Source organism: Streptomyces alboflavus, from assembly GCF_000716675.1.
Taxonomy (GTDB): Bacteria; Actinomycetota; Actinomycetes; order Streptomycetales; family Streptomycetaceae; genus Streptomyces; species Streptomyces alboflavus.
In genome coordinates this window covers 1-89,403 of the sequence record NZ_JNXT01000033.1, presented here as the reverse complement: position 1 = coordinate 89,403, position 89,403 = coordinate 1, and the positions used below count along the sequence as shown (strand labels likewise).

Annotated in this window: 79 protein-coding genes and 3 pseudogenes; 45 read left to right on the top strand and 37 right to left on the bottom strand. The window is 72.6% G+C overall.

The window, feature by feature from the left end; genetic code table 11:
• Window positions 1-431: pseudogene (locus tag OO63_RS42385) on the bottom strand (hypothetical protein); the annotation flags it as partial.
• Window positions 428-1,021 (bottom strand): sigma-70 family RNA polymerase sigma factor, encoded by a 594-nt coding sequence (locus OO63_RS24090; protein ID WP_030361541.1) that lies wholly within the window; start codon window positions 1,019-1,021, stop codon window positions 428-430. The pseudogene OO63_RS42385 and the gene OO63_RS24090, both read right to left, overlap by 4 nt.
• Window positions 1,022-1,340: 319 nt before the next feature.
• Here OO63_RS24090 and OO63_RS24085 point away from each other — a divergent pair, with 319 nt between their 5' ends.
• Together OO63_RS24085 and OO63_RS24080 are read left to right on the top strand one after the other, a co-directional pair.
• Window positions 1,341-1,715 (top strand): STAS domain-containing protein, encoded by a 375-nt coding sequence (locus OO63_RS24085; RefSeq protein ID WP_030361542.1) that lies wholly within the window; start codon window positions 1,341-1,343, stop codon window positions 1,713-1,715.
• Window positions 1,716-2,019: 304 nt separating this feature from the next.
• Complete coding sequence (locus OO63_RS24080) at window positions 2,020-2,517, top strand: EF-hand domain-containing protein (protein WP_030361543.1); 498 nt, start codon at window positions 2,020-2,022, stop codon at window positions 2,515-2,517.
• A 76-nt stretch (window positions 2,518-2,593) separates the two neighbouring features.
• Here OO63_RS24080 and OO63_RS24075 read toward each other — a convergent pair whose 3' ends face one another.
• Window positions 2,594-4,147: a class I adenylate-forming enzyme family protein gene (locus OO63_RS24075; RefSeq protein ID WP_030361544.1), complete on the bottom strand. Its 1,554-nt coding sequence runs from the start codon at window positions 4,145-4,147 to the stop codon at window positions 2,594-2,596.
• Between the two features lie 158 nt (window positions 4,148-4,305).
• Here OO63_RS24075 and OO63_RS24070 point away from each other — a divergent pair, with 158 nt between their 5' ends.
• The 3 genes from OO63_RS24070 to OO63_RS24060 all read left to right on the top strand — a co-directional run bounded on the left by OO63_RS24070 (window position 4,306) and on the right by OO63_RS24060 (window position 7,286).
• Window positions 4,306-5,448, top strand: coding sequence for an acyl-CoA dehydrogenase family protein (locus tag OO63_RS24070; protein WP_030361545.1), 1,143 nt, complete (start codon window positions 4,306-4,308; stop codon window positions 5,446-5,448).
• A gap of 7 nt (window positions 5,449-5,455) precedes the next feature.
• Window positions 5,456-6,349 carry an acyl-CoA dehydrogenase family protein gene (locus OO63_RS24065; protein WP_030361546.1) on the top strand — a complete coding sequence of 298 codons (894 nt, stop codon included), beginning with the start codon at window positions 5,456-5,458 and terminating at the stop codon, window positions 6,347-6,349.
• A gap of 466 nt (window positions 6,350-6,815) precedes the next feature.
• The gene (locus OO63_RS24060; RefSeq protein ID WP_078619323.1) at window positions 6,816-7,286 is read left to right on the top strand and encodes an ATP-binding protein; all 471 of its coding nucleotides are present in this window, start codon (window positions 6,816-6,818) and stop codon (window positions 7,284-7,286) included.
• A gap of 579 nt (window positions 7,287-7,865) precedes the next feature.
• Here OO63_RS24060 and OO63_RS24055 read toward each other — a convergent pair.
• On the bottom strand, window positions 7,866-8,840 hold the full coding sequence (locus tag OO63_RS24055) for a cyclase family protein (RefSeq protein WP_051811134.1): 975 nt from the start codon (window positions 8,838-8,840) through the stop codon (window positions 7,866-7,868).
• An 83-nt stretch (window positions 8,841-8,923) separates the two neighbouring features.
• On the opposite strand from OO63_RS24055, the pseudogene OO63_RS24050 reads away from it, so the two are divergent.
• The 4 genes and pseudogenes from OO63_RS24050 to OO63_RS24035 form a co-directional block, all read left to right on the top strand.
• Window positions 8,924-9,832 (top strand): annotated as a pseudogene (locus tag OO63_RS24050) (SDR family NAD(P)-dependent oxidoreductase); the annotation flags it as partial.
• A 254-nt stretch (window positions 9,833-10,086) separates the two neighbouring features.
• On the top strand, window positions 10,087-11,397 hold the full coding sequence (locus tag OO63_RS24045) for an acyl-CoA dehydrogenase family protein (protein WP_030361550.1): 1,311 nt from the start codon (window positions 10,087-10,089) through the stop codon (window positions 11,395-11,397).
• Window positions 11,394-12,443 (top strand): Zn-dependent alcohol dehydrogenase, encoded by a 1,050-nt coding sequence (locus tag OO63_RS24040; RefSeq protein ID WP_030361551.1) that lies wholly within the window; start codon window positions 11,394-11,396, stop codon window positions 12,441-12,443. The genes OO63_RS24045 and OO63_RS24040 overlap by 4 nt, the downstream gene beginning before the upstream one ends.
• Before the next feature lie 114 nt (window positions 12,444-12,557).
• Window positions 12,558-13,859 carry an MFS transporter gene (locus OO63_RS24035; RefSeq protein ID WP_051811133.1) on the top strand — a complete coding sequence of 434 codons (1,302 nt, stop codon included), beginning with the start codon at window positions 12,558-12,560 and terminating at the stop codon, window positions 13,857-13,859.
• An 809-nt stretch (window positions 13,860-14,668) separates the two neighbouring features.
• On the opposite strand, the gene OO63_RS24030 is transcribed toward OO63_RS24035, so the two are convergent.
• Both OO63_RS24030 and OO63_RS24025 read right to left on the bottom strand, forming a co-directional pair.
• On the bottom strand, window positions 14,669-15,241 hold the full coding sequence (locus OO63_RS24030; RefSeq protein ID WP_030361553.1) for a GNAT family N-acetyltransferase: 573 nt from the start codon (window positions 15,239-15,241) through the stop codon (window positions 14,669-14,671).
• A gap of 71 nt (window positions 15,242-15,312) precedes the next feature.
• Window positions 15,313-16,344: a GlxA family transcriptional regulator gene (locus tag OO63_RS24025; protein ID WP_051811132.1), complete on the bottom strand. Its 1,032-nt coding sequence runs from the start codon at window positions 16,342-16,344 to the stop codon at window positions 15,313-15,315.
• Between the two features lie 60 nt (window positions 16,345-16,404).
• On the opposite strand from OO63_RS24025, the gene OO63_RS24020 reads away from it, so the two are divergent.
• Window positions 16,405-17,859 (top strand): MFS transporter, encoded by a 1,455-nt coding sequence (locus tag OO63_RS24020; RefSeq protein WP_199819536.1) that lies wholly within the window; start codon window positions 16,405-16,407, stop codon window positions 17,857-17,859.
• Between the two features lie 6 nt (window positions 17,860-17,865).
• On the opposite strand, the gene OO63_RS24015 is transcribed toward OO63_RS24020, so the two are convergent.
• From OO63_RS24015 to OO63_RS24000, 4 genes are all read right to left on the bottom strand, one after another.
• On the bottom strand, window positions 17,866-18,609 hold the full coding sequence (locus OO63_RS24015) for a flavin reductase family protein (RefSeq protein ID WP_078619322.1): 744 nt from the start codon (window positions 18,607-18,609) through the stop codon (window positions 17,866-17,868).
• A gap of 70 nt (window positions 18,610-18,679) precedes the next feature.
• The gene (locus tag OO63_RS24010; protein WP_030361557.1) at window positions 18,680-19,264 is read right to left on the bottom strand and encodes a MepB family protein; all 585 of its coding nucleotides are present in this window, start codon (window positions 19,262-19,264) and stop codon (window positions 18,680-18,682) included.
• Window positions 19,265-20,183: 919 nt separating this feature from the next.
• Window positions 20,184-20,363 carry a hypothetical protein gene (locus tag OO63_RS24005; protein ID WP_030361558.1) on the bottom strand — a complete coding sequence of 60 codons (180 nt, stop codon included), beginning with the start codon at window positions 20,361-20,363 and terminating at the stop codon, window positions 20,184-20,186.
• Window positions 20,360-20,866 carry a hypothetical protein gene (locus OO63_RS24000; RefSeq protein ID WP_051811130.1) on the bottom strand — a complete coding sequence of 169 codons (507 nt, stop codon included), beginning with the start codon at window positions 20,864-20,866 and terminating at the stop codon, window positions 20,360-20,362. The genes OO63_RS24005 and OO63_RS24000 overlap by 4 nt, the downstream gene beginning before the upstream one ends.
• Before the next feature lie 222 nt (window positions 20,867-21,088).
• On the opposite strand from OO63_RS24000, the gene OO63_RS23995 reads away from it, so the two are divergent.
• The 3 genes from OO63_RS23995 to OO63_RS23985 all read left to right on the top strand — a co-directional run bounded on the left by OO63_RS23995 (window position 21,089) and on the right by OO63_RS23985 (window position 22,786).
• On the top strand, window positions 21,089-21,349 hold the full coding sequence (locus OO63_RS23995; RefSeq protein WP_030361560.1) for a hypothetical protein: 261 nt from the start codon (window positions 21,089-21,091) through the stop codon (window positions 21,347-21,349).
• The gene (locus tag OO63_RS23990) at window positions 21,321-21,851 is read left to right on the top strand and encodes a DUF6879 family protein (RefSeq protein ID WP_030361561.1); all 531 of its coding nucleotides are present in this window, start codon (window positions 21,321-21,323) and stop codon (window positions 21,849-21,851) included. Before OO63_RS23995 ends, OO63_RS23990 begins: the two co-directional genes overlap by 29 nt.
• 80 nt (window positions 21,852-21,931) lie before the next feature.
• Window positions 21,932-22,786 carry a helix-turn-helix domain-containing protein gene (locus tag OO63_RS23985; protein ID WP_030361562.1) on the top strand — a complete coding sequence of 285 codons (855 nt, stop codon included), beginning with the start codon at window positions 21,932-21,934 and terminating at the stop codon, window positions 22,784-22,786.
• Window positions 22,787-22,823: 37 nt separating this feature from the next.
• Here OO63_RS23985 and OO63_RS23980 read toward each other — a convergent pair whose 3' ends face one another.
• From OO63_RS23980 to OO63_RS23970, 3 genes are all read right to left on the bottom strand, one after another.
• On the bottom strand, window positions 22,824-23,651 hold the full coding sequence (locus OO63_RS23980; protein WP_030361563.1) for an enoyl-CoA hydratase/isomerase family protein: 828 nt from the start codon (window positions 23,649-23,651) through the stop codon (window positions 22,824-22,826).
• A complete protein-coding gene (locus OO63_RS23975; RefSeq protein WP_030361564.1) occupies window positions 23,651-25,876 on the bottom strand; it encodes an acetate--CoA ligase family protein in 2,226 nt (741 codons plus the stop codon). Before OO63_RS23975 ends, OO63_RS23980 begins: the two co-directional genes overlap by 1 nt.
• A 342-nt stretch (window positions 25,877-26,218) precedes the next feature.
• Entirely contained in the window at window positions 26,219-27,415 is a 1,197-nt protein-coding gene (locus OO63_RS23970) for a flavin-containing monooxygenase (protein WP_030361565.1), read from the bottom strand.
• A gap of 484 nt (window positions 27,416-27,899) precedes the next feature.
• Here OO63_RS23970 and OO63_RS23965 point away from each other — a divergent pair, with 484 nt between their 5' ends.
• The 3 genes from OO63_RS23965 to OO63_RS23955 are packed head-to-tail and all read left to right on the top strand — an operon-like array spanning window position 27,900 to window position 29,054.
• Window positions 27,900-28,346: a Zn-ribbon domain-containing OB-fold protein gene (locus OO63_RS23965; protein ID WP_030361566.1), complete on the top strand. Its 447-nt coding sequence runs from the start codon at window positions 27,900-27,902 to the stop codon at window positions 28,344-28,346.
• Window positions 28,347-28,378: 32 nt separating this feature from the next.
• Window positions 28,379-28,657 carry a type II toxin-antitoxin system Phd/YefM family antitoxin gene (locus OO63_RS23960; RefSeq protein ID WP_030361567.1) on the top strand — a complete coding sequence of 93 codons (279 nt, stop codon included), beginning with the start codon at window positions 28,379-28,381 and terminating at the stop codon, window positions 28,655-28,657.
• On the top strand, window positions 28,650-29,054 hold the full coding sequence (locus tag OO63_RS23955) for a PIN domain-containing protein (RefSeq protein ID WP_030361568.1): 405 nt from the start codon (window positions 28,650-28,652) through the stop codon (window positions 29,052-29,054). The genes OO63_RS23960 and OO63_RS23955 overlap by 8 nt, the downstream gene beginning before the upstream one ends.
• A gap of 67 nt (window positions 29,055-29,121) precedes the next feature.
• Here the strand turns inward: OO63_RS23955 and OO63_RS23950 are convergent, their stop codons facing one another.
• The gene (locus tag OO63_RS23950; protein ID WP_030361569.1) at window positions 29,122-29,625 is read right to left on the bottom strand and encodes a GNAT family N-acetyltransferase; all 504 of its coding nucleotides are present in this window, start codon (window positions 29,623-29,625) and stop codon (window positions 29,122-29,124) included.
• On the bottom strand, window positions 29,622-30,341 hold the full coding sequence (locus tag OO63_RS23945; protein WP_030361570.1) for a pyridoxine/pyridoxamine 5'-phosphate oxidase: 720 nt from the start codon (window positions 30,339-30,341) through the stop codon (window positions 29,622-29,624). The genes OO63_RS23950 and OO63_RS23945 overlap by 4 nt, the downstream gene beginning before the upstream one ends.
• Window positions 30,342-30,525: 184 nt before the next feature.
• Between OO63_RS23945 and OO63_RS23940 the strand changes: the two genes are divergently transcribed.
• Window positions 30,526-31,371 (top strand): calcium-binding protein, encoded by an 846-nt coding sequence (locus OO63_RS23940; RefSeq protein ID WP_030361571.1) that lies wholly within the window; start codon window positions 30,526-30,528, stop codon window positions 31,369-31,371.
• Window positions 31,372-31,407: 36 nt separating this feature from the next.
• On the opposite strand, the gene OO63_RS23935 is transcribed toward OO63_RS23940, so the two are convergent.
• On the bottom strand, window positions 31,408-32,589 hold the full coding sequence (locus tag OO63_RS23935; protein WP_397622268.1) for a serine hydrolase domain-containing protein: 1,182 nt from the start codon (window positions 32,587-32,589) through the stop codon (window positions 31,408-31,410).
• A 344-nt stretch (window positions 32,590-32,933) separates the two neighbouring features.
• On the bottom strand, window positions 32,934-34,067 hold the full coding sequence (locus OO63_RS23930; RefSeq protein ID WP_030361573.1) for a thiolase C-terminal domain-containing protein: 1,134 nt from the start codon (window positions 34,065-34,067) through the stop codon (window positions 32,934-32,936).
• Between the two features lie 277 nt (window positions 34,068-34,344).
• Here OO63_RS23930 and OO63_RS23925 point away from each other — a divergent pair, with 277 nt between their 5' ends.
• Together OO63_RS23925 and OO63_RS23920 are read left to right on the top strand one after the other, a co-directional pair.
• Window positions 34,345-35,715 (top strand): acyl-CoA dehydrogenase family protein, encoded by a 1,371-nt coding sequence (locus OO63_RS23925; RefSeq protein WP_030361574.1) that lies wholly within the window; start codon window positions 34,345-34,347, stop codon window positions 35,713-35,715.
• Window positions 35,715-36,191 carry a nitroreductase/quinone reductase family protein gene (locus tag OO63_RS23920; protein ID WP_030361575.1) on the top strand — a complete coding sequence of 159 codons (477 nt, stop codon included), beginning with the start codon at window positions 35,715-35,717 and terminating at the stop codon, window positions 36,189-36,191. Before OO63_RS23925 ends, OO63_RS23920 begins: the two co-directional genes overlap by 1 nt.
• A 172-nt stretch (window positions 36,192-36,363) precedes the next feature.
• On the opposite strand, the gene OO63_RS23915 is transcribed toward OO63_RS23920, so the two are convergent.
• On the bottom strand, window positions 36,364-37,011 hold the full coding sequence (locus OO63_RS23915; protein ID WP_016639324.1) for a TetR family transcriptional regulator: 648 nt from the start codon (window positions 37,009-37,011) through the stop codon (window positions 36,364-36,366).
• Window positions 37,012-37,339: 328 nt separating this feature from the next.
• Here OO63_RS23915 and kbpA point away from each other — a divergent pair, with 328 nt between their 5' ends.
• Together kbpA and afsK are read left to right on the top strand one after the other, a co-directional pair.
• Window positions 37,340-38,122: an AfsK-binding protein KbpA gene (gene kbpA / locus OO63_RS23910; RefSeq protein WP_030361576.1), complete on the top strand. Its 783-nt coding sequence runs from the start codon at window positions 37,340-37,342 to the stop codon at window positions 38,120-38,122.
• Window positions 38,123-38,395: 273 nt separating this feature from the next.
• Window positions 38,396-40,915 (top strand): protein serine/threonine kinase AfsK, encoded by a 2,520-nt coding sequence (gene afsK, locus OO63_RS23905; protein WP_030361577.1) that lies wholly within the window; start codon window positions 38,396-38,398, stop codon window positions 40,913-40,915.
• A gap of 19 nt (window positions 40,916-40,934) precedes the next feature.
• Here the strand turns inward: afsK and OO63_RS23900 are convergent, their stop codons facing one another.
• The 3 genes from OO63_RS23900 to OO63_RS23890 form a co-directional block, all read right to left on the bottom strand.
• A complete protein-coding gene (locus OO63_RS23900) occupies window positions 40,935-41,735 on the bottom strand; it encodes an enoyl-CoA hydratase/isomerase family protein (RefSeq protein ID WP_030361578.1) in 801 nt (266 codons plus the stop codon).
• Complete coding sequence (locus OO63_RS23895; protein WP_030361579.1) at window positions 41,732-42,163, bottom strand: Zn-ribbon domain-containing OB-fold protein; 432 nt, start codon at window positions 42,161-42,163, stop codon at window positions 41,732-41,734. The genes OO63_RS23900 and OO63_RS23895 overlap by 4 nt, the downstream gene beginning before the upstream one ends.
• A gap of 130 nt (window positions 42,164-42,293) precedes the next feature.
• Complete coding sequence (locus OO63_RS23890; protein ID WP_030361580.1) at window positions 42,294-43,445, bottom strand: lipid-transfer protein; 1,152 nt, start codon at window positions 43,443-43,445, stop codon at window positions 42,294-42,296.
• A gap of 112 nt (window positions 43,446-43,557) precedes the next feature.
• On the opposite strand from OO63_RS23890, the gene OO63_RS23885 reads away from it, so the two are divergent.
• A complete protein-coding gene (locus OO63_RS23885; RefSeq protein ID WP_030361581.1) occupies window positions 43,558-45,186 on the top strand; it encodes a FadD3 family acyl-CoA ligase in 1,629 nt (542 codons plus the stop codon).
• 361 nt (window positions 45,187-45,547) lie between these two features.
• Complete coding sequence (locus OO63_RS47405; protein WP_267885486.1) at window positions 45,548-45,682, top strand: hypothetical protein; 135 nt, start codon at window positions 45,548-45,550, stop codon at window positions 45,680-45,682.
• 125 nt (window positions 45,683-45,807) lie between these two features.
• Here the strand turns inward: OO63_RS47405 and OO63_RS23880 are convergent, their stop codons facing one another.
• From OO63_RS23880 to afsR, 5 genes are all read right to left on the bottom strand, one after another.
• Window positions 45,808-46,428: a Uma2 family endonuclease gene (locus tag OO63_RS23880; protein ID WP_051811129.1), complete on the bottom strand. Its 621-nt coding sequence runs from the start codon at window positions 46,426-46,428 to the stop codon at window positions 45,808-45,810.
• A 111-nt stretch (window positions 46,429-46,539) separates the two neighbouring features.
• A complete protein-coding gene (locus tag OO63_RS23875) occupies window positions 46,540-46,923 on the bottom strand; it encodes a VOC family protein (protein WP_030361583.1) in 384 nt (127 codons plus the stop codon).
• Between the two features lie 111 nt (window positions 46,924-47,034).
• On the bottom strand, window positions 47,035-47,286 hold the full coding sequence (locus OO63_RS23870) for a hypothetical protein (protein ID WP_033264393.1): 252 nt from the start codon (window positions 47,284-47,286) through the stop codon (window positions 47,035-47,037).
• Window positions 47,287-47,471: 185 nt separating this feature from the next.
• On the bottom strand, window positions 47,472-47,648 hold the full coding sequence (locus OO63_RS44805) for a sigma-like protein (RefSeq protein WP_106983463.1): 177 nt from the start codon (window positions 47,646-47,648) through the stop codon (window positions 47,472-47,474).
• Window positions 47,649-47,849: 201 nt separating this feature from the next.
• Window positions 47,850-50,933: an SARP-family global regulator AfsR gene (afsR, locus tag OO63_RS23865; protein WP_397622269.1), complete on the bottom strand. Its 3,084-nt coding sequence runs from the start codon at window positions 50,931-50,933 to the stop codon at window positions 47,850-47,852.
• Window positions 50,934-51,179: 246 nt separating this feature from the next.
• Between afsR and OO63_RS23860 the strand changes: the two genes are divergently transcribed.
• The 10 genes from OO63_RS23860 (at window position 51,180) to OO63_RS23815 (ending at window position 64,468) form a co-directional block, all read left to right on the top strand.
• The gene (locus OO63_RS23860) at window positions 51,180-52,457 is read left to right on the top strand and encodes an amidohydrolase family protein (RefSeq protein WP_051811127.1); all 1,278 of its coding nucleotides are present in this window, start codon (window positions 51,180-51,182) and stop codon (window positions 52,455-52,457) included.
• A 5-nt stretch (window positions 52,458-52,462) separates the two neighbouring features.
• Window positions 52,463-53,416 carry an LLM class F420-dependent oxidoreductase gene (locus OO63_RS23855; protein ID WP_030361586.1) on the top strand — a complete coding sequence of 318 codons (954 nt, stop codon included), beginning with the start codon at window positions 52,463-52,465 and terminating at the stop codon, window positions 53,414-53,416.
• Between the two features lie 9 nt (window positions 53,417-53,425).
• On the top strand, window positions 53,426-54,214 hold the full coding sequence (locus tag OO63_RS23850) for an SDR family NAD(P)-dependent oxidoreductase (RefSeq protein WP_030361587.1): 789 nt from the start codon (window positions 53,426-53,428) through the stop codon (window positions 54,212-54,214).
• A gap of 112 nt (window positions 54,215-54,326) precedes the next feature.
• Window positions 54,327-55,448 (top strand): LLM class flavin-dependent oxidoreductase, encoded by a 1,122-nt coding sequence (locus OO63_RS23845; RefSeq protein ID WP_078619319.1) that lies wholly within the window; start codon window positions 54,327-54,329, stop codon window positions 55,446-55,448.
• A gap of 155 nt (window positions 55,449-55,603) precedes the next feature.
• Window positions 55,604-57,337, top strand: coding sequence for an N-acyl-D-amino-acid deacylase family protein (locus OO63_RS23840; protein ID WP_030361589.1), 1,734 nt, complete (start codon window positions 55,604-55,606; stop codon window positions 57,335-57,337).
• A gap of 29 nt (window positions 57,338-57,366) precedes the next feature.
• Entirely contained in the window at window positions 57,367-58,917 is a 1,551-nt protein-coding gene (locus OO63_RS23835) for an aldehyde dehydrogenase family protein (RefSeq protein WP_051811126.1), read from the top strand.
• Window positions 58,918-59,116: 199 nt separating this feature from the next.
• Window positions 59,117-59,986 (top strand): DUF4132 domain-containing protein, encoded by an 870-nt coding sequence (locus OO63_RS23830; protein WP_030361591.1) that lies wholly within the window; start codon window positions 59,117-59,119, stop codon window positions 59,984-59,986.
• The gene (locus tag OO63_RS23825; RefSeq protein WP_051811125.1) at window positions 59,983-62,787 is read left to right on the top strand and encodes a hypothetical protein; all 2,805 of its coding nucleotides are present in this window, start codon (window positions 59,983-59,985) and stop codon (window positions 62,785-62,787) included. The genes OO63_RS23830 and OO63_RS23825 overlap by 4 nt, the downstream gene beginning before the upstream one ends.
• A gap of 96 nt (window positions 62,788-62,883) precedes the next feature.
• Window positions 62,884-63,531 (top strand): NADPH-dependent F420 reductase, encoded by a 648-nt coding sequence (locus OO63_RS23820; protein ID WP_030361593.1) that lies wholly within the window; start codon window positions 62,884-62,886, stop codon window positions 63,529-63,531.
• Between the two features lie 52 nt (window positions 63,532-63,583).
• Window positions 63,584-64,468 carry a hypothetical protein gene (locus OO63_RS23815; RefSeq protein WP_030361594.1) on the top strand — a complete coding sequence of 295 codons (885 nt, stop codon included), beginning with the start codon at window positions 63,584-63,586 and terminating at the stop codon, window positions 64,466-64,468.
• A 24-nt stretch (window positions 64,469-64,492) separates the two neighbouring features.
• Here the strand turns inward: OO63_RS23815 and OO63_RS23810 are convergent, their stop codons facing one another.
• The 4 genes from OO63_RS23810 to OO63_RS23795 form a co-directional block, all read right to left on the bottom strand.
• A complete protein-coding gene (locus tag OO63_RS23810) occupies window positions 64,493-65,044 on the bottom strand; it encodes a dihydrofolate reductase family protein (protein ID WP_030361595.1) in 552 nt (183 codons plus the stop codon).
• Window positions 65,045-65,065: 21 nt separating this feature from the next.
• Window positions 65,066-66,289: an MFS transporter gene (locus OO63_RS23805; protein ID WP_051811124.1), complete on the bottom strand. Its 1,224-nt coding sequence runs from the start codon at window positions 66,287-66,289 to the stop codon at window positions 65,066-65,068.
• Between the two features lie 91 nt (window positions 66,290-66,380).
• Window positions 66,381-66,686 (bottom strand): hypothetical protein, encoded by a 306-nt coding sequence (locus OO63_RS46905; RefSeq protein WP_051811123.1) that lies wholly within the window; start codon window positions 66,684-66,686, stop codon window positions 66,381-66,383.
• A complete protein-coding gene (locus OO63_RS23795; RefSeq protein ID WP_030361598.1) occupies window positions 66,683-68,200 on the bottom strand; it encodes a CehA/McbA family metallohydrolase in 1,518 nt (505 codons plus the stop codon). The genes OO63_RS46905 and OO63_RS23795 overlap by 4 nt, the downstream gene beginning before the upstream one ends.
• Before the next feature lie 251 nt (window positions 68,201-68,451).
• On the opposite strand from OO63_RS23795, the gene OO63_RS23790 reads away from it, so the two are divergent.
• From OO63_RS23790 to OO63_RS23780, 3 genes are all read left to right on the top strand, one after another.
• Window positions 68,452-71,058 (top strand): bifunctional FO biosynthesis protein CofGH, encoded by a 2,607-nt coding sequence (locus OO63_RS23790; RefSeq protein ID WP_031192692.1) that lies wholly within the window; start codon window positions 68,452-68,454, stop codon window positions 71,056-71,058.
• A 264-nt stretch (window positions 71,059-71,322) separates the two neighbouring features.
• Window positions 71,323-71,856 (top strand): cupin domain-containing protein, encoded by a 534-nt coding sequence (locus OO63_RS23785; protein WP_030361600.1) that lies wholly within the window; start codon window positions 71,323-71,325, stop codon window positions 71,854-71,856.
• Window positions 71,853-72,251, top strand: a complete 399-nt coding sequence (locus OO63_RS23780; RefSeq protein ID WP_030361601.1) for a VOC family protein — start codon at window positions 71,853-71,855, stop codon at window positions 72,249-72,251. The genes OO63_RS23785 and OO63_RS23780 overlap by 4 nt, the downstream gene beginning before the upstream one ends.
• A gap of 22 nt (window positions 72,252-72,273) precedes the next feature.
• Here OO63_RS23780 and OO63_RS23775 read toward each other — a convergent pair whose 3' ends face one another.
• Entirely contained in the window at window positions 72,274-73,050 is a 777-nt protein-coding gene (locus OO63_RS23775; RefSeq protein ID WP_030361602.1) for a polysaccharide deacetylase family protein, read from the bottom strand.
• Window positions 73,051-73,854: 804 nt separating this feature from the next.
• Between OO63_RS23775 and OO63_RS23765 the strand changes: the two genes are divergently transcribed.
• Window positions 73,855-74,607 (top strand): DUF6879 family protein, encoded by a 753-nt coding sequence (locus OO63_RS23765; RefSeq protein ID WP_030361604.1) that lies wholly within the window; start codon window positions 73,855-73,857, stop codon window positions 74,605-74,607.
• A gap of 16 nt (window positions 74,608-74,623) precedes the next feature.
• Window positions 74,624-75,478: a helix-turn-helix domain-containing protein gene (locus OO63_RS23760; protein WP_030361605.1), complete on the top strand. Its 855-nt coding sequence runs from the start codon at window positions 74,624-74,626 to the stop codon at window positions 75,476-75,478.
• A gap of 141 nt (window positions 75,479-75,619) precedes the next feature.
• Here the strand turns inward: OO63_RS23760 and OO63_RS23755 are convergent, their stop codons facing one another.
• The 3 genes and pseudogenes from OO63_RS23755 to OO63_RS23745 all read right to left on the bottom strand — a co-directional run.
• Entirely contained in the window at window positions 75,620-75,808 is a 189-nt protein-coding gene (locus OO63_RS23755; RefSeq protein WP_030361606.1) for a hypothetical protein, read from the bottom strand.
• A gap of 306 nt (window positions 75,809-76,114) precedes the next feature.
• A complete protein-coding gene (locus OO63_RS45545; protein ID WP_157854038.1) occupies window positions 76,115-76,837 on the bottom strand; it encodes a hypothetical protein in 723 nt (240 codons plus the stop codon).
• Window positions 76,838-77,715: 878 nt separating this feature from the next.
• Window positions 77,716-78,069, bottom strand: a pseudogene (locus OO63_RS23745) (helix-turn-helix domain-containing protein); the annotation flags it as partial.
• A 308-nt stretch (window positions 78,070-78,377) separates the two neighbouring features.
• On the opposite strand from OO63_RS23745, the gene OO63_RS23740 reads away from it, so the two are divergent.
• The 5 genes from OO63_RS23740 to OO63_RS23720 all read left to right on the top strand — a co-directional run bounded on the left by OO63_RS23740 (window position 78,378) and on the right by OO63_RS23720 (window position 84,671).
• Complete coding sequence (locus OO63_RS23740; protein WP_031192691.1) at window positions 78,378-79,211, top strand: DNA-binding protein; 834 nt, start codon at window positions 78,378-78,380, stop codon at window positions 79,209-79,211.
• Between the two features lie 74 nt (window positions 79,212-79,285).
• The gene (locus tag OO63_RS23735) at window positions 79,286-79,897 is read left to right on the top strand and encodes a TetR/AcrR family transcriptional regulator (protein ID WP_030359347.1); all 612 of its coding nucleotides are present in this window, start codon (window positions 79,286-79,288) and stop codon (window positions 79,895-79,897) included.
• A gap of 23 nt (window positions 79,898-79,920) precedes the next feature.
• Window positions 79,921-80,301 carry a DUF6069 family protein gene (locus tag OO63_RS23730; RefSeq protein ID WP_397622271.1) on the top strand — a complete coding sequence of 127 codons (381 nt, stop codon included), beginning with the start codon at window positions 79,921-79,923 and terminating at the stop codon, window positions 80,299-80,301.
• A 362-nt stretch (window positions 80,302-80,663) separates the two neighbouring features.
• Window positions 80,664-81,155 carry an allene oxide cyclase barrel-like domain-containing protein gene (locus tag OO63_RS23725; RefSeq protein ID WP_030359349.1) on the top strand — a complete coding sequence of 164 codons (492 nt, stop codon included), beginning with the start codon at window positions 80,664-80,666 and terminating at the stop codon, window positions 81,153-81,155.
• A gap of 93 nt (window positions 81,156-81,248) precedes the next feature.
• Complete coding sequence (locus OO63_RS23720) at window positions 81,249-84,671, top strand: ATP-binding protein (RefSeq protein ID WP_199819503.1); 3,423 nt, start codon at window positions 81,249-81,251, stop codon at window positions 84,669-84,671.
• Here OO63_RS23720 and OO63_RS23715 read toward each other — a convergent pair.
• Window positions 84,613-85,434 (bottom strand): helix-turn-helix domain-containing protein, encoded by an 822-nt coding sequence (locus OO63_RS23715; RefSeq protein WP_033264391.1) that lies wholly within the window; start codon window positions 85,432-85,434, stop codon window positions 84,613-84,615. The genes OO63_RS23720 and OO63_RS23715 overlap by 59 nt on opposite strands.
• 70 nt (window positions 85,435-85,504) lie before the next feature.
• Here OO63_RS23715 and OO63_RS23710 point away from each other — a divergent pair, with 70 nt between their 5' ends.
• Together OO63_RS23710 and OO63_RS23705 are read left to right on the top strand one after the other, a co-directional pair.
• A complete protein-coding gene (locus OO63_RS23710; protein WP_051811120.1) occupies window positions 85,505-85,969 on the top strand; it encodes a VOC family protein in 465 nt (154 codons plus the stop codon).
• A 104-nt stretch (window positions 85,970-86,073) separates the two neighbouring features.
• Window positions 86,074-87,195, top strand: coding sequence for an ADP-ribosylglycohydrolase family protein (locus tag OO63_RS23705; RefSeq protein WP_234311224.1), 1,122 nt, complete (start codon window positions 86,074-86,076; stop codon window positions 87,193-87,195).
• Window positions 87,196-87,257: 62 nt separating this feature from the next.
• Here OO63_RS23705 and OO63_RS23700 read toward each other — a convergent pair whose 3' ends face one another.
• The gene (locus OO63_RS23700; protein WP_030359354.1) at window positions 87,258-88,091 is read right to left on the bottom strand and encodes a DJ-1/PfpI family protein; all 834 of its coding nucleotides are present in this window, start codon (window positions 88,089-88,091) and stop codon (window positions 87,258-87,260) included.
• Window positions 88,088-89,074 carry a GlxA family transcriptional regulator gene (locus tag OO63_RS23695; protein WP_033264395.1) on the bottom strand — a complete coding sequence of 329 codons (987 nt, stop codon included), beginning with the start codon at window positions 89,072-89,074 and terminating at the stop codon, window positions 88,088-88,090. The genes OO63_RS23700 and OO63_RS23695 overlap by 4 nt, the downstream gene beginning before the upstream one ends.
• Between the last annotated feature and the right edge of the window lie 329 nt (window positions 89,075-89,403).

Genomic DNA, 89,403 nt, shown 5'->3' with positions numbered 1-89,403 from the left:
GGGTCTGCACCGGCCTCCGGGTCTGCACCGGCCTCCGGGTCTGCACCGGCCTCCGGGTCTGCACCGGCCTCCGGGTCTGCACCGGCCTCCGGGTCCGCACCGGCCCCCGAGCTCGCGTCGGCCCCCGAGCTCGCGTCGGCCCCCGAGACCGAGCTGGCTCCCGAGCCCGTGTCGGCCTTCGAGCCCGCGTCGGCCCCCGAGCCCGACCCAGCCCCCGAGCCCGCGTCGGCCTCCAGGTCCGCCCCGGCCCCCCGCCCAGGGAACCCCCACCCCTCCGGCAGCGGCCCCCCGCCGTCCTCCACCGACACCCGCGGCGCGGGTATGCGTGGTGCGCCACCGCCGGTGCGTCCCGCTGCCCCCGGGGGCTCCTCGCCGTCCGGGCGGCCCGTGTTGTCGTCCTCGTACGGGTCCGGCTGGTCGGGCCTGGTCACAGTGCTCTCCCGTAGCCGTGGGCTCCGGTGTCGGTGGGCTCGTCGGTGGGCGCGATGTCGTGTGCGGTGGAGAGGAGCTGGAGGCCGAGGCGGAGCCTGCGGCGGGCCTCGTCCTCGGTGACGCCGAGGTCCGCGGCGGTCTGGCGATAGTCCCGGCGCTGGAAATAGGCCAACTCCAGGGCGGCACGCAGCGGGGCGGGCATGGCCGTGACGATGTAGTCGGCGCGGGCGGCGGCGGAGGCGCGGCGGACCGTGCGCTCCAGGTCCTCGGTGGTGCCCTCGCCGCCCCGGGCGAGCGCCGCGGACTCGGTCTGGCGCAGCCGGCGCACGGCCTGCTGGTGGGCGAGCATGGCGATCCAGGAGCGCAGCGGGCCCTGCTTGGGGTCGTACGCCTCGGGGTTCTCCCAGACGTGGGTGAAGACCTCGCGCGTGATGCGGTCGGCCGCCGCCACGTCGCCGAGGACGCGGTGCGCGAGGCCGTGCACCAGCGACGCGAAGTGGTCGTACAGCTCCCCGAGCGCGGCTGCCTCTCCGTGCGCCAGGCGCTGCTGCATGCGGCGGTCCCAGCGACGCGGCGCGTCCTTCGGCATGCGGCCCCCTCGTGCGCTCGCCGTCTTCAGTCCCTCACCCTCACCGTTACATCGAATGTAGTCGGCGGCACTGACAGCGCACCGCCCTTTCCCCGCGCTTTCCCGTTCTTTGCGGCAATGCGGGCCCCGGCGGGGCCGTGGATGATATTGAACTCGGCCGCCGTCACCGGCCCGCTTCCGGGGCGTGTGGGGCTCTGGTGTTTCATGGAAGAGCCGTGGGGCAGCCGCGAAAGAGGAACCGAAGGAGCTGCTTCCGGATCAGTCGGCATCGGTCGGCAGCAGTCGACGAGAGTCGGATCCACGGACGAGAGGCTGACGCGTGGCGCTGAAGGTGGCCGTGGGCGAGCAGGGCGACTGGGTCGTGCTGCGGGTGTCGGGGGAGATGGACCTCCTGGCGTCACCCGTGCTGCGCCAGCGCGTGCACGACGCCGTGGCCGAGGGCCGCCGCAGTCTGGTCCTCGACCTGTCCGACGTGTTCTTCTGCGACTCCAGCGGCGTCGGCGTGCTGATCACCACGCGCCGTCTGATGCGCTCCTGCCGCGGCCGGCTGCGCCTGATCCTGCCCGCCCAGGGCGCCGTCGACGGCTCGCACGTGAACCGCGTCCTCGCCGCCCTCGGCGTACGCCGCCTCTTCGAGGTGTATCCGGACGCCGAGTCGGCCGTCGACGACAGCGCCGCGCCGCTGACCGCGTAGGTCCGCGCGGCCGGGCCGGAGGACAAGCGGAGGGCAACGGAGCCCCACGTCCCGGTCAAGATCGCGATGCTGATACAACCGTCCCGAGCGGATGCCCCGACCGGCGCGCGCCGCGGCGGGATCGCGCCCGTGACACACCTGTGTCCCGGAATTCCAGCGGTCTTGGCACAGGCGTCGCTTTTCCGCCTCCCGGCGGGCGGCGGCGTCGTACGCTCCTGGACAGATACCTGTAGTACGGCCGCCCGGCCCAGGTCGCGGCGGCCGACCCCCCCAACCGCATGAGAAGTGAGGCGGCCCGAAGACCATGGACAGTGCCGAGTACGAACGCAGGATCGCGGCCCGTTTCGCCACCTTCGACCAGGACGGCAACGGCTACATCTCCCGTGAGGACTTCAGCACGGCGGCCAAGGCGCTGCTCGCGGAGTTCGGGGTGACGGCGCGGTCCGAGAAGGGCCAGGCCCTCTACAGCGGGGCCGAGGCGTTCTGGCAGGGCATGGCGGGCATCGCCGACCGGGACGGCGACCAGCGGATCACGCGGGAGGAGTTCGTCGGCGGCGCCGTGAAGCGGCTGCGGGACAACTCCGCGCGGTTCGCGGAGATCGCCCGGCCGTTCCTGCACGCGCTGATCGCCCTGGCGGACGGCGACGCCGACGGCTCGGTCACCGGCGCGGAGGTCGAGCGGGTCCTCCGGGTCCTCGGCGTGCAGCCGGGCGTCGCCGCGCAGGCCGCCGCCGACCTGGGCACGGTCACCGAGGACCAGGCGGTCAGCGCCTTCGCCTCGTACTTCACGGTTCCCGAGTAGCCCGGGCAGGACGTACGACCACGGTTCCCGAGGGGCACGCGCGCACCCGCGCGCGTGCCCCTCACCTCATCCCGAGTCACTCCGCATAGCGCTCCCGCAACTTGTACTTGAGGACCTTCCTCAACGCCTCGTTGCGGGGCAGCGCCGTCACCAGCTCCAGGCGCTCCGGCAGCTTGTGCACGGACAGGCCCTGGCCGCGCAGGTACGCGGTGGCCTCCGGGAGCGTCAACGCGGGGGCGTCCGGGGCCCGTTCCACGACCGCGCACACCCGCTCGCCGCGCTCGGCGTCCGGCAGGCCGATCACGGCCACGTCGGCCACCGCCGGGTGGGTGTGCAGCAGGTCCTCGATCTCCTTGGCGGAGATGTTCTCGCCCTTGCGGATGATGATGTCCTTGGCGCGGCCCGTGAGTACCAGGTGCCCCGACTCCCGTACGTGCCCGAGGTCCCCGGTGATCAGGAACCCGTCCGCGTCGAAGGCGGCCCGGGTGGCGGCCGCGTCCAGATAGCCCGCGCAGACGGCCTCGCCGCGCAGCCGCACCTCGCCGTCGGTGCCGGCCGGCAGCTCCTTGCCGTCGGCGTCGGTGATGCGGATCTCCATCCCGGCGGGCGGGCGCCCCTCCGTGGTGGCCAGGTGCTCGGCGCTGTCGTCGGGGTCGCCCATCGTGATCATCGGGACTTCGGTCATGCCGTAGCCGTGCGTCAGTTGGCAGCCGAGTTCGGTCACGACGGCGTGGTAGATGTCGGGCGGCTTGGGGGCGCCGCCGCCCGCGAGCAGGCGGAGCGTGGGGATCAGCGGTTCGGCGGGCCGCGCGCGCTGCTGGGTGAGGAACATCGAGTAGAACGCGGTGGAGCCGCCCGCGACCGTCACCCCGTGCCGCCGGTAGCCGGCCAGCGCGTCCGGCAGCGCGAAGTGCTCGAACATGACGGCCGGGAAGCCGTACAGGAGCAGCATCACCGTGTAGTCGGGGCCCGCGATGTGCGCGAAGGGGAAGGCCATCGAGCCGACGTCGGCGGGGGTGAGGCGCAGCGCGTGCGCGAGGCAGGAGCCGCCCGCGATCAGGGAGCGGTCGGTGTGCAGGACGCCCTTGGGGTCGGACGTCGTCCCCGAGGTCCAGTAGATCCAGCGCACCGCGCGGCCGTCGGTGGGCGGCGGGGGCAGGATGCCGGGGTCGCCTTCGGGGAGTTCGTCGTACGCGGTGAACACGCCGCGCGCGCCGAGCCGCCGGGCGAGAGCGGTGTGGTCGAAGCCGCGCCACACCCCCGGCACGGCGAAGTACGCGGCCTTCGACTCCCGCAGCGCGAAGCCGACCTCGCGGTCCCGGTAGAAGGGGATCACGGGCGACTGGACGGCGCCGACGCGGGCGAGCGCGAAGGACAGGACGGCGGTCTCGATCCGCGTCGGCAACTGCCAGGCGACGACCGTCCCGGGCCGCACCCCCATCCCGTACAGGCCCGCCGCCACCCGCTCGCAGGTGTCCCGCAGTCCGCCGAAGGTGAGGACGCGGTCGGCGACGGGGTCGGCGGCGGCCTGGATGAGGGCGGGGGTGTCCGGGGTGAGGGCGGCGCGGCGTTCGATCAGCTCCCAGAGCGTTCCGCAGTCGCTCAGGGCGTGGGCGGTGTCGTCGTGCACGGCGGCCCCCTCGTGGTCGCGTTGGTGCCCGGGACAGTAGTTCTGACGGGTTGTCAGATAGTGCCGTGAGCGTAGAGCCCCGCTCCTTGTCGGTCCAGAGGTGCGGGGCTAGCCTGCTCCTGACGATCCGTCAGAAATGGTCGGGTGAGGGGACCTCGATGGACCTGACGTACACGGAGGAAGAGGAAGACTTCCGGGCCGGGCTGCGGGCCTGGCTCGCCGAGGTGCTGCCGAAGCTCCCCGGGAAGCCGTCGCCCGACGACTGGCCGGGACGGCGGGCGTACGACACCGCGTGGCAGCGGACGCTGTACGACGCTGGCTACGGAGAGGTGCACTGGGACGCGTCCCCGACCCGACGGCTGATCTTCCTGGAGGAGACGGAGAAGGCGGGCGCCCCCTATGTCGGCGCCAACTTCGTCGGCCTGCTGCACGCAGGACCCACCATCGCCTCCGAAGGCACCGCCGAGCAGCGCGAGCGGTGGCTGCCGCCGATGCTGCGCGGCGACGAGGTGTGGTGCCAGGGCTTCAGCGAACCGGACGCCGGATCCGACCTCGCGTCGCTGCGCACGCGCGCGTGGAGGGACGGCGACGACTACGTAGTGAGCGGTTCGAAGATCTGGACCTCGCACGCGGAGGTCGCCGACTGGTGCGAACTCCTGGTGCGGACCACCCCCGTGAGCGCGGACGTGCCCAAGCACCGGGGCATCACCTGGCTCGCGCTGCCCATGGACGCGGCCGGGATCACCGTGCGCCCGCTGCGGACCCTCGCGGGCTCCGCCGAGTTCGCCGAGGTGTTCCTCGACGAGGTGCGGGTGCCCGTCGCGAACCGCGTGGGCGCCGAGAACGACGGGTGGCGCGTGACCATGGTGACCCTGTCGTTCGAGCGGGGCACGGCCTTCGTGGGGGAGGTCGTGGCCTGCCGCAGGCTGCTCGGCGACCTCGCCCGCGCGGCGCGCGCCAACGGACGCTGGGACGACCCGGTCCTTCGGCGCGGGCTCGGGCGCCTCAGCGCCGAGTTCGCCGCCCTGTGGCGGCTCACCCAGTGGAACGTCAGCGAGGCCCAGCGCACCGGCGGGGTGCCCGGCGTCGGCGGCTCGGTCTTCAAGCTGCGCTACTCGCACGCCCGCCAGGAGCTGTACGACACGGCGGCCCAGGTGCTCGGCCCCGGCGCCCTCGACCTCGACGAGCCCTGGACGCGCGAGCGCCTCTCCTCGCTGTCGTACACCATCGCCGCCGGGACCTCGCAGATCCAGCGGAACATCGTCGCCGAGCGGATCCTCGGCCTGCCGAAGGGCCGGTGAGCGGCGCATGGACTTCCAACTCGACGAGGACCAGCGGGCGTTGCGGCGCGGGCTGCGGGACGTGCTCGAAGGGCGGTTCGGGCGGGACGCGCTGCGGGCCGCCGTCGACGCGCCCCGCCTCGACCGGGAGCTGTGGCGGGCGCTCGGCGACGCCGGGTTCTTCGCGCTCTGCCTGCCCGAGGACGCGGGCGGCGTCGGACTTGGCCTTCCCGAGGCCGTGTTGGCCTTCGAGGAGGCGGGCCGGGTGCTGCTGCCCGGGCCCGCCGTGGCGACGTTCCTCGCGGCCGGTGAGGTCGCGGGCGCCGCCGAGGGGAAGACGGTCGTCACCGCCGTCGCCGGGCCGTTCGTGCCGTGTCTTGAGGAGGCCGACGTGGTGCTCGGGGACGCGGCGGGGGCGGTGGCCCTGCGGTCCGTCGACCCGCTGACGCCGCTGCACCGGGTACCGGAACGCGCGCCGGGCGGGGACGCGCGGGACCTGCCCGGCGGGGAGGCCCAGGGCCCCCGTGCCGTCCTCCTGCGCGCCGCCGAACAGCTCGGCTCCGCCGCCCGCACCGGCGAACTCGCCGTCCAACACGCCCGGCAACGAGAACAGTTCGGCGGCCCCGTCGGCCGCTTCCAGGCCGTGCAGCACCTGTGCGCCGACATGCTGGTCCGCGCGGAGCTGGCCCGCGTCGCCGTGTACGCCGCCGCCGTCACCGGCGACCCCCTCGAAGCCGTCGGGGCCCGGCTGCTCGCCGACGACGCCGCCGTACGCAACGCCCGTGACTGTCTGCAAGCGCACGGTGGCATGGGGTTCACCTGGGAGTCCGACGTCCATCTGCATCTGAAGCGGGCGTGGGTGCGGGCGGGGCTCGGCGGGGGCGCGGCGGAGGCCGAGGAGGCGCTGGCGGCGGCGCTGTGAGGGGTCCGGTGCGGGCGGACGGGGGTGCGCCACGGGGCTGGTTTCATGATCGACTTGTGCGGCCGGGAAAAGGCGGTAAGGCTACTTAGCGTCGCACCGAGCGTCGATATCGGGTTGTGTCCTAGGCGTGACTCGTCACGACGCGGAGTCGGCGCCCGGCTCCGGTACCTTGTGTCAGATGCGAGAGGTCCTGAGGCCGGGCTGTGCCGGTGTTGCCCCTGAGGCAACTCCGTGCCTGGTAACGCGCTCCTCTCGCCGCGCAGGACGAGGCCGAGCGCCCGCCTGTTCGACACCCTGCGGCGCGCGTCGCACAGTATGCCGCACGCGTACTCCTTCACGCTGGAATATGCCCGAAGCGCTTGTTGGGGTGACTGAACGTCAACCATGCTGTCTCTCAAGGGTTTCACGTTCTGTGACCTTGTGGAGTCACGAGGCGATGTGTCCGCCGGTTCGGATGGTGTGAGCGGTGCAGGTGCTTCAAGTTCAGCTGGAAGTCGGTCCCGATCCCGCGGAAGTGGGCCGGGCCCGCAGATGGGCCCGGTCACGGCTCGCCGGGTCGGGTATAGCTGCCGACGAGCCGGTGGCCGAGACGCTGATCCTGCTGATCTCGGAGCTGGTCACCAACGCCGTTGTGCACACCGGCTGTCCGGCGGTCCTGCGCATGCTGCTGCCCGGAGTCCCCGCCGACGAGCCCGGCACCGTCCGCGTCGAGGTCGCCGACCGCAGCACCCGCCCGCCCCGCCCCCGGCACGCCGAGGGCGACGACACCAACGGCCGCGGCCTGGAGCTGGTCGACGGGCTCGCCGACCGCTGGGGCTGGCGGCACGAGGGCACCGGCAAGAGCATCTGGTGCGAGGTCGACCGGTGCGAGGCGGGCACCCCCGCCGTCACCTTCGACGGAACCACCCACGAGGACGTCGCGTACGAAGCGGTGTAGCGCGCCCGCACCGGCCGCGCGGGAACCCGCGTGACCCTGCTGCGAACCCGAGGGGCCTCGCGTACGAAACCGTACGAGCTCACCCGCGAACCCGCGTGACCCCGCGTACGAACCCGTGTGACCCCAGGGGCGGAACCGTGTCACCCCCGGCCGCCCCCGCTCCCCGTCTGCCCCGCTCCGCCTCCGCCCGCCGCCCCGCGCGCCCGCGCCGCCCGGTGTGCCGTCGCATGCGCCGTTCCGTGCCCCGATGCGCGGCCGTGCGCGGGCAGGGGTAAAAGCCGCAAACCCCATAAATCCCCGACTCGGTGTTGACGTACCGTGACCAATTGATCACGCTTGTGTGCAGCGATTCGCCGCGAGGGGACGCCGAGGGGCGCTGGCGCCTGTGGCCCGGTCCTTGGCGAGGTGCGGGTCGTGATTCGGCGTGGCGCTCCTTCAGGGCAGAAGGGGGGCGGGGGCTCGTACGCCGGAGCCGGATGGCGGCGCGCGGTACAGCGCTCGGGGCGGGCGCCGACGCGCCGCCACCCGAACTCCGACCCGGAGGTCCATGCTCGGACCCGGGTGCCCGAGGGTCACGGCTCAGAAGATCGCGACCGGCGCCACCGGTCCGCCTGTCGCGCCCGTGAAGGGCTCCGGCGTCGCCGACAGCAGGAAGTTGTGGCGGCGCTCTTCTCCACAGGCTGTGGACAACTCTTCGAGATTCCAGTTCTGCCCCTGCGGCATGCCCATCTCGACCAGGTCCAGGGCGTGCACCGGCAGCCACAGGTTCTCGATCTCCGGCGGGAAGATCTCGAAGGTGAGCGTGTCGTTGGCGACGGCCGCCACGTCCCGCGCGTGGAACCACTCCGGCGTCCGCACCGAGAGACCCGGCGACGGATAACCGTAACCGCGCCGGTCACCCGCCAGATACGCCCGGACGTGCCCCGTCCGTACGAGGACGACGTCCCCGGCGCCGACGGTGACGCCCCCGAACTCCGCCGCCTCGTCCAGGTCTTCGGGAGTCACCGCGTGCGCCGCGGGCAGCCGGTCGACGCCCTTGGCGCGGGCCACGTCGAGCAGGACGCCCCGCGACACGACGGACGCGGCCGTCCCGATGCCGCTGAAGCGGGCGCCCCCGTGTGCGGTGATCGTGTCCGCCGGGCGGCCGTTGTAGATCACGCCCGAGTGCGAGACGTGCGGCAGGGCGTCCCAGTGCGTAGCCGCCTGCAGGCCCATCGTGACGGTGTCGTCGCTGGTCGCGACCGAACCGGGCCCGAAGAGCGGCTGGTTGATCTGCACCATCGTGTGCAGCGGATTGACGCGGCCCGGGATCGATCCGGTCTGCACGCCGTCCCGGCGCAGCGGCAGCGCGAGCGGCACCCGGCGGCCCGAGCGGACCGTGGCGGCCGCCACGCGCACCACCGCGTCGGTGATCAGGTTCAGGGTGCCGATCTCGTCGTCGGCGCCCCAGCGGCCCCAGTTGTTGACGCGCTCGGCGATGTCGGCGAACTCGGGCGGCATGGACGGGGCGGAGGGCGCGGCCGGGGCGGCCGCGGGGTCGGACGGCGCTGACATGAGTGCTCCCCGGGGCTTGTCTTCCGGTGTCTGACGGGTCATAAAATCTAACGGTCCGTCAGAAACCGCGGGAAGGGGCCGGTGTGGGGAACTTCTTGGCAGGCAAGGTGGTCGCCGTCACCGGCGCCGGACGGGGCATCGGCAGGGCGGTCGCGCTCGCCGCGGCGGCCGAGGGCGCGAAGGTCGTCGTCAACGACTACGGGGTGTCCGTCGAGGGCGCCGAGCCCACCAGCGAGGTCGCCGCGGCCGTCGTCAAGGAGATCGAGGCGGCGGGCGGCGACGCCGTGGCCGTCGCGGACGACATCTCCACGATGGCGGGCGGCCAGCGGATCGTGGACGTGGCGCTCGCCCGCTACGGGCGCGTCGACGGCGTCGTGTGCGTGGCCGGGATCCTGCGCGAACGCATGCTGTTCAACATGGCGGAGGAGGAGTGGGACCCCGTCCTCGCCACCCATCTGAAGGGCACCTTCACCGCCTTCAGGGCCGCGTCCGCCGTCATGCGCAAACAGGGCCACGGCACCCTCGTCGGCTTCACCAGCGGCAACCACCAGGGCTCCGTCGCCCAGGCCAACTACAGCGCCGCCAAGGGCGGCATCATCTCCCTGGTCCGCAGCGCCGCCCTCGGCCTGCACAAGTACGGCATCACCGCCAACGCCGTCGCCCCCGTCGCCCGCACCCGGATGTCCGCGAACGTCCCCATGGTGCTGACGGAGATCGGCGACCCCGAGGACGTGGCCGCGCTCGTCGTCTACCTGCTCAGCGACCGCGCGCGCCAGGAGCGGATCACCGGCCAGGTGTACACGATCGCGGGCCCGAAGATCGCCGTCTGGGCGCAGCCGCGCGAGCTGCGCGCCGGGTACGCCGAGGGCGGCTGGACGCCGGAGCGGATCGCGGAGTTCCTGCCCGGGACGGTCGGCACGGACCCGATGCCGCTCCTGACGAAGCTGGAGGAGATGGCGCGGGCGGCGGCGGCCAAGGAGCGGCCCAACGCGGGGGCTCCGCCGGGGGGCAGGCCGGGTGCCGCGGGCTCCGGGGCGGGGACGGCCTCCGGCCCGGGGGCTGGTACGGCTTCCGGCTCGGGCGGCGGTACGGCTTCTGGCTCGGGGGCTGGTACGGCTTCCGGCTCGGGCGGCGGTACGGCTTCCGGCTCGGCCTCCGTCCCAGGTGCGGGCGCTGGTCCCGGTACGGGCTCCGGACCCGGTGCCGCCCCCGCGTCCTCCTCCCGGCCCGACGCCTAGGCCGCGCCGTGGACTTCGAGTTCGGGACCGCGGACGAGGCGTTCAGGCGTCAGGCGCGGGCGTGGCTCCAGGAGCGGCTGACCGGGGAGTTCGCGGGGGCCGCGGGGCGCGGTGGGCCCGGCAGCGAGCACGAGCGCGGGGACGTGCGGCGGGCGTGGGAGCGGGAGCTGGGGCGTGGCGGGTGGATCGGCATCGGCTGGGACACGGGCCGGAGTGCCGACCGGGGCACGGGCCGGGACACGGGCCGGAGTGCCGACCAGGGCGCGGGCCGGGACACGGGCCGGGGCGTCGACCGGGCCGCGTACGGCGTCCGGCGGGCCACGCTGACCCAACAGGTCGTCTGGGCCGAGGAGTACGCGCGCGTGCGCGCGCCGGGCCGCTGCGGCCACATCGGCGAGAACCTGCTCGCGCCCACCCTCCTCGCGCACGGCAGCAAGGAGCAGCAGGACGAGTTCCTGCCGGGCATCGCCCGCGGCGAGACCCTGTGGTGCCAGGGATACAGCGAGCCCGGCGCCGGATCCGACCTGGCGGGCCTGCGCACCACGGCCGTGCGGGACGCCGACGGGACGTACCGCGTCACCGGACAGAAGATCTGGACGTCCCTCGCGCACGAGGCGGACTGGTGCTTCGTCCTGGCGCGCACCGAGCCGGGATCGCGCCGCCACCACGGCCTGTCCTTCCTGCTCCTGCCCATGGACCAGCCCGGCCGGATCGAGGTGCGTCCGATCCGGCAGCTGACCGGCACGAGCGAGTTCAACGAGGTGTTCTTCGACGGGGCACACGCGCGCGCCGCCCACGTCGTCGGTGGCGAGGGCAACGGCTGGCGGGTCGCCATGGGGCTGCTCGGCTTCGAGCGCGGGGTGTCCACGCTGGCCCAGCAGATCGGCTTCACCGAGGAGTTGGGACGGGTCGTACAGGAAGCGCTCGGGGCCGGGACGGCGGCGGCGGACCCGGTGCTGCGGGACCGGCTCGTGCGGCAGTGGGCGGAGCTGCGGGTGATGCGGTGGAACGCGCTGCGGACGCTGGGGAACGGCGGCGGGGTCGCGGGTGCGCCCAGCGTCGCGAAGCTGCTGTGGGGCGGCTGGCACCAGCGGCTCGGCGAGCTCGCGATGGCCGTGCGGGGGAGCGCCGCCGCCGTCGGGCCGACGGACTGGAGCACCGATTCCCCGTACGAACTGGACGCGCTCCAGCGCCTGTTCCTGTTCTCGCGCGCCGACACGATCTACGGGGGTTCGGACGAGATCCAGCGGAACATCATCGCCGAGCGGGTGCTCGGACTGCCGAGAGAGGCCAAGGGGCCGGTGAGGGGTACGCCATGAGAGGCGTGGTGTTCGACGGGGCGCGGGTCGAGGTCGTCGACGACCTGGAGATACGCGACCCGGGACCCGGGGAGGTCCTGGTCGCCGTCGCGGCCGCCGGGCTGTGCCACAGCGACCTGTCGGTGATCGACGGCACCATCCCGTTCCCGCCGCCCGTGGTGCTCGGGCACGAGGGCGCGGGCGTCGTCGAGGCGGTCGGCGCGGGCGTCGAGCACGTCGCGCCCGGCGACCACGTGGCCCTGTCCACCATCGCCAACTGCGGGGCCTGCGCGCACTGCCACCGGGGCCGCCCCACCATGTGCCGCAAGGCCATCGGCATGCCCCAGCAGCCGTTCTCGCGCGCGGGCAAGCCGCTCTACCAGTTCGCCGCGAACTCGGCGTTCGCCGAACGCACCCTCGTCAAGGCCGTGCAGGCCGTCCGCATCCCCAAGGAGATCCCGCTGACCTCGGCCGCCCTCATCGGCTGCGGCGTCGTCACCGGCGTCGGCGCCGCGCTCAACCGCGCGCGGGTCGCGTACGGGGACTCCGTCGTCGTCATCGGCACGGGCGGCATCGGCCTCAACGTCCTCCAGGGCGCGCGCATCGCCGGAGCCACGACCGTCGTCGCCGTCGACGCCAACCCCGAGAAGGAGGCGGTGGCGCGGCAGTTCGGCGCCACGCACTTCTTGTCGTCGGCAAAGGGCGTGCCGGACATCCTGCCGAACGGCGCCGACCACGCCTTCGAGTGCGTCGGCCGCGTCGAGCTGATCCGCCAGGCCGTCGACCTCCTCGACCGGCACGGCCAGGCCGTCCTGCTCGGCGTGCCGCCCGCCACGGCCGAGGCGTCGTTCCTCGTCTCGTCCCTGTTCCTGGACAAGTCGATCCTCGGCTGCCGCTACGGCTCGGCGCGCCCGCAGCGCGACTTCGCGCTGTACGCCGACCTGTACCTGTCCGGGCGGCTGCTCCTGGACGAGCTGGTGACGCGGACGTATCCGGTGGCGGAGTTCGCGGCGGCGCGGGCGGACGCGGAGGCGGGGAAGGTGGCGCGGGGGGTCCTTGTCTTCTGAACGACCGGCCCCGCCACCGAGTTCCGACCCTCATCAGCTCCCTCATCAGCTCCCTCTTTCGCTCGCGGGAAAAGCCGTGGGGCGATGTCAGTGGGGTGCCCTACCTTCGTACGCATGAGCTATCGCGAGATCGCGTCACGGGGGACCCTCACCTGGGCCGTCGTGGCCGTGGGCGCCCGGATGCCCGTGGCCATGGCGCCCCTCGCCGTGGTGTTCCTGGTGCGCGAGCGAGAGGGCGGGTACGCGCTGGGCGCGATCCTGGCCGCGGTGTACGTGATCGGCGAGATCGTGGGGGCGGCGCTCCTGGGGATGCGGATGCGGCCCGAGCGGGCGCGGCCGCAGCTGGCCGTCGGCCTCGGGGTGGGCACGGCGGGCTTCGCGGCGCTGGGCGCGCTGCCGGACGCGCCCGCCGTGGTGCTCGCGGCCTGCGCGTTCGTGGCGGGCGGTGCGCCCGGTGCGGCGCCCGGCGGGCTGCGCGCGATCCTCAACAGCCTGGTGCCCGAGCGGGCCGTGGCGCAGGCCATGTCCGCCGAGTCCGTCCTGGTCTTCGGCATATGGGCGATCGCGCCCGCGGCCGTCACGGGCCTCGCGCTCGGTGTGGCGCCCGGCCTGCCGCTGCTCCTGGCCGCCGCCCTGATGGGGCTCTCCGTGGCCGGGCTCTGGCTGCTGCCCGCCGGCTGGAAGGCGGACGAGTCCGACCGGGACGGTGAGCCGATGCTGCGCATCCTGGCCCGCGCCTGGCCGGTGTACGTGACGGGGGCGGCCGGCCTGTCGCTGCTCGCCCTCGCGGAGCTGGTGCTGCCCGCGCTCCTGGAGCAGCGCGAGATATCCGTCGGCATGTCGGGGCCGCTGCTCGCCGGGCTCGCGGTGAGCTCGGCGGCCGGTTCGTTCGTGTACGGGCTGCGGAGGTGGCCCGGCCGTCTTCGGACGCAGAGCCTGGTGTGCATGCTCGGCGTCAGCGGCTGCCTCGCCGCCGTCGCCGTCCTGCCCACAGCCGCCTGGCTGGCCGTCGGCCTGGCCTGCGCCGGTTTTCTCCAGGCGGGCTCGATGCTCACCCGCAACCTGACCCTGCGCGAGGTCCTGCCCCCGAGCGCGCTCGCGGCGGGCTATTCCCTGATGTACGCGGCGGTGGGGGCGGGGTACGCCGTCAGCGGGTCCATGGCCGGGGCCCTCCTCAGCGTCACGACTCCGTCGACGGCGATCCTGGCGGGGGTCGCGTTGACGGTGGTCCTGACGCTGGTGGGGACGTTGGCGGAAGTGCGGCCGGGGCCGGTGGGCGGTGGGGGGCTCGCGGCGGCTTCGGGGGGTGGCGCCGTGGGTTCGGTGGCGGCGAAGGTGGCGGTCGAGGGCGGGGGCGAGGGCGAGGTGGACGGCGTGGTGGAGGCGGAGAGGCCGGGGTCGGAGCGGCGGTGCTGAGGCCCCGTCCCGGGGAGGTCGCCGGGCTCGGCTCGGTGTGTGTGGCGGCAGTTCGCCTGTGTGCTCGGTCGGCGGTGCGGCCCGGCCCGGCCCGTTGCCCCGCGGGTGCGGGGACCGCTCGTCGCGCTTGAGCGTGGAGGTGCAGAGCCGGGGATCACCCCCGCTGTGCGGGGACTAGATGTTGACCTCCGTGCAGGCGTTGCACGGGTCGGGGCCACCCCTGCGGTTCGCAGGGGCCACACGCAGGCCGTGCGGTTGGTGCCCTTACCGGCAGGATCACCCCCGCGCGCGGGGACCACCTCGTGCGGAGGTCTGCTCGGCGAACCGCTCGGGGAGCACGCCTGCGTGCGCAGGGACCACTACTCCCACGCGGTGCCCTTCGGCTTGTTGGGTGGAACACCCCCGCACGTGCGGGGACCACGCCGAGTGTTATGTCGGGCACTACGGCAACGGGGGACCACCCCCGCACACGCGGGGACCACCCGATCCGGCCCAGCATCTCGAAGGGCGTCATCGGACCACCCCCGCAGGCAGCGGGGACCGCCCCGGGATCAGCCCCTTGACGAAGTCCTTAACGGGACCACCCCCGCACGTGCGGGGACCACGCCACCTGCCCGCCGGACAAGAAGTGGCACCTGGGGCCACTCCCGCACGCGCGGGGACCACTCGTCCGGGTTGGCACGGACCTGGATACGGCCGGGACCACCCCCGCAGGCAGCGGGGACCACAACATCCTGGCCGACGAGCCGCGGCTCAAGACGGGATCACCCCCGCACCGCGCGGGGACCAGGGGAACCCAGCCCCGGGGCTCAACCCGCCGACGCCGCCTCCGACTTCGCCGCCCGCCACTCCGGGGCGAGGACCGACCAGATCTCCTCGTCGTGCCGCTGCCCCCGGTACAGATGGCTCTCCCGGAGGACGCCGTCGCGGGTCATGCCGAGGCGGCGGGCGACGGCGATGCTGGGGGCGTTGGCCGAGGAGACCCACCAGTCCACGCGGTGGATGCCGCGGTGCTCGACGGCCCAGTCGATGAGGGTGCGGGCGGCCCGGGTCACCAGGCCCTTGCCGGCCGCCGCGGGCTCCAGCCAGCAGCCCGCCTCGGCGGTGCCGTTGGCCACGTCCATGGTGCGCAGGATGACCGCGCCGACCAGCTCGCCGTCCAGGTGGATGCCGCAGATCCGGCCGGTGTCGGCGGCGGCCTTGTCGGCGTACGCCTGGAGGTAGGCCCGGCTGGAGGCCAGGTCGTGGACGACGTCCGGGAGGCCGTTGTGCCGCCCGATGAACTCCCGCCCCCGGTCGATGTGGGCCAGGAACTCCTCGGCCTGCCAGGGCTCCAACGGACGCAGCTCCGCGCCGTCGGCACCCAGGGATATCGCGAACATGCTCGGTACCCTCCCCGTGATCCTTGCTTCCCTGTTTCCCTCGTGTCCCCATTATCGGCGCGCGTCCTCCGCTAGGGGCGCGCGTCCTCCGCCCGGAACGTCCGCCGGTACGCCGTCGGCGTCACCCCGAGCGCCGCCTGCAAGTGCTGCCGCATCGACTGCGCCGTACCGAACCCCGCGTCCCGCGCGACCTGGTCGACCGACAGGTCGCTGTCCTCAAGCAGATGCCGCGCCCGCTCCACCCGCTGCCGGGTCAGCCACTGCCCGGGGCTGACCCCGACCTCCTCGCGGAAGCGCCGCGTGAAGGTGCGCACGGACATCGCCTCCTGCTCGGCCATGTCCCGCAGCTGGATCGGCTCGTCCAGGCGCCCGAGCGCCCACGCCCGCGCCCGGCTGGTCGTCGCCAACTGGGGCTCGGGGATGGGCCGTTGGATGTACTGGGCCTGTCCGCCGTCGCGGTGCGGCGGTACGACGGTGCGCCGGGCCACCTCGTTGGCGACGGCGGTGCCGTGGTCACGGCGTACCAGATGCAGACACAGGTCGATCCCCGCAGCGACCCCCGCCGAGGTCAGCACGTCGCCGTCGTCGATGAACAGCACGTCCGCGTCGACCTTGATCCGCGGGAAGAGACGCTGGAAGTGGTCCGCCGACGACCAGTGCGTGGTCGCGGGCCGCCCGTCCAGCCAGCCCGCGGCGGCGAGGACGTAGCCGCCGGTGCAGATGGAGACGAGGCGGGCGCCGGGCCGCAGCCGGGCGAGGGCGGCGGCCAGCTCGTCGGTGAGGCGGCCGTGCTCGTACACGGGCCCCAGCTCGTACGAGGCGGAGACAACGAGGGTGTCCGCATCGGCCAGCGCCTCCGGGCCGTGCTGGACGAGGATCGCGTAGTCCGCGTCCGTGCGGACGGGGCCCGGCGGCCGGACGGAGCAGGTCACGACGTCGTACAGCTGCTCGCCCGCGGCGTTCCGCGCCCGCCCGAAGATCCGCTGCGGAATGCCGAGCTCGAAGGGGATGACGCCGTCGAGGGCGAGGACGACGACGCGGTGGCGCCGCGCCCGTGCGGGCCGCGCGGGCGCGCCCTGCTCCTGGACCTTGGCCATGGTCATGGCCCGATCCTAGCGAATGCTGTCCTTCGGGCCACTCGATGGCGGTGGCCGCGACTGCGGATGCTGTGTGACGTGAACGAGACAACCGATCCGCGGGTGCGGAGTGCCGGGGCGGCTCGGCCTGAGCTGTCGAAGTCGCCGCAGAAGCAGGCGCAGGCGCGGTCGCCGCACGCGCCGCAGCCCGGGGGGCCGGGGGAGCCAGGGGGCCCGGGGGGTCCGGGGGAGCCGCGGGAGCCGCGGGAGCGGGACGGTGGCGGCCGGAGGCGGATGTTCCGGATCCACCGGGCCTGGTTCGTCGCCGCCGTCGCCTTCGTGACGATCATCGGCGGCGCCGCCTTCAACTCCCTGCCGGGCCTGCTCATCGACCCGCTGCACGAGGAGTTCGCCTGGTCGCGCGGCGAGATCGGCTTCGCGGTCTCGATCGACATGGCGCTGTACGGCCTGACCGCGCCGTTCGCCGCCGCGCTGATGGACCGCTTCGGCATCCGCAAGGTCGTGGTGACGGCGCTGAGCCTGGTCGCGGCGGGCGCGCTGCTCAGCGTATGGATGACGGCGAGCTGGCAGCTGATGCTCTACTGGGGCCTGCTCGTGGGCCTCGGCACCGGATCGATGGCCCTCGCCTTCTCGGCGACCGTCACCAACCGCTGGTTCGTGGCGCGGCGGGGCCTGGTGACGGGCATCCTGACGGCGGCGGGCGCCTCCGGCCAACTGGTGTTCCTGCCGCTGTGCGCTTGGATCGTGGACGAGCACGGGTGGCGCCCGGCGTCGGTGACGGTCGCGCTGGCGGCGCTGGTCGTGGTGCCGTTCGTGTGGCTGCTGCTGCGGGACCATCCGGCGGACGTCGGACTCGCGCCGTACGGAGGGGAGTTCACGCCGAAGCCGCCGCCCACGCGCGGCGCGGCGCGGCGGACGCTGCGGGTGCTCGCGGACGCGGCCCGGACAGGCCCCTTCTGGCTCCTGGCGGGCTCGTTCGCGATCTGCGGCGCCTCGACGAACGGCCTGATCCGCACGCACTTCGTACCGTCGGCGCACGACCACGGCATGCAGATCACGGCGGCGGCCTCGCTGCTGGCCGTCATCGGGATCTTCGACGTGATCGGCACGATCGCGTCCGGCTGGCTGACGGACCGCTTCGAGTCCCGCCGCCTCCTCGCGGTGTACTACGGCCTGCGCGGCATCTCCCTGCTCTTCCTGCCGATGCTGCTCGCGCCGACCGTGCACCCGCCGATGGTCTTCTTCATCATCTTCTACGGCCTCGACTGGGTCGCCACGGTCCCGCCGACGCTGGCGCTGTGCCGCGAGCACTACGGCGAGGACAGCGCGATTGTCTTCGGCTGGGTCCTGGCGTCGCACCAGGTCGGCGCGGCGGTGGTGGCGTTCCTGGGCGGGGTGGCGCGGGACGTCTTCGGGAGCTACGACGTGGTCTGGTACGCGTCCGGGGCGCTGTGTGCGGCGGCGCTGATGGTGCTGGTGATCCGGCGGCGGGGGGTGGGGGAGGCGGAGCTGGTGGCGTGAGGCGGCCTACTTCCCTCCGTGGGGCGTGAAGTCGCCGAACGCGCCGCGGTGGAAGAGGAGGGGTGCGCCCTCGCCCTCGCCGCTTCCCTCGGCCGTGCCGAGCGCCTCGACACGGCCGACGACGATGAGGTGGTCGCCGCCGGTGTGCACGGCGTGCACCACGCAGTCGATCCAAGCCGGGGCGCCCGCGAGCCGGGGCGACCCGGTGGCCGGGGCGGCGTCGTACTCGACCCCCGCGAACTTGTCCGCCCCGCTGACCGCGAAGGCCCGGCACAGGTCGCCCTGCCCGGCCCCCAGGACGTTCACGCAGAAGACGCCCGCGCGGGCGATGCGGGGCCAGGTGGTGGAGGTGCGGGCGACCATGAAGGAGACGAGGGGCGGGTTGAGGGAGAGGGAGGCGAAGGACTGACAGGCGAAGCCTGCGGGGCCCGCCGGGGGCGCGGGGAGCGGTGGGGTCGGCGGGGCCGAGGGGGCTGCGGTTGCCGCGGTGGTCCCTGCGGTGCCCGCCGGAGCCGAAGCGGTCGACGGGGCCGACGGGGTCGCCGGGGCCGTCACCACCGTCACGCCGGTCGCGAAGTGCCCGAGTACCCGGCGGAATTCGGCCGCGTCGACCGGTGCGCGCTCGTCCTCGCGGACGGCCCGCAGATGGGGCCGAGGCAGGGCCTCGACCGGCTGGGCGGCGGTGGTCGGGGCCCCGACCGACCGGAGGTACCGGACGACGGTGGCGGCCATCCCTGCGTGTCCCATCATGGAACCATTGAACCTGACGCCCCGTCAGATCGGAACCCCCGCAGGTACGGTACGTGGAACTGCCCCGCGCCTAGGGGTGGTACAGCTTCCGGGCGCGCCCGGCGTCGAGGCCCCCGCCCTCGGGCACCGCCAGGAACCACTCCCGCTGCCAGGCCTGAGTGCGCTCAGCCTGACGGCTGGTGGTGACGACCCACGGCGGGTAGACGCGGAAGGCCCGCTTCCCGCCCACCCCGCCCTTGGACACGATGCCGCGTGCGCGGAGCACGTCACGAGTGAACACGAACTGCCCGAAGTGCTCCCCGTCGACCTGTTCGCCGTCGCGGGTGCTGACGACGAACAGGTCGACGGGGTCCGCCTCGTCGAAGGGCCGGATGGGCCCTTCCTCGGACCGCTGCCACACGGTGACGAACTGGCCCACCTTGGTGGGCGTCGTCTTGGCGACACGGAACCGCACGTCCAGCCCGTCCAAGGTGAACGTGTGCGCCCCGTACTCGGCACTCTCGGCCTCGGGCACCGGCTGGGAACAGGTGAAGCCGAGGGGGTCGTAGAGGAGCGCCCTGGCGGCGAGGAGATCGTCGTGGAGAGGGCCGAGGGCGGCCCAGGGGGCGGACGGGTGGGGGCCGGGAGCTGGGGGTTCCCCGGGTTTCGCTGACATCCGTCCATCTTGTCAGCTTGCTGGGGCTGGTTCGTTTGGAGGCGGGGTGGGGCTGGTATCCCCGCATGCGCGGGGACCACGACTCGGAGGAGACTCCGTGCCACTGCCCGGCGGGACCACCCCCGCACGCGCGGGGACCACATGACGGATTTCGCCCACCCGGTGATCGTGCTTGGGCCACCCCCGCACCCGGGACCACGGTGGGCTGAAGGGCAGGGTGGGGAAGACGACGGGACCACCCCGCACGCGCGGGGACCACCTGGTCGACTGCATCACGATGAAGGCCGCCGCGGGACCACCCCCGCACGCGCGGGGACCACAGGCCGCGACCTGCGGCTTTATGTGGCTGCTAGCCCGTTTCTCTTCGCTTCTTGTGATACCGGTATTTCGCTCCTGAAGTCGCAAATCCGTACACCCTGTGCGCATAAGGCACACGCCACTCAGCCGCCCGGAATTGTCGTAAGCATTTCAGCTGAGGCAGGCCTATTTCTATCGTTCGCGCCGCTCCGCCGGTCGTCATTCGTCCACCAAGCCCGGGTCCCTGGGGCAGCGCGCCCGGGCCGGTGTGCGCGAGGCAAGTACTGCACGAGGGAAGTGCTGTGCGAGACGTCCCGAGCCAACCGCTCGCTCAACGCGCCTGCAGGGCCTCGTGCTTCATCGTCGGAGTCGTCTCGCATGGGCCCGTCTGGCAGAGCGCGCACTCCGCCGCGGTCGGAGCCGCGCCTGGGGCCTTGTGGCACGGTGGGCAAGTGCGTGTGTGTCTGGGGAGAGAGAGCCGTAGATGCCGTCGAGGCTCACGCCCTGGCCCGGCCAGATCGTATCTGGGGGGGGGCCGACGCGGACGTTGCCTCATCGGCGCCCGTCAGTAGGACGTCCGTCGCGGGTGCGAGGAAGGCTCGTGCGGCCACGGCCACGTCGGTCACGTCGGCCGCGGCCACCCCTTGTCGGCGGCAAGCCGAGCCGCACGTACGGCTCGGCGCAGGCGCACGCTCTCGCCGCACTCGGCGCTGACACAGCACACCAGGCAGGCGTCGAGGTGGCGGAGGTGGATCCGGTACAGCTCGTCCGCGCGCGACGCGAGGTGGTCGGTGGTGGTCACTGTCCCTCCGTTCCCGGGGCAGGCGCGACGGCCAGGAGCGCGGAGAGGGGCGCGGGGGCGCACAGGCTGCCCCGGCGGGGCGGGGGCACGGACCAGTACGTGACGGGGGACACCGGTGGGCCGATGCGGGGCACCGCCAGGTAGGTGCCGGTCCCGAGTCGGTCCTCCGCTCCCGGCCAGGGGGCGTCCGGCGCCACGAGGGCGTAGTAGAAGCCGCTGCCGGTGCGCGTGGCACGGATGACGGGCCCACGCAGCCGCGCGGCCAGGACCTCCGCCACCGTCTTGGGCTCGGAGCTGCCCACCGCGTCGTGGATGCGCTGAGCGGGGACGCGTACGGCGTCGAAACGTACGCCGAGAGGCAGGAGCGCGACACCGTGAAGCGCCCACTCGGACTCCACCTGCCGTGGCAGCGGGTGCGCCTTCGCGAACCAGACCGCGGCTGCGCGATCGTCCCGCGCACCGGGCGCCGCCCCGGAGCCCACCGCTGCGCTCATGTCGACCATGTCGGCTCCTTCGCGAGCGGTCGCGCCCCGGAGCCGGTCGTACGGACTCGGGGGTCGTCGTATCCGCCGACCGTACGAGTGCGCAGGGCCGCGCCACCAGCGATGTGCATTTATGTCCACAGAGCTCAATTAGCCCAGTGTGATGGCTACTTCGCGCCCCTGCTGCACCACCCGCGTCCTGCGAAATTAGTGCACACAAGCGCACATGCAGAGGAGGCAGTCATGTCGCTGCTGTTCATCGGAATCGACCCCGAGACCGGGGACAAACAGAGCCCCACCGTGTGGGTCGACCAGGCGAAGCAGGAAATCGTCTTCCAGGGCTGGAAGCCGACGCCTGAACTCGCGTCGGAATGCGCCGCGTTCGAGGTTCCCGGCCATGCCTGGGGCATCCCGGAGGGCGAGAGCGTGGTTCGTATCCCGGCCAGGATGACGCATATGATCAGGGAGGCGTGCGATGCCGTCGAGCGTTCCGACCTTCGATGAACTGATGGCGGACTGCACCCGCTCCGCCGTGCATCTGGAGATGCGCGACGTGTACGCCGTCGACTACGAGAAAGGCCCGTTCGCCGACTGGAAGAAGGGCTTTCGCCACGATCCGACCGCCGAGCGGGCCTCTTGGTGGCGGCCGTGGCTCGACCTGATCCAGGACACCGTGGGTCGGGGCGTCACCGTCCGCCGAGCCCGGATCGTGTCGGAGCCCGTCAGCGAGTACACCCGCTTCCTGTACGACGGGACCTTCACCAACGTCGCCGCCGGTGAACAGGTGCGGTGGCTGCCTCGCCGTCGTACCGGCGCCATCGCCCTGCCGGGCAACGACTTCTGGCTGTTCGACGGCCGTTGGGTCCACTGGAACCACTTCGCCGGTGACGGCTCCTCGACCGGCGAGGAAGTAACCGACGCACCGGACTCTGCGAAACTGTGCGCCGAAGCGTTCGAGGCGGTGTGGGCACGCGCCACCCCGCACGATCAGTACGAGATCCACTGACGTCACCGATACCGGCGCCGAAGGAGACACGACGCCGACACCACCACGACACCGACAGTACGTACCGGACAGGCCAGTTCATGCCCATCTCCCCGTCTTCGTCTGCCCAGGCCGCACGCCAGGTTGTCGCTCTCCGGCTGCGTGACCTTCGAAAGGCCGCCGGGTTGACGGTCGTTGAGCTGGCTGACCGGTGCGGCTGGCACCACTCGAAGACATCGCGCGTCGAGAACGCCGTCACCGCTCCCTCCGCCACGGACATACGGGCCTGGACGGCCGCGTGCGGGGCGGCTGATCAGGCCGAAGACATCGTCACCCAGTCACTGAACGCCGAGTCGATGTACACCGAGTGGCGCCATCAGGTGCGGCGCGGCATGAAGCAACTGCAGGACAGCATGGTGCAGTTCTTCCATGACACCCGGCTGTTCCGGATCTACTCCTCGACGATGGTGCCGGGACTGTTGCAGACCGAGGGATACGCGGCCGCGCTGCTGAGCCGCATCGCCGACTTCCGCGGCATCCCCTTCAACGACGGCGCGGAGGCCGCGGCCGCCCGCGTCGAGCGGTCCCGGGTCATCCACGAACCGGGCCATCGATTCGTGATGCTCATCGAGGAGGCCGTCCTGTACGCCCAGCTGGGCGACGAGGACGCGATGGCCGCCCAGCTCGGCCACCTCCTCACCGCCGGCGCGCTCCCGCAGGTGTCGCTCGGCATCGTGCCCATGGCGACACGGCAGCGAAGGCAGTGGCCCGTGGAGACGTTCCACGTGTACGACGACACTCTCGTGTCCGTGGAGTTCCTCTCGGCGGAGGTGAAGATCACCCAGCCTTCGGAGATCACCCTGTACTTGAAGGCTTTTGAGGAGCTGAGGGGCATGGCGGTCTATGGGGCCGAGGCGCGTGCCCTGATCCTCAGGGCGATCGAAGCCCTCCAATGAGGCGGCACCCCCTCACTTCCCCCGACAAGGCACCCCCTCACCTCCCCCGAAACACAGCCCCCCTCCGCTCCACAAACGCCGCCACCCCCTCCTTCGCGTCCGCCGACGTCATGTTGATCTCCTGCGCCGCGGCCTCCGCCGCCAGCGCAGCCGCGCGGTCCGTGTCCAGGGACGCGTTGACCAGCTGCTTGGTGAGGGCCAGGGCCCGCGTTGGGGACGTGGCCAGGCGGTCCGCCCAGGACTGGGCCGTCTTCTCCAGGTCCGCGTCGGGGACCACCCGGTTCACCAGGCCCAGGCGTTCCGCCTCCGCCGCGGGGAGTGCGTCGCCGAAGAACATGAGTTCCTTGGTGCGTTGGGGGCCGATCAGGCGGGGGAGGAGGTAGGCGCCGGCGGCGTCGGGGACCAGGCCGCGGCGTACGAAGATCTCTATGAAGCGGGCGGACTCGGCGGCGAGGACCAGGTCGCAGGCGAGGGCGAGGTGGGCGCCGAGGCCCGCCGCGGTGCCGTTCACCGCCGCGAGGACGGGCTTCTCGCAGTCGAGGATCGCTGTGATGAGGCGTTGGGCGCCTTGGCGGAGGGTGCGGGAGATGTCGCCCGCCGTGCGGTCGGCGGCGTCCTGCGGGGGCGTGCCGGTGCCGCGCAGGTCGGCGCCCGTGCAGAAGCCCTTGCCTGTGGCAGTGAGGACCACCGCCCGGGTGGTGGGGGTTGTTGTGGCCTCGTCCAGGAGGTTGATCACGTGGTCGCGCTGCTCCGCCGTGATCGCGTTCAGGACCTCGGGGCGGTTGAGGGTGATCCAGGAGACGCCGTTGGGGGTGAGGGTGTGGAGGACGGGCGGGGGAGGCGGCGGCTGCGGAGGTGTGGGCATCAGTGGCACACCGCCAGCGCGTCCAGCGCCACCGCTCCCTGGCCCCGGGGCAGGACCAGGAGGGGGTTGATGTCCAGTTCGGCCAGGGTGTCGCCCAGTTCGAGGGACATGCGCTGGACGCGTAGGACCACCTCGACCAGGGCGTCCAGGTCGGCCGGTGGGGCGCCCCGGACCCCGTCGAGGAGGGCGCGGCCGCGCAGGGAGGACAGCATGCGGCGGGCCTCCTCCTCGCCGAACGGGGGCACGCCCACCGCCACGTCCCGCAGGACCTCCACCAGGACACCGCCGAGGCCGACGGTGACGGTGGGGCCGAAGAGGGGGTCGGGGGAGACGCCGACGACCATCTCGACGCCGCGTTCGACCATCTGGCAGACCAGGACGCCGTCGAGGTCGACGCCTTCGTAGCGGGCGATGTCGGTGAGGTCGCGGTAGGCGTCGCGGACCTGGCTGGCGGAGGTGAGGCCGACCTTGACCAGGCCGAGTTCGGTCTTGTGGGCGATGCGGGTGCCGGACGCCTTCATGACGACGGGGTAGCCGACGAGGCCCGCCGCCCGGACCGACGCCGCCGCGCTGGTCACCAACTGCTCGCGCGGCACCCGGATCCCGTACGCCCGGAGCAGCTGCTTCGCCGCGTGTTCGCTGAGCCGCTGGCCGGGGCGCAGCAGGGCCTGCGCCTTGCGGTAGGAGGGGGAGACCGCGCGTGGCGCCTCGTCGAAGGGGGAGCGGTAGGAGGCGGTGAAACGGTGGTGGTCGAGGTAGGCGCGCACGGCGCCGATGCAGTTCGCGAAGGTGCGGAACGTGGCCACGCGGGACGAGCCGAGCAGCGTCTCGCGGTACGCCGCCTCCGTACCCAGCGGTGAACCCCACACCACGCACACCAGCTTGTCCGTCTGCTCGGCCGCCGCCACCAGGTCCTTCGCCAGCTTGTCGCTCATCGGCGGGAAGGGGCCCGTGATGGGGCAGATGAGGACGCCGACCTCCGGGTCCGCGAGGATCGCGTCGATGATCTTCCGGCCGCGCCAGTCGCCCACGGGGTGGCCGCCGTTGTCGACGGGGTTGGCGACGTTCAGGTAGTGCGGGATCCAGTCGTGGAGTTCGGCCTGTTTGGCGGTGGAGAGCGTCGGCAGGTTCAGGCCCGCCTCGGTGGCGAGGTCGGCGAAGTGCGCGCCGGTGCCGCCGGAGATGGAGTACACGACCACCCCGTCGGCCCGCGGCGGCCGCGCCCGCGCCAACAGCGTCGCTGTGTCCTGGAGTTCGTCGAGGCCGTCGACGCGGATCACCCCGTACTGCCGCATCGCCGCGTCCACCACCGCGTCCGCCCCGGTCAGCTTCCCGGTGTGCGAGGCCGCCGTGCGCGCCCCCGTCTCCGTCCGCCCGACCTTGACGGCGACCACCGGCACACCGCGCCGCGCCGCCCGGTCGGCCGCGAGCAGGAACGAGCGGCCGTCCTTGAGCCCCTCCACGTAGCAGGCGATGGCGCCCACCTCGGGCCGCTCCGCGAAGTACGAGAGGAAGTCCGCCGTCTCCAGATCCGCCTCGTTGCCCGTCGGCGCCCAGTGCGAGAGGCGTACGCCCAGCTCCTGGAGCGTGAAGACGGGGCGGCCCTGGTGGCCGGACTGGGTGATGAGGGCGATGGCCGGGCCTTCGAGGTCGTCGCGGAACCGCTCGAAGGCGTTGAGGTTGGTGTTCGGGCCGAGCAGACGCATGCCCGAGCGGCTGACGGCCGCCGCGAGGCGCTCCTGCGCGAGCGCGCCCGCCTCGCCGGTCTCCGCGAAGCCGGACGCGAACGCCACCGCGAACTTCACTTTCGCCTCGGCCAGTTCCTTGATGACGGGGAGCGGGTCGCCGACCAGGAGCACGGCGAGGTCGATCGGCTCGGGCAGGTCGGCGACGGACGGGAAGCAGGGCCTGTCGAACACCGTCGCGCGGGTGGGGTGCACCGGGTGCAGCCGGGCTCCGACGCGCTCCGCCCACGCCACGAGCTGGCGCGTGATGCCGGTGTTCGGGCGCCCCTCCGCGTCCGACGCGCCGATCACGGCGACCGACTCGGGGCGGAAGAAGCGGTCGAGGTCGGGCACGTCGGCGGCCAGCGGCCGGCCGCCGACGTCCAGGTCGCCGGTCGCCGCCGCGCGGCCGTGCACGGTGGCGGCGGGGAGGTTGCCGCAGGCCACCGCGCGGGCGCGGCGGGGGTCGGAGGTGAAGGTGCCGTATGTCGATCCAAGCATCGGTCCGCCCGCTCCTGTGTGACAGCAACATAACTGACGCATAGTCAGATTACTGAACTGACGCTGTGTCAGGAATGGGGCTGCGGGTTTTGTACGACGGCGCGGGGGAGGCCGGCTTGCCGTGGCACGGGAGCTGCTGCCTTGGTGCGGTGAATCGCGGGGTGTGGTGAGTCGCGGGTGCGGTGAGTCGCGGGTGTGTGGTGTCGTCGGGGTGGGTGGTGCCGTCAGGGTGGGTGGTGCTGTCGGGGCGGGTGCGATCGGGGCGTACGCCCGGTAACACCGGTACCACCACGGAACCGCAGAAGCCCGCCCGTGCCAAGGGTGCGGAGGCGAACTGGCCGGTTACTTACGGCGCTTCGCCACCGCGCCCGCGATCTTCCCCGCGTCCCTGGCCAGCTCGCGCAGCATCCCGCTGATGGGGTTGGTGAAGCCGGTGAAGTACAGGTCGGGGGCCTCGGGGGCGGTGCGCGGGCCGTGCACGCGGGGTCGGCCCCGGCCGTCGAGCACGCCGAGGTGGCCGAGCAGGGGCTCCAGGGCGCGGACGTAGCCGGTGGCGGCGACGACGGTGTCCGGGCCGACGCGGGTGCCGTCCGCGAGGACCACCTTGTCGTCGTCGAAGGACTCGACGGCCGCGACGGGCTCGACGAGCCCCTTGCGGACGGCGTCGATCAGGCCGACGTCCTGCACCGGGATGGCGCCCTGGCGGACCCGCGTGTAGAGGCCCGTGTCCGGTCGCGGCAGCCCGTGCGCGGACAGGTCGGGCACGCTCACCTTGGCGATGGCGCGGCCCAGGCGGTCGACCACGGGCACCGGGAGCCTGCGGCACAGGATGCCGGAGCGCTGCGCGGGCCAGCCGGCGGTGGAGCGGCGCACGATGTGCGGCGCCGTGCGCACCGCGAGCCGCACCCGCGCCGCGCCGCCCTCGGCCAGGTCGACGGCTATCTCGGCGCCGGTGTTGCCGACGCCGACGACGAGCACGTCCTTGCCCGCGTACGGGGAGGGCTCGCGGTAGTCGCTCGCGTGCAGCAGCTCGCCGGTGTACGCGGTGCGGCCCGGCCAGTCCGGCAGGTGCGGGGTGTGGTTGTAGCCGGTGGCGACGACGACCGCGCTGCCGGTCAGTTCGCGGCCGCCGGTGGCGTGCAGCAGCCAGCCCGCGCCGTCGGCGGTGCGCTCGAGGCGGGAGACCTCGACGCCGGTGACGACCTCAAGCTCGTGGTACTCCGCGTACTTCTCCAGGTAGCGCAGCACGTTGTCGCGCGCGACCCACCTGCCGAAGGAGCGCGGCATCGCGAGGCCGGGCAGGGCGGACAGGCGGCGCGTGGTGTGCAGGCGCAGCCGGTCGTAGTGGCCGCGCCAGGAGGCGCCCACGCGGTCGGACTTCTCCAGGACGACGGCGCGTACGCCGCGTGCGCGCAGGGCGGCCGCCACGGAGAGTCCGCCGGGGCCGCCGCCGATGACGTACACCGGATGGTCGTCGGCCGGGCGGCCGGGCGCGGGGCGCTGGCTGCGGCGCGCTTGGGGGGTGGTGGAGTCGGCCATGTTCTGGAGAGTAACCACGCCGTCACTTGATGGGTGACGGACAAGTCCGAAACCGGTTGCGATCCGATCACGCGCCCCCGGCCCCCTCCGCGCCCCCGTCTTGCGCCCCGCCGCCGGGCGCGCTGAACTGACGTACCGTCAGAAAGGCTTGGTTCCCGTCCGTTGCGTCCCTCTGTGGGGTGTATGCGGTGCGAAGGGGCGGGGATCGGCGGGTGTTGTCGTGCGGAACTGTGGAGCACTGGGGAGGTCGTGGCATGGACAGGATCCGGCTCGGCGGTGGCGGTGGACGGTCGGCTGTGCCCGGTATCGGGCAGGGGGTGCGGTGGTCGGCGGGCGGGTGGCGTGTGGGGGAGAAGGGCTGGTTCGACGGGGGTGCGGGGGGTGCTGGGGGCGTGGGGTGCGGCGAGGGCGCCGGGTGTGCCGGGGGTGCGGGGTGCGCCGAGGGTGCGGGTGTCGCGGCCGGGCGCGGGTGCGGGGTGTTCCGGTGAGCGGGGTGGAGGTCCCGGGCGCGCGCTTCGACCTCCCCGAACCCGACCCCTTCACCCGCCCGTACTGGGACGCCGCCGCCGAGGGGCACCTCCTCGTCCGCCGCTGCCACGCCCCCGCCTGCGGCCGCGCCCACCACTACCCCCGTGAGTTCTGCCCGCACTGCTGGAGCGAGCACGTCACCTGGGAGCGCGCGAGCGGCCGCGCCACCCTCTACACCTGGTCCGTGGTCCACCGGAACGACCTGCCGCCCTTCGGCACCCGCGTCCCCTACACGGCCGCCGTCGTCGACCTCGCCGAAGGCCCCCGCATGATGACGGAACTCGTCGCCCCCGACGACGGCCCCCGCGTCGCCCCGCGCCCCGGCCTCCCTCTCCAGGTCACGTTCCGGGAGCTCACCGAGGGCGTGACGGTACCGGTGTTCCGGCCGTGCGTGAATGCGTAGCACGCTGTGTCTCGCAGTGCTACGCTCGCTCCATGAAGACCATCACGCAGCGTGAGTTCCGCAACAACTCCGCCGCCGTCATGGACGCGGTCGAGGCGGGCGAGACGTATCACATCACTCGTAGCGGCATAGAGGTCGCGGAACTACGCCCCCTCTCCCGTCGGCGAGAGCTGAGCGCGGAAGAACTCGTCGCCCGTGCCCGCAAGCTGCCACGTGTCGACCACAGGCAGATGCGAAGTGAGGCCGACGAATTCTTCGGCGGCGAGGACCGTGTCGGCGACGAGGACCCCTGGGAGTCCACCCGTGGCTGATCGGCACCCCATCGGCGTCCTCGACACGTGTGTGTATGTCGATCTCGCGGACCTCGACCCCGGGTGCCTGCCCGCCAGGCCGAGGCTCACAGCGGTGACCATGGCGGAGCTTCAGCAGGGTGTCGCCATGGCCAAGGACCCCGGCGAGCGGGCGCGACGCACGGAGAGGCTCGCGGACGCCGTCTCGGCTTTCGACCCACTGCCGTTCGACGGCGCCGCGGCCACACGGTACGGAACGCTCGTGGCCCTGGTCCTCGCGGCCCGCCGGAATCCCCGCCCGCGCAGGCTCGACCTGATGATCGCCGCGATCGCCTCGGTTCAGGAAGTTCCACTCTTCACGCGCAACATGGAGGACTTCAAGGGCCTGGAGGAAGCCGTGACCGTCGTGGCCGTGTGATCGTCGTGCCCGTTGTGACCGTTCCGGCTGTGGTGCCCGTCCGGCCGTGTCCTGCCTGGTCGACCGGTCAGGAGTCGGCGACCCGCTTCACATACCGATGGCACGGCACATGGATCGGGCCGCTGTCGCTCGCCGCCAGGTACTCGAACAGGCCCTCGTCGGTCCAGCCGTTGCGCTCGTAGAACCTGCGGGCACGCGCGTTGCCGTTGACCACCGCGAGCCACGCGCGGGTGTGGCCCTTCGCCGCCACCCGGCGCTCCGCCTCGGCGAGGAGCGCGCGGGCCACTTCCGTGCCCCGGTGGTGCGCGTCGACGTACACCTGCTCCACCTCGTCGTCGACCACCATCACGAAACCGGCCACCTCGCCGCCGACCGTCGCCACGGCCGTGTCCGTGACCCGCTGCGGCGCCCGCATGCCGAACGACTGCGCCGTGCGCACCGCCACCAGCGCCGCCGGTACGTTGCCGAGGTGGCCGTCGGCCCAGCCCTCGTGCCAGATCCGAGCGATGGCCGCCACATCGGCCGGTGTCGCGGGGCGCAGTTCCACCACGGGTTCCTCGTGGGTCGTCACGGCCACATCAACTCCCTTGCCCAGCCCCCGTTTCCAGCCGCACGGTAGCGCAGCCGCACATGCCGCCTCCGCGCGTCACCCTGGAAGAATTCCACCTCTTGGGGCGTCAGCACGTACAGCGTCCAGCTCGGCGCGTCGGCGTCCGGTTCCCGCGCGGCCCGCTCCCACGCCGCGTCCGAGGCCCGCTCCAACTCCGCGTACGCCGTGAGGGCTTCGCTCTGCCGCCCCACGAGCGCCGCCGCGAGCGCCCCCGCCGACCTCGCGTGCAGGTCGGCCAGGGCCTCGGCGTGCGGGGCCGTCCGCACCGGGCCACGCACCCTGACCTGGCGCCCTCGGGCCGGCCAGTAGAAGTGCAGTGCCCCGTACGGGTGCGCCGCGAGCTGTCGGCCCTTGACGCTCGTCGCATGTGTCCCGAAGTGCCAGCCCTCGTCGTCGACGTCGTGCAGCATCACCGTCCGCACGTCCGGGTCGCCCGCCGCGTCCACCGTCGCCAGGCCCATCGTGTGCGGCTCCGGCTGACCCGCCCGCGCGGCCTCCGCGAACCAGCTGTGGAACAGGCCCACCGGGGCGGGCGGCGCCTTCTCGGGGTCGAACCCCGGCAGCAGCTCCTCGAACTCCGGCAGCCGGACGTCCCACACCTTCTGGGCGCGCAGCAGCCGCCTGAACTCCGACGCGGGCGCGGCAGGGGACTCGGACTCGGGCGTGGGTGTCGTCATAGGGGCATTGTCGTCCCGCCCGCCCCCGTGCCCGCCGCACGCCCCGCCACCGCGTCCACATCCCGGCAACGGCGTGGACCGCCTATGTTCATGATCAACTACACAACTCCCTTCATATGCCTCTGGTCTAACGGGATGTACCGAAAGCACCACAGCGCACCGACATCCCGAAGGGCACTTCCGTATGCGCACCTACAGGACCCTCACCGCCACCGCTTCCCTCGTGCTCGCCCTCGGCGGAGCCGCCCTCGCGGCGCCCGCCGCCCAGGCCGCCCCGGCCACCTCGGCCGCGGTCGTCCACGACGGCGACGAACTCGTCTACAAGGCCACCCCCGGCCAGAAGAACCAGCTGAAGGTCGACGAGAAGATCGTCAGCCGCGGCGAGTTCGAGCAGTACCACGAAGTCACCTTCCGCGACCGCGCCGCCATCACCATCAGCGCCGCCGCGGCGGAGTGGGACGAGTGCGCCTACCCCTCGCCGGGCGACCGCACCGTCGTCCGCTGTGCCTTCGAAGTCCCCCTGGGCTCCGACGACTCGGACACCTACCAGGTCGACCTCGGCGACCGTGACGACACCGCGACCCTGCCCGCGGACGGCGAGGCGTGGGGCCGGGTCCACGGCGGCACGGGTGACGACCGCCTCAAGGGCTCCGCCAACGCCATGCTGCACGGCGACGCCGGCAAGGACCACCTCGACGGCGGCGGCGGTCCCAAGGGCTTCGGCTCCTACGGCGGCTCCGGGAACGACACCCTCGTCAACTGCGGCCAGGACTGCTTCGGCGGCACCGGCGACGACTCGCTCTCCGGCAACCGCGAGGAGAACAACCTGCACGGCGACGACGGCAACGACGTCCTGCGCGGCAAGTCGGGCGCCGACACCCTCTACGGCGGCAAGGGCAACGACAAGCTGTACGGCGAGGCCGGCAACGACACGCTCTGGGGCAACAGCGGCGACGACGTCCTGTGGGGCGGCACCGGCACCGACACGCTCAAGGGCGGCTCCGGCCGCAACGAACTCCACCAGGACTGACCCGTCCCGGACGTGTGTGGGGGAGCGGGGGCTCCCTCACGCACGGCGCCGCGTCACCACCTCCGCGACCCGCTGCGTCATCGTCGGCTGCCCGGCCGCGCTCGCCTCGACGGGGTTGTACGCCAGGACGAACCTGCGCCGGCCGTCCACCGTCGAGAACGCCGCCGACGCGTAGCCGTACTGCTCGCCCGTCTTGCCCCACAGCTCCACGCCGTTGACGGTGGCCGTCTGCAGGCCCGCGCCGTACCTCGCCGGGGAGCCGTCCAGCATCCGCACCTCTTTCGGCGGCAGCGTGTGCATGAGCCGGAGCAGGTGCGGCGGGAGCAGGCGGCCCGCGAACAGCGCGGCCAGGAAGCGGTCCAGGTCGTCGCCGGTGGATATCAGCTCGCCCTCGCCCCACGAGTAGGACTGGTCGTACTCGGTGAAGTCCTTGAGGCGGCCGTCGGCCATCTTCAAGTAGCCACGGACGTGCGGGCCGTGGACGCGGGGGTCGTGGCCCGGCGACGTGACCTCCGTCAGGCCCAGGGGACGGGCGACGCGGCGGTGGATCTCCGCTCCGTGCGAGCGGCCCGTGAGTTCGCGGATCAGCAGGGCCAGGAGGACGTAGTTCATGCCGCGGTACTCCTGCGCGCTGCCCGGGCGGAACTTCGTCCGGGGCTCGCGCGTGACCGTCGCGAGCAGGCGCTCCGGGGTCCAGCGGTCGTGGCGGTGCGCGTCTGTCGCCTCCGGCGTGGACAGGTCAGGAACGTCCGGGCCGCTCTCGCTCGGCAGGCCGCTGGTGTGCGTCAGGAGGTGCGTGATCCGCACCGGCGCGTATGTGTCGGGGAGCAGGCCCGGCAGGTAGCGCTGGACCGGCGCGTGCAGGTGGACTCTGCCCTCGTGCGCCAGTTGCAGCACGACCGTCGCCACGAACACCTTCGTGATGCTGCCGATCCGGAAGCGGTCGTGGCGGCCCACCTTCCGGCCCGTCGTGAGGTCGGCGACGCCCGAAGTCCCGTACCAGGAAGTGCCCGAGCCCCTTGCTCCGCCCGCCGCTCCCGTGTCGGCCACACGCAAGTGCGCCGCCGTGGCCCTCGGGTGGGACAGGTCCGCTATGGCCGCCCGCAGCGCCGCCGGGTCCAGCGGCGCCAGGTCCCCACCCCCACGCGGGGCCCGCCCCGTCCGCCCGGCCGCGAAGGCCGATCCCGTCACCGCCGTCCCGGCCGTCGCCGCGAGCACGCCCCCGGCGACCGCGCCCCGGACGAGGGCTCTGCGGGAGGGCCGGAGCCCCGCTGCGGACGGGGAAGCGGTCGGGGGAGGAGCGGACGTCGGGGGAGGAGCGGACGAGGAACACGGACCAACAGGAGAAGCAGCCATGCCTCAAGGCTCCGCCGATCCGCCCCCGCAGTGATCAGGGACAGCCCTGACCCGACCCTGAAACACCCCTTAGGGCAAGGGAATTGCACGGGCCCCGGCCGACCTGCGGGCCCCGGCCGACCTGCGGGCCCCGGCCGACCTGTGGGCCCCGGCCGACCTACGGACCACGCCAGACGCACGCCCCCCACCGGCGTACCCCACCCCACCTACCTCCCCAACACCACCGTCCCCGAAGAGCAGAACCACCCACCCGTCCCCGACACCACCGCCACCTCCGGCAGCCGCCCCCCGCCCCGCCGCACCTGCCGTGCCTCGCCCGCGTCGCCGCGCAGCTGCCGTACCGCCTCCACGATCAGGAACAGGCCCCGCATCCCGGGGTGCTGGGCGGAGAGGCCGCCGCCGTCGGTGTTGGTCGGCAGCTCGCCGTCCCGCAGGAGGCGGCCCTTCTCCACGAACGCGCCCCCCTCGCCCTTGGCGCAGAAGCCCAGGTCCTCCAGGGTCACCAGGGTCATGTACGTGAAGGCGTCGTAGATCTCGGCGATGTCCACGTCCGCCGGGCCGACGCCGGCCCGTTCGAAGGCGAGCCGCCCGCTGACCGCCGCCGGGGACACCGTGAAGTCCTCCCACTCGGACATCGTGGTGTGCGAGACGTGCTCGCCGGAGCCGAGGACCCACACCGGCGTGGACGCGCAGTCCGCCACGTACTCCTCGGCGGCGAGCAGCACCGCGCAGCCGCCGTCGGAGCGCAGGCAGCAGTGCAGCTTGGTGAAGGGGTCCGCGATCATCGGGCCGGTCAGGACGTCGTCCACGGTGATCGGCTCGCGGTACATCGCCTCGGGGTTCGTCGCCGCGTTCGCCCGCGCCTGCACGGCGACCTGCGCCAACTGCTCAAGGGTCGTCCCGTACTCGTGCATGTGGCGGCGCGCCGCCATCGCGTACTTGGCGACCAGGGTGTGCCCGTAGGGGACCTCGAACTGGAGCGGGCCGCGCGCGCCGAACGACAGGTTCGCCGTGCGCCGCCGCGCCTTGAGGTCGGCGCGGGCCGTGGAGCCGTACACGAGCAGGACGGCGTCGGCGTGCCCCGCGGCGATCGCGTCGGCCGCGTGCGCCGCCATGACCTCCCAGGTCGCGCCGCCCACGGACGTGGAGTCCACCCAGCGGGGCCGCAGGCCCAGATACTCGGCCACCTCCACGGGCGCGAGCGTCCCGAGGCCCGCCGACGCGATCCCGTCGACGACCTCACGGCCGAGCCCGGAGTCCGCGAGCGCGCGCCGGGCCGCCTGCGCGTGCAGCGCGTACGCCGTCGCGTCGTCGACCCGCCCGCAGTCCGAGAGCGCCACCCCTACGACGGCGACCTTCCGGCGTCCGGGGCCTCGCCCGCCCGCGAAGCCGCGCGCACCTCCCGAACCACCCCTGCGAACGGCCCTGCGCGAGCCTCCGGAACCACGTGCACCAGCGTCAGCGGCCATGGAGCTGACGGTACATCAGATCTCGCGTCGCGCGGGAGGGCGCACGGCCCTGGGCAACCACGCCCCGGAGTCCTAGCATGTCGGCCCGTCAATGTATGTGACGGTTCGTCAGATCCGGGTCCGCTGGGCCCTGGAGAGGAGCCCGCCGATGGACGCCGCCCTCACCGCGGAACAGGACGAGATCCGCCGCACCCTGCGCGAGATCGTCACCAAACGCTGCGGCCCCGACGACGTCAAGGCCGCCGTCCGCACCCCCGCCGGGTACGACGCCGGGCTGTGGGCCGCCCTCGCCGGACAGCTCGGCCTGCCCGGCCTCGCCCTGCCCGAGCGGCACGGCGGCACCGGCTGCGGCACCCTCGAACTCGCCCTGGCCTGCGAGGAGCTGGGCCAGGGCCTCGCCCCCTCACCGCTCATCGCCACCGCCGGTCTCGCCACGCCGCTGCTGCTCGCCCTCGGCACCCCCCGCCGCCACGCCGAGCTGCTGCCCCGCGTCGCCACCGGCGAGCTGACCGCCGCCCTCGCCGTCCCCGGCGCCGCACTCGCCACCGCCCTCGGCCTCGTCGGCGACCACGAAGACGACCGCGACCACCGGGCCCACCGCGACCACTGGGCGGGCGGCGGCCGCGCGGGCGGCGTGCAGGCGCGGACGGCCGACGGCGTCTGGCGCCTCTACGGACAGGTCGACCAGGTCCTCGACGGCCACAGTGCGGAGCTGCTCCTCGTCGCCGCGCACACCGGCGGGTTCGCCCGGTCGCGTGCGCTGCTCTTCCTCGTACGCGGTGACGCCCCCGGTCTCGTACGCGTCCGGCAGACCGCGCTCGACGAGACCCGGCCGCGCGCCCTGCTCGAACTGCGGGACGTGGAGGGCGAGTTGCTGGGCGACGCGGAAGCGGGCACGGGTCCGGACGTGGGGGCCGCGCTGGCCGGGACCGGCGAGCGCGTCGCCGTCCTGCTCGCCGCCGAGGCCGTCGGCGCCGCCGACCGCGCGCTCGCCCGCACCGTCTCCTATGTCAAGGAGCGCGAGCAGTTCGGGCGCGCGATCGGCTCCTTCCAGGCCGTGAAGCACCGGCTCGCCGACGTGTACGTACGGGTGCAGGCGGCCAGGTCGGCGGCGTACTACGCGGCGTGGGCGGCGGATGCCCGCAGCGGGGACGGCAGGGTCGACGGGGACGGCGAGGGCGGCGAGGGCGGCGAGCGGGCCGGTGGGCTCGCCCTCGCGCAGGGTCTCGAAGCCCTGCGCACCGCCGCTGCCGAGGCCGTCCAGCTGCACGGCGGCATCGGCTTCACCTGGGAGCACGACGCCCACCTCTACCTCAAGCGGGCGTCCGGGGACGAGCTGCTGTTCGGGCCGGTGCACCGGCTGCGGGCGCACGCGGCCGAGCGCGCCGGGTTGTTCGCGGGGGAGGGGGCGGACCGGGCAGAGGGGGCGGCGGCCGCGCGTGCGCCGGAGCGGGGCGCGCCCGCCGTTCGGGTGGTCGGGGCGGGCCCGGGGCGGTCGGCCGGCGGGGCGGGCCGCTGATGGCCGCCGGGGTCGGGCTGCGTCTGATGCGCAAGGTGTCCGCGACCCGGGCCTTCGCCCGTGTGGCCCCTCGGGTCGTGCCCGCCATGGATCGGGGTGTGCACCGGCTCACGCGCGGAAAGGTGCTGCTCAGCGCCCGGATGCTGCCCGGTGTGATCTTGACGGTGCGGGGTGCGCGGAGCGGGCTCGACCGGCGTACTCCGCTGGCGTGCGTGCCGGAGGAGGGCGGGAGCTGGCTGCTGGTCGGGTCGAACTTCGGGCGGCCCGCGCATCCGGCGTGGACCGCGAACCTGCTGGCGGGTCCGGACGCCTCGATCAACTGGCGCGGGGTCGACATCCCGGTGCGGGCACGGCTGTTGGCGGGGGCGGAGCGGGCTGCGGCCTGGGAGACGGCGCTGGCGTTCTGGCCGCCGTACGCGACGTACCAGGCGCGGGTGGAGCGGGAGATCCGGCTGTTCCGGCTGGAACGGAGGTAGCGCACCCGAACGGGGGCACGCGGGGAGGGCCGGGCCGGGTCGCACCGGGTCATGCGGGAGCACGGCGGCGGGTCATGCGGAGAGTCGTCGCGGCGGGGTCATGCGGAGAGCACGGCGGCGGATCACAGACAGTGATCCGCCGCCGTGGTGACAGGACTCCGGTGCCGGGCGCCTACTTCGTCGGCTTCTTGCCCGTCACGCCCAGGTGCACCAACAGCGCGAGGTTCGGCTTCAGTTCCGCCTGCTTGACGCCCCAGGTCTGGAAGCCGCGCTGGTGCGAGGCGACCGCGGCGAGCATCGCGACCAGGGAGCCGGCCATCGCCGCCGGGCTCACGTCCTTGTCGACCTTGCCCTTGGACTGGAGCTCCTTGACGGTGTCCGTAAGGGAGTTGTTCACCGAATTGAGGATCTTCATCCGGATTTTGTAGAACCGCTTGTCGCCCTCGGCCGCGCCGAGGTCGACCACCCGGAGGATCGCGTCGTTCTTCCGCCAGAAGTCGAGGAACCCGTCGACCAGGTCCTGCGAGGTCTGCAGGGCGGCCTTGCCGACCCAGGAGCGGCCCTCCAGGAGCTGCGTCAACTGCGCGCCCTCGGCGGCCATTTGCTCGGCGATCTCCAGGACGGCGCCCTCGACGTCCGGGAAGTACTGGTAGAACGTCGCCGGTGAAGTGCCCGCCTTCCGGGCGACGTCGATGACTTTGACGTCCCGGTAGGGCGAGGAGCTGAGCATCTCGCTCAGGCAGTCGAGCAGTTTCTGACGTGTCGCCTGACCACGCCGACCGGCCACACGGCCGTCGACGGTACGTACCTGTCCTGTCATGCCGTCAGCTTACCGAGGGGTGATCGGAGCGCGATTCGGCCGAGTGCAAATGGGGTTGAAGGGGTGCCAGAGGGGTGTCGGAGGGGTGCACTGGGGTGACGGGAGGGGGGTGGGGAGCGGGGTGGGGGCGCCCGGGGCGGGTGCCGCGCTCCGGCCGGAAATGATCGTCCAGGAGTGCGTGGCCGCCCGGCTCCGGCCGCTCGGCCGCCGTGCCGGAATTGGCCAAGTGTTCGAATCGAAGTGCTGCGGGCCCGTCGGCGTGCGGCTAGCTTGACTGTGACGGAGGCCACAGGGCGGCCCTCCGCGGGCGAATCGAGGGAACGGGCTCATGGAATTCGCGGAAGGCGTCCCCTGCTGGGTGGACGCGATGCTCCCCGACGTCGAGGGCGGCAAGCGCTTCTACGGCGAGCTCTTCGGCTGGACCTTCGACGACGGCGCCGGAGCGGAGTACGGGAACTACACCCAGGCGTTCCTCGCCGGTGAGCCCGTCGCCGCGCTCGCCCCCAAGCCGGACGGGCGCATGCCCACGTCCTGGACGGTCTACCTGGCGACGCCGGACGCGGCCGCCCTCGCCGCGCGGATCAAGGGTGCGGGAGGGCAGATGATCATGGACCCGATGCCGGTCGGGCCGTTCGGCACGACGGGGCTCGCGGCCGACCCCGAGGGCGCCGTCTTCGGCCTCTGGCAGGCGGGCACGCACGTGGGCTTCGGGGTTCAGCGTGAGCCCGGCGCCTTCTGCTGGACCGAGGTGTACGCCCGGGCCAAGGAGACGGTCGACCCCTTCTACGAGGGCGTCTTCGGCTACGGGGGCCAGGATCTGGACGACGCGGGCGAGGACTTCCGGATCTGGTCGCCCGCCGGGGCGCGGCCGGGGCCCGAGACCGCGATCGGCGGCCGGGCGCTGATGGGCGGGTCCTTCCCCGCCGAGATGCCCCCGCACTTCCTCAACTACTTCGTCGTCGCCGACTGCGACGCGGCCGCCGCCACCGCCCGCCACCTCGGGGGCCGCGTGCGCGACGAGCCGCAGGACACGCCGTACGGCCGCATCTGCACCCTGGTGGACAACCAGGGCGCCGCTTTCGCCGTCCTCCAGGAGCCGGGCCAGATGTGAACCGGGCCGGGTGGGAACGGGTGTGAACCGGAAGAACCGGATGTGAACCAGGAGCGGTGCGGGAGCGTACGCGAGGGGTATCGGAGGGCATCACCCCATTTGATGTACCAGTACGTCACCTTTGTCCCGAAACGGCCCGATCTTGCCCCGGGTTCGCAACCGTGGCCCGAGCCAGGAAGAATCAGGGTGCGTGCCGCCGTAGCGGCTCGGTGGTGAGACGCTGCACGGGGCTGCTCTAGGCGGCGGCCGCGCGTACGGGGAGGTGGCAGGCAAGTGGTGGACCAGCTGACGCAGCACGATCCGCGGCGGATCGGCCCGTTCGAGGTCCTTGGACGGCTCGGCGCCGGTGGCATGGGACTCGTCTATCTCGCGCGCTCGGCCTCCGGGCGACGCGTGGCGATCAAGACGGTCAGAACCGAGCTCGCCGAGGACCAGCTGTTCCGCGTCCGCTTCACGCGCGAGGTCGAGGCGGCCCGCGCCGTGTCCGGCTTCTACACGGCCGCCGTGGTCGACGCCGACCCGCGCGCCGCCGTGCCCTGGCTCGCCACCGCGTACGTGCCCGCGCCCTCGCTCGAGGAAATAGTGAACGAGCACGGGCCGCTGCCCACCCAGGCCGTGCGCTGGCTGGCCGCGGGCGTCGCCGAGGCCCTGGAGTCCATCCACGGCGCCGGGCTCGTCCACCGCGACCTGAAGCCGTCCAACGTGCTCGTCGTCGAGGACGGTCCCCGCGTCATCGACTTCGGCATCGCGTCGGGCGTCTCCAACACCCGCCTGACCATGACCAACGTCGCCGTCGGCACCCCCGCCTACATGTCGCCCGAGCAGGCCAAGGACTCCCGCAGCGTCACCGGCGCCAGCGACGTCTTCTCCCTCGGCTCCACCCTCGTCTTCGCCGCCACCGGGCACGCCCCCTTCCACGGCGCCAACCCCGTCGAGACCGTCTTCATGCTCCTGCGCGAGGGCCCCGACCTGGAGGGCCTGCCCGACGAGCTGCGGCCCCTCATCGAGTCCTGCATGCAGATGGAGGCCGCGCGCAGGCCCACGCCCGGCGACCTCCAGGCCCAGCTCGCCCCGCACCTCTTCGCCTCCGAGGGCAACGGCGACGACAGCGGCACCGCCTCCGCCTGGCTGCCCGAGCGGGCCGTCGCGCTCATCGAGGCGCGCCGGGGCGGACGCCCGCCCGCGCGCGCCGCCGCCACCGGAGGCTCCGCGGGCCGGGGAGCACGCGGCAGCGCCGCCGCCGGGGCCTCGGCCGCGCCCGTCTCCGCCGTCCCGCCGCCGCCCCGGCAGGCCCCCGCTGTGCCCTCGCACGCCCCCGGCCTGCCCTCCCAGGTGCCGTCCGTGCCGTCCTCCGGGGCCTCCCAGCCCTTCCACGCGCCGCCCGGCGCCTCCCAGCCCTTCCACGCGCCCGGCCACGCCGCGCCCGACGCCGGACCCGTGCAGCTCGCCGGGGCGCAGGTGCCGATCGGGCCCGGGCCGCGCGTCGCCGAGGCCCGCGGTGCCGCGGCGCCCGTCGACTCCGGGCTCGCCGGGTCGTGGTCGCGGTCGGCGCGGGCGCCCGGGGCCGGGCGGTCCGGGCCGCACGCGGCCAACGGGGCCAACGGCGTCGACGCGGGCGTCACCGGCGGCGCGGCGGCGGGTGCCCCGGCACCGGGCTCCGGCGCCCCCGCGTCCTGGCGGCCCTGGCGGTTCCGCATGTCCAACGACGTCTGGGGGACACCCGCCGTCGCCGGGAACCTCGTGTACGTCACGTCCTTCGAGGTGCACGCCCTCGACGTGAGCACCGGACGGCGCAGCTTCAAGACCCGCGACGTCGCCTGGTCCATGGCCGTCGCAGACGGCCGCATCCACGCCTCCGACGGCCCCACCCTCTACGCCCTCGACGGCACCGACGGCTCCGACCTGTGGCGGATCCAGACCGACGCCTGGGTGTACGCCCTGCAGGCCGACCGGGGCACCGTCGTCACCGCGACCCGCGGCGGCGGCGTGCAGGGCTGGGAGGCCGCGAACGGCGAGAAGCTCTGGGAGATCACGAACGCCCAGACCGAGTTCGAGACGCCCGAGGCCGCGCCCGTCATCGTCGACGGCACCGTGTACGTCTGGAAGGACGCCCGTCTTCGCGCCGTCGAGGCCCGCACCGGCATCGAGCGCTGGTCCTACCCCGTCGGCGACGCCGCGTCCTGCGGCGGCGTGCCGGTCCGGGTCACCCAGGCACCCGACGGGTACGCGTACATCGCCGCGGGCAGCCGCGTCCTCGCCGTCGACGTGGCCGCCGGGCACGTCCGCTGGCACTTCGAGGCGCCCGCCGCGTTCCTCTGTCCGCCCGCCTTCGCCCCCGGACCCGCCGTCACCGGCGGCGGTGTGTACCTCGCCGACTACCTCGGCACCGTGTACGCCCTCGACGCCACCGACGGCCGCGACCGCTGGCGCATCGCCACCGAGGCCCGCTCCTCCGTCGACCCCGTCCTCGTCGCCGACGGCCACGTCCACGTGGGCAGCGGCAAGGGCCTCTACACCCTCGACGCCGTCACCGGCACCCCCAAGTGGCGCTTCCAGGCGGGCGGCGAGGTCGTCGGCTCCCCGGTCGTCGCCGACCGGCGCATCCACTTCGGCGCCACCGACCACCTCCTCTACACCCTCAAGGCCGACGACGGCCGCCTCCGCTGGAAGCTCGCCACCGGCGGCGAGATCACCGGCGCCCCGGTGGTCAGGGACGGCGTGGTGTACGCGTGCAGCAAGGACCGCTGCGTGTACGCCCTCGACGCGGAGCGGGGCACGGCGACCTCGCGCTGAGCCTCGGCGCGGGGGTGCTCTACCGGGTCCGGAAGCCGTCGCCCCGGCCGCGTGCCGCGAACAGCTCCGCCTGCCGTGCGGCGTCCGCGTTGCCGAGGGCGACGAGGTGCTGGGCCTGCGCCATGGCCTGCGTACGGGCGGCCTCCTTGGCGGACCACACGGCGCGCACCGTGCCCTGCACGGCCTCCGTCGGCAAGGCGGCGATCGTGGCGGCGGCCCGCACCGCCGCGGCCACCACCTCCTCGCCCGGCACCACCTCCGACACCAGGCCGATCTCGTACGCCCGCCGCGCCGACACCCGCTCCGCCGTCCCCATCAGGGACATCCGCGCCACCTCCCCGAACGGCATCCGCTGCGCCATGGCGATGGCCTCGTACGCGCTCACCATCCCGTACGTCGTGTGCGGGTCGAAGAACGTGGCGTGCTCCGCCGCGACCACGAACTCGCACTCGCCGACGAGGTAGAACGCCCCGCCGCACGCCATGCCGTTCACGGCGGCGACGACCGGCTTCCACAGGTCGTTGGCCTTCGGGCCGACGGTGAGGAGCGGGTCCTCGACCGAGTACGGGGACGACGGCTGCGGGACCTCGGCGGTGCGGTCGATCCCGGTGCAGAAGGCCCGGTCACCGGCGCCGGTGAGGACGACCGCCCGGACCGTGTCGTCGCCCCGGAACTGCCGCCACAGCCAGGCGAGTTCGGCCGCCGTCTCCGGAGTCAGCGCGTTGTGCCGCTCCGGCCGGTCCAGGGTCACCACGACGACCCCGGGCGCCGCGTCCCGCTCCACCCGCACCCCGGCCGCCACCGCCTCCGGGTCCGTCATGACCGCTCCAGGACCCACTGCGGCAGCACGATGCCGCCGCGCTCGGCGAAGACCACCTGCACGCGGGCCCCGATGCGGAGGCGTTCCTGTGGGACGGAGTTCGGGGGTGCGCCCGCCCTGGCGACGAGGTTGCCCACCAGGCGGATCTTGGGGGCGTCGGTGAGTTCCACGAGGATCGCGTTGTACGGGGAGAGGGCGGCGTAGGCCGGGAGGAGCGGGGGGTGGGGGATCACGTAGGACCAGATCCTGCCCTTGCCGGTCATGCGGCGCCATTCGGTGGCGAAGGAGTGGCAGTGGGGGCAGCAGGGCCTTGGCGGCCAGCGGAGTGCTCCGCAGGTTTTGTCGGCGCAGGCCTGGATGCGGAGTTCGCCTCGGGCGGCGTGGTCCCAGAAGGGGGCGCCGTCGTCGTCCACGACCGGGGTCAGCAGGGGTTCGGGGGGTGCCTTCGCGTCTGCCATGTCGGTGTCCCTTCGCGGGTGCGGGATGGTTCGTGGTTGCTCGCGCAGTTCCCCGCGCCCCTTGGGGGGCGTGGGTTCCTCGGCGCATACGGGTGCCCCCTTACTGGGTCCGCAGCAGCAATGCCGATGTCGGGACTCCCTCGCCCGCCGTCACCAGGCACGTCGTCGCCCCCGGGACCTGGGCTGTGCTCGTGCCCCGCAGTTGCTTCACGCCCTCGTTGATCAGGTTGAAGCCGTGCACGTAGGCCTCGCTGAGGCCGCCGCCGCCCGTGTTGAGGGGGAGGCGGCCGCCGATCTCCAGGGCGCCGCCCTCCGTGAACGCGCCGCCCTCGCCCCGGTCGCAGAAGCCGTAGCCCTCCAGGGAGAGCGGGATGAGGGGGGTGAAGGCGTCGTAGATCTGGGCCACGTCGACGTCGTGGGGGCCGAAGTCGGCCTGTTTCCAGAGCTGTCGGGCGGCCGTCCAGGCGGGGCCCGAGAGCGGGTCGTCGTTCCAGTAGTTGACCATGCCGTGGTGCTGGGCGGGCAGGCCCTGGGCGGCGGAGTGGACGTAGACGGGCTGCCGGCGGCAGTCGCGGGCGCGCTCGGCGGAGACGACGACGCAGGCCAGCGCGCCGTCCGTCTCCAGGCAGTTGTCGAAGAGGCAGAGCGGCTCGCTGATCCAGCGCGAGGTCATATACATGTCGCGGGTCAGCGGGCGTTCGTACATCATCGCGGCCGGGTTCTGGTTGGCGCGGTTGCGGCAGGCGAGGGCGACGTTGAAGAGGTGGTCGCGGGTCGCGCCGTACTCGTGCAGATAGCGGCGCGTCAGCATCGCGATCTCGTCGGCGGGGCGGAGCAGGCCGAAGGGACGTGTCCACTGGGCGGGGGTGGGGAGTTGGGCGGTGGTGTTGCGCCACGGCCGGGGCCCGCTGCCGCGTTTGCGGGAGCGCCAGGCGACGCCGACGCTCGCCTGCCCGGTGGCGATCGCGGACGCCAGGTGCGCGACCGTGGCGCAGGAACCCCCGCCCCCGTACCCGACCTTGCTGAAGAACGTGACGTCACCCGCGCCGATCGCCTTGGCGACCTCGACCTCGTCGGTCTCCTCCATCGTGTACGAGGCGAACGCGTCGACCTCGGACGGGGCTATCCCCGCGTCGTCGAGCGCGGCGAGGACGGCCCGGCAGGCCAACGTCTTCTCGCTCTCGGGGAGTTGTCTGGCGAAGGGGGTCTGTCCGATACCGGCTATCGCTGTGGCGTCCTTGAGTGAGGCCATGGCTTGCACACCTCCGCGCGCGTCGTGGGCGAGCCCTCGCTGCTGACAGCGCGTCAGGCTACCGCTAATCTGACGGATAGTCAGCTAGTGGGCGACGGCGGGAGGGGCGGCCATGCGCGGCGACCTGGAGTGGGGCAGCGTGCCGGGCCTGGTCCGGGCGGCGGCACAGCGGTACGCGGACCGGGAGGCGGTCGTCGAGGGCCGCACCCGGGTGACGTACCGCGAACTCGGCGACCGGATCGACCGGGCCACCGCCGCCTGCATGGCCACCGGCGTCGAACCGGGCGACCGCGTCGCCGTCTGGGCGCCCAACACCCTCGACTGGATCGTCTCCGCCCTCGGCGCGGTCGGCGCGGGCGCCGTCCTCGTCCCCCTCAACACCCGCTTCAAGGGCACCGAGGCGGCGTACGTCCTCGCCCGGTCCCGGGCCAGGCTGCTCTTCGTCACCGGTACGTTCCTGGGGACGTCGTACGTGGCGTCGCTGCGGCGGGCGGCGGGGGAGCCGCCGGAGTTCGGCGCCGGGGAGACGGCGCCCGGCGCGGGGCCGCTGCCGGGGCTCCCGCACCTCGAACAGGTCGTCGTCCTCGCCGACGACGCCCCCGAGGACTTCCGCACCTGGAAGGACTTCCTCGCCGGCGGCGACCGGATCACGCGCGAGGCCGTACGCGCCCGCGCAGCCGCCGTCACCGCCGACAGCCCCTCCGACATCGTCTTCACCTCGGGCACCACGGGACGCCCAAAGGGCGCCGTCATCACCCACGCCCAGACCCTGCGCTGCTACGAGATCTGGAGCGACCTCGCCGGGCTCCGCGAAGGCGACCGCTATCTGATCGTGAACCCGTTCTTCCACACCTTCGGCTACAAGGCCGGGATCATCGCCTGTCTGATGCGCGGCGCCACGATGGTGCCCCAGCCGGTCTTCAACGTCGACACCGTCCTCGCGAACATCGCCGCCGAACGCGTCTCCGTCCTCCCCGGCCCGCCCACCCTCCACCAGTCCCTCCTCGACCACCCGTCCCGGGACGCCCACGACCTCTCGGCCCTGCGCCTGGTCGTGACCGGCGCGGCGGTGGTCCCCCTGCGCCTGGTCGAACGCCTCCGCGCCGAGCTCCACATCGCCACCGTCCTGACGGCGTACGGACTCTCCGAGGCCAGCGGCATCGTCACCATGTGCCGCAGGGGCGACCCCGCCGAGGTCATCGCGTCGACGTCGGGCCGGGCGATCCCGGACACGGAGGTGAAGGTGGTGTCGCCCGCCGGTGACCCGCTGCCCCCCGGCACCCCCGGCGAGATCCTCGTCCGCGGCCACCACGTCATGAGCGGCTACTTCGAGGACCCCGCCGAGACCCGCAAGGTCCGCACCCCCGACGGCTGGCTGCGCACCGGCGACATCGGCGTCCTGGACGCGGCGGGCAACCTGCGCATCACCGACCGGATCAAGGACATGTTCATCGTCGGCGGCTTCAACGCCTACCCCGCCGAGATCGAACAGCTCCTCGGCACCCACCCCGAGGTCGCCGACGCCGCCGTCATCGGCGTCCCCGACGCCCGCCTCGGCGAGGTCGGCAAGGCGTACGTCGTCCGACGACCGGGCTCCACCCTTACGGCCGACGACGTGATCGCCTGGTCCCGGCGCGAGATGGCCAACTACAAGGTGCCGCGCGAGGTGGAGTTCGTGCCGGAGCTGCCGCGGAACGCTAGCGGGAAGGTGGTGAAGGGGGAGCTGCGCAGGCTGCTTTGACCAGGCCGCACCCGAACGAGTGGCGATTCCGCCACACGGACCGGGCAGGGCGTCCCTCTCGCATGATGACCTCCATGAAGGCAGGCATGGCCGCGTCGTCACACGGCGATCAGCAGGCGTCGGCCAACTCCGGGAACTGGATGTACCCGCCGAGCGACGGCTGGACCTGGGGCCAGGTCCAGGAGCTGGATGTCCCATTCGGCTGGGATCTCGTGGATGGGAACATCGTGGTGCGCGGGAGGGCGGAGGTATGGCATCAGTACGTGCGGGGTGCGCTGCTCTGTCAGCTGCAGCTCGCGAGGCGTGCGCCGCATTCCACTGTCACTGGCGCGTCGAACGCGGCGAGGACGACGTCCCCGTCGTGCACGAGTTCTGGCGCCACCACGAGGCCGGGGTCTACGCCCCCAGCCCCGAGCAGCCCACGCACACCGGCAAGCTCACCACGGACGTGCCGTTCCCGGTCGACATCGACCTGCGCACACGGATCGAGCTCTGACGGCTGCTGCCGCCTGGGTGAGCGGTGCGTCGCGGGCGAGGCCGCGGAGGCAATCCGCCCCCGGCTCGACAACGGCACGAACGATCTCCGGGGCATGTACGGCGCACTGCACCTGCATGCCGCGATCACGTTGAGCGGTACCGGGGGAACACGCTCGTGTCGATGGTCCACTCCCCGAGCCGCACGGTGTCGCCGAACTTGTACCGGCTCGGGGTGTCTCGGTACTGCGGTTCGCCGCTTGCGGTGTCGGGGCCGGAGTGGACGGCGACCGTGCCGTCACGGGGGTCGATGATCGCGTAGACCGGGACGCCCATGCGAGGGTAGTCGCGGAGCTTGGTGATGTAGTCGTTGCCAGGGTTCGAAGGGGACACGACCTCGACCGCGACGGACACGTCACGGGCGAACACGGCGAAGTCGTCGTCCTGGCGGTCGTACGCCTCGCCGGTCACGATCAGCAGGTCCGCCGTGCGGCAAAGACCGATCTGAGGGTGGTGCACGCGGTTCTCCGCGAGAGTGAGCGCGCGGTCGTCCTGGCCCGCGATCTGGACGATCAGGCGGCTGACGATGAGCCCGTGCGGGTTGGAGGGAGACATCATGTGGACGGTGATCTCCTGGTTCCCGATGTCGGCCCGTACCCGGTTTCCGTGCCGGTCGGCGGCGTCGATGAACTCGTCGGCCAGGACACGGAGCTGATCGTAGGTGGCGGTCGCTGCGGGCGGGTGCGGTTCGACCGGCTGCGCGCTCACGTCGGTCCCCTTCTCACATGGTGTCGTGGTGTCCACCGTACTGCGGTGGCGCGGCCCGTGCGGAAGCCCGCACGGGGTACTTGGAGGGCGCGTCACCGTGACGCGACGCGCTCAGGCCGTCGCGGTCCGCTCTCCCGCGCTGCGCTCCACGCAGAACTCGTTGCCCTCGATGTCGGCGAGGGTCACCCAGCCGCGTCCGTCCGGCAGCCGGTGGTCGGCCACGAGGGTCGCGCCGAGGGCGGTCACGCGCTCGACCTCCTCGTCCCGCGTGCGGTCCTGCGGCTGCAGGTCGAAGTGCACGCGGTTCTTCACGGTCTTCTCGTCCGGCACGGTCACGAACAGCAGCGTCGGCCCGCCCGGCGTACTCACCAGCGCCTCCGGGTCCCCCGGAGAGTCCTCGTCGGAGATCGAGCCCTCCAGGACCTCGGCCCAGAACGACCCGAGCTTGTAGGCGTCGGAGCAGTCGAAGGTGATGTGGCGCACGAGAGTTGTCATGGGCGCACTATCGGGCAGGGGGGTGGGGCGGGTCCAACGAATTGCTCTCGGGTGAGGGGGTTCCCGCTCATGCGGCAGGCCGGGGCCGAGCGGCGGCTCGGCCCCGGATGATCAGTGCTGCGGAGCTGTCGGCTGGTGGCCGTCGCCGGGAGGTGCCGGCTGGTGGCCGTCGCCGAACAGCGTCGGCTGGTGTCCGTCACCGGGCGGGGCGGGCTGGTGCCCGTCCCCGAGCGGGCCGACCGGCTGGTGACCGTCCCCGGCCGGGGCCGGGGAGTGGCTGTCGGCGAGGGCCGGGGCGGATGCCCCGGCGGTGGCCGCGGCCAGCACGGCGAGAGTCACAAGAGCTTTTCTGGTTCGAGTCATTCCAACTCCTTGGAGGGGGCCGGCATTCAACTGTCGACTCTAGCCGCATTTCGCACGTTATGTTCGAACAAGTCCCGCTAAGTTTCGGCAAGTTGGCCGAAATGTCTTGCTCCAGATATGCCTCGGCCGCGGCGGCTCCCCCTCCGCGCCGCCGCGGCCGATCCCCGTCGGAATGGCAGTAGTTGTCAGGCACCCCGCTGAGGCGGAGCGGGCGTGTGGCCGTCGCCCAGCGCCACGGTCTTGTCCTTCTTCGGCGGGACGGGCGTGTGTCCGTCGCCCAGCGTGGTGGCGTCGTCCACCGGCGGGGCCGGCGTGTGTCCGTCGCCCTTGGGCGCCTGCTTGGGCTTTGCGGTGTCGCTCATGACCGGGACTCCTAGGTTCAGTGCTGTGATCGGGAGCAAGGCCCGCTCGGCAACTCCCCCGAGGGTCGCCGAGCGGGCGCATCACGGCCGCTCACGATATCCGCGGGGCCCGCGCGACCCGTCTGCCCCCCGACGCGACGGATCGACTCCATGAGAGTGACACGCGCTCATAAACGTTCGATGAACGCCCTCGGTTGACGCTCAGGCGGCGGTGAGGGGGCCGAGGAGCTTTCGCACGTGAGCGGCCTCGGGAGCCCCGGCCGCCTCATGGATGGCCTGCGCCTTGTGCCAGCACGCCCGGGCGCGGTCCAGCTGCCCGAGGGCGTCCAGGGCCTCGCCGAGCACCGTCAGGACGTTGGCCTTCATCCAGTCGCCGCCGACGAAGCCGGTGGCCAGTGCCTGCTCGGCATGGCGGGCGGCGGCGGCTGGTCGCCGGGCAGCCAGGTGCACCTCGGAGATACGGTACTGCGTTGCCCCTTCCCACAGGCGCTGACGGTTGTCCGCGAACACCTGGTGCGCGGCGGTCAGCTGTGTCAGTGCCTCGTCGTGACGGCCCGCTTGGCCGAGAACGACGCCGAAGGTGTACTGGGCGTTGGCGAGCCGGAACGTGAGCCCCAGCTCGTCGTACAGGGTCATGCCCCGCTGGGACAGCTCGATCGCCTGCGAGGTCCGTCCCATGTCCATGAGGGCGCGCGCGAGATTGCACAGGGCGCTGGCCTCGCCGGAACGATTGCCGTCCGCCTGGAACGCCTTGATAGCCCGGCGGAGGTAGATCTCGCTCGCCGCGGGTTCGTTGATGCAGTTGCTGATGATCCCCTGCTCGTTCGGCGCGTTCCCGCCGGCCCAGGGGTCACCGGAGGTGAGTGCCAACGCGGCGGCGCGTTCCAGTTCACCTGCCGCCACGCGGAAGTGCCCCACCTTGCTGAGGACTTGCGCGAGACTCACACGCGCGCGACCCTCCGCCCAGGCGTCCCCGCAGTCCGCGGCGGCGTCGCGGGCCGCGATCGCCGCGGACTCGTACCGGAGCGAACTCGCACCCGATTCCGCCAGGTCCTTGGCGGCCAGGAGCAGGTCCACCGCCCGCCGCAGCGAGCCCGGAATCAAGGACTGCTGTACGCAGGCCAGGATGCACGCGGCCTCCGCGTGCAGCCAGTCCAGAGCCGTGGACTCGCCGGTGAAGTCGAGACCGGTCCCGCCCGTCACCTCCAGGTGATCCACGGTCCTGTCTCCGGGACGCTCGATCGCGTACACCCGCGCCGCCGATGCCAGATAGAAGTCCAGCAACCGCGACAGCGCCGCGTCCCGCAGACCCGGCGGCAGCTCGTCCCGTTCCGCGCACGCGCGGGCGTAGAGCCGTACGAGGTCGTGGTAGCGGTAGCGGCCGGGTGCGGCGGACTCCAGGAGGGAGGTGTCGACGAGCGACTCCAGGAGGTCCTCGGCGTCCTCCACCGGGAGGTCGAGCATCGCGGCGGCGGCCGTCAGGGAGATGTCGGGGCCGTCGGCGAGGCCGAGCAGGCGGAAGGCGCGGGCCTGGGCGGGCTCCAGCTGGCCGTAGCCCAGCTCGAACGTGGCCTCGACCGCGAGGTCGCCCGCCTGGAGCTCGTCGAGGCGCCGCCGCTCGTCGGCGAGCTTGGCGGCGAGCGTGGCGACGGTCCAGGTGCGGCGCGCGGCGAGACGGGACGCCGCGATCCGGATCGCGAGGGGCAGGAATCCGCACGCGGCGACCACGTCGAGCGCCGCCTCGCGCTCGGACACCACCCGCTCCTCGCCGATGATCTTCGTGAAGAGCTGCAGGGCCTCGTCGGGAGACATGACGTCGAGGTCGACGAGGTGCGCCCCGGCGAGGTCCACCATCCGCATCCGGCTGGTGACGAGCGCCGCGCACCCCTCCATGCCGGGCAGCAGCGGCCGCACCTGCGCGGCGTCGCGGGCGTTGTCGAGCAGGACGAGCACAGGCCGGCCGTCGAGGACGGAGCGGAACAGCGCGGCCCGCTCCTCCAGCGTCTCCGGGATGGCGTCGTCCGCCGTGCCGAGGCCCCGCAGGAACGCGCCGAGCACCGTCTCGGGCTCGGCGGCGCGCGGCCCGGCGCCCTGGAGGTCGACGTACAACTGCCCGTCGGGGAAGTGCGCCCGCGCCGCATGCGCGACATGCACCGCGAGCGTCGTCTTCCCCACACCCCCGATCCCCGCCAGCGCGGAGACGGCCATCACGCGCCCCTCCGCCGTCGACAGGATGTCGCTGAGTTCCTTGACGAAGGAGACGCGGCCGGTGAAGTCCTGGACGGTGGCGGGCAGCTGGGCCGGGCGGACGACGCCCGCGGCGGGCTCCGTCGCGGGGGCGGAGGGCTCGGCGAGGGCCGGGTCGGCCTGGAGGATGCGCTGCTGGAGTTCCTGGAGGCCGGGGCGCGGGTCGACGCCGAGTTCGTCGGCGAGGAGGCGGCGGGTGTCGGCGTAGACGGCGAGGGCCTCGGCCTGGCGCCCTGAGCGGTAGAGGGCGAGCATCAGGAGTTCGCGCAGCCGCTCCCGCAGGGGGTGCGCGGCGGTGAGGGCGGTCAGCTCGGAGACGGACTCGGCGTGGCGGCCCTGTTCCAGGTCCATGTCGAGGCGGGCTTCGAGGAGTTGCAGGCGCCATTCCTCAAGGCGGGTGCGCTGGGCGTCCGCGTAGGGCCCGGGCACGTTGGCGAGGGGCTCGCCGTCCCACAGGGACAGGGCCTCCTTGACCAGGGAGCGGGCCTGGTGCAGATCGCCGAGCCCGCGCGCCCGCTCGGCCGCCGACCACAGCTGCTCCGCCTCGGCGAGGTCGAGCACGCCGTCGGCGGCCCGCACGGCATAGCCGCCGGACTCGCTGACGAGGGCGCCGGAAGGCAGCACCTTGCGCAGCCGGGACGCGTACGTACGGATCGCGGCGAGCGCCTGCGAGGGCGGGTCCTCGCCCCAGATGGCGTCGATGAGTTCGGAGGCGGTGGCGGTGCGTCCGTCGCGGAGGAGCAGGGCCGCGAGCAGGGCGCGCTGCTGGGGGGAGCCGGTGGGCAGGGGCTCCTCGCCGAGCCAGGCACGGACGGGCCCGAGCACGCTGAAGCGGGCGGCGGGCTGCCCGTCGGCCTGCCTCTCGGCGACGCCGGCGCCGTCCACGGGCGCGGGCCCGTCGTCCCCGAGCGCACCCGAAGACACGCTCCGCGCCTCCCCGTCAGCCGTCTCCACCGTCCGCGACACCCGCGCCGTCGTGCCAGGGTCGCTTTCCGCCGCCGAACGCCGCTGCTCCGGCACTCGCGGTAGTCCGTCCATCGCTCCCCCTGCTGCCCTGCCGTACGCAGTTGCTGAAGTCTTCTCAAATACGCCCAACTGTGCCCGGCTGTGCCTGGTTTGTGCCCGCCTCGGACCTGCCCTGCCCGTGCGGCTTGCTGCGGTGCACAGTTTGCCTTGTCCGGAGCGGATGCGTCAGCCGTGGGAGACGGCTCTCACAGGGTTCCCGCACCAGTGACTGAATCCGGACAACTGACGGATCGTCAGATGCGCGCTACCGTGAGGCTCATGGAGACAAGGGAGAGCACCAGGGAGAGCACTCGGGAGACCGCCCCCGCCGAGCCGCCGTTCCCGAGGATCATCTCGGTGGACGACCACACGGTGGAGCCGCCGCACGTCTGGCGGGACCGCCTCCCGGCGAAGTACCAGGACCGAGGACCCCGCATCGTCCGCGCCCCCCTCAAGGAAATGACCTTTTTGGGCGGTAAGTTCGCCCCTGTGATGGGGGAGAAAGGGGATGATGGCCCCATAGGGGACTGGTGGGTGTACGAGGAGTTGCACCGCCCGCTGACCCGCCTCGACACCGCCGTCGGCTACGACCGCGACGAGATCAAGCTCGAAGTGATCACGTACGAGCAGATGCGGCGCGGCTCCTTCAGCGTCCCCGACCGCCTCGCCGACATGGACGTCAACCACGTCCAGTCCGCCCTGTGCTTCCCCACCTTCCCGCGCTTCTGCGGCCAGACGTTCACCGAGGCCCCCGACCGTGACCTGGGGCTTCTCGCCGTGCGGGCGTACAACGACTGGATGGTGGACGAGTGGTGCGGCCCCGCCGCGCAAGGTCGGCTGATACCGCTCACCCTCATCCCCCTCTGGGACGCCGAGCTTGCGGCCGCCGAGGTGCGGCGCAACGCGGCGCGCGGGGTGCGGGCCGTCGCCTTTTCGGAAATCCCGCCACATCTCGGACTTCCTTCGATCCACACGGACTACTGGGACCCGTTCCTCGCCGCCTGTGACGAGACGGGCACGGTGGTGGCGATGCACATCGGGTCGTCCAGCAAGATGCCGTCGACCTCCGCCGATGCACCACCCGCCGTCGGCTCCACGATCACGTTCGCGAACTGCTGCTTCTCGATGGTCGACTGGCTGATGAGCGGCAAGTTCGAGCGCTTCCCCCACGTCCGCGTGATGTACGCCGAGGGGCAGATCGGCTGGATCCCCTACATCCTGGAGCGCGCCGACGTCGTCTGGGAGGAGAACCGGGGCTGGGGCGGCGTCGCCGACAAGGTGCACCGCCCGCCGTCCGAGCTGTTCGCCGACCACGTCTTCGGCTGCTTCTTCGACGACGCCTTCGGCCTGCGCAACCTCGACGCGATCGGCGTCGGCAACGTCCTGTACGAGACCGACTACCCGCACTCCGACTCCACCTGGCCCAAGTCCCGCCAGGTCGGCGAGGAGCAGATGGGGCACCTGGCCCCGGACGTCGTGGAGCGGATCGTGCGCGGCAACGCCATCGACCTGCTCGGCCTCACGAAGGACGGCCTGTGGCCGGGACCGGGGGCCTGACCGCCATGGCGGAGCACTTCCCGGCGGGGCGGCTCGCGTACGGGATGCAGCTTCCGGTGCAGGCCCAGAGCGCGGTGTTCGCCGAGCCGTGGGAGGCCGACGCGGACCCCGGCGACCTGGTCGAGATCGCCCGCACGGCCGACCGCGCGGGCTTCGCCTACCTCGCCGCCTGCGACCACGTGGCCATCCCGCGGCGGCTCGCGGACGCGATGGGCACCACCTGGTACGACCCCGTGGCCACGCTCTCCTTCCTGGCCGGGGTCACCGAACGCGTCCGCCTGCTCAGTCATGTCGCGATCGTCGGCCTGCGCCACCCGCTCCTGACCGCCAAGAGCTACGCCACCCTCGACCACCTCAGCGGCGGCCGCCTGATCCTCGGTGTCGGCGCCGGGCACGTGGCGGAGGAGTTCGACGTCCTCGGCGCCGACTTCGCGGGGCGCGGCCCGCTGCTCGACGAGACCGTGGACGCGCTGCGGGCCGCGCTCGGTCCTGAGGAGTTCCCCGAGCACCACGGCGAGCGCTTCGCCTTCGAGGACCTCGGGCAGCGGCCCAGGCCCGCCCAGGAGCGGGTGCCGATCTGGGTCGGCGGCTCCTCGCCCGCCGCCGTCCGCAGGGCCGCGACCCGCGGCGACGGCTGGCTGCCGCAGGGCGACCCGCGCGACCGGCTGCCCGCGCAGATCGCGAAGCTGCGGCGGCTGCGGGCCGACGCGGGCGTCGAGGCGCCCGTCACCATCGGGGCCATCACCGAGCCGCTGTACGTGGGCGAGCCCTCCTGGCCGGTGGGGCGGCGGGCGCTCAGCGGGAAGCCCGACGCCCTCGCGGAGTCGCTGCGCGCGTACGCGGCGATGGGGGTCGACCAGATCCAGGTGCGGTTCCGCAGCCGGGGCCGCGCCGAACTCACCGATCAGATGGCGGCGTTCGGCGCGGAGGTCGCTCCGCACCTGGACCTGCCCACCTAGGAGGTCGGCATGGGGAAGCTGGACGGGCGCGTCGTCATCGTGACGGGTGGCGCGCGCGGTCAGGGAGAGCAGGAGGCGCGGCTCTTCGTCGCCGAGGGCGCGCGGGTGGTCGTGGGCGATGTCCTGGACGAGCAGGGGGAGGCCTTGGCGAAGGAGCTGGGTCACGAAAGAGCCCGGTACGTCCACCTGGACGTCGGCGAGGAGGCGGACTGGGCCGCCGCCGTCACCGCCACCAAGGACGCCTTCGGCGCGGTCGACGGCCTGGTCAACAACGCGGGCATCCTGCGCTTCAACGAGCTGGTGAAGACGCCCCTGGAGGAGTTCGAGCGGATCGTCCGCGTCAACCAGACCGGCGTCTTCCTAGGTATCAAGGCGACCGCGCCCGAGATCGCGGCGGCGGGCGGCGGTTCGATCGTCAACACCGCCTCGTACGCGGGGATGACGGGCATGGCGTACATCGGGGCGTACAGCGCGACCAAGCACGCCGTCATCGGCCTCACCCGGGTCGCCGCCCTGGAGCTGGCCAAGCGGCACATCCGCGTGAACGCGATCTGCCCCGGAGCCATCGACACCGCCATGAGCAATCCGGCACACCTCGACCCGGACGCGGACGTGGCGAAGGCCTCGCGCGGCCTGGACGCGCTGTACCGCAAGCTCGTGCCGCTCGGCCGGGTGGGCAGGGCCGAGGAGGTGGCGCGGCTCGCGCTGTTCCTCACCGCGGCGGAGGACTCGGCGTACATCACCGGGCAGCCGTTCGTGATCGACGGCGGCTGGCTCGCCGGGGTCAGCACTCTCTGACGGATCGTCAGGCGGGAGCGGGTGCGGGTCTTGACGCTCCCGGGGTGCGGTGGAACAGTCGGACCAGCGAATCTGACGGTCTGTCAGAAACTCACGAGGACGGTGAACCGCCTTGGAATTCGGGCTCTTTGTACAGGGATACGTGGGCAAGCGGGCCGAGACCGACCCTCTCGCCGAGCACAAGGCGCTGATGGAGGAGACCGAGTACGTCATCGAGGCGGACACGTCGGGCTTCAAGTACGCCTGGGCGTCCGAGCACCACTTCCTGGAGGAGTACTCGCACCTCTCCGCCAACGACGTCTTCCTCGGCTACCTCGCCCACGCGACGGAGCGGATCCACCTCGGCTCGGGGATCTTCAACCCCCTGGCCCAGGTCAACCACCCGGTCAAGGTCGCCGAGAAGGTCGCCATGCTCGACCATCTGTCGGAGGGCCGCTTCGAGTTCGGCAGCGGGCGCGGTGCCGGGTCGCACGAGATCCTCGGCTTCCTGCCGGGCATCACCGACATGAACCACACCAAGGAGATCTGGGAGGAGACCATCGCGGAGTTCCCCAAGATGTGGCTCCAGGAGGAGTACGAGGGGTTCCAGGGCAAGCACTGGCAGCTGCCGCCGCGCAAGGTCTTCCCCAAGCCGTACGGCGCCTCGCACCCGGCCATGTGGTACGCCGCCGGGTCCCCGTCCTCGTACGCCATGGCCGCGAAGAAGGGGCTCGGGGTCCTCGGCTTCAGCGTGCAGAAGGTCTCCGACATGGAGTGGGTCCTGGAGCAGTACAAGACCGCGATCCGGGACGCCGAGCCCGTCGGGGACTTCGTCAACGACAACGTCATGGTGACGTCCACGGCCATCTGCGCGGAGACGCACGAGAAGGCCGTCGAGATCGCCGTGAACGGCGGGCTCAACTACCTGCAGTCGCTGGTGTTCCGCTACCACGACACCTTCCCCCGGCCCGAGGGGATTCCCGAGTGGCCCGAGGTGCTTCCCGACTACACCGAGGAGATCATCGAGCTGCTCATCGCCGAGGAGCTGATGATCTGCGGGGATCCGGACGAGGTGACCCGGCAGTGCAAGCGGTGGGAGCAGGCCGGGGCCGATCAGCTGTCGTTCGGGCTGCCCATCGGGATCTCGCCCGAGGACACGAAGCGGACCATCCGGCTGATCGGGGAGCATGTCATCCCCAAGATCGACACCGACCCTGTCCACCGGACCAGTCGTATGCGGAACGCTGCCGACTGAGCCTCGCCCCGGGGTGTGGTGGCCGCCGATCGCCCTTCGGGCTCGTCCTCAAACGCCGGACGGGCTGAAACTGCTCGCCCGGACACGCGGTGAGCGAAACTGCTCGCCCGGACGCGCGGCGAGCCCGAAAGCCCCAAGGAAAGGGGTAGTTCGCCATGCTCGACCACCTCATCAAGGGGGTGACCGTCGTCGACGGGACGGGGGGCGCTGCCCGCGTCGCCGACGTCGGGATCAGGGACGGTCGCATCGCCGTCGTCGCGGCCTCCGTCACGGAGGAGGCCCGTACCCAGGAAGAGGCCCACGGCCTGGTCCTCGCGCCCGGGTTCGTCGATCCGCACACCCACTACGACGCGCAGCTCTTCTGGGACCCGTACGCGACGCCGTCCCTGAACCACGGCGTGACGACCGTCGCGGGCGGGAACTGCGGTTTCACGCTGGCCCCGCTGCACCCGGACCGGCCCGAGGACGCCGACTACACGCGGCGGATGATGTCCAAGGTCGAGGGGATGTCCCTGGTCGCCCTGGAGGAGGGGGCGCCCTGGTCGTGGCACTCCTTCGGGGAGTACCTGGACGCGCTTGAGGGACGCATCGCCGTCAACGCCGGGTTCATGGTGGGGCACTGCGCGCTGCGGCGGTACGTCATGGGGGCCGACGCCGTCGGCGGGCAGCCGTCGGCCGAGCAGCTGGAGCGGATGCTCGCGCTGTTCCACGAGGCGATGGACGCGGGCGCCTGGGGGCTCTCCACCACGCAGTCGTCCACGCACTCCGACGGGGACGGGCAGCCGGTGGCATCGCGGCACGCCGGGCCCGACGAACTGCTCGCCCTGTCGCGGGCCGTCGCCGACCACGAGGGCACGCAGCTCGAGGCGATCGTCGCCGGGTGCCTCGACCAGTTCGACGACGCCGAGATCGACCTGTTCGTGGAGATGAGCGCGGCAGCCGGCCGGCCCCTGAACTGGAACGTCCTCACCATCGACGCCGCCGTGCCCGAGCGGGTCCCGCGCCAGCTGGTCCCCAGCGAATGCGCCCGCAAGGCGGGCGGCCGCGTCGTCGCCCTCACCATGCCCATCCTCACGCCCATGAACATGTCGCTCGGCACGTTCTGCGCGCTCAACCTCATCCCCGGCTGGGGCGACGTCCTCGGCCTGCCCGTACCCGAGCGCATCGCGAAGCTCCGCGACCCGGACGTCCGCGCGGAGATGCTGCGGCGCGCGGGCAGCAAGGAGGCCGGGGTCTTCCGCCGCCTCACGCACTTCGGGCGGTACGTCATCGGGGACACCTACTCCGCCGAGAACGAGGGCCTGACCGGGCGGGTGGTGCGGGACATCGCCGCCGAGCGGGGCCAGGAGCCCTTCGAGTGCATCGTCGAGATCTGCGCCAACGACCGGATGCGCACGGTCCTGTGGCCCATGCCGACCGACAACGACCCGGACTCCTGGGCCCTGCGCGCCGAGACCTGGGCCCACGAGGACGTCCTGCTCGGCGGCTCCGACGCGGGCGCCCACCTGGACCGCATGTGCGGCGCCCCGTACACCACGCGTTTCCTCGGGGACTGTCTGCGCGGCCGGAAGCTGGTCGGCCTTGAGCAGGCCGTGAAGATGCTCACCGACGACCCGGCGCGCCTGTTCGGCCTGCGCGAGCGCGGCCGCGTCGCCGAGGGCTTCCACGCCGACCTCGTCCTCTTCGACCCCGAGCGGATCGACGCGGGCAAGGCCACCCTCGTGCACGACCTGCCCGGCGACAGCCCACGCCTCGACTCCAAGGCGATCGGCGTGAACGCCGTGTGGGTCAACGGCGTCGAGGTGATCCGCGACGACGTGGTGACCGGGGCGGTGCCGGGGACGGTGCTGCGGTCCGGGCGCGACACCAGGACGGTGAGCACGAGGTGAGCGGGGGCGAGGCGGGTCCGGCCGGTCGGGTGGGTTCGGCCGGTCGGGTCGGTTCGGCTGGTCGGGTTGGTTCGGCTGGTCCGGCCGGGGGTCCGCAGCGGCTCTTCGTCGGCGGCGAGTGGGTCGAGCCGGACGGCGGGCACCACGAAGTGATCGACCCGGCGACCGAGGACGTCGTCGGCCTCGCCCCGGAGGCGAGCCGCGCCCAGGTGTGGCAGGCCGCCGCGGCTGCCCGGGAGGCCTTCGGGACGTGGTCGCGTACGTCGCCGCAGGAGCGCGCCGCCATCCTCGACCGGACCGCCGACCTGCTGCAACGCGACTTCGCGAGCCACGTGGAGCTGGCCCGCGCGGAGACCGGCGCGACCACGGCGACCGCGCGCGGCATGCAGGTGGCGGTGGCCGTGGCCCGCTTCCGGCGGTACGCGCGCGGCGCCCTCGAACCCGTCGAGACCGGCATCCCGCCCCAGATCAACGAGGCGGGCCCGCTCGGCCGCGCCGCGGCACTCGGCGCCGTCGCCGTGCGCCGCCCCGTCGGCGTGGTCACCTGCATCACCTCCTACAACAACCCCTGGGCGAACCCGGCGGGCAAGGTCGCCCCGGCTCTGGCCATGGGCAACACCGTCCTCGTCAAGCCCGCGCCCCAGGACCCGCTGTCCGTCTACCGTCTCGCGGCTGCCCTGGAGGAGGCGGGCGCCCCGCCTGGCGTCGTCAACGTCGTCTCCGGCACCTCCGTGGACGTGGGCGAGGCCGCCGTCGACTCGCCGGACGTCGACATGGTGAGCTTCACCGGCTCCACGGCGATCGGGCAGCGCATCGGCGAGGTGTGCGGGCGCGGCATGAAACGCCAGCTCATGGAGTTGGGCGGGAAGGGCGCCGCGATCGTCTTCGCGGACGCCGACCTGGATGCGGCGGCCGCGGGCATCGGCACGACCTTCTCGTTCTACAGCGGGCAGATCTGCACGGCGCCCACGCGGGTCCTCGTCCAACGGGAGGTGTACGAGCCGCTGGTGGAGCGGCTCGTCCGGTACGCGGGCCACCTGAAGGTGGGCGACCCGCGCGACCGGGACACGGTCGTCGGACCGCTCATCTCGGCCGCGCACCGCGAACGCGTGGAGTCCTACGTGGAGTTGGGGCGCAAGGAGGGCGCGCGGGTCGTGGTCGGCGGCGAGCGTCCGGGGCCCGGCCTCGACAAGGGTTTCTACGTGGCCCCGGCGCTCCTGGCCGACTGCGCGCCCGAGATGCGGGTGGTCCGCGAGGAGATCTTCGGGCCCGTCGTCGTGGTCGTGCCCTTCGACGGCACGGGCGGGACGGCCGGGTCCGCCGAGTCCGTCGAGGACACCGCCGTCGCCCTCGCCGACGACAGCGACTACGGCCTCATCGACTACGTCTGGTCGGCCGACACGGCCCGCGCCTTCCGCGTCGCGGCCCGGCTGCGCGCGGGCGGCGTCGGCGTGAACACCATCGGCCGTAACATGGAGGCCCCCTTCGGCGGCTTCAAGCAGAGCGGGGTGGGGCGCGACTGCGGGTCGTACGCCCTGCACGCGTACAGCGAGACGCAGGCGGTGGTGTGGGCGGGGTGAGGGCCCCCGGCGGGGTGCGCGTGCCACTCGCGGGGTGCGCGTTGCCCGCGGAGGCGCGCCCCTTCCGGGGTGTCCTCCACATCCCCTACGTGATATCTGCGTAGATCCCTTACGGGTCAACTTGCCAGCATCGCCTGGTGAGTTGACCCGCACCGGGGCGGCCGGGGCATTGTCAGTGGGGGATGTCATAGTCGGCCGCATGACGACTCCACTCGCGTGGGTGCACGCGCATCAGGGCCATGAGCTGGCACTGGACGGGACGGACCTGAGATGCCGGAAGCACGGCGGCAAGGTCCTGAGATCCGTGCCCGCCGCCGTGCGCGAAAGCCCTGTCGGTGAGCGCTTCGAGGCGCTGCGGGAGCAGGTGCTCCGGCACGAGCGGGAGTGCCGGGCCACCGTCGAGTCCTGGCTGCTCGGCGACGCGCCGGTGCCCGGCCCGCTCCTCGCCCGCGTGTGGGACGACACCGGCTGGCGCGCCTGCCTGCGGCACCTGGTCGTGCGGGTCGAAGGGCGGCTCGGGCTGCTCGACGACGTGTCCGGGGGCGGGCGGGTGAGCGCCAGAGAGGCGGACGGCACGCTGTACGAGGCGTCGGCCGGGGCCGCGGTGACGCTCGTGCATCCGGTGCTGCTCGACGATCCGGACGGGTGGCGGCTGCTGCTGGCCGGGCACGGGGGTGCCCAGGGGGTCGAGCAGGTGGACCGGCGGGTGCACCGGCGGCGGGCCGGGCGGGGGCCCGAGGGCGTCGGGGTGGAGGTGTCCGGGGGCGCGTACGCGTACGCGGCGGTGGCCGGGGCCGCGCGGAGGCGGGCCGTGGAGCACGGGTTCGCGGTGCGGGGCGGGTTCGCGGTCCTGGGGGTGAGAGAGCGGGGCGCCGCGGTCGAGGTGCGGTGCTGGCTGGGGAGCGAGGAGACCGGGGGGTCCGGGGAGGCCGGGCGGCTGCTCTGGGTCGACGGGGCGGAACGGCCGCTGCCGGTCGGTGAGGTGGGGCCGGTGGCCTGGTCCGAGGGCCGACGGATGGCGGAACTGGTGTACGGCGAGCTGGACGCACGGGAGAACGAAGAGCGATGACGCGGGACATGCAGACACGGGGCGTACAGAGCGACGGCGGCGGGTCGGCGGCAGCCCTTGCGGCGGGCCTCGCCCCGCCTGGAACCCCCGGCGGCGAGGACATCACCGCCCGGCGGTACGGCCACCCCTACCTGGGCGCACGCCCCGTGGTCCGGCTGACCGCGCGGCCCCTCGCCCCGGTCGAGGACCGGCTCCTGGCCGACCTCGGCTATGCCGCGCCCGACGCGGGGGACCCCGTGGCGGCCGGACACCTCCCCGAACTGCGCTATCCCGCCTGGGCGCTGGTCCACGACCCCGCGCACGCCGAGGCCGCGCTGACGGCGGGCGTCGAGATGGCGCGCGCCGGACGCCTGGTCGGGCGGCGCCCAGGACCCGCCCTCGACGACTTCCAGCGGATCGCGGCGACGCTGCCGCTCGACCACCTCCCCCTGTACTGGGAGGAGGTCGGCCGGATGTTCGTCGCCGCCGGACGGGACAAGCAGGGCGCGCTGATGTTCGGCAGGGCGCGGGCCGCCGACCGGCACACCACCGCGGGCGCCGACCCGGCCCGGCGGCGCGCGGTGTTCCTGGAGTTCGCGCTGGCGGGGGCCCTCTCGGCCAAGGACATCAAGGCGTACGTGGCGGAGCTGGCCCAAGGGCCCGACCCGCTGGCGGCTTACCGCGAGCTGCGGGATCTCGCCGTGCGCAGGACCACGGGCGGGCTCCCGCCCTGGCCCGAGATGCTCAAGCAGCTCGGCAGGCTCGCCAAGTCCGCGGGCCTCGACGTCACCACCGAACACCGCCTGGTCCTGGAGGACTTGGTGGACACACCCGCCCTGTGGCGGGCGGCGGACACCTTCTGGACGACGCAGCGCAAGCTCCTCGTGCCGGCGGTCACCGCGTCGGCGGTGCTGCGACAGCGGCTGCTGTGGCGGCTGGTCGACGTACCGCCGTCGGATCTGGACGCCTGGTGGTGCGGCCTGCTCGTGGAGACGGGGGCGCTGGACGGGCTGGGTGGCGGGGCGGGGGCCGGGGCCGCGGGCAAGTGGCTGTCCGCGCTGCTGTGCCGGTACGGCGACGCCTCGGCTCCGGCCGTGCCCGGGGAACTGCTGTGCCTGCCCGGCCTGTTGGCGGACCGGATCCCCGACGGCGGGGCGCCGGTGCGGTTCGGTTCCGGGGCGCCCGGGGACTACTGCGGGATCGACGCCGTGGCGCTGGTGAGCTGCCTGGAGGCGGGGGTGCCGGTGGCGGACCCGGGGCCGGGGGCGGAGCTGCGGAACTGGGAGGGGTTCGACGACGCGGGGCTGCGGGCGCTGCTCGCGGACGAACGGTTCGGTCCTGTCCTCGCCCGGTCCGTCCCGCAGGGTGCCTACGACCACGAGGAGTTCCGTGGGCTGTGGGGGAGGCAGGCCCTGCGGCCGGTCCTGCGGGAGATCGTCGACGGCAACGTCCTGCGGGCGCGGTCCGGTGGACTGACGGCCGCCGGCCACGCGCTGCGCTGGCTGGAGGACAACCTCCGGTCGGACATGCTGACCGACAGGCCCGACCTGGCCGCCCGCCTCACGGGGCTCGACCTGGTGACACCGCTGGCCCGCACGCTGCGCGCGGGCATCCTGGACGAGCTGGGCTGGGCCGCGCTGGACGAGGCCGCCGCCGAGATGAAGGGCGGCAGGTTCTGGTGCCGGGCGAGCTGGCCCGTCCTGACCGTCCACGACCGCGGCAAGGCCGTCGCGATCGACCCCGGCGGCCGGATCGCGGAACACCGCCTGCGGGTGCCGAGCGAGGCCTCCCGCTTCGACCACACCCCCCACGCGTACTTCTCCGACGGCCAGTTCCTCGTCCTCCACTACGTCAACGGCAGGCAGAGCCACTACTGGTCGGACGCGCCGGACGAGCTGTTCGACGTGCGGCCGGGGCTCTGGGAGTCGCTCCACCACGAACCGGCGCGGCCCGGGTACACGTTCATGGCGCCGAGCGGACGCAGGTTCATGGGCCACCGGGTCCTCGACCCCCGCGAGGAGCGGGTCGGGCCGAACGGCCACATGTTCCACGACGGCGGGGACTTCTGGTGGCTCACCGAGGACGCGGGCGAGCCACGGGTGCGCCGCATCGACCTGACGACGGGCGACCTCGCCGCCCCCGGCGCGGCCCTGCCCGACTTCTTCGACCCGTCCCACCTCGGCGAGCACGAACGCTGGCACTTCACGTCCTCCTCCCTGGCGCCCCTTCCGTACGGCGTGAAGGAGTCACCGCTGGGCAGCGACGGCAGGCGGGTCGGCCTGCGGGTCGCCCAGGACGAGGTGACCGGGCAGGTCCGCTACCACCGGGTCGACGGGGTCCACGGCGTGCTCGACGGATCCGGGAGCACCGCCGTCTGGGGCGTGCTCGACCTACCGGGGGCGGACCGGCGGCTGGTGCTCAGCGGCGGCGTCGGCCGGTACGACCCGGTGGTCGCCCGCGACGCCGAGACCGGGGAGCCGTACTGGCACGCCGAGTTGAAGAACGACGGCTGGACCTCCACGGAGCCCGACGCGATGGCCGCGGGGACGCGGCTCATACCGCCGCCCGCGTTCTGGCACTTCCTCGCCCCGCGCGACCCCGCGGGATCGGCGGGGCTGCGACGACTCACCGAGGACGCCGTACGCGACCTCCTCGCCGCCGCGGCCACCTCCGAGGAGGCCCTGCGCACCGCCGTCGGCAAGCTGCTCCCCGACGTCGGGCACCCGTTGCTCGCCCGCGGCGTAGCAGGCTGCGTCCGGGCGGCCGCGGACCTGGCCGCCCGCGGGGAGCGGCTCCTGACCCGGCTGACCCGGGCCGCCTGACGCCGTACGGACCTTCCGCCCTAGTCCCGGGGACGGCCACCCCTTGGTCCCCACGACCGATACGACCGCTGTGCCGCCCCAACTACCGTCCCCACCATGCGAATAGCACTGATCGGAACAGGAAACGTCGGCCGCGCCCTCGCCAAGGCCTGGGCCGCGGCCGGCCACGACGTCGTGCTCGGCTCCCGCGACCCCGCGGCGAAGGAGGACCTGGCCAAGGAGCTGGGCGTGCCGGTCGTCGGGCTCGCGGCGGCGGCGGAGCACGGGGAGGCCGTGGTGAACGCGACCCCCGGGACGGAGTCGGTGGCCACCCTCCGCACGGCGGGCGCCGCGGCCCTCGCGGGCAAGCTGCTCATCGACATAGCCGTCGGCTTCACCGAGGAGCCGCACGGCCTGGCCCTCTCGCACCCCGGGGTGTCCCTCGGCGAGGAGATCCAGGAGGCGTTCCCCGAGGCCCGGGTGGTCAAGACCTTCTCCACGATGGACGCCATCGTCATGACGGCCCCCGGCGACCTGACGGGCCCCTCCACCGTCTTCCTCTCGGGCAACGACCCCCAGGCCAAGCAGACGACGGCCACCCTCCTCACCGACCTCGGCTGGCCCGAGTCCGCCCACCTGGACCTGGGCGGCATCGAAACCGCCCGCGGCCAGGAACACTTCGCACTCCTCTTCATGGGCATAGCGGGAGCACTCGGCTCCTACGACTTCGGCCTCCAGGTGGTGCCGCACCGCTCGACCGAGTGACGCACGGCCATATTCCACAGGCATGTGCCGAACTCCCCCTAGCGTTCCGCACATGGTGAGTTCATCCCACGAAGCGATGCACCGCATCTTCCAGAAGGAGCCCGGCGTCTTCGGCCGCGCGTTCCGGGCACTCGACCTACCGTTCCCGGAACCGATCGCGGTGTCCCTGTTACCCAACGACCTGACCGAGACGGCTCCCCTTGAGCGGCGGGTGGACACGCTGCTGCGCTTCGACACGGAGAAGCAGGGGAGCTGTCTCGTGGCCGTCGAGGCCCAGAGCCGCAAGGAGGACACGAAGCCCGCCAGCTGGGCCTATTACACCTCCTACCTGCACGCGAAGTACCGGCTCCCGACCGTCCTGCTCGTCACCTGCCAGGAGAAGTCGACGGCAGTCTGGGCCGCGGGTCCCTTCAGCATCGGCCCGGTCCACTGGCCCATGCTCACGATCCGCCCCCTCGTCCTCGGCCCCCACAACGTCCCGGTCATCACCGACGCACGGGCCGCCGCATCGGACATTCCGCTCGCCACCCTGTCCGCGATCACACATGGTAAGGACGCGAATGCCGGTGCCATACTGAGTGCACTGGCCGACGCCCTGAGGACCATCGACCGAGAAGACGCGGACATCTTCTCCGAACTGACCGAACAGGGCCTGGCCAACAGTCCGGCCCTCAAAATCTGGAGGGAACTGATGGCCGTCGACACTGCATTTTTCCGCTCGGAGAGGGCGATGAAGCTCCGTGACGAGGGGCGTACGGAGGGTCGTGCGGAAGAGCGCGCGGAGGCCGTGCTGAGGGTCCTTCAACGGAGGGGCATCGAGGTGCCCGAGCATGTGCGGCAGCAGGTCGTCGGGTGCGACGACCTCGACACCCTCGGGGTCTGGTTCGACCGGTCGTTGACGGTGGTGGCCGCCGAGGAGTTGTTCGTCGAGGGGTGACCGGTCTCGGTGCTCCGGGGTGGGTCACGCCACGCGGTAGCGCAGCAGGGCCACGCCGGACGTGAAGGGGCGGGTCTCCACCAGGTGGAGACTCGCCTTGTGGCGGTCGAAGAGGCGGGCGCCGTGGCCCAGGACGACGGGGTAGACGAAGAGGCGGAACTCGTCGACCAGGTCGGACTCGATGAGGGCGTGGGTCAGGCGGATGCTGCCCGTGGTGACGATGTCCTTGCCGGGCTGGGACTTGAGGGTGGTGATCTCCTCCTTCAGGTCGCCGGCGAGGATGGTGGTGTTGGCCCAGCGGGGGTCCCGCAGGGTCGTGGAGACCACGTACTTCTGGACCTTGTTCAGGTAGTCGGTGACGCCTGTCGTGTCGTTCGTCTGCTGCGGCCAGTAGCCGCGCATGTCCTCGAACGTCACCCGGCCGACCAGGAACGCGTCCGCCGCTGCCGCCTGCTCGTGCAGGGCTTCGTTGAGGTCCGACTGGTCCGCGTCGTCGCTCGCCGGGTCGAACCAGCCGTCCGTCGCGTCGATGACGCCGTCCAGCGTGATGTTCTGGGTGATGATCAAGTCGCGCATGGGGGCCGCCTTCTCCCTGGGCTAGTCAGGTGTGGTGTCGTCGCGCCGGTCGTGTCGGCAGGGTCCGTAGTGGTGACTGCCGCGGCGGCGCTTTCTCATCGCCAGGGCCGTCAGTACGTACGGTGTCGCGAACAGCGCGAACGTCGTGCCGTGGGACGTCTGCGGGGCCAGGAGGCCGTACGTCGCGTACACCGCCACCGTCGTCAGCTCCGTCGCCGCGCCCGCCAGGGACGTCACCGTCGCCCGGCTCGGGCGCCTGACGGATGCCTGGAGGCGGGCGTCGGCCAGGACCGTGGTGAGCTGGAAGGCGCAGAAGGCCAGGGCGACGAGGGTGATGCCCGCCGGGAGCGGGAGCCCGTGCGGCGGGAGTGCCGTGCCCGCCGCCAGCGCCAGGCCCGCGCCCGCGAGGAGCCCCGCGAGGCCCCCCGCGCCCACGCCCCGCACCGCCCCCGCGAGCAGGCTGCCCACCGTCGCCCCCACCCAGATCACGAGCAGCCACCACGGCACCTCCGCGTCCCCCGCCCCCGCCTCCCGCACGAGCAGCGGCGTGTACTCGTCCAGCGCGCCCCACACCGCCGTCACCGCCGGTACGAGCAGCAGCGCCCCGCGCACCGCCCGGTCGCCCCTGGCCTCGGCGACACCGGCCCGCAGGGCACCCCACCAGCCCGCACCGCCGCCGTCGCCCTCGCCCCCAGCCCCTGCCCCCCGATGCTCCGGCAACCCCAAGGCCACCCCCGCCGTCAGCACGCAGGCCGCCACGCTCGCCGCGCCCACCAGGCCGTACCCGCCCACCGCCAGGGCCGGGCCCGCCAGGGCCGTCGCCGTCATCACGCCCGCGAGGGAGGCCGCGCGGGCGCGGCCCATGACCCGGGCGTAGCTGTCCGCCGCGTCCAGGTGCGCCAAATCCTCGTACACGAGGGCCTCCAGCGCGCCGGAGCCGAAGGCCCCCTTCGCTCCCCACAGCACGAAGCCGAGTGCGAACGTCCAGTACGAGGGGGCGAGGACCCACAGGGCGAAGCCCGCGGCGGTGAGGAGGGGGCCGGTCCACAGGAGCAGGCGGCGGGAGACCGCGTCGGCCAGGGCTCCGGAGGGGACCTCAAGAAGGATGCCGGTCAGGGACCAGAGGACGAAGAGGGACGAGATCTGCGTGACGGAGAGGTCCGCGTCGCTGAACAGGAGCGCGTACACGGGGTAGAGCAGGACGCAGTCGTCCAGGAAGGAGTACGCGTACAGGGCCGCCGTCAGACGGCCACCCGCCGTGCTTCGTGAAGGTCAATGTCGTCGTCGGCTCATATGAGGGAGCCTAGCCGTTCGCCCGGCAGACCGGCGAGGCCGTTTACGCGCCGGTGGAGCCGGTGGAGCCCGTCGCGCCCGTCGCGCCGGTCGAGCCCGTCGCGCTCGTCGAGAGCCCCTCGTCCGCCCGGGACCCCGCGAGCACCGCCTCCAGCAACCCCGGATACCGCGCGTCCAGGTCCTCACGGCGCAGCGACAGCAGGTTCTCCCGGCCGGACGGCCCGCCCGAGCCGCCGGGCTCCCGGGCGACCCGCACGGTGGACGGCGGAGCGGGGGCGACCCCGGCGGCGGCCGAAGGCCCCGCGGCCGCCGCGACGAGCGCGACGAGGGCCGCCCCCGCGTCGCTCAACGCCCCAGGAAGATCGGATTCGTGAGCGCCTTCATCGGCCCCGGGAGCGGCGGCGCCACCGCCGCCCCCCGCACCTCCGCGCGGACGTACGCCGCGTACGAGGCCGTCGTGCGCCACTGAGCGGACCCCGTCCCCGACTCGGGAATCACCGGGCTGGTGAACAGCACGCCCTGGTCCGTGATGAACCGGATCGTGCAGCCGGGCACGCCCTTCACGTCGAGCCTGACCGTCACCGGGTCGTCGGCGTCGACGCGCAGCCGCTCGCCGATGCCCGCGTGCCGCCCCTTGCCGCCGGACGCGCCGAAGGTCAGCTCGATGGCCTTGGACTCCGTGAGGTAGGAGCGGCCCGCGCGGATGCCCTCCTGGATGGCCTCGCGGGTCAGGTCGTCGGCGAGGACGACGGTCTGGGGGCGGCCGACGGGGTCGGGGTCGCGGTGGGCGTCGCTGTTGCCCATCGCCGGGGTCCAGCGGCGGCCGCCCCGCGCGGCGGCGACGAGCGCGTTGTCCCACTCGGAGATCGCCACCTCGTCCTCCGGCGAGAACGCGCCGTTCCACACCTCGACCGCGTCGGCCTCACCGAAGCCGAACTTCCAGTTGCAGCCGACGCAGGTGGCGTGCGGGTGCGCGGGCACGACCAGGCCGCCGGAGCGGCGGATCTGGCGGGCGTAGTGGCCGAAGCGGTTGTCGCGGGCGCGGTAGCGCCAGTCGACGAAGGTCCCGGGGTCGGTGCCGAGGGCGAGGACGTGGCCGTTGCGGGTGGTGATCTCCTCGCCGAGCAGGACGAGCAGGTCGTCACCCGCGACCTCGGACCAGTGGGCGTGCGCGGACTGGGTGTTGTGCTCGGAGGAGTTGATGAAGTCGAGCCCGGCGGCGCGGGCGAGGGCGCCGATCTCGGCGGGCGTGCGGCGGCCGTCGGAGTACCAGGTGTGCAGATGGCAGTCGCCCCGGTACCAGGCGCGGCCGCGCCCCTTGGCGCGCTCCGGCGGGTACTTCGGCTTCGGCGTGCTCCCGGGCGCTCCGTACGTGAGGGTGATGGTCACCTCGTACGGCAGGCCCTGCGGGGCCACGGTGTAGGGCCCGAGGGCGATGTTCCAGGTCCCGGCGCGCACGGGCCCCGGGATGTAGCCGGGCGTCGCGTCGTCGGCCCGGATGAAGAACTCCGTGCGAGCCCCGCCCGACCACCCACGGAACCCCTTCCCCCCGAGGGCCGTGCCGCGCTCGTCGAAGATGCCGATGTCGAGGGCGTTGCCGACGGTCCCGGGCGGCACCGTCACCCTCTCGTAGGTGTACGAGACGTGGATCTGCTGGACCCCGCGCGGGATCTCGACCGGCAGATACACGAAGTCGGGCGAGCCGGTGGGCAGCGTGCCCTTGACCGTCTTCGTCTCCTTGCCGGTCCGCCGTTCCTCGGCGCCGGCGCTGCTGGCGAAGGTCACACTGCCCAACGTAAGGGCGGTGGCCGCCCCCGTCACGAGCAGCGCGCGTCTGTTCAGGTGGCTTTCGTCCTCGCACATGCTGCGGCTCCCCAGAGGTCGGCGTCGACGGCGTCGAGCGGTGCCCGACGGTGACTGCGTGGCGCGGGTGGTGCGTGCAACTCTGGTATTGAGCCGTGAACTCCCTTGTAAGGGAAGAGGGTCGGGGGGTTGCGCGCAGTCGTCGGGACGGGCCGTGGGGGGCGGTGCCGGGGTGGCGGCCCCGCGCGGTGCCCCGGTGTTCCGGCCACCGGCCCCACTGGCTGTCGGATGCCGCTCGTATGCTCGGTGGCATGACCAACAGCGCCCCGCAGGATCCCGACCGGGCAGCGGCCCGGCCCACCGCCAACGCCATGCGGCGGGCGCTCCGCCGAGCCAGGGACGGGGTCGCCCTCGACGTGGCGGAGGCCGCGGTGCTCCTCCAGGCGCGGGGGGCGGACCTGGAGGACCTGGCCGCTTCGGCGGGGCGGGTGCGGGACGCGGGGCTCGCGGCCGAGGGACGCGCGGGCGTCATCACGTACTCGAAGAGCGTGTTCATCCCGCTGACGCGGCTGTGCCGGGACAAGTGCCACTACTGCACGTTCGTGACCGTCCCCGGGAAGCTGCGCCGGGACGGGCACGGGATGTTCATGTCGCCCGACGAGGTCCTCGACATCGCGCGCCGGGGCGCCGACCTTGGCTGCAAGGAAGCCCTCATCACGCTCGGCGACAAGCCGGAGGACCGCTGGCCCGAGGCCCGGGAGTGGCTGGAGGCGGCGGGGTACGACGACACGATCGCGTACGTACGGGCCATCTCCATCCGGATCCTGGAGGAGACCGGCCTGCTTCCGCACCTCAACCCCGGGGTCATGAGCTGGACCGACTTCCAGCGTCTCAAGCCGGTCGCGCCCAGCATGGGGATGATGCTGGAGACGACGGCGGAGCGGCTGTGGAGCGAGCCGGGCGGGCCGCACCACGGCTCACCGGACAAGGAGCCCGCCGTGCGCCTGCGGGTTCTTGAGGACGCGGGCCGTTCGTCCGTGCCGTTCACCAGCGGGCTGCTCATCGGCATCGGGGAGACGTACGAGGAGCGGGCCGAGTCGCTGTTCGCGCTGCGCAGGGTGGCCCGGTCCTACCACGGCGTGCAGGAGCTGATCATCCAGAACTTCCGCGCCAAGCCGGACACGGCGATGCGCGGGACGCCGGACGCCGAGATGGACGACCTGGTGGCGACGGTCGCCGTGGCCCGGCACATCATGGGCCCCGCCGGCTGCATCCAGGCTCCGCCGAACCTCGTCGACGGGGAGTACGGGCGCCTCATCCGCGCCGGGATCGACGACTGGGGCGGGGTCTCGCCGATCACCATCGACCACGTCAACCCCGAGAAGCCCTGGCCGCGGATCGAGGAGCTGGCGGCGCGGTCCGAGGCGGAGGGCTTCCGGCTCGCGGAACGGCTGTGCGTGTACCCGGAGTTCGTGCGCCGCGGCGAGCCGTGGCTCGACCCCCGGCTCCTTCCGCACGTGCGCGCCCTCGCCGACCCCGAGACGGGGCTCGCGAACCCGGACGCCGAGGTCCGCGGCCTGCCCTGGCAGGAGCCCGACGAGGGGTACGTGGCGTCATCGGGCCGCACCGACCTGCACCGCACCATCGACACCACGGGCCGGACCGCCGACCGGCGCGACGACTTCGACGAGGTGTACGGCGACTGGGAGGCGCTGCGCGAGCAGGCCGCGCCCGGCATGGTGCCCTCCCGCATCGACGGCGACGTCCGCGCCGCCCTCGCCACGGCCGCCGACGACCCCACTCGGTTGACGGACGACGAGGCCCTCGCCCTCCTGCACGCGGACGGCCCCGCCCTGGACGCCCTCTGCTCCGTCGCCGACGACGTCCGCAAGTCCGTCGTCGGCGACGACGTCACGTACATCGTCACGCGGAACATCAACTTCACCAACGTCTGCTACACGGGCTGCCGCTTCTGCGCCTTCGCCCAGCGCCGCACCGACGCGGACGCCTACACCCTCTCCCTGGACCAGGTCGCCGACCGCGCCGCGCAGGCCTGGGACGTCGGCGCGGTCGAGGTGTGCATGCAGGGCGGCATCCACCCGGACCTGCCCGGCACGGCGTACTTCGACATCGCCCGCGCCGTGAAGGAGCGCGTGCCCGGCATCCACGTGCACGCCTTCTCGCCGATGGAGGTCGTCAACGGCGCGACGCGCACGGGGCTTTCGATACGTGAGTGGCTGAGCCGCGCCAAGGAGTCGGGCCTCGACTCCATCCCCGGCACGGCCGCCGAGATCCTCGACGACGAGGTCCGCTGGATCCTCACGAAGGGCAAGCTGCCGGCCGCGACGTGGATCGAGGTCGTGAAGACGGCTCACGAGCTGGGCCTGCGCTCCTCCTCCACGATGATGTACGGCCATGTGGACCAGCCGCGCCACTGGCTCGGGCACTTCCGTACGCTCGCCGCGATCCAGCAGGAGACCGGCGGCTTCACGGAGTTCGTGACGCTCCCCTTCATCCACACCAACGCCCCGGTCTACCTCGCCGGGATCGCCCGGCCAGGACCCACCACCCGCGACAACCGCGCGGTGACGGCCATGGCCCGGCTCCTGCTCCACCCTCACATCCCCCACATCCAGACCAGCTGGGTGAAGCTCGGGGCGGAGGGGGCCGCGGAGATGCTGCGTTCCGGGGCGAACGACCTCGGCGGCACGCTGATGGAGGAGACCATCTCCCGGATGGCGGGCTCCAGTTACGGCTCCTACCGGTCGGTGGCCGACCTCGTCTCCATCGCGGAGGCGGCGGGGCGGCCTTCGCGGCCCCGGACCACGTTGTACGGGGAGGTGCCCGAGGAGCGCGTGCGCGCGGCCGCGGCGTCGGACGGGCATCTGCCGGAGCTGCTGCCGGTGCTCGACGCATAGGCCTGGCGGGGGCGTCTGGACCGCCCGGGGTGGGTGTCCCGTTCGGGTGGGACAGCCCACCCCTGTATCGGCGCTCCGCGCCTCGTCCTCAATCTCCCCCAAGCTCTTAAGGAGCAGGGGGGACCCCCACGACGGGCTCTCTCCCGCCCGGCCGCCCGACGCTGATGTCCGCGTCGGAGGTGGCGACAGACCGTGAATTGACCCATGATTCTGCCCGCCAAGTGACCTCTCTGAAGGGTCACTCCGGCGCATAGAGTCATGGTCATGAACACGGACAAGAACGCGAACGAGACCACGACCACCAGGGGCAACGCCCTCCTGACCCGCAGCGCGGAGGCCGAGACCTGCGCCGACCCGAGCAGCGTCATGACCCTGCTCGGCGAGTCGTCCGGCACCGGCGGCTTCACGAGCTACCGGTCGACCTTCGCGACGGGCGCGGTGGGCGCGCCGGCCCACTTCCACACCAAGGCGACGGAACTCTTCTTCGTCATCAGCGGCTCGCTCCAGGTCCTCGTCGGCGAGGAGGTCACCGTCCTGAACGCGGGCGACTTCCTGGCGGTGCCGCCGCACACCCCGCACGCCTTCGCCGCGGCCCCCGGTTGCGAGGCGGACGTCATGTTCGTGTTCACGCCGGGCATGGACCGCTTCGACTATCTGCGTCTGCTCGGCCGGGTGCTGCGCGGCGAGGCGGACCCGAAGGAGATCGCGGAGTCGTCGGAGCGCTTCGACAACCACTACGTGGACAGCCCGGTGTGGCGTGCGGCGCTGGAGTCGGCGAAGGCGGAGGCCGCGAAGTGATCACCCCCACCACCCACATCCGCGTGGCCCGCCCCTCCCGCGACATCGCGGCCGCCGAACGCTTCTACGTGGACGGCCTCGGCCTCGACGTCCTGTGGCGGACCACCGAGCGCGTGCCCGGCAAGCACGACCTCGTCATGGTCGGCCCGCGCGGAGGCACCTGGCACTTCGAGCTGACGAACGACCCCGAGGCCCCGCTGGACCCGACCCCGACGGTGGACGACCTGTTCGTGGTGTACCTCGGGGCCCCGGTGGACGAGGAGTTGGTGACCCGCCTGACGGCCAACGGCGGAACGCGCGTGGCCGCGCACAACCCCTACTGGGACGAGTACGGGGTGACGGTCGAGGACCCGGACGGCTACCGCCTGGTCCTGTGCGAACGCACCTGGGGCTGAACGTGGCTGGGGCCACGGGACCTCAACGCACCGGGAACCCGAACGAGTACCCCTGCTGCTTCATCCAGGGCAGGAGCTGACGCAACGCCTCGACGGTCTGGCCGCGCTCGCCGCCCGCGTCGTGGAACAGCACCGTCGGGCCGTTGGCGAGCTCCCGCTGGACGGTGGAGACGATGGCGTTCGTACCGGGGAGTTCGAAGTCCTTGCTGTCCACGTTCCAGCCGAGCGGGCGCATGCCACGGGAGGCGGCGAGCTTGCGGCTGTCGGGGGTGAAGGCGCCGCCGGGCGCCCGGTAGTACATCGGCCGTACGCCACCGGACGCCTTGGTGATCATGCGCTCGGCGTCGAGGATCTGCTTCTTCCGGTAGGCGGCGGACTCCTTGTCCATGGCGGTGTTGTGGGACACCGAGTGGTCGCACAGCCGGTGCCCGGCGGCGACGACCTTCTTGACGAGGTCGGGGTGGGCCTGCGCCTGCGTGCCGACCATGCAGAACGTGGCCTTGACCTTGTACTGCCGCAGCAGGTCCAGCATCTGCGGGGTCCACTTGGGGTCGGGGCCGTCGTCGATGGTGATGTTCACGCCGCGCTTGCCCGCGTCGGAGGCGTGCACGATCGTGTCCTCGACCGGCTTCAGCTTGCCGCTCGGCACACTCGGCACACTCGGCTTCCGCGGCGACGGCTCGTCCGTGGCACCGGCCTGCGCGGTCCACACGGACGCACCGGTGGCGAGCAGCACCACTCCGAGCGCCGCCCCCACGATCTTGCCGTACCAGCCCCGCCCGCCGCTGTGCCGTGCCATTGCCCGCCCCTTCGCGAAGTCCCTCAGTGCGACCCGGTCGCTCCCCGACCACCAGGCAGGATGAGGCACGCGGGGCGGAGGATCCCGCTGTTACAGATCACGGACAATTCCGAGGAACTACGCGGACAACTCACGACGGACAGCGGCCGGAACCGTACGGGTTGGCTCGATCTCCCCGCGTATGCGGGGAGGGATCGCCGCCTCACCGGGGTGCCGGCAAGCGTGATCACAACGGATGATCCACAAAGGCTTCTCGCCGGGACGCCGGTTCCCCGGCGCGTAGATCGGGATGCCATTGCCGGGACAGAGTCCGCACTCGCCCAACTGGCACTCGGGGGACAGGACCACCGCCCTGCTCACGGCGACCGCCTCCCGGGCGCCGGACGCGCGCACTTCTCAACGATTTCCGCGTGGAGGCATTCGTTCGGGGTCGGTGTCCGGACGCAGTCGGGGTCCGCGTCCCACTCGCGGCCGCCGCCGGGCGCACGGAGCTGAAGGCAGGTGCCGAAGTGCCCCATGACGCGGCCGAGTTTGTTGCGCTGAGTGTCCATGACCAGGGCGTTGATCGGATACGTCGCTCTCGCGTTCATGACTCACGACATCCTCGCCTTGCGACTTCAGGTGTGGCCATGAACTGGACGGTAGGGACCGGAAGTCAGGCGGCGCCATGGAGGTTGCTCGAAGTTTCTTGACGCCCTGGCGGAGTTGCGCGATGTTATCCACGAGAGGAAGCGGAATCCCGTGCGCCGGGCAATGTCCTCCGTGATGCTGGGCAGACCAATTCCCCCAGCCAAGGGAAAGACCATGGTGCGACGACTTCGCTTCAACGGCACCGGCTCCGGTGGTGGATCCTGTCCCGCGATCCACGAAGATCTGGACTCGGGTGAGATCATCATCCACGGCCCACGGGTCACTGACCCCCAGACTCTCGCGCAGCTCCAGCACATCGAGGAAGACGAGATCCCGATCGTCGTTCCGCGCAACACGCTGATCGACTTCGGCCCGAAGAGCCGCGATGAAGAGCCGCGCATCCTCGCACCGGACACGTTCGCCCGGCTCTTCGAGAACTTCCAGCACAGTGCCTGGCACCTGGAGATGCGCACACGCTACGCGGTCGACGAGGCAACGGACACGTACGCTCAGTTCACTCGCGGTGAGGCCCCGACATGGGACATGAACGGCTCGTGGGCCCGCACCATCGGTGCCAAGACGCAGGACGGCGCTTACGTCGGGCGCGTCCGTATCGTCGACGACCCGCCGACCGAGGGGCAGCGGTACCTTCTCGCGCATGCCGAGCACAACGCAGCAATCGGTGAGGACGTCCGCAACATGTGGCGCGCGGAAGCTGAGCGCGCCAACCTCCCGGACGAGGACTTCTGGATCTTCGACTCGCACATCGTCGCCCTGTGTATCTGGGGTGAGGACGACGACCTGGTCGGCGCTGAGCTGATCTCGGAGCCCGCACGCGTCAACCAGTACAACCGGCTGCGTGACATCGCGCAGCACCACGCCATCCCGTACGGGGACTTCGTGGCGCAGCTGACCATGAAGGAGTAGCAGAAGCAGGTGACCGGTGGGGACGGACTATCAGAAGGCGCGCGAGGATCTTGGAGTCCGGCTCCGAGAGCTTCGGCTCAGGGCCCCTGAGGGCCGACTCACCGGCACCCAGCTCGCCGACCGGATCGGGTCCGGCTGGACCAAGGTCAAGGTCAGCAAGCTGGAGAACGGCAAGCAGACGGCGACTCCCGAAGACCTCTGGGCGTGGGCGCAGGGGACCGGTCAGCCTGATACCTACGACGAACTCCTGGCCAGGCTTCGGGGGTTCGAGTCCCACATCCGATCATGGCGCCGCCAGTTGGCCTCAGGACACAAGGCCGTGCAGGACGCCGTCACGCCCGAGCACGACAGGTCCCGCGTCCTTACGATCTGGGAGAACTGCCTCATTCCCGGGATGCTCCAGATCCCGGACTACGCGAGGCACGTCTTCGTCCGGCACGCCGACCTCATGCGCACCAAGCGAGACACCGAGGACGCCGTACGCGCCCGGATTCAGCGGCAAGAGGGTCTGTACCAGCCGGGCAGGAAGTACCGGATCATGATGTGGGAAGGGGCGCTGCGCTCGCTCGTCTGCCCACCGTCCGTGCTGTCGGCGCAACTGCACCATCTCGCCGGCGCCATTGGGCTGGACACCGTCGATCTGGGCATCATCCCCTTTGATGCCTCGCTGAAGATCTTCCCAGGAAACAGCTTCTGGGTTTACGACCAACGGCTCGTGGTTGTTGAGGACTGGCACGCGGAGTTGTGGATCGACGACGCGGACAGCATCGTCATTTACCTACGCGTCTGGGACACCCTCAAGAAGTCCGCCGTGTACGGCACCGACGCGCACAACATCATCAACGCGGCCAGGCGGACGCTACCACGGTGACAACGACCTTCGCTGCGGGTCCTCCCACCTCACAGGCCAAGGCCCTCACGTACGCCTGGAGGGCACGGACTCAGCACATCCAGTGTGAGGGTATCTCTCCAACCCTGAGAGATACCCTCACGGCGGACTATTCTCCGACGTTCAGTCGCTGACGCTAGCCCCGCTCACTCCCTGCGTCTGGGCTGCGAGCAGGAACAGCACCGTCACCGCGAGGCCCAGAGCGACGAACCCAAGTCGGACTGAGGGGCGCTCTGTCTTGAGCCGCGTCATCGCAAGCAACACTGAGACGGGAATGCTGGCAAGGACGATCTGAGACAGCACGATGAGCATCGCCCAAGCAAAGAGGGCGTTCGTCGAAGCTGCCTCGCGACTCTGCTGAGGAGCTAGGGCAGAACCTGTGTTTGCGTGGCTACTCATCAAGTCACCTTTCAGGGAACTTGTTCAGTGGATCCCGAGAGCTCTGGAACCTGGGCATGAGACCCAGCATGCCCGCGAACTCCTGATCTTTACAGGGCGCTCCACAGGACGCCCCCCACGATCCCAATGATCACAATCGCGGCGATGATGCTCAGTATGATGGTGGTGACAGGGCGCGCCATCGGTATCTCCTCTTGATCGGCCCGCGGCTGGGCGGAGCTAGACGTTCTTCAGGTAGTAGTACCTCAACCCGGTCTCGTCGCAGCGCAGGTGGTGACGCTTGTCGAGGTTGATGCCGAAGCCCTTGTAGACGATGGAGCCGTGCCACGTCACGTAGGCAAGGGCGTTGCCAGCAGCGGAGATCCACTGTTCCTCGGGCTCGTGGCTGATGGAGACGCCCGGGTTGTAGTTCTTATGTGACGCGGAGGCGTTGTAGACCTTGGTCACCTTCTTCGATGACGAGCGGTACCACTGCTTGAAGTTGAGGCTCGTGATGGTCACGCCCAGAATCTTCTGTTTGGCGTTGTACCAGCAACTCCAATCGCCGCTGGATGCCTTGGCCATTGCTGCGACACCGATGGGGGGCTCGGGGGCGATGCCGCCAGATGTCTCAACGACGACGTCACCCTCTGCCAGTTGGGCCCGCGCAGGACTGGCCCCGCCCGCAGTGCCCTCTGCGGCCACCAGGCCCTTCAGGACCTCAGGGTCGACGAGGTACTTGAGGAATTTCTGCTGGTTCGCCGAGGAGAGCGCTTTGAACTGCGCTTCCGTCTCCTTGGCTCCCGGGTCATTCTGAGTCTTCAGCCATGCGACGTACTCTTGGGCCGTCGGAGGCTGGGGCGCTTCCTCCGCGTGGGCGGCGGGAGCCCCCATTAGCCCGGCCGCGATGATAGCCGCCGCAACTCCAGCGCCAGCGGTCCTTCTCAGGTGTGTACGACTCATTACTGGTTCCCCTCCCAGATTGGTCTGCGCCCGGTGATCGACCGAGGCGCCGAGAGGGACTAGATCACGGAATACCTGACTCCGCGTCGCTGCTTGAGGTGTCTCTGAGGTCCCTCTTCACAGGAGTGTCTGAGAATGAGTGGTGAAGCAACTGTGAAATTGCCATGGGGGGACCAGAGTTGGGCTGACCGTTCATTCGCACCATGTGGTGCAGGTTGGCTGAACCTGTTCGGCGCGGCAGCTTAGGCTGCTGCTCGCAGAACCGCTTCGTAGGAAGTGGAAGCTGAAGCTGTGCTCGATGGGTGTACGCACCGCGGCGAGTGCACGTCGGGCAGCTTCTGTTCGCACGTCAGGGAGCGGTTCCAGGCCTCCTTGTAGCCGGTGATTACTGCCGGGTCAGTGTCCCGGCCGCTGTCGTCTAGGCCGACGAACCCCAGGTCGGCGATGGCGCCAAGCCCGGCCGCCACAGGTGAGCGGTGAGCTTGTCGTGACGGCAGGCAGTGATCGCGGCAGGCAGTGATCTCCGATGTGCGTCTGGGCGGCATCGCGGAGAGCCACATCAGTTGGCCGCTCTCGTCTGTGAGTGCGATAACGAGCAGGCCATGGCACCTGCTCTTGCCCGAGTAGTTCCTCCGGTTCTCGCTCCCGGTGCGCCGTCGGGTGCGGATGAGGGTACCGCCCAGCGGCGCGATGCCGCTGTCCTTGCGGGCGATCTTCTTCAGTGCCCGGTCCAGGCTCGGACCGCGGCTGGCCAGCAGGTGGACGACCCCGCGCACCCAGGCGTGACGTTGGCGCGGTGTATCCCGTTCCCGCCGGCCAGGTCGCCGGGCAGCTGGTCACGGCCCAGCACCGCCAGCGCGATGCCCGCGATCTTCCTGACGGGCAGCACCCGGAGTCTGCAGAAGCCCGTGGATGTGCAGGCTGGCGTACGCGCCCAGCTCCACGGCCGCCGCCTCCAACTTCGCCAAGTCCCGCACATTCTTCGGGTACCGGGCCTCCTCCACATCCCGCTTCATCGCCGAGATCTTCCCGTCCGCCCCCAACGCCTCGTCCGCGTTGTCCAGGAACTCCGGCTTCGGGATCCGCCGACCCCGCTCCACCGAGGACACCATCTCCTCGCCGTACCCGATGGCCGCGCCGAGTTCCGACCGGCGCATGCCCGCCGCCTCGCGCCACGCCCTGATCTGGCGGCCCACCGCCTTGAGTACGGCCGCGGCTTCCTCGTCCTCCATGTGCCCCACCCTTCCGCCCACTCCCACCGGATCGCGCCCGCCCGCGACCCGGACAGACCCTGACCGGATCGTGAGTATCCGCGACCCGGTAGGGCCCGACGCCAAAAGAAAAGAACCGGGGAAATTACCTACCCCACCCCACCCGTCCCGTCGCTCACTCGCGCGGGTGAACATGGCCAACTCGGGTGGCATATACGGCAGTCGATGGTGCAGCGTCAGCGACGACAACCCAAGACATGAAACGGCCCTCGCCGGGACTGGCATCCCAGTGCGAGGGCCTGTTCACCGAGGAAGAAGAGACCTTCCTGATGACTGCACAGCAGCCTAGCGCGCCCGCACGCCCCGCGTCCGGACGTTCCGGCGTCGCCGGACTCCAACACGTCACCGAACGCCACCCGGACCGCTACACCGTGGTCGGCAACCACCTCTCCCAGCACCACGAACTGTCCCTGACGGCCATCGGCTTGGCGGTCCACATCCAGTCGCTGCCCGCCGGATCCACGGTCGGGGTCAAGGCGCTGGCCCGGCGTTTCCCCGAGGGCGAGATGCGCATCGCGGCCGCGCTTCGGGAGCTGGAGGCGCACGGCTACCTGGCCCGGGTCAAGGAACGCCTCCCCTCCGGCCGCATCGTCACGCGCACGGTCTCGTACAACATGCCGCGGGCGTGCGTCCGGTCGCAGGCCCCGGCACAGCCGCTCCCGCCTCCGGAGCGGAAACCGGCCCCCACGCCGCCCCCGGCCCCTACGCCACCCCCGGCCCCGGCGGCGCCAAGCCACCCCACCCCCGCCACCACCCTCCTCGCAAGCCTCCGCGCCCACGACCCCCGCCTCCTCCTCACCGAACACGACGTCCAACGCCTGGCCCCCGCCGTCACGGCCTGGCTGGCGCGCGGTGTCCCGGCCGCCGTCGTACGGCATGCCCTGACCAGCGACCTCCCCCAGGACCTGCTCCGCCGACCCGCCGCCCTCCTCGCGCACCGGCTCACGGAGCGGATGCCGCCACCCCTGCCGGGGGAGCCGAAGCCGCGGAGTGCGGCCGCGCGTCCCCTCCCCATGCAGAACTGCGACGGATGCGAACGCGCCTTCCGAGGGGAGCGGCCGGGCCGGTGCAGGGACTGCCGCCCGAGCCGAACGGCGGCGTAGGAGGGGGGCGGGAAATGAACGGAGTGAGTCCTCACTCATTGACGGAGTGAGGACTCACTCCGTACGCTCCACTCATGACAGCAGCCGAGGAGAACCAGACCGCCCGCCGCCGCGCCCCCGCCATGTCGCCGGAACGGCGCCGCGAAATGATCATCCAGACCGCGATCCCCCTGATCGCTGAATACGGGGCCGCCGTGACGACCGCGAAGATCGCCCGCGCCGGGGGCATCGGGGAGGGCACGATCTTCCGGGTCTTCGCCGACAAGGACGAACTGCTGCAGGCCTGCGTGGCCGAGGCGCTCTCCCCCGAGCACGCGGTCCGCGAGCTGGACGCGATCGACGCGTCGCAGCCGCTGCCCGACCGGCTCGCGGAGGCGGCCGAGGCGCTGCAGGCGCACATGTCCAGGATGGGCGCGATCCTCGGCTCGCTGGGGCACGGCGGCGGCAAGCATCCCGGCACGGTGCGGGGTGCGGGCCGCGAGGAGTCGACGGCGCGCATCCGCGCGGCCCTCGCGGATCTGCTGGAGCCCGACAAGGCCGCGCTGCGCAGGCCGCCGGAGCAGATCGCGGCGCTCTTCTTCGGGCTGCTCTTCACCCAGCCGCGCACGGAGGACGAGCCCGACCTGACCCCGCGGGAGCTGGTGGAGGTCTTTCTGCACGGGGCGGTCTCGGCGGACGCCGAGTGAGCACGCGGAGAAGGCGCCTGGGGGTGACGGTGCTGGCCGTCCTGGCCCCCGTCCTGGTGTGGCTGGTCGCGGACCCGCTGCTGGGGCACCGGCCGCGGATCGCCGACGGCGAGCAGACGCTCGACATCGGCGCCGTGCCAGTGACAGCCGTCGCGCTGCTCGCGTCGCTCTCCGGCTGGGCCCTCCTCGCCGCCCTGGAACGCTTCGCGCCGCACCGCGCCCGTGCCGTCTGGACCGGCCTCGCCGGTGCCGGACTGGCCGTGTCCTTCCTGCCGTTCATCGGCGACGGAATGGACGGCGGCACCCGGGCGACCCTCGCCCTGATGCACCTGGCGGTGGCGGCGGTCCTGATACCGGGCCTCGGCGGCGGGCCCTCCCGGTCCCGAGGCCGGGACGTGGCATGACGGACCCTCACGAGGGTGTACGATCAATACGTAACTTCGGTGCGGCGCACGGAAGTCACGCGTCTGTGGTCCAAGGAAAGACGCCCATCATCCGATGGGAAATGTAGGTGCAAGGCCTGCCGGGCGCTCCAGCAGAACGAAGGCCCCCTCGTCAGCGACGAGGGGGCCTTCGTCGTCCCTCGGGCGGTCTTGCGCGAGCTTCGCGCCGAGTGCGCGCGCGAACGGCGGGCGTTGCGTTCCCCGGCGGGTCCTGATGATGCCGCCAGCGCTATGACGTCATGATGATGTCGGTCTTGGACGCCTCAACGCACCCGCCATAGCGTCAAGTTGTCGCACACGCAGTTCGCAACGAGGAGTCCACCATGGGGAACAACAGCAACCGGCCCCTGTTCAAGAGAATCGCCGCCCTGTCGCTGGCCACCCTGGCGGTCGGCGTCTTCGCCGCGGGGGGCGCGAACGCCGACGCCTCGAAGAAGAGGCGGGTCGAGGTCATCGAACTCCAGCTCAAGGACCTTGAGTACGAGTCCTTCGATCTCGGAAAACCGGGGCCGAGCCTGGGCGACATGACCGTCTACTGCGCCACCGCGGTGGAGAACGGCCGCAACGTCGGACAGGGAGCAGGGACGTCACATGTCGTGTCCGCGCGCGGTGGGAAAGTCACCTCGCAGGCCGTGATCACGATAGAGCTCAAGCGTGGCTCTCTGACGATGCAGTCGCTGCGGCCGGAAGAGGCGAGTTCGGTCGACATGGCCATCACCGGCGGCACGGGCGCCTTCAAGGACGCCCGGGGCAGCGTTCGCTACTGGGACATCAACACGCCGCAGGAGAGGCTGCGCGCCGAGATCCTGCACTGACGGAGAACGGGATCACCGTGACACGCCGGGCTCTCACCCTCTCCGTGGAACACTTGCCCGCACGGGAACGCGCACCATGCGGGAGTGGAGCCGATGGCGTCGGACGCGGGCAGGCAACCGTCCATGCAGGAGCTGATCCGGCTGCGCAGGCGTGCCGGATTCGTGGGGCGGCGGCAGGAACTCGCCGCGTTCAGAGGGAACTTCGACCTGCCGCCGGAGCACGAGCGGCACCGCTTCCTCTTCCACGTCCGTGGCAACGCGGGCGTCGGCAAGACCTCCCTCGTGCGGGAGATGCGGCAACTCGCCGATGAACGGGGCGCCGTGACCGCCTATGTGGATGAGTCCGTGGGGAGTGTCGCGGACGTGCTGGGGGTTCTCAGTGCGGAGTTCGTGCGGCAGGGCGGCAAGTTCAAGGATCTTGACCGGCTGCTTGTCGCGCATCGGGAGCGTCGGTACGAGGCCGAGGCGGCGGCCCTCGCGGCACTCGGCGGGCCGCAGGAGGAGCAGGCAGGCCAGCCCGGCCAGCCGTCCCAGCCCTCCGGCGGAAGCATGGCTGCCGCCCGCGCCGGCCTCGCCGGGCTCGGGCTGCTGCCGGGGGTGGGGATGCTCGCTGGGGCCGTCGACCCCACCCAACTCGCCTACGGCGCCGACCGGTTGCGTGCCGGGCTCGGCGCGCGCTTGCGGAATCAGGACGACGTGCAGCTGGTCCTCTCCCCGGAGCGGGTCCTGACGCCCGTGTTCCTGAAGGAGCTGGGCGACATGGCGGCGTCGGCGCCCTGGATCGTGCTCTTCTTCGACACGTACGAGCGGACCGCCCCCTTCCTCGACGCGTGGCTGTGCGACCTCATGACCAGTGAGCGGTACGGGCAGCTGCCCGCGAACGTCGTCGCCGTGACCGCGGGCCAGCACGGGTTCGACACCGCCCGGTGGGGCGACTTCGCCGACTTCATGGTCGACGTACCGCTCGAACCGTTCACCGAACTGGAAGCGCGCGGGCTCCTCGCGGGCAAGGGCGTCGTGGCCGAAGCCGTCGTCGAGGAAGTGCTCCGGCTCTCCGGCGGGCTTCCCGTCCTCGTGTCCACCCTCGCCGAGAACCGGCCCGAGAGCGTCGACGACGTCGGCGACCCCTGCGCCTCCGCCGTCGAACGGTTCCTGAAGTGGGAACAGGACCCCGTCCGGCAGGCCGCCGCCCTCGCCTGCGCCCTGCCCCGCAGGCTCGACGCCGACGTCTTCGAGGCCGCCGTCTCGGGCGTGTGCGCGCAGAGCGACACGGCGGAGCTCTTCGGGTGGCTGCGGGGGCTGCCGTTCGTGAGTGAACGCGGCAACCGGCTCCAGTACCACGACGTCGTACGGGCCCCGATGCTGCGGCTCCAGCGGTGCCGGTCACCCCGCTGGTGGGCCGGTACGCACCGGCAGCTGGCGGACGCGTACGGCGAGTGGCGCGCCGAGGCCGGGACCGGACTCGACCCCGAAGGCCTCTGGGGCGACGAGCGGTGGCGGGAGCTGCGGCTCGCGGAGGTCTACCACCTGCTGTGCTCGGGGGAGCGGGGTGCGCCGGCCGACGCCCTGCGGGCCGTCGTCGAGGCGGGCGGCTGGGACGAGGAGGCCGCGCGGAGATGTGCCGATGTGCTGGTCGCGGCCGGGGAGGACACGGACGCGCCGGATGTCGGGGGGTGGGGGCGGGAGTTGCTGCGGGCCTTCGAGGACGGGGGGTTGCCGGGTGCGCTAGAGGTGCTGCTCGACCGGGCCGGGCTCGACTCCGGGACGCGCGCCCTCGCGTACGCCGTCCGGGGGCGTGACCTGCGCGTCGACCGGGACTACCCGGCCTCGGTCACGGAGTACGACCTGGCGCTCGCGGCCGACCCGACGCTGGTGCGCGCGTACTACGGCAGGGCCTACACCCGGGTCTTCACGGGCGCCTACGACCTGGCGCTCGCCGACCTGAACCGCGCCGGCGAACTCGCCCCCGACGACGACCTCGTCCTGTCCCTGCGCGGCAGGGTCCACCGGCTCCTGGGCTCCCACGAGGCGGCGCTCGCCGACCTGACCCGGGCCGTCGAGCGCGTGCCGGACCACGCGGGGAGCTGGGCCGAGCTCGGCGAGACCCACAACGCCCTCGGGCAGCAGGACGAAGCCCTGACCTGTCTGGACCGCGCGCTGCGGATCAGCCCGGAGTACCTGTGGGCCAGGGTCCGCAGAGCACGCGTACGACGCGACCGCGACGAACACGAGGCGGTCATCGCCGACCTGGACCGCTGCGTGGAACTGGCCCCGGACTCGGCCTGGGTGGCCTGCGAGCGCGGCGACGCCCTGCGGATCGCCGGACGCCACGAGGACTCCCTCGCCGACTACGACCGCGCGCTCCAGCAGAACCCCGCGTACGCGTCGGCGTACGCCAGCCGAGGCCTCAGCCTGCACCACCTCCGCCGGAACACCGGCGCCCTCGCGGACCTCGACCGGGCCGTCGAGCTGCGCCCGGACTACATCTGGGCGCTGATCCACCGGTCCTCGGTGCACCTGGCCCTGGGCGACGGCGAGCGGGCACTCGCCGACGCCGACCGCGCCAAGGCCCTCCTCCCGGACGACGAGTGGGTCCTCTACGAGCGCGCCTGCAGGCTGTACGAGCTGGACCGCCCCGAAGAAGCCCGCGTCGACCTGGACCGGCTCCTTGAGCTGGACCCGCAGGACGTGCACGCCCTGACGCTGCGCGGTGCCGTCCTTGCCGCACTCGACCGCTGCCGCGACGCGCTCGCCGACCTGAACCTGGCCGTCCAGCTCGACCCGGAGTACTCCTGGGCCAACCGGCAGCGAGCCTTCCTCCACATCGCCATGGGCCGCACGGACGAAGCCCTCGCCGACCTCGCCCGCTACCTCGAAACCGGCGCGGACCCCGAGTGGGCGCGGCGCGTGACCGCCGAGGTCCACCTCTGGTGCGGTCGCCCCGAGCTCGCGCTCGCGCAACTGGCGCCCGACGCCGACGACTTCGCGCGCGGCGACAGCGACTCCGCCGAGCAGCTGAGCAAGGCGTACCGCATGACCGGGCAGTGGGACCGCGCCCGCCGCGCCGCCCTCGCCGAATGCGACGCGGACGAGGCCTACGGCCTGCACCTGCTCGCCCTCGTCGCCGGCGCCGCCGAGGGCGTCGACGCGGCCCGCCCCCTGTGGCAGCGGGCCGCCCGCCTCACCCGCACCGGCGGCGAACCCTCCTCGTTCCACGACCACCTGCACATCCTGGTCGCCGCGGGCCTGGCCGACTGGGCCGCCCTGGACGCCCGCCTCGGCCGCTACCTCGCCGACGCCGACGCCCCCGGCATCCCGTGGTCCGACCTGGCCGACCTCGCCGACGACCTCGACGCCCTGGTGCGCGCCCCCGGCGCCGACCGCGCCCGCCTCGGCCCGCGCCTCGCCCGCGTGATCGCCGCCAGGGACGCCGTCCGCGCCCGGTACGCCGACCTGTTCAGCGCGTGCGAGCCGGAGTCTGCACCAGCACCGCTCCGCCCCGAGGCTCAGGAGTGAGCAGCAGCGTCACGCCGTAGCGCGCCAACTGGCCGTCCGCTACGGCCAGTTCAACGGTGCGCGGGGTGAAGTCCCCCACCGACCGGCAGTCCCACCACTCCTCCAGATCGGGCCGCTCGGCGCGCAGCCGGGCCGTCAGCCCCTGGAAGCGCGCCGACAGCGGGTCGCGGTCCGCGCGGGTGCGGAAGTGGCGGTAGAGGTCCATCGCCAGCGGCTGCCACGCGGGCAGGAGGCGCTGGTGGTGGGGGTCGCCGGTCAGGAGGAGCAGCAGGTTGCGGCGGTCGGGGGGTACGGCTGCGGGGTCCGGCCAGAGGGTGGCGTACGCGGTGTTCCAGGCGAGGAGGTCCAGGGCGGGGCCGAGGAGGAGGGCGGGGGTGGTCGGCCAACTGTCCAGGAGGGGTTGGTGGTCGACCTCTGCGGCGTCCGGTGTGTCGGGTGCGTCCGGGGCTTGGAGGCCGTCCGGGGCGAACCCCGCGAGCGCGAGCGCGTGCTCCCGCGCCGCACCGTCCATCCGCAGCGCCCGCGCCACCGCGTCGAGCACCTGCCGGGACGTGTCCACGCGCCCCTGCTCCAGCCACGTGTACCAGGCCACCGACACCCCCGCGAGCGCCGCGACCTCCTCGCGCCGCAGCCCGGACGTGCGCCGCCGAGGGGTGCGCGGAAGACCCACGTCCGCCGGGGCGACAAGATCCCGGTGCGCGCGCAGGAAACCGCCCAGCTCGCGCCGCAGCGCACCCCGTGCCCGCTGGGCCGTGTCCGTCATCCTGTGACCTCCGCTCACCCCCATGAACACCCGCCTGGCAGGCCCCCATTCCCCCGGCGAGGCTGACCCCATGAGCGAAACCACGACCGACCAGCCGACCGGCACCACGACCGACCAGCCCGTCGTCATCCGCCGCCACAACGACTCCTCCCACCTCACCGAACCCCGCACCCTCATCCGCGTCTACACCCCGCCCGGCACCCTGGACTCCGTCACCGCCTTCTACGAGCGGCTGCTCGGTGTGGAACGGGACATGTACTTCACGTATCCCGCCAGGGAACTCACCCTCGCCGTCGTCGGAAGTTTTCTGCTCGTCGAGGCCACCGAGGAGGTCCTTGAGCCGTTTCGGGCCACCGACGGGACGCTGCTCGTCGACTCCGCCGACGCCTATCTGACCCGGCTCGCCGCCGAGGAGGGCACGGAGATCCTGGTACCGGCGCACCGCGTCCCCACCGGCACCGGCTTCACCGCACGGCACCCCGACGGCACCGTCATCGAGTACGTCGAACACCGGCCAACCCCTGACGGGAGTTAGAGAAAGGGCACCTCCGGACAAACCAATTGGGCCCCTGAACCCACCGTTCCCGTTCGATTACAGTGCTGCGGAGTCGGACGCCAGGGCACGGGAAAGGGGGTTCGGTGAGCACTGCAGCAGCCACCGGTGTGTGGGGCCGCACCGAGCAGCAGGACTTCCGCAGCCGGGTGCGCGGGACGCTGCTCGGCGCCGCCGTCGGTGACGCGCTCGGCGCGCCCGTCGACGGCCTCGGCCTCGGCGCGATCCGCGAGGCGCACGGCGCCGAGGGCCTCACCGAGCTCGCCGCGTCCCACGGCGGCGGACGCGGCACCGTCACCGCCGCCACGCAGCTGACGCTGTTCACCGTCGACGGGCTCATACGCGCACAGGTCCGCCGCGACACCGGGGCCTGGCACCCGCCGACCGACCTGCACCGCGCCTACCGCCGCTGGGCCGCCACCCAGCGCGACTGGGGGCCCGACGAGCGCCGCAAGGAAGACGGGTGGCTGGCCCGCGAGGAGTGGCTGTACGCCCGCCGCGGGCCCGCCCGCGCCTGCCTCACCGGGCTCGCCGACGACCGCATGGGCACCCTCGACGTACCGAAGAACCCCGGCGACCAAGGGCCGGAGGCCGCCACCCGGTCCGCGCCCTTCGGGCTCCTCGTCGGCTGGGAACCGCAGCTCGTGCTGCAGCTCGCCGTCGAGTGCGCCGTGCAGACCCACGGCCACCCCGTCGCCTACCTCACCGCCGGTGCCCACACCGTCCTCGTGCACGGCCTCGCCCGCGGCGAGTCCCTGGACGGCGCCATCCAGCGCACCCTCGCCCTGCTCGCCGCCCGGCCGGGCCACCAGCCCGTCACCGACGCCCTGCGGCACGCGCTCGGCGCTGTCCGCCAGGGCATGCCCACCGCCGGGCGTGTGGAGGAACTCGTCGGCGAGGGCGAGGCCGTCGGGGCGCTCGCCGCCGCCGTGTACTGCGCCCTCGTCGGCGAGGACATCCGCCACGGCCTGCGGCTCGCCGTCAACCACAGCGGGGCGTCCGCCGCGTCCGGCGCGCTGTGCGGGGCGCTCCTCGGCGCCCTCCACGGCGAGACCGCGCTGCCCCCGGGCTGGCTCACCGAACTGGAGGGCCGCGCGACCGTCCTCGAGATCGCCGACGACTTCGCCATGGAGATGACGCAGGGGCCCGCCCTGCACAGCCCGGCTGGCGCGGCGCCCGGGTGGCTCGCCCGCTACCCACGCGCCTGAGCCCCGCTGTCACCGGACCCGGGCCCGACCCCCGTCCGGACCCCGGTTCAGGCCCGTGCGGCTCAACGCTGCGAGTCCTCCACGATCTTCAGGGCCCGCGCCTTCAGCTCCTCGCTCGCCTCCTGCGCGTTCCCCGCGTCGAACGGCGGCCTCGGGTCGTACTCCACGGCGAGCTGGATCGCCCTCGCCGTGTCCTCGTCGGTCAGCCGCGCCGCCAGGTACAGGGCCATGTCCAGGCCCGCGGAGACGCCCGCCGCCGTGATGAACTTCCCCGACTCCACGTACCGTTCGGGCACGTACGTGACGTCGAAGGTCTTCTCCAGGTACGGCGCCGACGCCCAGTACGTCGTCGCGCGATGGCCGTCCAGGAGGCCCGTCGCGGCCAGGACCAGCGATCCCGTGCACACGGACGTGGTGAAACGGGTCCGGCGGTCGGTGTGCCGGATCCACTGCAGAAGCGTCCGGTTCCCCATCGCCGCGACGACACCGCGGTTGCCCGCGCCCGGCACAAGCAGCACGTCCAGGCGGCCCGCCTCGTCCAGCGAACGCTCCGCCATCACGGCCACGTCCCCGGTGTCGGTCCGCACGGGGCCGCGGCGCTCGGCGACCATCGTGACGCTCGCGCCGGGGACGCGGGACAGGATCTCGGCGGGGCCCGTGGGGTCGAGGAGGCTGTAGCCGTCGTAGAGGAGGATGCCGATCCGGGGGCCTCGGGGCGGGGTGCCGGTTCGGGCCCTTGAGGGGTTCTTCGAGGGGTACGGGGTGGTGTCGGCCGCGTGGGCCGTCGGGGCGAGGGCCGCCGTGGCCAGCGCGGCGGTGGCTGCGGCTGCTGTGCCGCGGAGGAGGGTGCGGCGGGTTGAGGACGTCGGGTCGGCCTGGGGTGTCCGAGGTGTCATGGCACGGGAGTCTCCGCGCCCCCCGGCGTTCGCGGGCGGGGCATGTCCGGCATCCTGCGAATCCTGTCCCCGCCCATGCCGTAGTGGTCGAGGAACGCCTGTCGTAACGTCTGCGCCGAGCCGAAGCCGCAGCGGCGCGCTATCGCCGCCAACGGGAGTTCGCTGGAGCGCACCAGGTGCGCCGCCGCCTCCGTGCGGGCCGCCCGGACCGCGCGCGCCGGAGTCGTGCCCAAGTGGGCCGAGAACAGCCGCGTCAGATGCCGGGTGCTCACGCCCGCGCGGGCGGCCAGCGCCCTCGGGGACAGGTCGTCCGCCAGGTGCGCGCTGATGTGGCCCGACAGGTCGCGGACCAGGCGGTCGCCCGGGGGCGGGGCCGCCAGGAACATGCTGATCTGCGCCTGGTCCGCCGGGCGGTGCAGATACGAGACCAGCTCGCGGGCCACCGCGCGGGCCAGGGTCGGGCCGTGGTCGTCCTCGATCAGGGCGAGGGTGAGGTCCAGGGCGCTGGTGACGCCCGCGGAGGTGTACACGTTGCCGTCGCGCACGTACAGCGGGGCCACGTCCACCGCCACCGTGGGGTGGCGGGCCGCCAGACGCTCCCCGTAGCCCCAGTGCGTCGTCGCCCGGCGGTGGTCCAGGAGGCCCGCGGCCGCCAGGACGTACGCGCCCGTGCACACGCTTGCCACGCGGCGGCTGCGTTCCGCGAGGCGGTGGACCTGGGCGACCAGGCGGGGGTCGGCGGCCGCCTCCTCGTAGCCCGCGCCTCCCACCACCATGAGGGTGTCCAACTCACCCGTCACCGCCTCCAGTTGCTGACCCGCCGCCAGGGCTATGCCCGCCGAGCTGCGGGCCGGGCGGCGGCCCACCGTTCCCAGGTCGATCCGGTACGGGGGGTTCGCGCCGAAGCGGTTGGCTATGTCCAGGGCGCCGCTCGGACAGGCGATGTCCAGAATCTGGACGTTGTCGTACGCCACGATCAGCACGCGTCTCGCGGTCTGCATGGGGGCAATCCCACCACGAGGCTGCGCCCGCGGCTGTTTCTGGTCGGGGCTCAGCTGTCCCGCCCGCCCGCTTCTGGTCGACCGGCCGGTGGACGCCGCCTGCGGGACAGCTTCGCCGTCGGCGTCCGCGGGTCGCGGACCCCTTCCCGCCGCTGCCGCGGCGGTTGCTCTCCCGCCCGCCCGCCCGTTTCCACCCGACCGGCGGGTGGATGCCGCCTGTGGGGGTGGTTCGTCGTCGGCGGCTGCGGGCGGGTGGGTGCTTTTCCGCCGCTGCCGCGGCGGTTGCTCTCCCGCCCGCCCGCCCGTTTCCA

Excerpts from the sequence above, each read along its gene's own strand:
- OO63_RS24090 (WP_030361541.1), bottom strand. The coding sequence starts at position 1,021 with ATGCCGAAGGACGCGCCGCGTCGCTGGGACCGCCGCATGCAGCAGCGC.
- OO63_RS24080 (WP_030361543.1), top strand. The coding sequence starts at position 2,020 with ATGGACAGTGCCGAGTACGAACGCAGGATCGCGGCCCGTTTCGCCACC.
- OO63_RS24070 (WP_030361545.1), top strand. The coding sequence starts at position 4,306 with ATGGACCTGACGTACACGGAGGAAGAGGAAGACTTCCGGGCCGGGCTG.
- OO63_RS24065 (WP_030361546.1), top strand. The coding sequence starts at position 5,456 with ATGGACTTCCAACTCGACGAGGACCAGCGGGCGTTGCGGCGCGGGCTG.
- OO63_RS24055 (WP_051811134.1), bottom strand. The coding sequence starts at position 8,840 with ATGTCAGCGCCGTCCGACCCCGCGGCCGCCCCGGCCGCGCCCTCCGCC.
- OO63_RS24040 (WP_030361551.1), top strand. The coding sequence starts at position 11,394 with ATGAGAGGCGTGGTGTTCGACGGGGCGCGGGTCGAGGTCGTCGACGAC.
- OO63_RS24035 (WP_051811133.1), top strand. The coding sequence starts at position 12,558 with ATGAGCTATCGCGAGATCGCGTCACGGGGGACCCTCACCTGGGCCGTC.
- OO63_RS24030 (WP_030361553.1), bottom strand. The coding sequence starts at position 15,241 with ATGTTCGCGATATCCCTGGGTGCCGACGGCGCGGAGCTGCGTCCGTTG.
- OO63_RS24025 (WP_051811132.1), bottom strand. The coding sequence starts at position 16,344 with ATGACCATGGCCAAGGTCCAGGAGCAGGGCGCGCCCGCGCGGCCCGCA.
- OO63_RS24020 (WP_199819536.1), top strand. The coding sequence starts at position 16,405 with ATGCTGTGTGACGTGAACGAGACAACCGATCCGCGGGTGCGGAGTGCC.
- OO63_RS24015 (WP_078619322.1), bottom strand. The coding sequence starts at position 18,609 with ATGATGGGACACGCAGGGATGGCCGCCACCGTCGTCCGGTACCTCCGG.
- OO63_RS24010 (WP_030361557.1), bottom strand. The coding sequence starts at position 19,264 with ATGTCAGCGAAACCCGGGGAACCCCCAGCTCCCGGCCCCCACCCGTCC.
- OO63_RS24000 (WP_051811130.1), bottom strand. The coding sequence starts at position 20,866 with ATGGTCGACATGAGCGCAGCGGTGGGCTCCGGGGCGGCGCCCGGTGCG.
- OO63_RS23995 (WP_030361560.1), top strand. The coding sequence starts at position 21,089 with ATGTCGCTGCTGTTCATCGGAATCGACCCCGAGACCGGGGACAAACAG.
- OO63_RS23990 (WP_030361561.1), top strand. The coding sequence starts at position 21,321 with ATGCCGTCGAGCGTTCCGACCTTCGATGAACTGATGGCGGACTGCACC.
- OO63_RS23985 (WP_030361562.1), top strand. The coding sequence starts at position 21,932 with ATGCCCATCTCCCCGTCTTCGTCTGCCCAGGCCGCACGCCAGGTTGTC.
- OO63_RS23980 (WP_030361563.1), bottom strand. The coding sequence starts at position 23,651 with ATGCCCACACCTCCGCAGCCGCCGCCTCCCCCGCCCGTCCTCCACACC.
- OO63_RS23975 (WP_030361564.1), bottom strand. The coding sequence starts at position 25,876 with ATGCTTGGATCGACATACGGCACCTTCACCTCCGACCCCCGCCGCGCC.
- OO63_RS23970 (WP_030361565.1), bottom strand. The coding sequence starts at position 27,415 with ATGGCCGACTCCACCACCCCCCAAGCGCGCCGCAGCCAGCGCCCCGCG.
- OO63_RS23960 (WP_030361567.1), top strand. The coding sequence starts at position 28,379 with ATGAAGACCATCACGCAGCGTGAGTTCCGCAACAACTCCGCCGCCGTC.
- OO63_RS23945 (WP_030361570.1), bottom strand. The coding sequence starts at position 30,341 with ATGACGACACCCACGCCCGAGTCCGAGTCCCCTGCCGCGCCCGCGTCG.
- OO63_RS23940 (WP_030361571.1), top strand. The coding sequence starts at position 30,526 with ATGCGCACCTACAGGACCCTCACCGCCACCGCTTCCCTCGTGCTCGCC.
- OO63_RS23925 (WP_030361574.1), top strand. The coding sequence starts at position 34,345 with ATGGACGCCGCCCTCACCGCGGAACAGGACGAGATCCGCCGCACCCTG.
- OO63_RS23920 (WP_030361575.1), top strand. The coding sequence starts at position 35,715 with ATGGCCGCCGGGGTCGGGCTGCGTCTGATGCGCAAGGTGTCCGCGACC.
- OO63_RS23915 (WP_016639324.1), bottom strand. The coding sequence starts at position 37,011 with ATGACAGGACAGGTACGTACCGTCGACGGCCGTGTGGCCGGTCGGCGT.
- kbpA (WP_030361576.1), top strand. The coding sequence starts at position 37,340 with ATGGAATTCGCGGAAGGCGTCCCCTGCTGGGTGGACGCGATGCTCCCC.
- OO63_RS23900 (WP_030361578.1), bottom strand. The coding sequence starts at position 41,735 with ATGACGGACCCGGAGGCGGTGGCGGCCGGGGTGCGGGTGGAGCGGGAC.
- OO63_RS23890 (WP_030361580.1), bottom strand. The coding sequence starts at position 43,445 with ATGGCCTCACTCAAGGACGCCACAGCGATAGCCGGTATCGGACAGACC.
- OO63_RS23885 (WP_030361581.1), top strand. The coding sequence starts at position 43,558 with ATGCGCGGCGACCTGGAGTGGGGCAGCGTGCCGGGCCTGGTCCGGGCG.
- OO63_RS23875 (WP_030361583.1), bottom strand. The coding sequence starts at position 46,923 with ATGACAACTCTCGTGCGCCACATCACCTTCGACTGCTCCGACGCCTAC.
- OO63_RS23870 (WP_033264393.1), bottom strand. The coding sequence starts at position 47,286 with ATGACTCGAACCAGAAAAGCTCTTGTGACTCTCGCCGTGCTGGCCGCG.
- OO63_RS44805 (WP_106983463.1), bottom strand. The coding sequence starts at position 47,648 with ATGAGCGACACCGCAAAGCCCAAGCAGGCGCCCAAGGGCGACGGACAC.
- afsR (WP_397622269.1), bottom strand. The coding sequence starts at position 50,933 with ATGGACGGACTACCGCGAGTGCCGGAGCAGCGGCGTTCGGCGGCGGAA.
- OO63_RS23860 (WP_051811127.1), top strand. The coding sequence starts at position 51,180 with ATGGAGACAAGGGAGAGCACCAGGGAGAGCACTCGGGAGACCGCCCCC.
- OO63_RS23855 (WP_030361586.1), top strand. The coding sequence starts at position 52,463 with ATGGCGGAGCACTTCCCGGCGGGGCGGCTCGCGTACGGGATGCAGCTT.
- OO63_RS23850 (WP_030361587.1), top strand. The coding sequence starts at position 53,426 with ATGGGGAAGCTGGACGGGCGCGTCGTCATCGTGACGGGTGGCGCGCGC.
- OO63_RS23840 (WP_030361589.1), top strand. The coding sequence starts at position 55,604 with ATGCTCGACCACCTCATCAAGGGGGTGACCGTCGTCGACGGGACGGGG.
- OO63_RS23830 (WP_030361591.1), top strand. The coding sequence starts at position 59,117 with ATGACGACTCCACTCGCGTGGGTGCACGCGCATCAGGGCCATGAGCTG.
- OO63_RS23825 (WP_051811125.1), top strand. The coding sequence starts at position 59,983 with ATGACGCGGGACATGCAGACACGGGGCGTACAGAGCGACGGCGGCGGG.
- OO63_RS23820 (WP_030361593.1), top strand. The coding sequence starts at position 62,884 with ATGCGAATAGCACTGATCGGAACAGGAAACGTCGGCCGCGCCCTCGCC.
- OO63_RS23815 (WP_030361594.1), top strand. The coding sequence starts at position 63,584 with ATGGTGAGTTCATCCCACGAAGCGATGCACCGCATCTTCCAGAAGGAG.
- OO63_RS23810 (WP_030361595.1), bottom strand. The coding sequence starts at position 65,044 with ATGCGCGACTTGATCATCACCCAGAACATCACGCTGGACGGCGTCATC.
- OO63_RS23795 (WP_030361598.1), bottom strand. The coding sequence starts at position 68,200 with ATGTGCGAGGACGAAAGCCACCTGAACAGACGCGCGCTGCTCGTGACG.
- OO63_RS23790 (WP_031192692.1), top strand. The coding sequence starts at position 68,452 with ATGACCAACAGCGCCCCGCAGGATCCCGACCGGGCAGCGGCCCGGCCC.
- OO63_RS23785 (WP_030361600.1), top strand. The coding sequence starts at position 71,323 with ATGAACACGGACAAGAACGCGAACGAGACCACGACCACCAGGGGCAAC.
- OO63_RS23775 (WP_030361602.1), bottom strand. The coding sequence starts at position 73,050 with ATGGCACGGCACAGCGGCGGGCGGGGCTGGTACGGCAAGATCGTGGGG.
- OO63_RS23765 (WP_030361604.1), top strand. The coding sequence starts at position 73,855 with ATGGTGCGACGACTTCGCTTCAACGGCACCGGCTCCGGTGGTGGATCC.
- OO63_RS23755 (WP_030361606.1), bottom strand. The coding sequence starts at position 75,808 with ATGCTCATCGTGCTGTCTCAGATCGTCCTTGCCAGCATTCCCGTCTCA.
- OO63_RS45545 (WP_157854038.1), bottom strand. The coding sequence starts at position 76,837 with ATGAGTCGTACACACCTGAGAAGGACCGCTGGCGCTGGAGTTGCGGCG.
- OO63_RS23740 (WP_031192691.1), top strand. The coding sequence starts at position 78,378 with ATGACTGCACAGCAGCCTAGCGCGCCCGCACGCCCCGCGTCCGGACGT.
- OO63_RS23735 (WP_030359347.1), top strand. The coding sequence starts at position 79,286 with ATGACAGCAGCCGAGGAGAACCAGACCGCCCGCCGCCGCGCCCCCGCC.
- OO63_RS23725 (WP_030359349.1), top strand. The coding sequence starts at position 80,664 with ATGGGGAACAACAGCAACCGGCCCCTGTTCAAGAGAATCGCCGCCCTG.
- OO63_RS23720 (WP_199819503.1), top strand. The coding sequence starts at position 81,249 with ATGGCGTCGGACGCGGGCAGGCAACCGTCCATGCAGGAGCTGATCCGG.
- OO63_RS23715 (WP_033264391.1), bottom strand. The coding sequence starts at position 85,434 with ATGACGGACACGGCCCAGCGGGCACGGGGTGCGCTGCGGCGCGAGCTG.
- OO63_RS23710 (WP_051811120.1), top strand. The coding sequence starts at position 85,505 with ATGAGCGAAACCACGACCGACCAGCCGACCGGCACCACGACCGACCAG.
- OO63_RS23700 (WP_030359354.1), bottom strand. The coding sequence starts at position 88,091 with ATGACACCTCGGACACCCCAGGCCGACCCGACGTCCTCAACCCGCCGC.